The organism is Acinetobacter sp. YH12132, assembly GCF_013418645.1.
Classification (GTDB): Bacteria; Pseudomonadota; Gammaproteobacteria; order Pseudomonadales; family Moraxellaceae; genus Acinetobacter; species Acinetobacter indicus.
Genome location: NZ_VPBR01000003.1, coordinates 1 through 115,343, shown reverse-complemented (window position 1 = coordinate 115,343; position 115,343 = coordinate 1). Strand labels below are relative to the sequence as shown.

The following is a 115,343-nucleotide window of genomic DNA, read 5'->3' as shown; positions in this document are numbered from 1 at the left end:
AGCGTGATTTGGCCCTGACACTCCAAGATGAAGAGGGTAGTTTCCAGATTGAGTGCCTGATTTTTGAAGTGCAGGATCAGCAGATTCGCGCTTTATTAAAACATGGCAGCTTTGATATTGCCGAGCGTTTGCTGCGTTATATCCAGCGTCAAAAAGGTTGTCTGGCAGCAATTGCCTAAATTGAGGTGTCTAAAAATAAAACAGCGCAAAGGCGCTGTTTTTTTATGGGCTGATGAGGCTCAGAACTCTCTTTTAGGCACTGGGCTGTTTATGGCAGGCGTGCAGCACCCAGACAATATCACCCAAATGTTCTTCAGGGGCGGGCAGGTCCGGAGTGTGGAAATAGTGCTGCGGCTGCAGAATATCGACCCGCTCAAAACCGCTGGCTTTAACAAAGTCACGGACTTCACCCGGACTTTGAAAATGAAAACTAAAGGCGCTGCGAGACATGACTTTCAGTAATTTACTGCTGGTCCACATAAAGCTGGCCAGTTTGTTTTTCACCGGTTCAGGATAAATATCACTCAAGTAATACAGTTCCTGAAAATGTTGTCCATATTGATAAATCCCATGCAGCAGTTTGCTGAGCATCGGCTTGTCGAAATAATTGATTAAGCCTTCACTAATAATTACCAGCGGTTGCTGCGGGTCAAAATGCTGAAAAATCTGGGCAAATTCTTCACTGAAAATATCGGCACTCAAGACTTCCGGTGCCTGCTGGTCCAGTTGTTGCAAGGCGGCGGTTTTCACCTTGGCCATATCCGGTAAATCCAGCTCGCGGTAATTCAGTTCCGGATATTTCTGGCGGAAATTCCAGCTCCGTGGGGACAGGCCGCAGGCAATTTCCAGCACCTGGGTACGAGGATTGCGGGCAATCAGCTCGGTCAGTTGCTGGTCAATAATGGTGTGGCGTTCTTTCAGGGTGGTGCGCATACTGCCACCGACATATTTTTCGGCCCAGCTTTCCAGCGGATGGACCAATTTGGCCAGAAACTTGCCTTTTGAAGTAGCAAATACCGGATGCGAGATGCCCATTTGAAACCAGATATAGCCGGTATAGTGGGCAGTAAAGGATATATGGCGATGTTCGGAAAGCGGTTGGCTCATGCAAGGTCCTCTATTCTTTTTATTTATTCGGGGTGGATTTATGTATTTGCATCATAAAGAAAAAGGAACAGCTTGTCCTGTTCCTTTGTCGGTATTACTGGCCGCTGTCTTTAAAGCGGACAATACGGTCGCGTACTGCTTGCCATTCCGGGCCGAGCTCGAGTACATCACCGATCTGAATTTCTGGAATCTGGCCACGCATACGGGCTAAACGGGCCTGATTTGGTAACGGTAAATCCTGAATGCCGTCCAGTGCCAGACAGGCGGCGGCACGGTCATTACAGACCAGTCCCATATCACAACCGGCGTTTAAGGCCGCTTGAATGCGGGCATCGGCACCACCTGCCACACAGGCGGCCTGCATGCTTAAATCATCCGAGAACAGCACGCCATCAAAATTCAGCTGTTGACGTAGCACGGTCTGAATCCAGTACGGAGAGAAACCGGCCGGGTTCGGATCGACCTGATCATAAATTACATGCGCAGGCATTAGGGCATCCAGTTGGGCTTGCAGCTGGATAAAGCTTTGCATGTCTTTTTGCTGAATCTCTGCATAAGAACGTGAATCAATCGCAGCGGCCACATGCGAATCGGCCTTGACCGAGCCATGACCGGGGAAATGCTTGCCGGTGGTGGCCATACCAGCGCGCTGCATGCCACTTAAGAAGGCGCGTGCCAGTACGATAATATCGTCCATATTGCGGGCAAAACTGCGGTCGCCAATGACATCGCTGATGTCATTTAAATCCAGCACCGGGGCAAAACTGAAATCAATACCGACCGCTAATACTTCGGTGGCCATCAGCCAGCCGCACTGTTCAGCCAGCTCGACCGCCAGTTCCGGCTGCTGCTGATACAGCTCGCCAAAACGGCCCATGGCCGGCAGTAGGGTGAAACCCTGTTTTAAACGCTGCACCCGGCCGCCTTCCTGATCGACTGCAATTAAAATATCCGGACGTACCTGACGCATATGATCGGTCAGGGCGCGTACCTGCCGCGGTGATTCGATATTTCGACCAAATAAAATGACGCCACCGACTTGCGGAGCTTGTAAGAGTTGAATATCTTCTTGAGTAAGTGCTGTGCCAGCGATGTCGAGCATCAATGCGCCAATCATATCGGTTCCGGATTCAAATTTTTATCGAAAAACAATACCTGAATTCTGCAATGATTTGCTACATTTTGTCAGCACAGAATATGATAAAACTACACGACATAAACAGATTAAGTTGTTTAAGATTTTGAATCTGCTTGATTCGTCGCTAAGCAACCTTGTACTACTGGTCGAAAACCAAGGAAATACACATTATTTATGAAACTTCAAACGATAGCTTGTGCAGTTGCCGTGGCAACTGGGGGATTCTTCTTTAGTCACGCAATCAACGAAGCCATTGCTGCCAATAATACTGCTGCTGTTTCCAATACCATTGTTCCAACCCGGGAACAGGCCTTGGTGTCACGCCAGTTAGCGACCTTGGTTGACCGTCAGCATTACCTGAACCAGCGTTTAGACAGCAACACCTCCAATCGCATTTTTGATTTTTACATCGATAGTCTGGACCCGGAGCACACCTTGTTCCTGGCCGATGAAGTCGAACAGTACAAGAAAAAATATGGCGCCAATTTTGGAGCCGCCTTAAAAGCTGGCGATTTATCGGGCCCGTATCAGATTCATGCGCATTATCGTGAACGCATGCAGGCCTTCTATCAGTTTATGCTGGCCGAGCTGAAAAAACCGCAGAATTTAAAACAGCCGAATGTCACCATTGAGCTGGATCGTGAAAAAGCGCCGTTCTTTAAGACCCAGGCCGAGCAGCGTGCCCACTGGCAAAAAATGCTGGTGTCCCAGCTGATTAACCTGACCATCAGCAAAGAAGAAGAGCAGGCCAAACAAAAAGCCCTCAAGGAAAATCCAGAACTGGCCAATGGGCAAGATTTATCCGGCCCGGAAGATATGACGCCGGTGGAAACCCTGACCAAGCGTTATACTCGTCAGCTGGAACGCATGAGCCGTCTGAAAAGCGACGATGTGCTGGACAAAACCTTAAATGCGATGATGCTGACCTATGATCCGCACAGCAACTATTTCCCGCCTGTTGATGCAATGGAGCTGAACCGTCAGACCACCTTGCAGCTGGAAGGGATTGGGGTGTCGATTCGTCCGGATCGCAGCAATGAAGATTACACCAAGATTGAAACCATTGTTGAAGGCGGACCGGCGAGTAAATCTGGTCAGGTCAAATCTGGCGACCGGATTATTGGTGTCGGTCAGGATGGCGAGAAAATTGTGGATGTGATTGGCTGGCCAAGCAATGAAGTGGTCGGTCTGATTCGCGGTAAACGTGGCACCAAAGTGACCTTGCGTTTACTCGGTCCGGGTGCCTCGATGAGTCAGGCACGTACCGTGACGTTGGTACGTGACATTATTCAGGAAGAAGATGCCGGGGTGCGTAACCGAACCGTGCAAATTCAACGTGATGGCAAAACCTATACCTATGGCGTGATTGAAATTCCATCATTTTATCTGAACTATCGGGCGCGCCGTGCCGGAGTGGAATACCGTTCGGTATCGGAAGACACCAACAATGCCTTGAAAACGCTGGCTGCCAAAAATGTCGACGGGATTATTGTCGATTTACGCAATAACCCGGGCGGCTCACTTGAAGAGGTGGCACGTATGCTGGGTCAGGTGATTAAATCGGGTCCGGTAGTACAAATCCGTGATGGCAATGGCAACGTGAGCGTGTTTGAAGACAATGATGGCGGTGAACAGACCTATGCTGGCCCGCTAGCAGTCCTGATTAACCTGGCCTCGGCTTCTGCCAGCGAGATTTATTCAGCCGCGATTCAGGATTATGAGCGCGGTATTGTGATTGGTAGCACCACCACCGGTAAAGGGACAGCACAGGTACAATTGGACACTCTGGCCTATGGTCAGGCGACCCTCACCCAGCGTAAGTTCTACCGGATTACCGGCGGCAGTACCCAGAACAAAGGGGTGATTCCGGACATTAAACTGGTAGATATCTACAATGAAGAATTTGGTGAGCGTAAAGCCAAGAATGCGCTGAAGTGGGACACCATTGCCACCGCACCATTTAAACGTGAGGGTGTGGTGCAGTCTTATGTGCCGCAACTGGCCAAATCTTCGCAGACCCGGGTCAGTATTGATCCACAGTTCAAGTATCTGACTGAGCGTAAAAATATTGCCAAACAGGCAGAAGAGCGCAAAACGGCGGTGCTGGATTTAGATCAGCGCCGTGCCGAGCTGATTGAGCTGGAGCGTAAAACCTTAGCCGCTGAAAACGTACGTCGTCAGGCGACTGGTTTGGCACCGTATCCAAACTGGGAAAGCTATCAGGCCTCACTGGAAGCGCAAGCCGAGTCACGGGCCAAAATGAAAGCCAACCAGCGTCCACCACTGCCGGAAGAAGAAGTCTTTGTGAGCGAAGCGGCCAATGTGTTACTGGATTATAGTCAGTTACAATCAGGCACAGCCAAATAAGACCTTGGATGTGAGAAAAAGGCCGGTAGATGTACTGGCCTTTTTTGATGCGCTTGAGTTGAATGGCTCAAAAGGCAGATGAGCCGGCAAATCAACATAAAAAATGACGGTTTTCAGGGCGGAAAAACCGCATTTAGGCTTGACCTCAATGCGATAGTATAAGATTCTAGTTTGAGTTTTAATTCCTTGTTTTATTGTTATCTTTTAAAGCGGCAAATTCATGAGTATTTAGCGTTGAGTATAGTAACAACAAAAAAATAACCTATACGGAAGCTTTTTATGGTTCATATTCATTATGACTTTAGCCTGGTGGTAGGTTCAATTGCGGTTGCAATTCTGGCCAGTTATCTGGCTATTTCAACCCAGCAGTTCCTGCTCGGGGGAATCCGCCAGAAATCTGAAAAAGCCATGCTCTTGCTCAGTGGCCTATGCCTTGGCGTTGCTATTTGGGGTATGCATTTTGTCGGGATGCTGGCTTGCCAGTTGCCGGCCAATTACGCATTTAATCTGCCGCTAACCATTTTTTCTGGCGTTATTGCCTTTATTGCTTCCACCTTTGCCATCTGGCTGACCACCAAACCCACCCTGCCTTTTGCCCGTCTGATGATTGGGGCGGTGTTAATGGGACTCGGCATTTCCGGCATGCACTATACCGGTATGCTGGGCATGGTCGTAGAGAATCATCGGACCTATTATGATCCGCTACTGGTGGTGTTTTCGGTGCTCATTGCCATTAGTGGTTCCGGCCTGACCTTCTGGCTGGCGTTTCATTTTAAAAATACCTTGCTTTACCATCGTCACTATAAGGTGATGATTGCCATTATGATGTCGCTGGCCATTGTCGGGATGCATTATACCGGCATGGCCTCGGTGTCTTACTATCCGATTGATACAGAACGTCTGGATGCGATCTATAAAACTGGTAATGGCATCTTGCTGTTTACCGTGATTTTTGTGACCAGTCTGGTGATGGTTGCCGCCTTTAGTGTGGCCGTGCTGGAGCAGCGTCTGGAAGAACGTAACTGCCAGCTGTCGCTGGTTAACCGTGAGCTGGCCAATCAGGCGGTGCAGGACAATCTCACCAAATTACCGAACCGTTTATATCTGGCTGAATATGCGCATTTGCTGTTTAGTGCCCAGCGCATCAATCAGCAGAATGTCGCGTTTTTATATATTGATCTGGACCGTTTTAAGGCGGTGAATGATGTATTTGGCCATCATGTTGGTGATCAGTTGCTGATTCAGCTGACCACGCGACTGCATCAGCAGCTGAAATCGCAGGAAAAATTATTAAGAATCGGCGGTGATGAATTCTTGCTGGTGCTGGAGCAGGCCACGGTTGAGGATGCGATTCAGGCGGCAGAAAATGTGCTGCACAGTGTACAGGACAGTTTCCTGATTGCCGGCAAGAGTATTAATATTTCGGCCAGTATTGGTATTGCTATGTACCCGGAGCACGGCAACAACCTGCAAGATGTACTGATGAATGCCGATGCCGCCATGCTGACTTCAAAATATCAGGGCCGTAACACCTATTCGGTGTTTAATTACAGCATTGACCAGCAGGAAACCAAAAGCCAGACCAAGCTGTTAAATGATTTATATAAAGCTGTCGATGAACAGCAGTTTATTCTGTTTTACCAGCCCAAATTTACCACCAGCACCCAGCAGATTTGTGGCGTTGAAGCATTAATTCGCTGGATGCATCCGGTGCATGGTCTGCTGACCCCGAATATGTTTATTAAAGGTGCGGAGAAGTCCGGCCTGATTATCCAGATGGGCTATTGGGCCCTCGAGCAGGCCTGCAAACAGATTCAGCAATGGGAACAGCAGGGACTGAACCTGTTTCCATTGGCAGTCAATCTGTCGGCGGTGCAGTTCGAGCATAAACATTTGTTTAGTACCTTGGAAACCTTATTCTGCCGTTATGCGATTGACCCGAGTCATCTCATGATTGAAATTACCGAAACCACTGCCATGCATCATGTGGAATCGAGTATTCGCAGTTTTAGGCGCTTAAGAGAAATGGGCGTGAAACTGGCGATTGATGATTTTGGCACGGGCCATTCCAGTTTCCTGTATTTAAAAGACCTGCCGGTGGATGAGCTAAAAATTGACCGCGCATTTATTAAAGACCTGTATCGCGATTCCAAAGAAGAAATGATTCTGGAAAGTATTATCCAGCTGGCGACCAAACTGGGATTGACGGTTACCGCAGAAGGGGTGGAAACGCCATTACAGGCCGAAATTCTGGCGCGTTTGGGTTGTCAGCAATTACAAGGTTATTTGCTGTCGATGCCGGTTGAGGTCGAGCGTTTGGAAGACTTGCCGCAAGTATAAAATGAAATTATCGGGTCTGATTGAGGTACTGTTTTTAGATAGCCAGATGTTTAAAAAATCACGGTCGATGTTGCAAGAAAAAATGGTTTAAAAATGGATGTCAAGTGACATCCATTTACCTCACATATTAAAAACGATAACGAAGCGCGAGCTGTGCATTCAGTGGGTCGCCCATCATATTGGAATCGTTCCCCTCACCATGTCCTGAGACAAAATAATCACGGTCAAACAGGTTGTTCAGATTTAGTGTTACATCATACTGCGCGGTCTGATAACCCAGCGCGGCATTGAAAACCGCATAGCCCGGCAAGACATTTTTATTGTCCGGCGCACTGAAGCGGGAGGATTCGGCCCGGCCACCCACGGCAGCAAACCAGTGTTCATCCAGTTGATACTTTAACCAGAGATTGGCGCTGTTTTTGGGTGTTAATGCGGCCTGTTTGCCGGCCAGACCGATGGTCGATTTTTCAATTTTTCCATCCATATAGGCATAACCCGCCAACAGGGATAATTGATCGCTGAGCTGACCGGTCAAGGACACTTCAACGCCTTGCGTGCTTTGTTCCCCAGCCAGCATCGCCAGCGGCGGATTACTGTCCGGAATTTTATTTTGGATATTGCTCTGCGTCATTTCAAATACGGCCAGGGTCATATTCAGCCGATCATTGATGTCCCATTTGGTCCCGACTTCCAGGTTTCTGGTTTTGGTTGGTTTCAGGTCAGCACTGTTGCTATAAAACAAGAATGAATCTGCAAGTGGCTGGAAGGACTGATTATAGGCGGTATATAAGGATAAATTTTTGGTCGGTTGATAGACCACGCCCAGGCGAGGGGAGAGGGTCTGGTCATTGCGCTGGATGCTGCTGTTATTTTTCTGATCATGCCTGTATTGGGAAAGATGATCATAACGTACCCCGGCTCAAAACCTTGAGCTGTTCATTCAGGCTGATCAGGTCTTGTACATAGACGGCATAATTTTCAAATTCGCTGGCGGTATTGACTCTTGGAGTGGCGGAGGTATCGACCGGTGCCCAGTGCGGCAAGACCGGGTCATACAAATCGGTCGTGGCTTTTGACCCTAACCAGAATATTTCATCTTTGTGCTGCTGGCTGTATTCCGTGCCGATTAAGGTGTCGTGTTTGATTTGACCAGTATGAAAGACGCCAGATAATTCATTCTGCAAGAAGATGCCATCTTCATCGCGCATGCGTTTAATCTGGCTGAGCGTGACCTGATCTGCTGCTGGACTGGCGTTGCTGTATTCCCGGTCCAAGGCATAATTATAATGCCGGGCGACACCGCGATATTTCAGCTGATCATTGAACTGATGTTCTAGCGTAACCGTCTGGCTGGACACTTCAGTATCGACATTGCCTACATCTTTTGCGTTGGATGCGCCATAGAATGTTTTTGGATTGGTACGTACCGGTCAGCGGGTCCATGGGAAAGCCTTGGTCGGCCAAACGGTCATCGTGCAGATAATCGGCTTGCAAGAGCAGAGTGGTTCGATCTGAAATATCCCATTGTACAGACGGTGCTACAGTTTCCCGATTGACGAAACTCTGATTGCGGTAGCCATCTGAGTGTTCAAGTGCACCGGTCAGGTGGACTTTGATTTGGTCATTGAGGACCTCGACCAAATCAAGTTCGGCACGTTTTTGCCCCAGGCTGCTGCCGATCAGGCTGATTTCATGCAGTGCTTCATCCAGGGGCTTTTTATTGATCCGGTTGATCAGCAGGCCGCCTGCTGAACCTCGGCCATATAACACCGACCCGGGCCCTTTTAGCACTTCCACCCGTTCTACATTCGACAGATCACGATAATACAGCGCGTCATCGCGTACCCCATCGACATACTGATCGGAAATGGCTGAAAAGCCGCGAATCATGACCTGATCACGCTGGCCATCTCCGACGCTAAAACTTAAGCCTGTTACATTCTGCAATGCGCCTTGAAGGGAGGTCACATTCTGTTCTTTTAAGACTTGTTGCGGAACCACATTCACAATCTGAGGAATATCTTTCAGTGGTGCCATACCTTTGCTGGCGGTGGAGGCTTGCTCTACTTGCGTTTTCAGGCTAAGGCTTGCCTGTGCCGAAGAGTTGAGTGTGGGTAAAGTCACAGTACTGGCTGTTTCGTTGGCATAGGCTTGCGCTGTCATCAAGCTGAGTGAAGACAGCAAAAAAAAGAGAAGATTTCATAACATGCTCTGGATGGACCCCGAAAAAAGTGCATGCAGTGTGGGGAATAAACAGTCTGCTGTAAATGATATTGAATATCACTCTCTATTGGTAATAATTATTATTTAATTGGCTTTAATGAGATATTTAAATCAAAAATATCCGCAGAGAGAATGTTGATTTTTCCTGATTTTTCCAAATGATAAAGAAATATGGGGAGTTCTGTTCTGCGGTGAAAAGACTAAGTCTTTTAAAGTGAAACAGATGCGGGGATTGTTCGTTTTTATCGCAAAGTCGCGATCTCAAGATACTTTTATTTTCCATTTAAAATTTAAACCGATTCCGGCCCAAGTGCTCTAATGATTGTTGGCTGAAATCTGCTACAATTGCGCCAATTTTAAGTTATCCCTTCACGGCTTGGATTCACATGAAAATGTGTGTCGCAAACTGTGTATATATTGAAGATTTCCCTTATGTTTAAAGATCAACTCACGAAAGAAGTCGCGGCGCGCAGGACCTTTGCGATTATTTCCCACCCCGATGCCGGTAAAACCACCATGACAGAAAAACTGCTGTTATGGGGGCAGGCGATTCAGGTGGCGGGAATGGTGAAAAGCCGTAAATCGGATCGGGCGGCGACCTCGGACTGGATGGAAATGGAAAAAGAGCGTGGGATTTCGATTACCACCTCGGTCATGCAGTTCCCGTATAAAGACAAGATGATCAACCTGCTCGATACCCCGGGGCACGAAGACTTCTCGGAAGATACCTACCGGACCTTAACCGCGGTAGACTCGGCACTTATGGTAATTGACGGGGCCAAAGGTGTCGAAGACCGGACCATCAAACTGATGGAGGTGTGTCGTATGCGTGACACGCCAATTATCTCTTTCGTCAACAAAATGGACCGTGAAATCCGTGAGCCTTTAGAACTGCTGGATGAAATTGAAAACGTCCTGAAAATTAAATGTGTACCGATTACCTGGCCGCTGGGCACCGGGCGTGATTTTGCTGGCGTGTTTAACCTGCTGGAAGAAAAATTTTACGTGTATAAAGCCGGTTTTGGTTCAACCATTCCTGAAATTGAAGTGCGTGATGGCTATGACCATGCTGACCTGCGTGAAAAAGTCGGTGAACTGGCCTGGGCGGCATTTGAAGAATCTTTAGAGCTGGTGCAAATGGCCAATGAACCGTTAGATCGTGCAGAATTCCTGGCAGGTCGTCAAACCCCGGTACTGTTTGGAACTGCACTGGGTAACTTTGGTGTTGACCATGTCCTGAATGCTTTTAGCGACTATGCGCCACCACCAAAAGCACATCCGACTCAGGACCGTGTGGTCGAAGCGACTGAAGAAGGTTTCACGGGCTTTGTCTTTAAAATCCAAGCCAATATGGACCCGAAACACCGTGACCGGATTGCCTTTATGCGGATCTGCTCAGGCAAATATGAAAAAGGCCTGAAGATGAAGCATGTGCGTATTGGTAAAGACGTGCGTATTTCAGATGCTTTAACCTTCCTGGCCGGTGACCGTCAGCATCTGGAAGAAGCATGGCCGGGCGATATTATTGGTCTGCACAACCACGGTACCATCCAGATTGGTGATACCTTCACCTCAGGTGAAAACCTGCAGTTTACCGGTATTCCGCACTTCGCACCGGAAATGTTCCGCCGTGTACGTTTAAAAGATCCGCTAAAATCGAAGCAGCTGCAAAAAGGCTTAAAAGAGCTGTCGGAAGAAGGTGCGACCCAAGTATTTATGCCGCAAAACAGCAATGACCTGATCGTGGGTGCGGTCGGTGTGCTGCAGTTTGAAGTGGTGGCCTATCGTCTGAAAGAAGAATACAAGGTCGATTGTATTTACGAGCCGGTCAGCATCAACACGGTACGTTGGGTCTCTTGTGAAGATGAGAAGAAATTCAACGAGTTCAAGAAAAAAGCCCATGACCAGTTATCGGTTGATGGTGGCGGTCATCTGACCTATCTGGCGCCAAGCCGCGTCAACTTGCAGTTGATGCAGGAGCGTTATCCGGACATCGTGTTCCGTAACACCCGCGAACACTAAAGGGTTATCGCCGTTAAAACAGCTTCTTCGTGAAGCTGTTTTTCTAGGATGAGGAAAATTTCAGGAAGAGAGATCAACAATGCAAACAAAAATCAGTTTTATCGCTTGTGCCGTGCTGGCACTGTCTTTGGGGGGCTGCGACTCATCTTCCCAGAAAAACGAATCGGCTGAAGATGCACGTCCTGAAAAAAATATCTTCCAGCAGGAAAAGGCTGAGGTGCTGCCATTCCTGCAGATTAAGCAGCAGCCGGCAGAGATTGCTTTGCCATTTTGTGAAAAGAAAAACTGTATTGATCTGGATATTCAAACCATTCAGACACAGGATCCATGGCTGAACCAGTGGATTGCCAAAAGTCAGGCCAAGGTGATTCAGGACCAGATCGGGCGGAAACAGGACATGAGTCTGCAGCAAGCGGTGAATGCCTATGTAAAAAAATCTGATGCCTGGCAGGCCGAGTTTGCCAAAAATCCGGCCTATGAACTGGCGCTGTATACCCGGCTGGCTTATCAGCGCAACCAGTATGTATTATTGCAGATTGGGGTGGATAGCCATCAGGAAACAGTAAAAGTTAAAGAGCGTTATTATTTTTTCGTGGCTGATCGTCAACAGCAGCAGGCTTTAACCGCACTGGATATTATTCAGCCCGAGCAACAAACTGCGATGCATGCAATCGTGCAGCAGGTCTATCAGCAATGGCTGAAAGAACAGAGTACAGAGGTGCAAAATACTGCACCAAAAACCTTATATTGGGGACAGGCCGACTGGTTCTTTGATCATGAAGGCATGGGGCTGCATTATCGCACTCATGAAATTGTGAAAGATGGAACACAGCTTGATATTTACTTAACGAAAGCACAAACTCAACAAGTTGTAAAAGCTGAAATTTATTCGCGCATGTTTTAATAATTAGAACATCCGCTTTGAATCTGGGATGCACAAAAGGCAATAAAGGGTATTCAATGTTAAAGCAAAAAACAGCATGGGTGATGAGTGTCTTGGCCGTGTCCATGGCATTGACCGCATGTCAGCCCAAAAATAACGAACCGAAACAGGAACAACAGGCGCAGGCTGCAGAAGTTGAACAGCAGGCGCTGAAACTGATTGGCGAGCCGGAAAAGCTGCAGCTGAACTTGCCGGAATGTGAAGGCAAGAACTGCCCGGAGCTTTCTGTTGAGCGTTTGCAGAGTAACCAGCCTTTTGTCGATGAGCAGATTGACCAGTACATTCTCAAAGAACTGAACCAGACCCTAGAAATTGCCCCGGCAGATAAACCTCTGAATATTGAATCGCCGGCCTCTGCGGCAGAGCCCGCTTCCTCGGCACATGCACTAACGCAAATTCCAACGCCAAAACAGAAACTGGAACAGCAGGTGCAGCCCTTTATTGCGGCCTTCTTAAGTCTGGATCAGGAAATCAAGGCGCTGAGTGCCAATCATCAGATTAGCCTGATGATTAAACCAAAAATTTTAAACTCGGAAGGGCCGCTGGCCACCGTGGTGGTAAATAGCAGCAGCTATCTGGGCGGTGCACATGGCGCTACTGCACAAACCTATTTTAATTTTGACCTGGAGCAGAAAAAGCAGGTCAAACTGGCTGACATCTTGCAGCCGCAGCAACGAGCTGCATTGGAAGCTGCCGCCTATGACGCCTTTAAACAATGGGTGGTAGACAGCAAACTGGCCAATAATGTTGCCGAGTACGAGCAGGCCTGGAAATTCAAGCTGTCGGATAATTTCTATCTGGGGCAGCAAGGCCTGATTCTGCAATATGCCGAATATGAAATTGGACCGTATGTGGTCGGTTTGCCACGGCTGATGATTCCTTATGCAGAGCTGCAGCAGGTGCTGAAAAAACCATATTTGCCGGCACCTGAAGCGCCAGCCAGCGAAGCCACTACAGCAGCTGCGTCCAGCGCTGACGCGAAAACCATCTAATGGCATTGGCACTGTTTGATACCCATACCCACTTTGATGTGGCGGATTTTGATGCCGATCGGGAGCAACTGGCCTATCAGGCGAAGCAGGCGGGTGTCGAACAGCTGATTTTAATTGGCTTTGTGCAGTCGCGTTTTCAGCAGTTACTGAATACCCATCAATGGCTGAACCGTTTAAGCCAGGTGCCGCGAAGCCATCTGGCACCGGGATTACATCCGTTTTATATCGAGCAGCATCAGCCGCAACATCTGCTGGATGTAGAACAGTTATTGCGTAAACAGGACTGTGTTGCGGTTGGTGAAATTGGCCTGGATACCTTTTTAAAGCAGCATAAACAGCCCGAGCTGTATCAGAAACAGCAAAAGTATTTTACCGCCCAGCTGGAGCTGGCACACCAGTTTCAGCGTCCGGTATTGCTACATATTCGTAAATCCCATGCCGATGTGCTGGCGCTGCTAAAACAGCAGAATTTTAGCTATGGCGGAATTGCCCATGCCTTTAGTGGCGGTGTTGAAGAAGCCAAAGCCTTTATCAAACTGGGTTTTAAAATTGGCGTGACCGGACAAATTACCAATCCGAATGCCAAGAAACTGCATCGGGTGGTGCAGGAATTAGGCCCAGAACATCTGGTGCTTGAAACCGATTGTCCGGATATGACACCGCTGTGCTGCCAGTCCTCGACCGAGCAGCGCACCCGCAATACGCCGGCCAATTTGCCTTATGTACTTGAAGGGCTGGCGCAAAGCCTGCAGATGGAGCAGACAGCACTGGCTGAGATGATCTGGCAGAATGCGTTACAGGCTTTACATCTGGCCTAAAATTTAAATCTCTCGCTGATGTTGCGCCGTGCAAAAATCCTCCAATCTCACACGCCATGTGAAAAAACCGTTAAAATAAGCCCTCCTGTATAAGATTTGATTGTGCAATGACTGAACTGCTCCAAGATGATGAATATGACCGCCGTTTTGCCGGTGTTGCCAAAATTTATGGTGAGGACAGCTTTCAGTATTATGCCAACAGTCATGTCATGGTGATTGGTATCGGCGGGGTCGGTTCCTGGGCGGTTGAAGCCTTGGCACGAACTGGTATTGGTGAGCTGACCCTGGTGGATATGGATGTGGTGGCCGCTTCCAACATCAACCGGCAATTACCGGCCATGAGCAGCACTTTGGGCCATGAAAAAATTGAAATTATGGCCGAGCGTTGCCGTGCTATTAATCCACGCATCAAGATCAACCTGATTGATGATTACCTGACCCCGGACAATGTCAAAGACCTGCTGGCGCATACGCCCGATGTGGTGCTGGACTGTATTGATGATGTCAAAGCCAAGCTGGCGCTGATGCTGTATTGCCGCTTTAATAAAGTGCCGCTGATTGTGTCCGGCGGTGCCGGCGGTAAACTCGATCCGCTGAAAATTCGTGTGGCCGATTTATCTAAAACCGAACAGGACCCGATGCTGGCCAAACTGCGTGCCCAGTTGCGTAGCAAAGGCATCTGTAAAAAGCCGAAAGAGAAGTTCGGGATTACCTGCATCTATTCAATTGATAATCCGTTTTCCAGTGCTGATGTCTGTGCCAGTGCCGGGCTGCGCTGTGGTGGCTATGGTTCGGCGGTAGTGGTTACTTCCAGTTTTGCGATGGTGGCCGTGGCCGAAGTTCTGAAAAAACTCGATCAGCTAAAAGCCAAACAGGCATAATCCGGTTACGATCTGATTCTAAAAAAAGCCCTCAATTGAGGGCTTTTTGTTGATCTTTTAAGGCTGAACAGCGTGTTCCTGCAGATAGTTTTCAGTACGCTGCATCGCGGCCTGAATATTCTGAATGGCCACTTCCACATCTTTTAAGGTTTTGGCATTGCCGCCACTTAAGGCCTGACGCCATTTGCGTGCGCCTGGCAAGTTCTGGAACAGGCCCAGAATATGACGGGTGATAATCGACAGCGGTGCACCTTCAGTCACGCGCTGTGCGATATATGGCATCATCTGCTGCATAATCTCGAAACGGTCCGGGAGGGGCAGATTCCAGAAATGTCCCAGTTCGGCCAGTAAATACGGATTGTGATAGGCTTCGCGGCCAATCATCACCCCATCGACATGCTGTAAATGTGCCTGTGTTTCTGCCAGGGTTTTAATGCCGCCATTAATTTCAATGATCAGCTCCGGGCGATCCTGCTTTAAACGATAGACATCTTCATAGCGTAAAGGCGGCACTTCACGGTTTTCTTTCGGCGATAAGCCTTGTAGCAGCGCAATGCGGGCATGCACGATAAAATTATTGCAGCCGGTTTTGGCAACGGTATCGACGAAATGCAGCATTTCTTCATACGAATGCATGTCATCAATCCCGATCCGGTGTTTAACCGTCACTGGAATATCCACCGCATGGCGCATTTCTGCAATACATTCTGCCACCAGATCAGGCTCGGCCATCAGGCAGGCACCAATTTTATTGTTCTGCACGCGGTCACTTGGGCAGCCGACATTCAGGTTAACTTCATCATAGCCCCAGTCTTGCGCCATTTTGCTACAAGTGGCCAGATCTTGAGGATTGGAACCGCCCAATTGCAGCACAATTGGATGTTCTTCCTGATTAAAGTCCAGATGGCGTTTGGCATCACCATGAATAATGGCACCAGTGGTGACCATTTCTGTGTATAAAATCACGTTTGGGTTAAACAGGCGCGCAAAGAAACGATAATCCCGGGTGGTCCAGTCCATCATGGGGGCCACGGAAATTCTTGGCAGTTGGATATTTTCAAGCGTATTTACATTTGACATTCAACAGCAAACCTTGCAACGACGGGAAACAAAACTGAGGCGCTATTCGCACAGATCGGGCAGCACAAGGCAGAGGGTTTTACTCACATCCACTGGGCGTGCAGGGGCGAGATAGTAGCACAAAATCCGGCTGACGAAAAAAGATTGTTGTTGGCTGTCCGAAGGTGGGAGGGTGAATATCCATATTTTAGCTTGCTGCTATTTTAACTGTTATATTGTTAAAATATAAATTATAATTATTGATATTAAGTTTAAGTTATTTTATAAATTAAATGAATACTCCCGAAAATGATCTTTAAATTCAATTAGAATATATAATTAAAATACATATATAATCTTCCCAGCTAGAATAAAAATAATAAAAATAATAAAATTAATTCACTGGAAAAATTGACAATCAATTCAAAAATTATAGTTATTCTTTGATTTGTTTAAAAAAATATGTAATTCCAATGTAACAAGAAGCATTTTTCTTGCAAAATACCTATTAAATACTACATAAAATTACGCAAAATCCTTCAATATTACTATATTCAGAATAATAAATGGATGATCATATGCCCCAGTATATTAAACTTGCTGAAATAATCTATAGAAATGTCGAGCAAAATAAGGACTTTAGAGGAGATATTATCAATGATTTAAATATGTTAATGATTGAGCTGCGTGCTGAAATCAAAAAAACACGTCTTAAATTATTGGTCAATTGCATCGACTTTAATGAGCTGATGGTCAACCCTTTATATGCCAACGAGCTGAAACTGGACTTGAGCATTGTGCCGAAAAGCAGCAATAAAGAAGAGTTTATACTCTGGTTGGCGACATTTATTCAGAAAATTACCGTTGATGAAGATCAGCCGAAGACCCCAAAGGGAAAGAAGATCAAAGTGCCCTTAATGAGCTTAGAACCGCTGGATATTGCAGCCCCTCCACAGATCTCGAGTGACAAGGAGCTGGAGCGGTATCAAACGGCGCAGATTGCAGATTAAGGTGAGAGGAAAGCACTATGTACATCAAGTTTTAATCTGAATCTCATCCATCTATTCAAACAAAAGGGAAGCCATTGGCTTCCCTTTTGTTGATTCAGCTTGTATGAGTGCAGGACAATTAAGCCGGAATAGATTCTGCAATGGCTTCACGTGCCCAGACCCGGTTGTGACGAATCGCTTCTTTAAAGCCTTCCGCCACATTCTGGAAACTGGCATCGCTAAATACGCCTTCATCTGGCGGTAGACGCAGATGTTCCAGCAGCTCGGCTTTATCCCCTAACAACACCACCGGTTTTAAATGTTTATAGGCTTCAATCACATAATGGCAGGCCACACCATCGCGCTTAAAGGCATCCAGATTGTTGCCATCCAGCACAATCACTGCATCATACAGCACTGAGGGTTCGGCCTGCTGCATCCCATCAGATGGAATCATGTCATCTTCAATGGTGGTGGTTGGGGCAGGGGTGGGCGTCAGAAAATCCAGCATCACATTTTCTTTTAAGGCCCATTGATGAATCGGCTCAATATTGTCGGTGGCGGCATGGGGATGTACCAGTACCGCGATTTTACGGCCTTCAATATTCGGCGGTAAAAATGCCGTCATGGATAACTTGGCTGAGGTTTTTTCCTCGGGTAGATCAGGCGGCAGCTGGCTTTCATCTAGTGCAATGCCGAGTTTATCGGCGACCATTTTGGCCAGATTGGCATCAATATTGGCCAGCATATTGTGCACCACACGCTCACGGATAGGTTTGCGCTGCACTTTACTCAGCTCAAAGACATAGGCATCGACCACGTGTTTCTGTTCAGGCAGGCTCAGGCTTTTGAAATACAGACGCACCTGCGAAAAGTGATCGCTAAAGGATGGACTGCGCTGACGGATTTTATGCCCGTCAATGCGTTCCTGATAGCTTTCAAAACCGCCACCTTTGGCTGCGGGTGGGGTTTCTCGTGGCCAGTCATTGTCAATCGAGTTGGGCTGATACGCCGCCTGACCGCGATGAACCCGGCTCTGATGGATGCCATCGCGCTGGTTATTGTGAAACGGACACACCGCCTGGTTAATCGGCAGCTGATGGAAGTTCGGACCCCCTAAACGGCTGAGCTGGGTATCGGTATAGGAGAAAATCCGCGCCTGCAGCAGTGGGTCATTGGTGAAGTCGATTCCCGGCACAATATGCGCCGGACAGAAGGCGACCTGTTCGGTTTCATCAAAGAAATTGTCAATATTGCGGTTGAGCACCATCCGGCCAATCGGAATGACCGGCACCAGTTCTTCCGGAATCAGCTTGGTCGGATCAAGCAGGTCGAAGTCAAAGCTCATTTCATCTTCCTGCTCCACAATCTGCACACCCAGTTCCCATTCCGGATAGAAACCGTTCTCGATGGCCTGATACAAATCGCGGCGATGATAATCCGGGTCTTTCCCGGCAATTTTCTGTGCTTCATCCCAGACCAAGGCGGCCATACCCTGTTTCGGGGTCCAGTGGAATTTCACAAACACCGATTTGTTTTCGGCATTAATAAAGCGGTAGGTATGTACGCCAAAGCCCTGCATACTACGGAAGTTTTTTGGAATACCACGGTCGGAAATGGCCCAGATCACCGCATGTGAGCTTTCTGGCACCAGCGAAACAAAGTCCCAGAAGGTGTCATGTGCACTGGCACCGGTTGGAATTTCGGTATCCGGTTCCGGTTTTAAGGCATGCACAAAATCCGGGAATTTCATGCCATCCTGAATAAAGAACACCGGGGCATTGTTGCAGACCATGTCATAAATGCCTTCCTGGGTATAGAACTTGATGGCAAAGCCGCGAATATCGCGTACCGTATCTGCCGAGCCGCGCGGCCCTTGTACGGTCGAGAAGCGTACAAAGACTGGCGTTTTATGTTCTGGGGTAGTTAGAAAATGGGCTTTGGTATATTTTTCATTGCCCGGATAGGCTTCAAAATAACCATGCGCACCGGTGCCACGCGCATGCACAATACGCTCCGGAATCCGTTCATGGTCAAAGTGGGTCATTTTTTCATGAAAAATAAAATCTTCGAGCAGGGTGGCCCCGCGAATGCCAGCTCTGAGGCTGTTCTGGTTATCGGCAATTTTAACGCCCTGATTGGTGGTGAGCGCCTGTTGTGTCGCATCACTGCGATACGGGTCTAATTGAACGGATTTATCATTACTGTTCTGTCGGTTTGCCGCATCTGCGCCGGCCATTTCACTCGGTTGTTGATCTTTTTTCATTGTTGCTGTTCTCCGTAATTAACTTTTATGATGCATTGGGTCGAGCGCCTGCGACAGCGCCGGGAAAAGGGCCTGGCTGTATTGCTGGGTACACCAGCGTCCGGCATCGCTGGCAGATTTATGCGGGGCCAAATAAGGCAATAGCTGCCGGATTTTGTCGTCAAAAGATGAGGCCTGGGCGTATTTGAGCTGAATTTCTTCCAGCTCCAGCTCGGCCATATAATTAAAGTGGTCGCTGGTTTTAAAATGGTCCGACGTGCTTTGCAGCGCAGATGGGGCAGGATGCTGTACTGCGGCATCTCCCAGAATCCAGTCATAAATAAACTGCTGTTCGGTACGGTTAAACAGCCCGAACATCTGGCTTTCCTGCTGATGAATCAGACGCCAGAATTTACTCTGCTCCGGGTCCTGACCTAAACGGATCCAGTCGGTTTCCAGCAGCTGCTGGATAAAACCATCCACGCCTTCGACGGTTTCCAGCCATTGGTTGATGCTGCGGTTGGTAAAAATACATTTATTGTCATGAATGAATTTGCCCATCAGGGCTTTATGCTGGAAAATTTTCTGGATAATGTCGTGCAGATGCAGCCGCTGCAGGATTTTTTCTTCGTTCATGCCTTGCTGGCTTAAGGCATAGCCCAGCTGAATCAGGCGCAGATATTGAGCCTGCTGTTTTTCGTCCGGGGCCAGACTGGCAATGGCATGTAGCACAGGCGTATGCCGTGATGTTGAACGCTGCTGTGGCTGAAAACAGCGGGTGTGAATACCGAGTTCTTTCAGTTCATGCGCAATGATCAGCTGATGCAGCGAGCACAGGTGTTTGCCAATATGAAACCCTAAGGTCAAAGGCATGAAATCGGTAGGGCAGTACGCCAGTGCCAGCTGAATTGCAGCCTGATGAAAATAGCCATCTTCCAGACCGAGTACAAAGTTATCTAGCTGCAGGGTTTCAAGCAGTGCATTGAACTGATACAGCTGATGCTGCTGCGTGTGACCATAGGCCAGAGCTTGCAGATACAGCTGAATCAGCTCGGTATAGCGCCGGTCATCCCAGTGCTGGCTAAAACTGTAGAGCCAGGCTGCCTGCGCACGCTGGGTCGGGGCAATCTTGATCAGAAACTCATAAGCATCGGACAGGCAGTGAAAATATTCGCGTGGCTGTCCCCAGGCACGGTGCTTTAAATAATATTCAAATTCGAGCTGGGCTTGCTGTTCATGCTGGATCATCCAGTGCTCCAGCTGATCCAGCTGGCTAGGGAAATCGGGTAGGGCCAACGGCAGGGTTTCAATTTCATTTTTTAAACTGAACAGGGCTTTTTGTTGTTTGGCGGTGGGAGCAATATCGGCATCTAAATAAAAGGACACCAGATCAAAATAGGTTTCAGGCACATCATTGAGTATGTCTAATAATCTTTGTTTGACGACCGTTGGCATTATTCTGCTCCATGATTTAACCCTAGAAAACAGTAATCTAGTTGGCTGTAAACTTAAGCCTGAGTTGTGTGGCTTCATGTAAAGTATGTATATGGGCAATTAACCTATAGGTATAAAAATCAGAGGGTTATATTTTTAGTTTTAAAAAATAAATGAAATGTTACTTTTCAGAAAAAAGCACTGAAAAAGAGCTATGTTTAAATCGGAAGGAATAATTATATTCAGGATGGGTATAAATGAATAAATGCTGCCAGTTACTTGCCAAAAAGAAATTAAAAGTCACCTTTATTGAAAGTGCTTCGGCAGGGTATCTGGCCTATCGTTTTTCATTAAATAAAAATTCAGGCGATATTTTAAATGGCAGCCTGGTCTGTTATGACGCCAATTTAAAAGTCAGTATTTTAAAAATTTCAAAGAAATTCCTGGAGAAATACTCTCCTGAATCTGCCGAAGTGACAGAACAGCTGGTTTTAAAAGCCAAACAGATCATTGATTCTGATATTTTTGTTGGCTGTACCGGTTTATTAAAACGTGGTGGCTCTGAAACTAAGGAAAAACCGGTCGGAACATTTTTTTACTGTATTTCGTATCAGAATAAACTGCATCATTATCGCTGTGTATTTAATGGCACCAAAAAGAAAAAACTGGAACAGCTGTCGCGGGCAATTAGTCAGAGTATTATTGAAGTAGTCAAGCAAAAATAATAGGAATATATAAATCAAATAGACAACCCAAAATAGAAAATCTGCAGAGATAAAACCCTTAGATATAAAAAAGTTATAGGTCATAATGACCTATAACTCTGAACCGTATCAGAACCAGACTGAGGGCAATCTAGTTTCTATCCCAGGCATCTTTAATCGCGTGCTTGGCCTGTTCCCATTTTAAGCGAGAATCTGCTTTAAACTCTTCCCAGCGCTGTTTCAGGTCGCCTTCAGAACTTTCAAAGTCGCGATCTGTGCCATATTCACTGCGGGCACGTGTACCGAGGTCATAAGCAGAAGATAAGTCCCGATCATAATCAATATCTGGGATATCTCTTTTAAAATCATTGTAGTAAGGACGGTCTGCATGGTTGTCACGCCAGTACCCATGTGGATCATTTGCATTGTTGACCATGATCATCTCCTTCGATTATTTATAATAAAAATAAGTGAAAAACAAAAAATGGTTTTACATATCTTCATCATCTAAGAGATTGTTTTGCTGCTGCGCATTCTGGTTATGGCGTTGTTGACCATATTGCTGCGGTTGTTGCTGTTGCTGTTGCTGGTTTTGTTGTTGCTGCTGGTTGCCCTGATGTTGAGGCTGTTGCTGCTGTTGATCTTGCTGGCGTTGCTGATTGCCTTGTTGCTGGTTATTTTGCTGTTGTTGAGGTTGCTGTTGCTGCAGACGGTCTTGTTGCTGCTGATTGCCTTGCTGTTGAGGCTGCTGTTGCTGTTGGTTTAAACCATTGTTTTGATTTTGCATTTGAACACCTCTTTTATAGATATCGACGCTATCGCTAGCGCGCTGAAATCATCTGAGAAAAACAGATAGCTTCTTTTTAACATGAAACATCTCATGAAAAACCCTGGCTCTGTTACATCTTATTTAGTTGTAAGCGGTGATTTTAAGCCGGCATTTTTAATTGGCTGTCCTACATAGGATTTTTAAGAATGTAATCTTTTGTGTAATTACATTTTTCGTGATTTTATATATAACTTTACATTTCTTTATTTTAAGTAGCTGCTAGATAAAATGTGTTTTAAATATATTTTAAGCTTTCAGATTTTTTATTTATTTTATTTAAATAAAAGGAAAATACTCGGATTTATTTATGCTGGAAAATAGACGGGTAATAAATAAATTGAAGGATCAAAAGGTTGAGACAAAATAAAAAAACCATTACATTGATGCAGTAAGACAAGAAAAAGGATAACAAAGATGCTGGTGGTTGAGGAAATTTACCGCAGTAAAAAGAATGAAAATTCGGTGCATTTTAATCTGAAAATACAGCGCAGCCTGAGCTGGTTTAAAAAAGCCCTGAGTCTGGATCAGGAGCTGGATTTCAAGTTTATGAGTTTATGGATTGCCTTTCAGGCCATTTACCGTGAAGATGCGGCCAGTCCATCCGCTGCGCAGTTACAGCAGTTTTTTCAGCTTCTGCACCAGCAGGATGAAACCCGAAAAATTGATTATGTGTTATGGGAAAAATACCAGCAGCAGATTCAGGCCCTGTTGGCGCACCCGTATACCCATCCGGAATTTTGGGCCTATCAGCATTTACAGCTCACGCGCGATGAATGGCAGCAGCGCGCTGCCCAAGAGCAGATTGATCTGCAACAGACCTTGCAAAATAAACAGTCGGTGGCCTTGCTAATGGCGGTGTTTAAACGTTTTGACAGTCTGCGTCACCAGTTTACCAGCGGCGGTGCCAACTATAACAGCCTGTTAAACCGTGACATTCTGGCTGGGGCAACCAGTATTTTTGCTGCCTTAATTCCATCCTTTATTCAGATTCTGCTGGAATATCCGGCCAGTATTGATTCGGCCCAGCCACATTATCCGATGGTGCAGGTGTCTTAAACCTGCCTGCACGATTTATACAGTTTTAAGCCAGTTGCTGGCGGCGCAGATGTTGCTGATCTAACCAGGCAAAACAGGCCGAGCAGAGCACCAGGGTTAAACCAACCAGACAGCTCATGCTCCAGCCGCCATGATGCCAGGCGTAAATGCCCAGTGCAGAACCGCAGGCGCCGCCAATAAAATAGCTGGTCATATAGACTGCGTTCAGGCGTGATTTGGCATCGGGGCGTAAATGGAAAATCACGTTCTGGTTACTGGTATGCACACTGGCCAGTCCCAGGTTAATTAGGCCAAAACCAATAATATAGCTCCATAAATACTGCGCGCCGAAATACAGGAAACTCCAGCTGACCGCCAATAAAGAGAGTCCGGCCCAGGTGATCAGTTTGCCATGACCCCGGTCGGCAATTTTGCCAATTTTTTTGGTAGAGAGTGCGCCGAATACCCCAATTAAAGTGACTAAACCGACTGCGACATCTGGCAGGCCAAAAGAGGAGCCAAGTAACACCGCAATGGTGGAAAACAGCACGCTCATGGCGGCAAAGGCACTGGCACCAATCAGGGCGCGATAGACCAGCCGTTTTTCCTGGCGGATCAGTTGCAGCATCGAATGCAGGATTTTGCCATAGGCCATGCGCACCGTCGGAATATGTGGCAAGCGTTTTTTCAGAATAATCGCCAGTCCCATCATCAACACGCCACTGATGATATAAATCAGCTGCCAGCCATATAAATTGGACAACAGTCCGGCCAGACTGGTCGACAGTAAAATCCCGACCAGTAAACCACTCATCAGTAGTCCGACCACTTCGCCCATTTTATCCGGCTTGACCGACATGGTGGCAAACGGAATCAGAATCTGCGCGGCCACGGAAAATAGTCCGGTCATGATGGTGCCAATCCAGAGCATTGGCAGATTCACTGAAAAAGCACATAGAAACAGGCCAAACGCGGCCAGAAACATCAGCAGTGGAATGAATTTGGTTTTATTGACGGTATCGCCAACCGGCACAATAAATAACAGCCCCAGCGCATAGGACACCTGGGCAAACGTCACCGTGAGCGCGACTTGGGATTCCGGCACCTGAAAATAAGTATGAATCGAGTTAATCAGCGGCTGGCAATAATAGTTGGCCCCTGCACATAGACCACAAGCCAGCGCCATAAGCCAGAGCAGGGTTTTATCCTGACTAATATCGGGAGAGGTATTCATACAAGGTCCAGTTCAGGTTAATTCATTCAATCGCATCTTCGGCAATACTGAGCATGACGGCCAAAGACCACCATTTGCAACATCCTTTTTGCATGTGCAAGACACATGCACAGCAGTCCGGAACAGGCTGAGCTGACTGATCATGGATCAGGCCATCAGCTTTTTCTTGGACAGGCTAATCATCATCACCCCAATGATATTGAGGGCGTAACCCAGCCATTGCCAGGCATTTAAATATTCATCTAAAAACAGGGTGGCCAGCACAATGGTCAGAATCGGGCCGATAGAGGCGATCATGGCCGAATGAGCGGCTCCCAGGCGTTCGATACTTTGCATTAATAAAATGGTTGGCAACACCGTGACCAGAATACCCAGTCCAATGCCATAGGCATAGACGCTGCCCGGTAATTGACTCAGCCGTTGTAGTGGCTCCGGTACGGCCAGCAGATAATGCAGTAAGGTGCCGAAACAGGCCACACTTAGCGCCAGGCCGGTAAAATTCCAGCTGCCAAATTTCTGGATCAGCCGTGGCGTCACCAGTAAATAGGCGGCAAAAGCCACCGCACTGGCAAATACCAGACTGGCACCGAGCCAGAAGGAATGGCCATCTGGCATGTTTTGCTGTTCTTGTAACATCACCAGTACCGTTCCACCATAACTGAGCAGCAAGGCCAGTATCGTTTTCAGGCTTAAGCGCTGCTTGTAGATCAGGCTGCTGGCTAGAACGGTTAAGGTGGGATACAGAAACAGGATAATCCGTTCCAGTGAGGCGCTAATAAACATGAGCCCCAGAAAGTCGAGCCAGCTGGCAAAATAATAGCCGAGCAGCCCGGCAGCCACGAGCAGTATCCATTCGCGCAGCTGAATCTGGGTATTGCGATGCCGGTTAAACCAGCAGATCAGCAGGAAAAACGGCAGTGCGCTGGCCATCCGCAGGGTCATTAAGGTGGTGGCATCCACCAGAGGTGAAAGTGCGTAGGCTTGCTTGATAAAAATAGCTTTGGTGCTAAATAAAAAGGCCGCGCATAGTGCAAACAATGAACCTAACTGCGTTCTGGTCAAGGAAATGGACATATTCAGAGCAATTTAATCAATAGAGTAGGTGTCACCAGATTTTCATGCGTTGAGTATAAGCTGTCTGCTCGAAGAAATGAATGTGTAAAGATAGGCTTTATTCTCATTTTATGAAAATTTTAAGATGGTTTATTTCAGGCAAAGATCTATTGATGTCTTGCGGGCAATTGTTGCACAAAAATAGTGCAAAATACGCAAATTTAAGCAGTTGCGCTGCTTTATTCATCATCAGGCAAAATGATCAATAAAAAAACTTTTAATTTTTTATCGCGCTTTCACAGCCAGATGTATGGGTTAAGTCCAGATCAGCGGGCAGGAAATCATTTAGCCAATCGGTGCATTTGCCGTAGGATTTACTTTTCTGCCCGAACATTGGGCAGTTTTGACCAATTTCTCCCGGATTCTTCTGTGATTAAGATGTCATTTTAGTCAATCATGAACTGGATGTTCATTTTTTGCGGCGAAAAAGCCGTTCATTATTGGTATTTATCAGCCTGTTGTAAGTCGGCACTACACGATAAGATTTGTCAAAACAATCAATTTTAAGGAAAGAAAAAACAAAACAGGACGCAATTCGCTGTAAAAAGTCAGGAGCTGTGCTGAAAATTTATACACCTTATTTCCAGAGCGGCGCCATGAAGAATAGAAAGCTAAACTGATCAATTATATCTGCCACCCTTCTTTTTATGAATCATCAGTTCAAAATATGGGTATTTATTAAATAAATATTGGGTGGTAATTTAAAAAAGTTCAATTAGAATCCAAAAATTCAACAAGGACATAACCTGAGGGGAAGCATCGTTTTGGCGATGTTTACTTAAGAAAAATTAGCTTGAGGAACGCTCATGCAGATCGGAATCCCAACCGAAACTGTCGTCGGTGAAAATCGTGTCGCTGCAACGCCAGAGACAGTAAAGAAGTTGATCAACGCGGGTCATAGCGTGGTTATTGAACGTGGTGCAGGCTTAAAAGCTGCCTATATCGATAGCGCCTATGAGCACGTGGGTGCCAAAATTACAGATGATGCCTATACCGGCAGTCAAATGATTTTGAAAGTTCGCGCGCCGAAAGGTGAAGAAATTCAAAAACTTGCTCCTAACTCTACCGTAGTGGCAATGTTTGACCCATACCGCAATACTGAACTTGACCAATTTGCTGCACAGCAGGTGTCTGCATTTGCTCTGGAATTATTGCCACGGACCCTGTCCCGTGCGCAAAACATGGATGTGCTGTCCTCACAAGCCAACCTGGCCGGTTATAAATCGGTATTGCTGGCTGCAGCTGAATACCAGCGTATGTTCCCGATGCTGATGACCGCAGCAGGGACAGTCAAACCTGCCCGTGTCGTGATCATGGGGGTGGGTGTTGCCGGTTTGCAAGCGATTGCGACCGCAAAACGTCTGGGTGCGGTGGTAGAAGCCACTGACCTGCGTCCAACTGCCAAAGATCAGGTTGAATCTCTGGGCGGAAAATGGCTAGACGTGCCGATGTCTGAAGAAGAACAGCAAAAAGCTGCTGATGCTGCTAAAAACGGCTATGGCTGGATGCCGGGCGAACAGTACATCAAAGATCAGGCCATCATTGTCGATAAAGCTGTTTCCAATGCTGACATCGTGATTACCACAGCGCTGTTACCAGGTCGTGATGCACCGCGTTTAATCAAGGCGGAAACTGTGGCCAAGATGAAACCGGGTTCAGTCATTCTGGATATGGCGGTAGAAACGGGCGGTAACGTTGAAGGCTCTCAATGCGGTGAAACCGTGGTGACTGACAACGGCGTGAAAATTCTCGGTATTCCGAATATTCCATCAACGGTCTCTACTGAAGCATCGGCGCTGTATGCACGTAATGTGCTGAATTTTGTGGAAACCCTTTTTGATAGTGAAAAGAATTTTGCCATCAGTCAGGACGATGAAATTCAAAAAGCCCTACTGGTTACGCACGGCGGCCAAGTGCTGTTGAAACGAGGTTAAGGAGAACAGTCATGGTTGAAACAATTACAATTTTTGTCCTGGCCATTTTCGTAGGTTACTACGTGGTTTGGGGGGTTACACCTGCATTGCATACGCCACTGATGGCGGTAACCAATGCGCTGTCTTCGATCATTATCGTGGGGGCGATGATTCAAACGGTCGGCTTGCCTGTGTTAGGTGTGGATGCCAATGTGCAGTTCCAGAGCATTAACGTGGTGAGCGTACTTGGTGCGATTGCAGTATTCCTGGCCAGTATTAATATTTTTGGTGGCTTCGCAGTGACTGCGCGTATGCTCGAAATGTTTAAACCAAAACAAAAGAAAAAAGAGGGCTAATTGATGGAATTTATTCGAGACTATGCGGATTGGTTCTACCTGATTGGGGCTGTCCTCTTTATTTTAACTTTACGAGGCCTGTCTGGGCCAAAAACGGCGATTGCTGGTAACCGTTACGGCATGATCGCCATGGCGATTGCCGTATTGACCACCTTCTTTGTGGCGGATCATCCGGTTATCTGGATGATTGTGGGGGCGATGATTCTGGGTGCCATTGTCGGGATTGCCCGTGCGCGTACCGTACCGATGACGCAAATGCCAGAAACTGTAGCACTGATGCACTCACTGGTCGGTCTGGCGGCGGTGTTAATTGCAATTGCAGCGATTATTCATAACAACAAGCTGGTTGAACTGGGACCAGAGCTGTTGGCAGCCAATGGCATCAGCTTCCATGAAATGAGCAAAGTGCATTTGTTTGAATTGTTCGTGGGCTGTTTTGTTGGTGCGATTACCTTTACTGCATCGGTATTTGCTTACGGTAAACTGGCAGCGAAAAAATGGGCCAAGACCATTTCGGGTGGCTGGGTTAAACCGGTTCAGGCACTGATTTTCATTGCCATGCTGGGCTTTGGGATTCACTTCTTCTTAAGCGGTAGCATGACCTCGTTCTGGGCCATGACCGCACTGGCTTTAGCCTTTGGCTGGGTCTGGATTGCCCCAGTCGGTGGTGGCGACATGCCGGTGGTGGTATCACTGCTCAACTCCTTCTCGGGCTGGGCGGCAGCAGGGATTGGTTTTACCTTGGAAAACAACATGCTGATTGTGGCGGGTTCACTGGTTGGTTCATCAGGTGCAATTCTGTCGTACATCATGTGTAAAGCCATGAACCGTTCAATCATCAACGTTTTGTTTGGTGGTGCGATGGGTGGGGCGGCAGCGCCTACCGCAGGTGCGGGTGAGCAGGTACAGCGTAACTACCGTTCAGGTTCTGCAGATGATGCTGGCTTCTTAATGTCCAATGCGGACAGCGTGGTGATTGTGCCGGGTTATGGTATGGCACAAGGCCGTGCGCAAAATGCGGTGAAAGAACTGGCCAACTTGCTGAAAGAGCAGGGTGTAACGGTGCGTTTTGCGATTCACCCGGTGGCGGGTCGTATGCCAGGTCACATGAACGTCTTGCTTGCTGAAGCCGACGTGCCGTATGAAGACATTCTGGAAATGGACGAGATTAACTCGGACTTCCCGGCAACGGATGTGGTATTGGTGATAGGTGCCAACGACGTAGTCAACCCGGCAGCCAAAGACGATCCAAACTCGCCAATTTACGGTATGCCAATTCTGGAAGCACATAAAGCACGTACCATTATGGTGATCAAGCGCTCAATGGCGACTGGTTATGCAGGTCTGGACAATGACCTGTTCTATAATGACAAGACTATGATGGTCTTCGGTGATGCCAAGAAAGTGGTTGAAGACATGACCAAAGCGATTAACGGTACGGGTCACTAAGACGTCCGATACCCGCGTTCAAAATCCCCCTCGATTGAGGGGGATTTTTTATATCTGTGACTAAATAGAGTCTTTTTCGTTACATACGATGAAAGCGTTGAGATGGGGGGGAGAGGCACGACCAAGTGGTTTAAGTTCAGCTATTGGGAAGTGGAAAGATCAGTGGGTGTATTTTTCTGCTGTGATCAGTCCTGATTTTAGCTCAATAAAAAAGCGACCTTCAGGTCGCTTTTTGGGAAATCTTAGTTTACAGATTCAGGTGCTGTACGCCATAAGCTTTCTAGGTCGTAGAACTTACGGGCAGTTGGAAGCATGACATGTACCACCACGATACCCAGATCAATCAAGATCCATTCAGCATCGCGTTCACCTTCCATACCAATCGGGCGGAAGCCTGCTTTACGTGCTTCTTCAGCAACGTTATCAGCAAGAGATTTAACATGACGGGTTGAGGTGCCGCTAGCAATCACAATAGCATCTGCAACATTGCTGATGCTGCTAACATCAAGCTCAACAATTTCTTTGGCTTTTACATCTTCAAGGGCATCGCGCACAACTTGCAGGCAAGCGTGTACGTCATTGTTTGGGGAAGTCATTGCGAGATCGTGAGAATTAGAAGCGCCGGGCGATGGTTCTAAATTCATAAAGGGTATAATTTCCTGACAATTATTCATTGTCTAATATAGCGGCTTTGAGCCTAAATTTCAAATCTATGACAGTGCCGAATTATTGATATTCGGCAAAGTATTTGTTTTTCCACGCAAAGGAATTTGCTGAATCTTTGCTCGGTCGATATTCCGCCGCCACATAGCCTGCATAGTCACTGTGTTTGAGCCAGTCAAACACTTCCGCAAAGGCAATATCGCCGGTATCCGGTTCATGACGACCCGGGCAGTCGGCAAACTGGATATGGCCAATCTGTTGGATATTCTCGATCAGTCCTTCCAGTACGTTTTCACCCATCATGGCCATGTGATAGCAGTCATACTGCATTTTTAGCGCCGGATGTTGCACCGCTTCAAGCATCTCTTGGGCCTGGGCAATGTTCTGTACTAAAAAGCGCGGCATGTCGGTGCCATTAATCATTTCCATTACCGGCTGGATCTGCTGGCTGCTAAGCATATGGCTGGCCATTTTCAGGTTCTCGGCCAATGTTCTGAGGCAAGGCAGCAGATCGGCATCCTGGGGCTGTTTACCAGCCAGAATATTGACACTTGGCACTTTGAGTGCAACCGCGTATTCAATGGCCTGTTCAACGGCATGACGAAACTCGATTTCCTTGCCCGGCACACCGGCCAGCCCGTTGCCGCCTTGCATTAAATCTCCGGCCGGAACATTAATCAGGCACAGCGTCAGTTCATGCAAGGTCAGCTGGCTTTGAATCTGCGCAATGCTCAGTTCATACGGAAACTGGATTTCAACATGCTGGAAGCCGTGTTGTCTGGCCAGTGCAAAGCGCTCAAGTAGCGGCACTTCAGTAAAAATCATAGAAAGATTTACGGCAAGTTTCGTCATAAACAATGTCCTGCATTCCCTGTGCAAAGGGTGAAATTAAGTGGTCTGTTCCACCTGTTGAATGACCGTGGATAAATCTGCTTCCGCAAAGCCTTTGGCCTGATGCGCTTGCAGTTGTTGCAAAGCCTGCTGTGCCACCGGAATATTCAGCTGATAATGCGCAGCCAGGGTCAGGGCATTGTTCAGGTCTTTGGACAGGGTCTGGACTTTCCACTGCACCGGTTCAAAGCTATGACTGGCCATGCGCGGGGTTAGAATCTGAAACGGTTTGGAGTCAGCAAATCCACCGGCCAGTGCGGGTGCCAGTAAAGTGGTGTCTACCCCAGCTTGAGCTGCAAGCGCGACAGCTTCGGCAATCAGGGTACTGTTGGCCGCGACAATCAGCTGATTACAGATTTTGGTGGCCTGTCCGGTGCCACTGGCGCCCATACGGGTCACGCGCTGTGAGAGCACATTATAAATCAGGGTCAGTTTTTCAATGGTGGCGGCATCACCGCCGGCAAAGATCACCAGGGTGCCTTGTTCTGCGCCCGCTGTGCCGCCCGACACTGGTGAATCAATCCACTTCACCTGCTGACGGGCTGCCTGTTCAGCCAGTGTCAGGGTTTTATCCACAGACAGGCTGGAGAAATCCACAATCACCTGCTTGGCCTGTAAATGCGGCTGAATCTGCTCAAAAACGGCTTGGACTGCATTGTCATCGGCCAGGCAGCTTAAGATCACCGGATATTGACCAATCTTTTCTAGGGCTAGCGCTTCGGCGCCCATGTCCAGCAGTTCCTCACAGGCGGCGGCAGTGCGGTTCCAGACGGCGACCCGAAAACCGGCATGAATCAGACGTGCTGCCATGCGTGTACCCATTAAGCCCATGCCCAGAAAGGCGATGGGCGTATTGCGATCAAAACTCATGCTTCTCTTCCCGATCTTGATGCTCTGTGCTTAGTTAAATTGACGCGGTAAAAAACTGGTGTCAGGTTGCTTGTCTTTTTTACGCGCCAGTTGACTGTTTTTGCCAAGCAGTAATTTCAGCTGCCAGATTTTTTCCAGACGTAAGGATTTTTGTGGATTATGTTCCATGGCATCTAGCACCTGTTTGGCCGCAGCCAGCGCATCCGGAGAACGCTGCGCCAGTTCCTGCGCCAGAATCTGGGCATGATCCAGTGGGGTGTCACTTAAGTGGGTGACTAAGCCAATTTCTTTGGCATATTGCGCTTCAAAAATACGGGCGGTGAGGGTCAGTTCTTTGGCCAGGTCCAGGCCAATCAGGCCTTTTAAAGAGCGGCTCAGACCCATATCCGGTACCAGCCCCCAGCGGCTTTCCATAATTGACATCTGGGTTTTAGGATGGGCAATACGAATATCTGCTGCCAGTGCCAGTTGCATCCCGGCTCCAAAACAGTAACCTTCAATCGCAGCAATCACAGGGACGGGCAATTCCTGCCAGATCAGAAAGGCTTTTTGAAACAGGCTCTGGCCGGGTTTGAGTAATTCCCAGGCGGCAAAGGCACGATTTTGCGGATTGTTTAAATCGGCCAGATCAATACCGGCACTAAACACTTCGGCTTCACCAGTCAGAATGACGCAGCGCAAGCTACGGTCTTTTTTTAGCTGCCTGGCAGTTTTGACCAGCTGTTTTAATAATGCAAAGCTCATGGCATTGCGTTTTTCCGGGCGATTCAGTCGCACAATGGCAATGCCGTTATTTTTTTCTACCTGTACTATGGTCATGGTCTAAACTCTTATTTTTCCTCTGTTGAGCATAGCATGCAGATACGCATGATACATGACAGGGCAGTCACATCCATCTTTCAACACCCTGACTTTAGTCGAGTCAGACTACTGCGTGTGCTTGTTTAGAATCTGCTCGGCGGCATGTTCAACCTGAGCAATCACGGCTTGTAATTCATCAAAGCGTCTTAGCACTTCCTGAATAAAGGCATCATCGGCTTTACGGCGTTCTTTACGTAAGGTCGAAACAAACTGCTCAAAAGAACCGGTGGCTTCCTGCAGGCTTGGGGTGCCGACATAACGGGTGGCGCCATACAGGCGATGCAGCACATGCTCCAGTTGCGGGAAATCTTCCAGTTCAATCAGCTGCTGCATTTCATGCAGTTCGGTGGCAAAGCTGTCGAGCAGCATACGCAGCAGATCCAGTGCCAGATCTTCCTTGTTGGCGGCCAGCATCAGGCTTTGCTGCCAGTCAAGAACCAGCGGATCAAGCGCTTCAATCACCACGGCTTTTTCCACTGCCGGCACCTTGTTAAAGTTTTCAGTGGTCCAGTGGGTCAGAATCTGGATGATCTGTTCAATCTGGATTGGCTTGGTGACGTAATCATCCATGCCGACCTTCAGCAGATTCTGTTTTTCATCGGCCAGCGCATGTGCAGTCAGGGCGATAATTGGCAGGCGTTTATGCTTGTCGAGGGTGGACTCCAGCGAGCGGATGGCGCGGGTGGTATCAATCCCGGACATCACCGGCATCTGAATATCCATAAACACCAGATCAAACGGTTTGGCATCCTGTTCAATCCGCTCTTGCAGGATATTCAGGGCTTCCTGACCGCTCAGCGCTTTGGTGGTGGTGACATTCAGTTCACCTAACAAGGCTTCTAAAACAATCAGGTTTGGCAAGTGGTCATCTACCGCCAGCACATGCAGCCCCTGTCCATCAAAGACTTCGGTGCCTGTATCTTCAAACGGATTTTCATTGTTCAGTAACTGAATCAGCGCGCCACGGCTTAAAGGCTGATACAGCGGGCGGGTGCGATATTCATTCAGCATGCTTAGATCAAGCGCCATCTGGTAGCCGTAAATGGCCAGATTGCCCTGATAGCGGCTGCGAATTTCTTTCAGTAAGGCTTCGGTGTCACCGCTATGATCGACAATTAACCAGGTGTCTTCTTCCGGTGTAGACAGGTGATTGAGTCGGCTGAATAAGTCCAGAATCGAAGTGGTTTCGGTATGCTGGACCTGATAATTTTCCAGATAGTGACGCAGCACATTGGCGGTTGCCGGATGCGCCAGATAGGACACCACATGCTTGTTGGCAAAGCGTGGATGCACAATAATTTCATCTTCATCAATGCTGAACACGGCGGTAAACCAGAAGGTTGAGCCTTTTTCAGTCGGTGCGCGTTCCTGGTTGTCTTCAAAGCCAATCTGGCCCTGCATCAGGTGCACCAGCTGCTTGGAAATTGCCAGACCCAGACCGGTCCCGCCAAACTGACGGGTCACAGAGGCATCGCCTTGCGAGAAGGATTCAAACAGTTTTTTCCGGTCGGTGCCGCTTAAACCAATACCGCTGTCCTGCACGCTAAAATGAATCATGCTCTGACCGATGTCTTCATGCTCAATGCGTGCGCGTACAATAATTTCACCATCCGGGGTGAATTTAATGGCATTGGAAATCAGGTTGGTTAGCACCTGTTTAAAGCGCAGGGCATCGCCAATCACATGCTTTGGCACGTTGTCGGCATAATAAAAGGCCATCGCAATCTGCTTCTGCGCGGCCAGCGGCGACAGCATGTCCATTACATCATAAATGGCTTCTTCCAGATCAAAAGGTGCGGTTTCCAGTTCCAGTTTGCCGGCATCAATTTTCGAGAAATCCAGTACATCGTTAATCAGCGCCAGCAGATGCGCCGAGGATTTGCGAATGGTTTGCAGATACAGGTTCTGCTCATTGCTGAGATTACCCTGGCGCAGTAATAAATGGATAAAGCCATCAATACTGTTCAGCGGAGTACGTAATTCATGGCTGATATTGGCCAGGAAGACCGATTTGGACTGGTTGGCTGAAATCGCCTGGTCACGTGCCTGACGGTAAGTAATGTTCTGGACTTCCAAGGTATCTAGGGTGCGGCGCAAGTCATCTTCGGTCTGTTCGGTATGTTCTTTTAGTTCCAGAAAGCTGAAATGCAGACGCTTGACCACATTGGCAATATCACGCTGCAATAAACGCAGCTCGCCGGTACTGTTAATTACCATGTGCTGATCTAGCGTGTCGGCATTCAGGCGTTGCAGTTGCATACGGATTTCGTACATTGGCGCAATCCAGCGGCGCGAATAGAAATTTAGACACAGCAACAGAAGCATCAGGGTCAGCAGGCCGGTGGTAATCAGCACGGTCATGACCCGATAACGGGCAATTTCCAGGGGTTGATTGTCTAGTTCGATTAGCAGCCAGGCATACTGGCTCTGGCTTTCATCAATACGTAAACCATAGACATGGCTGTCTTTATGCTGAATGGGGCCAAAGAAGGCGGCATCGCGCGGAAAACTGGGCCAGCCGGCCTGATCTTGATAGCCCATACTCAGGCGGCTACGGCCTTGGGAATCAATAATGGCAGTCCGAAGTAAATGCTTTTCATTGAGCAGGTTTTGCATATAGCTGCGCGCCTGCTCATATTGCCAGGGAAAGGTGTTGAGCTGCTGCAAGGCCACTTCAGACAGCATTTCATAGCGGGTTAAAATCGCAATCGCCATCTGCTTTTGCTGGGCGCGCGCTGCATTCGAGGTTTCGGTCAGAACCAGCCCTGCACCGACTGCCGCCAGCACCATAATGGGCACAAATATCAGGGCAATCAGTTGCCCATAAGCATGATTTAAATGTAGGCGCTTAAATAACTTTTTATTGATATTTGACATGGTTAAAGCAGTTTATTCGTTCTGCCGAGCAGTTTAGCACGCTTTATTTTAAAACTGACTGTGCTTTAAGCACTTTCACGAAAAAGCTGGTGAAAAGAGTGCAGGCGGGTGGTTTTTTTCATACAATATGCGCACCTAGAGAAAGGTGCAAATAATGAGTAATACCACCCCTGATTTCCAAGCCGATGAATTTCTATTAGATCATTATGTGGGCAAAACGCCATTGGTACGCTTGCAGCGTCTTGCAAGTCATACCCAAGCCACGGTGTTGGCCAAATTGGAAGGCAACAATCCGGCAGGTTCAGTCAAAGACCGCCCAGCGTATAACATGATTATGCAGGCGGAAAAGCGCGGTCAGATCAAACCGGGTGATACCTTGATTGAAGCCACCAGCGGAAATACGGGGATTGCACTGGCCATGGTGGCTGCCATGCGTGGTTATCAGATGAAGCTGATCATGCCGAACAACATGAGTCAGGAACGTAAAGATGCCATGCGTGCCTATGGTGCCGAACTGATTGAAGTGACCAAAGAACAGGGCATGGAAGGAGCGCGTGATCTGGCCCTGCAAATGCAGGCCGAAGGTAAAGGTCTGGTACTGAACCAGTTTGGCAACCCGGACAATGTCGAAGCGCATTACTTGACCACCGGGCCGGAAATCTGGCAGCAAACTGGCGGTAAAATTACCCACTTTGTCAGCTCGATGGGGACCACTGGCACCATTATGGGGGTATCCAAATACCTGAAAGAAATGAATCCGGATATTCAGATTGTTGGGTTACAGCCTTCAGATGGTTCCAGCATTGCCGGTATTCGCCGCTGGCCAGAAGAATATTTACCGACCATTTTTGACCGCAGTCGTGTCGACCGGATTATTGATATTCCGCAAATTGAAGCCGAGCGGACCATGCGTAAACTGGCGCAAAAAGAAGGTATCAGTGCCGGAACGTCATCGGGTGGTGCGGTCTGGGCTTCACTGAAACTGGCAGAAGAAAACCCGGATGCGGTGATTGTCTGCATTATCTGCGACCGGGGTGACCGTTATTTATCGACCGGTTTATTTTCCGTTCAAGATCCTGAATAAACCGCCGTCAAGCTGTAGAGAAAATTATGCGTCTACCTGTGTTGGTATTTGATATTGAAACATGGACCGACCTGAAGTCGGGGGCGCATCTGTATGGTCTGGATTTGCCTGAGGCAGATCTGGAGCAGGCGCTGATGAAGCTGCGCCGTCAGGAATCGGGCATGGATTTTCAGCGTTTGCCGCTGCATGAAATTGTCTGTATTTCCGGCCTGTGGATTGATGAAACCGGCTTAATGACCCTGTTTTCTTTTAGCCGGGAACAGTATACCGAAGCCGAAATCCTGAAAAAATTTCTGTCGATTTTTGACAAGCGTCATCCGACTCTGGTGAGCTGGAACGGTTCGCAGTTTGATTTGCCGGTGATTTTATATCGTGCCATGTATCATGGCCTGTCTGCGCCAAGTCTGTTTGATCAGGGCGAAATTGACACGCAAAAGCGCTATAATAACTACCAGAACCGCTATCATCAGCGGCATATTGACTTGATGGATGTGATGGCCATGTTTAATGGCCGGAATTTCCAGAAACTGGATGATATGGCGCATCTGCTGGGTTTTCCGGGTAAACGCGGTGAAGCCGGTTATCATGTGCCGGAATATATCCGCGCCGGTGAATGGCTCAAACTCACCAGCTATTGTGAAGGTGATGTGCTGAATACCTGGCTGATCTATCTGCGCTGGCTCTTGCTGAAAGGGCAGTTGCAGCTGGATGATCATCGCCTGTGGGTTCAGACCACCATCCGGTATTTATCCAGCCTGCCACAGCATGGCGAGTTCCTTGCAGCCTGGCGTCAGAATGCACAAGCCACAGACTTTACTGTTGCAGATTTCCCATCTTCCACACTTTAGGTGCTCATGAAACATCGTCCATCCGCTCGTCCAGCTCAACCCCTGATCCATACCTTTCAGGTTGAGTCGCTGTCCCATGAAGGGCGCGGGATTGCACACTATGGTTCACAGCCTGAGCATCCGCAGGATAAACACGGCAAGAAGGTGTTTATTCAAGGCGCCTTGCCGGGTGAAACAGTCAAAGCACGGATTCATCATGTCACCAAACGGTTAGAAGAAGCCGACTGTATCGAACTGTTATCTGCACCTGCCGAGATGCGGGTCGAGCCGCCGTGTCCGTATTTTGGTGTCTGTGGCGGCTGCAATATGCAGCATATCCAGCTGGATGAGCAGATTCGTTTAAAACAGGATGTACTCAAGTCGCACCTGCAGCATTTTGCCGGCATTCAACCGGATGAATGGCTGACACCGTTACGTTCAACCCGGGAGGATTATCGCCGCCGTACCCGGATCGGGGTGCGTTATTTCCCGAATAAAGACAAATTGGTGGTCGGTTTCCGGGAACGCCAGAGCAACCGGCTGACCTCAATTGACCGCTGTCTGATTCTGGACCGTGAACTCGGTTCAATCACCCGCTTGAAACAACTACTCCAAAGTCTAAAAGGCAAAGCCGACATTGGTCATGTAGAATTGGCAATGGGTGACACGGAAATTGCCCTGTTGGTCCGGCATACGGAAAAATTATCTGAGTCAGATGTCAACCAACTGCTCAAATTTGCGTTACAGAAACAATGGCAACTGTATCTGCAGCCTGCGGGACCAGACAGTGTGCAACGTGTAGATCAACCCGATCAGGCCATGCGTCTGCATTATGCACTGCCGGAATTTGAGCTGAAATTTGCTTTTCATCCGCTGGATTTTACCCAGGTAAATTCCACCGTGAATCCGCAAATGGTCAAGCTGGCATGTGATTTGCTTCAGTTGCAGGCAGGTGAGCGTGTGCTGGATCTGTTTTGTGGATTAGGCAATTTCTCTTTACCTTTGGCGCGCTGTGTCGGCGAAAGTGGTACGGTGGTTGGCGTGGAAGGTTCAGATGAAATGGTGCATCGTGGTGCGGAAAATGCCCAGCTGAACGGGTTAACTCAGGTGAAATTCTTTTCACAAGATTTAACAAAAGATTTTTCGCATCATTCTTGGGCAAATCAAGGATTTGATGCATTATTGATTGACCCTCCGCGCTCCGGTGCCGAGGAAGTCATGCATTATGTGCCCAAATTTGGTGCGGCAAGAATCGTTTATGTGTCATGTAATCCGGCTACACTTGCAAGGGATGCGGGGATGCTGGTGCAACAGGGCTATCGTTTAAGCAAAGCCGGGGTGATGGATATGTTTAGCCATACCGGTCATGTAGAATCGATTGCCTTATTTGAGCAAGAAAAATCAATAAACGATTTATAGAAAATGAAGTATATAGAGGTAGGAGTAGGGTATGGTCACAGTACGTGAACAACTTCCTGGACGATTAAACGAATTGTCTGAGGAAACGACTGTAGAACATGCCGAGCAAGCACGACAGGATCTGGCAGAATGGCTGGACCGGGTTCGTGACATCTTAGATGGGGCAGCATTAGCAAAACTCGAAGAAGTTGCCACCTATACGTTACAAAAAGAGCTGGAAACGACAGTCAAGCACCGGTCCAATACCTTGTATACCGGAATTGAAATGGCCGATATTCTGGCGCATTTGCATGTCGATGAAGATACCTTGTCGGCTGCCATGCTGTACCGCAGTGTGCGTGAAGGGGTGATGACCCTGGAAGAAGTGCGTGAGCATTTCGGTGACAGCGTACATACCCTGGTCAAAGGTACCCTGTCGATGGGTAAGCTGTCCGAGCTGATTGAAAAGAATAAACGGCTGGAAGATCACTTCAATAACAACCAGCGCGAGCATCTGACCGGCATTTATAAAATGCTGATTTCAGTCACTGAAGATGTGCGTGTGGTGCTGATCAAGCTGGCTGAACGTACCTATGCCTTACGTGAACTGACCACTGCGTCCAAAGAACGTCAGGAACGGGTGGCGCGTGAAATTCTGACCATTTACTCGCCGCTGGCGCACCGTCTGGGTATTGCCCAGTTAAAATGGGAGCTGGAAGATCTGGCTTTCCGTTATCTGGCGCCGGACCGGTATAAAGAAATTGCGTCTTTACTGAATGAAAAACGGCTGGAACGTGAGCAATATATCCAGTTTGTAATTGATAAGCTCAAGAGCGAGCTGGCGGCGCATGGCATTGAGTCGGAAATTACCGGCCGGGTTAAACACATTTATTCGATTTATCGAAAAATGAAGAGCAAAGACCTGAGCTTCGACCAGCTCTATGACATTCGTGCAGTGCGGGTACTGGTCAAAACCATTCCGGAATGTTATCACTCGCTCGGTATCGTACATCAGCTGTGGCGGCATATTCCGCATCAGTTTGATGACTACATTACCAATCCGAAAGCCAATGGTTATCGCTCGCTGCATACTGCAGTGATTGCTGAAAACAAGTCGCTGGAAGTGCAAATCCGTACCATGGAAATGCATGAAGAAGCAGAACTTGGCGTGTGTTCGCACTTTAACTATAAAGAAGGCAGCAAAACCACCGATCATTCCTTCAATCATCGTTTGCATTCTTTGCGTGCGGTGCTGGAACATTATCAGGAACGTAATGATGCCAGTGCGCATAAGGCCGATGATGAAACTGAAAACTTCGAGCAGCTGCAAGAGTTTGAAGATTTTGAAAAGATTTATGTGTTTAGCCGCGATGGGGATATTAAAGAATTACCGCGTGGCTCGACCGTGCTGGACTTTGCCTACCATGTACATACCGAAGTCGGTAACAAGTGTTATGCCGCGCGGGTCAATCAGCGTTATGTGCCGCTGACCTATACCTTAAAAACCGGTGAACAGGTCGAAATTCTGACCAAGAAAGACCGTGAACCAAACCGTGACTGGCTGGTGAACTCACTTGGTTATATCAAGACTGCGCGGGCGCGTGACAAGTTACGCCACTGGTTCAGACAGCAGGACCGCAGCAAGAATCTGGAAATTGGCCGTGATATTCTGAATAAGGAATTGTCGCGTCTGGCGATTCACCCGAAAAGTATCGACTTGAATGATTACTGCAATCACTTTAATGTCAAACTCGGTGAAGACATTCTGATTGGTCTGGTCAATGGTGAAATCAGCCTGCATGCGCTGATTAACCAGGTTAACCGGCATATGCATCTGGATCAGGATGAACCGGAACTGGTATTAAAACCGACCCTGAATCCGCGTGCCAGCCATACCTTGTCGGCGCATGGCATTCTGATTGATGGTTTGGATAACGTCGAGTTGCATATTGCCCAGTGCTGTCAGCCGGTACATGGTGAATCCATTGCCGGCTATATCACCCTGAATCGCGGCGTGAGTATCCATAAGGTGGCCTGTCCGGATTATGTACGCATGATCAGCCAGGAGCCAGAACGTGCGGTGGAAGCCGACTGGGAAATGCAGCCAACCCGTGGTCAAAGCGTGCAGATTGTGGTGGAAGCCTATGATCGCCGTGGTCTGTTGAAAGACCTGACCCAGGTGATTTTCTCTGATCAGATTAATATTCGTCAGGTGAATACCATTTCCGAAAATGATGGTATTGCCAATATGAAGCTGTTAATTGAAGTCAAAGGTCTGGCGCAATTGTCACGTCTGCTGGCACGTTTGGAGCAGCAGCCGGGGATTATCAGCGCACGTCGTCTGGTGCAGGGCAATTAAACTTTCTTTCTTATCTTTGAAAAAACCAGTGATCTTGATCGCTGGTTTTTGTTTAGGCAGGGAATGCGTCCACACATGAGCGCACAGATCATTCTAGAATTGGCCCATCTGGCACAGATTGCACCGCAGCAGCCGGCGCTGGAGCGTAAAGCGCACATCCAGCAGCAAAAGCAGGCCATTTATGCTTTTCGTAACCAGCGCCTATCGGCCTATTTAAACGCGCCAATCTGCTCGGATGATTTTGCCCGTACTGCGTATGGCAAGCCGTTTTTACCTGCGTATCCGCAGTTGGCCTTGAATCATAGCCACAGCCGTCAGCATTATGCGCTGGCCTATAGCGAGCAGCTGCAAGATGTTGGGGTGGATGTTGAGGATCTGGATCGCAAGGTGCGCTTTGAAAGTCTGGCCAGGCACATGTTTCATCCGGCTGAATGGGAATTGTGGCAGGCTTATGGCCAGGAGACAGATTACTGGTTTAAGGTCTGGACCACCAAGGAAGCCGTCCTGAAAGCGTCAGGGCTGGGTATTCGCATGAGTCTGAACCAGCTGAATAGCGGGGTTCATCCGCATCAGCAGGGTGGGTTTTGTCATCATGAGAGCTTGGGCACGTTTGCCTATCAGCATCTGAAGATTGGTGGTTGTATGCTGACCGTGGCCTGGCGTTCTGAACGTTCCTGTAAGGGATTTCAGTTTCCTAAGCTGCAACTGATTCGCCATTAAAAAAGCCCATCCGGAGATGGGCTTTTATGGGTACAGAAAGGAAAAGAATTAAGGAATTTCTTCCTCTTCAAATTCCGGCTTCACCTGCACAATAAAGTCTTGACGGTTCAGACCACGCCACAGTGCAAAGGCGGTACCAATATAAATCGAAGAATAGGTTCCGACAAAGACACCGACAAACATGGCAATCGAGAACCATTTCAGGCCATCACCACCCATCAGCATCATCGCCACCACCACCAGTAACAGCGTCATCGAGGTGTGGATGGTACGACGTAAGGTTTCGGTTAAGGCAATATTGACCACTTCCAGCGGCGAAGCGCCACGAATTTTACGGAAGTTTTCACGAATACGGTCCGAGACTACAATGTTATCGTTGAGCGAGAAGCCGATAATTGCCAGCAGGGCTGCCAAAACGGTCAGGTCAAATGGCCATTGCATCATCGCAAAAATACCCACCGTCACGATAATATCGTGGAACAGGGACAGTACCGCACCTATCGCCAGTTTGAACTCGAAGCGGATGGTGACATAAATCAGCATCAGGATCAGCGCCAGTGCCACGGCACCTGCAGAACGCACATATAGCTCGTTACCGACCTGACCGCCGACCACATCGACCTTGGTCACATCGGCGCTGTTGCCCGGCAATTGTGCCGCTGCGGTAATGGTCTGGGTCAGGTCTTCGACTTCAATCTCGTCCTGCACCGGCATACGCACCATCAGGTCACGTTCAGAACCCAGGGTCTGTACCACCGGATCACGGAAACCGGCCTGCGTCAGGGCAGAAGAGACATCGCTGGCTTTCACCGGATTGCTGTAGTTCAGCTCTGCGGCAATACCGCCGGTAAAGTCCAGACCCAGATTTAAGCCTTTGGTGGCAATAAAGAAGATGCTGGCCACGGTTAAAATGATCGAAAGCAATGCCGCCGGCAACGCAATCTTCATAAACGGAATGACGCGCTCATCATCCGGACGGCCGTATTTTTTCGGATTCAGTTGAGTATTCTCAGTCATCATCGATCTCCTTAAATGCTCAACTTTTTCAGGTTACGGCGTTTGCCATAAATGATCTGTACAATCGCACGGGTTACGGTAATGGCCGTAAACATCGAGCAGACAATACCAATCATTAGGGTCACGGCGAAGCCTTTAATCGGACCGGTACCAATCGCGAACAGAATGAACGCCACCAGGAAGGTGGTTAAGTTCGAGTCGAAAATGGTGTTATAGGCCCGGTCATAACCGGCTACGATGGCCTGTTTGGGTGAGGCCCCCCATTTGATCTCTTCCCGTATCCGCTCACAGATCAGGACGTTGGCATCGACCGCCATACCAATGGTAATCACGATACCGGCAATACCTGGCAAGGTTAAAGAAGCACCAATCCATGACATCACTGTCAGGATCATCGCCAGGTTAAATACCAGCGCGAAGTTGGCAATCACACCAAACAGACGGAAGAACACCACCATCCAGATCGCAACCAGAATAAAACCGATCTGGGTCGAGGTTACGCCCTTGTCGATATTTTCCTGACCCAGACTAGGACCAATCACACGTTCTTCAACGAAGTACATTGGCGCAGCCAGGGCACCGGCACGTAACATCAGTGCCAGTTCAGCCGCTTCTTGCGGTGAATCCAGACCGGTAATCCGGAACTGTGAACCTAATACCGCCTGAATGGTTGCGGCGTTAATCACGACTGATTCGGTGTATGGGGTACGCACTTCAGTCTGGACGCCGGTTTCCGGATCAGTTACATAGCTGATGCGCTGCTTGTTTTCAATGAACAGTACCGCCATACGTTTGCCGACCGCATTACGGGTCGCGTCTGCCATCAGCTTGCCGCCTGCAGAGTCGAGGGTAATGTTTACCTCGGCGCCGCCAGTATCCTGACTAAAGCCACTCGATGCATTCTGTACGCGCTCACCGGTTAAAATACGGCTACGGTTCAGCAGCAACTGACGGCCACTGTCGAGCGATTCAAAGGCAAAGGCTTCAGTGCCCGGTGGTAAGGTCTGGCTGCTGAGCTGACCGGTATACGGGTCAATATGCTGATCATTCAGATCAGAGACCAGACGGAATTCCAGGTTCGCAGTACGACCCAGAACACGCTTGGCTTCAGCGGTATCCTGTACACCCGGCAATTCCACCACAATACGGTTGCTGCCTTGGGTTTGGACCAGTGCTTCGGCCACACCTAACTCGTTAATACGGTTACGCAGCGTGGTCAAGTTCTGGTTCACGGCATAGGATTCAATTTCCTGCTTGCGCGTGTCGGTATAGGTCAGGCGCAACATGGCACCATCTGTGGTGGCCAGTGCCTGCTGGTTAAACTCGTTGCCGTTACGGCGCAAGAAGTCCATTACGGCTGAGCGGTCATCATTGTTGGCGAACTGCACGGTAATGGTGTTGTTATTCAAAGACAGGCTGTTGAATTTCAGCTTGTTGTCGCGCAGTTGGCGACGCAGGTCAGTCGCAGAGGTTTCCATGCGCTGGCTGATGGCCTTGTCCATATCCACTTCCAGCAGGAAGTGAACACCACCACGCAAGTCCAGACCCAGTTTCATTGGCTTGGCGCCAATTTTCTGTAGCCATTCAGGAGTGGTTGGCGCCAGGTTGAGGGCCACGACATAATCATCACCCAAGCCCTGACGTAATGCATCTTTGGCTTTAAGCTGTGCTTCGCTTGAGTCCAGACGCAACAGGGCTGCGTTATTGGTAAAGCTGTTGTCATGGCTGGCAATATTTTCTGATTTTAGAATTTGCTCTGCTTTTTGTACGATGCTTTGGTCAATTTGGGTACCGGCTTTGGCCCCAGAAATCTGAACCGCAGGTTCATCTGGATACAAACTTGGCAGGGCATATAATGTACTCACCACCAGAACCACAAGGATGAGTAGATATTTCCATGCTGGGTAACGCATTTAATTTTCTTCTTAAAATGAAAAAGTCGTGCGGGCGCACGACTAATTTTTGATTAAAGGTTGTTTAATGTGCCTTCAGGCAGAACTGAAATCACACTGGCACGCTGAATTTTTACTTCTACGCCGCGGTTCAGTTCAACCACTGCAAAATCACCTTCAAGTTTGGTGATTTTACCCATCAGGCCACCAGCAAACACCACTTCGCTGCCTACGCCCAGGCTGTCGATCAGGGCGCGGTGTTCTTTGGCACGTTTTGATTGCGGGCGCCAAATCAGGAAGTAGAAAATTGCAATAAATACTGCAATCATCAAAAGGTTAGCAACCATGCTTGGTTGTTGTGCAGCTTCACCTGCTGCGTGAGCAGTAGAAATAAAAAGGCTCATTTCATTTTCCTAAACTAAAAACTGGAATCAATAACATTGATAATAAATTGACTTGTTCTGCAATTTACCCTGTCTTTTTCTTCAGCGCAAATACTGAAAAGATTAATCTTGCGGACAAGGCGGCACATCCAGACCGCGACGGGCGTAAAAGTCCTGTACAAAGTCATCAAAAGTGCCATTGTCCAAGGCATTACGGATATCTTGGGTAAAGCGTTGGTAATAGCGCAGGTTATGGATGGTACCGAGCATTGAACCGAGCATCTCGCCGCATTTTTCCAGATGGAACAGGTAGGCGCGGGTAAAGTTCTTGCAGGTATAACAGTCACAGTGCGGATCGAGCGGGCTCTGGTCATGACGGTATTTGCTGTTACGAATCCGTACCAGACCATCGGTCACGAAATAATGACCATTACGGGCATTCCGGGTTGGCATTACGCAGTCAAACATATCCACCCCGCGGCGAATACCTTCCACGATATCTTCCGGTTTGCCGACACCCATCAGGTAACGCGGTTTATCTTCCGGCATTTTGTTCGGCAGATAATCCAGCACCTTGATCATTTCTTCTTTCGGTTCACCCACCGACAGACCGCCAATGGCATAGCCATCAAAACCGACTTCTAGCAGACCATTTAAAGATTCATCACGTAAATCTTCATACATCCCGCCCTGAATAATCCCGAACAGGGCATTTTTATTTTCAAGGACATTGTGATGATGTTCTTTACAGCGTTTGGCCCAGCGTAATGACAGCTGTAAAGATTTCTGTGCTTCTTCATGGGTCGCTGGATACGGCGTACATTCATCAAAAATCATGACGATGTCCGAGTTCAGAACCTTCTGGATTTCCATGGAAATTTCTGGAGAAAGGAATACTTTGGAGCCGTCAATCGGTGAACGGAAAGTCACGCCTTCTTCTTTAATCTTGCGCATGGCGCCCAGACTAAAGACCTGGAAACCGCCAGAATCGGTCAGAATCGGCTTGTCCCATTTCATGAATTCGTGCAGGCCACCATGTTCTTTAATGACATCCAGACCCGGACGCAAATACAGATGGAAGGTGTTGCCTAAAATAATTTGTGCTTGAATGTCTTCAATATCACGCGGGAGCATGCCCTTAACGGTGCCATAGGTTCCGACAGGCATAAACACAGGGGTTTCCACCACACCATGTTCAAGAGTTAAACGACCACGACGGGCGCGACCCGATTGGCCTAATTTTTCAAACTTCATACAGGTTCCAAATCAAGGCGAAAAAACAGTTCGCTGATTGTTTGCGCTAAAAGTTCATCATTTTCCTAGATTCTGCCGTGAATTGCTAGTTTTGATGCGTTTTCTTGGGTAAATATTGTGGAGGAAAATCATGGTAATTACATGGCATAAAACTGCTGAATCCGTTGCTGGATTTCATCTTTCGGGAGGGCAAACAGGCCCTGTTCATTACTGTCCATGGCGGCAATCGAGTGAATCAGACGCTGGATATACAGATTGCTGTCAATAAAGCCCGGTTCTAGCGTCAGCAAATAGGCGGCGTGGGCTATTTCCAGATAATCATAGGGTTCAATTTCCAGCAGCTGCGCCAGATCAATCAGCAGGTCTTTATCAATCTGTTGCAGTTTTATCGCCGGTGGATGGGATGAAGCATCCAGCAGAGCAGGGCGCTGTTGATGGGCCAGAAACTCTTCTAGTAAGGGGCCAGGCGCATTCAGTTGCCGCGCAGAGTCCGCTGCCATTTGTGGCTGTTTGGCCACCTGCATGAAAAACACCATTGAACTCAGGTCCAATCCATAGGCATTCGACAAGGCCTGCCGGGCTTGCTGAAATACATTCAGCAAAACCTGTAGGCGGTTCTGTTGCGTGGAATCATACTGCTGAGCCAGTGGATGCCCAAAAATATGACATTGCTGAAAGTAGTCTGTGAACAGGCGTTTAAACTGATTCAAATGCTGCTGATGTGGCTGGCTGCGATAGCGCCATTTCTGGACTGACCATTTGTCATGGTCTGACAGGTACTGAGCCGGATCTTCCTGCTCGCTAAACAGGCTGCGCCGGGTGGAAATGGCCAGATATTCAAAACCCAGATATTCATTCAGTACCAGGGCGCAGGCATAAATCTGGTCCTGTTCATACTGCTCATAAAGTTGAAAAAACTCGTGAATGAGTGCCGCTTGAAAGCTCTGCAGATGTTCTAACATGGTCGGGACTAACTTTTTTATTTTTAATCATGCTGTGGTAATGCCTGAGCTATTGTTGATATTTTGCTCAGTGTTCTGATTGTGACAAAGCGCAGCCAAATGTCAACCGGATGTCATCTGCGCGGGGAAAATCTCGCTGTAATCACGACAGGCGGTTTGACATTGAATCAAGAGGTCATCTTGGTTTTAAAAATTCGGGCGATACTCAAAGCCTTGCTGCATGCTTGGATCACGGAACGGGCGAATGGCTTTTTTGCCCAAAGTTAAGGTGTTAATGATGTTGTTTGGGAAAATCTGAATCTGGTTATTAAACAGCTCGACATTGCGGTTAAAAATGGTAATCGCAGCACCGACATTTTCATTCTGTTCTTCAATTTCGTGCATCATTTTTAAATAGATGTCATTGGCTTTCAGCTCAGGATAGTTCTCGACCACCACGTTTAGGTTGTGCAGCAGCTCTTTACTCAAGCGCTCAATATGTTGCAGCTGGGCGCTGTCGGTACTGTCCAGTTTCAGGTTTAATACGTTTTGGCGCAGTTCGGTTACTTTGGCCAGCGTGCCCTGTTCAAAACTGGAATATTGTTCTACCACAGGAATCAGCTGTTCCAGAATCTTGACTTTCTGGCGTTCGTAACTGGTGACATCGGCCCAGGCACGAATACTGGCATTGTGATAACGCACAATACTGTTGCGAATCAGAATCCCGATAATCAGCACGGCCAGAATGATAGCCAGAAAAATCATCAATCCCATAGAAATCTCCCCACGTCCAAATTTATAAAAGCTGCAGCAAATGGCGTTGTAATTGTTCTAGATACGGTAATTTAAATGTACGCAGATGTCCACGTAAAGCCGAAATATCCTGAATGGTTTTATAGTTGCTGCTGGCCTGAAACAGGTTCTGGCTACCTACATAGCACAGGATTTTCTGTTCAGGATGAAACAGCAGATCGCCGGGCTGCGCGTTCAGGAAATTGGCCAGTTTCAGCACCACCGCCGGAGTCAGCTGCCGGGCCATCTGGTGGGTATCGGTGCCATAGATGTTTAACTGCCGGTTAATCTGAATATCACTGGTATGCCACGGCTGGGTATAGGGGTAGGCAAAGCTTTTGCGCTGCGAGCTGAGCGCCAGTCCCTGTAACTCGACCCCAAAGACAATGGCACCCCACAGGAATTTTTCAATTTCTTTGAGCCGCATTTTGTTGCCATTCTGGTCTTGGACCTGAATTTCAGAGACATAGCGATATTCAAACAGCATCACCTGATGGGTCTGGCCCTGTTCATCCTGCCAGTGGGTCAGAGCATAGCGGCGAATGTCATTGCTGAGATTGCCTTGCTGGAACAGCGGAAACAGCTGTTTGATTTGCGCAATAAAACGGACCGGCTGGAAGATGATCTGTTCATGCCGGGGAATGCTGTTAAAGGCCAACTGATACTTGAGCGCCAGTGCCTGTTGCTCCAGTTCCTGAATGGCATTGGTGATTGGGCGGCTGGATTCATAACAGAGAAACGCACCAAAGATCAAAAGGCCTCCCAGCAGCAGACACAGCTGCAAGGCCCAGTGCGCAGGGGCCAGCCAGAACAGCAGGATCAGTATCAGGCCGATGATGCCAAGCAAAATTGGCAGCTTGTTTTCAAAACGCAGGCTGATCGGGGCATTCCAGGGATGCAGCCGGTCAAGCAGTTCCTGCTGGGATTTGGCTTGTGCACCAATTTCCCAGAGCCGGGCGAGATTATTCCACACCAGCTGATTCTTCTTGCGGCGAATATGAATGCTGTGCTGAATATTCTCGATTGGCATGGGACAGTGCTCTAGCTGTGGGCCTGATCAATCAGCATGGCATCGCCATAACTGAAAAAGCGGTAACGCTGAGCCACCGCATGTTGATAGGCACGCATGATATTTTCACGACTCGACAGGGCTGACACCAGCATCAGCAGGGTTGATTCAGGCAGGTGGAAGTTGGTGATTAGACGGTCTACCACTTTAAATTTATAGCCCGGATAAATGAAAATCTGGGTATCACCGGTCCAGGCGGCCAGTGTGCCACCGTGTGCCTGTGCTGCACTTTCGACCGCACGGGTGGCTGTGGTACCAACTGAAATGACTTTATTGCCACGTGCTTTGGCCTGCTGGATCATCTCCACAGCGGCGGCTGGTACATCACACCATTCGCTGTGCATGATATGGTTTTCAATATCAGTGGTGCGTACCGGCAGGAAGGTTCCGGCACCGACGTGCAAGGTTACAAAGGTTTTTTGAATACCTTTGGCTTCAAGCTTGGCCAGCAGTTCGGCATCAAAATGCAGGCTGGCAGTCGGGGCAGCGACACTGGCCAGTTTGGTCGGATCATTAAATACGGTTTGATAGCGCTCGGTATCAATCGCTTCTGCTTCACGGTTAAAGTAGGGTGGAATAGGTAGGGCACCGTAGCGATCCAGTACTTCTAGAATAGGCTGGGAAAACTCGACAATAAACAGGTTCTCATGCCGGCCTTGTACCGTGACTTTTACTTCATCTGGACCAATGAAGAGTTCAGCACCGGCTTTTGGTGAATTGCTGGCTTTAATATGACAATGCGCAATAAACTGATCTTGCATGCGTTCAACCAGCACTTCCACAGCGCCGCCGGTAGCACGTTTACCTTTCAGGCGGGCTTTCATGACTTTGGTGTCATTTAAGACCAGCACATCGCCAGCTTCAAGTAAATCGACAAGATCGGTAAATTGATGGTCTTGATACTGACCTTCGGCATTGACATGCAGCAGACGCGAGGCGCTGCGCTGTTCCAGCGGGTAACGGGCAATCAGTTCATCAGGGAGATCGAAATTAAAATCAGAAAGTTGCATGGTTAAATAAATGCGCAAAACAATAACAGGATTGGGCGTAGTATATGCGTTTTTCGGTTTTATCGCTGAAATTGCCTAATTATAAGACAAAAAAAATCGGGTTGATTTATTTTTAAACAAATATGGGGGACGAGCGTTGACAAGCGGGTGAAACAGTTTATTATACGCATCAACACCTTCCCGAGGTGGTGAAATTGGTAGACGCGGCGGACTCAAAATCCGCTGTCAGAGATGACGTGTCGGTTCGAGTCCGACCCTCGGGACCACAGATTCTAAAGAACCCCAAGCATATTCAGACTTGGGGTTTTTTATTGCCTAATAAAAAAATTATTATAGAGTTTTATCGATTATTATATCAAATAACAATAGAGCTCTTGCGAAAGTATAGTTTTATCTAATCTTTGAATTGGCTAATACCTTATAAAATATAGCTTTTGACTGCTTTAAATTTGACTAACGCAAGAAGTCTAATGATTTCGAAATTTATTATTAAGTGATACTAAATATTTAGGAGGGGAGATGAATAAAGAACAATTGATTGGTGAGTTAAATACTCTTAGGGCTCGGCTTGATGAAGAAGTATATAGCGCGTATGCAGAAAAAGGTCGGGAGTATGGCGGGGAGAGATTTAATGCGTGGGAAAGAGCGATGCAAAAATTTTTAGAAGGGCATTTTCCTGCTTATACTGCCAAACTACGTTCAAAACTTCATCCTATGGTTATGGTGGGTTATCATAACCCAATGAAGCAATTTATGGAGGATGAATATAAGCCGGCAATTTCTTTTATAGATTCTTTGATTATGGATATTAATAATGATGAAATCATATTACTTGAATCTAATAAAATAAAACCTAATAAACCGAATAAAAAACCTAATGAACTATTGAAAAAAGCATTTATTGTTCATGGGCACGATAATGCAAGAAAACTTGAGACAGCGCGTTTTTTGGAAAAAATAGGATTTGAAGCGATTATACTGCATGAACAAGCTAATGGTGGAAAAACTATTATTGAAAAATTGGAAAAGTTTACTGACGTCGGCTTTGGAATCGTTTTGTATACTCCAGATGATGTTGGTGAAGCAGTCACTAACCAAGCTAGTTTAAAATCTCGCGCACGTCAAAATGTGGTATTTGAACATGGTCTTTTAATTGGGAAGTTAGGGCGAGGAAAAGTTATTCCATTAGTTGTAGATCATAATATTGAACTGCCGGGGGATATCAGCGGAATGGTGTATATGTCCGATAATGGTTGGGAGCTTCAGTTGGCAAGAGAGATTAAATCGCTTGGTTATGATATAGATTTTAATAAATTACTTTAATCAAATAAAAAACCGGCGCCTTAGCACCGGTTTTTTATGAGCTGACTAACAAAGGTCAGTCAAATTCAATTTAAGCTTGTAATGAAGCCAGCGTTGCATTCAAGGTTTCGCTTGGACGCATCACGGCATTTACTTTCGCTTGATCTACCGCGTAGTAACCGCCGATATCTACTGATTTGCCTTGGACTTCTGCAAGTTCAGCCACGATTTTCTCTTCATTTGCAGCTAAAGCTTGTGCAAGTGGAGCAAATTTCGCTTTCAGTTCAGCATCTTCGTCTTGTGCAGCAAGTTCTTCTGCCCAGAATTTTGCCAGGTAGAAGTGGCTGCCACGGTTGTCCAGCTCGCCAGTACGACGTGATGGAGACTTGTCGTTGTCCAGCAGCTTGCCTGTTGCAGCATCTAAAGTCTTCGCCAGAAGTTTCGCTTTCGCGTTGTCTTCTTTAATGCCAAGCTCTTCTAGAGATACCGCCAGTGCCAGGAACTCACCTAAAGAATCCCAACGTAAGTGGTTTTCTTCAACCAGCTGTTGTACGTGTTTCGGCGCAGAACCACCGGCACCTGTTTCGTACATACCGCCACCAGCCATTAACGGCACGATTGACAGCATCTTCGCAGATGTACCCAGTTCCATAATCGGGAACAGGTCAGTCAGGTAGTCACGTAAGATGTTACCGGTTACAGAAATGGTATCCAGGCCACGAGCAACGCGCTCAAGCGTATAACGCATTGCACGGACTTGTGACATGATCTGGATGTCTAAACCGTCTGTATCGTGATCTTTCAGGTATTTCTGTACTTTCTTGATCAGTTCGTTTTCGTGTGGACGGTACGGGTCTAACCAGAAGATGGCTGGCATACCAGAGTTACGTGCACGTGTAACAGCCAGTTTCACCCAGTCGCGGATTGGGGCATCTTTAACCTGACACATACGCCAGATGTCGCCTTCTTCCACGTTTTGAGACATCAACACTTCACCTGTTTCCAGATCCGTGATGTTGGCAACACCCGCTTCAGGAATTTCGAAAGTCTTGTCGTGTGAACCGTATTCTTCCGCTTTTTGCGCCATCAGACCAACGTTAGGCACAGTACCCATGGTACGTGGGTCGAAGTTACCATTCCATTTACAGAAGTTGATCATTTCCTGGTAAATACGTGCGAAAGTCGATTCTGGCATTACTGCTTTACAGTCGTAAGGCTTGCCGTCAGCACCCCACATTTTACCGCCAGAACGAATCATTGCTGGCATAGATGCGTCAACAATTACGTCATTCGGAGAGTGGAAGTTGGTGATACCTTTTGCAGAATCTACCATCGCCAGTGCAGGACGGTGTTCTTGACACGCGTGCAGGTCTTCGATGATTTCTTCACGTAAAGAAGTAGGCAAAGTTTCGATCTTCTCGTAAAGACCGGCCATACCGTTATTGACATTAATGCCTAACTCGTCGAACAGTTTGCCATGTTTTTCGAAAGCATCTTTGTAGTAAATTTTCACACAGTGACCGAATACGATCGGGTGTGAAACTTTCATCATGGTTGCTTTTACGTGTAAAGAGAACAGGATGCCAGCTTCTTTACAGTCATCCAATTCTTTTTCATAGAAGTCGCAAAGCGCTTTTTTGCTCATGAACATCGAGTCGATGATTTCACCGTCTTGCAGCGCAACTTTTGGCTTCAGAACAATGGTTTCACCTGACTTGGTGATCAGTTCCATTTTCACGTTACGCGCGCGGTCTAAAGTCATGGACTTTTCGCCATGGTAGAAGTCGCCTTCGTCCATGTGAGAAACGTGAGTTTGTGACCACTGTTTCCACTCGCTCATTGAGTGCGGGTTTTTCTTCGCGTAGTTCTTTACTGCAGTTGGTGCGCGACGGTCAGAGTTACCTTCACGTAATACCGGGTTTACTGCAGAGCCCAGGCATTTGCCATAACGGGTCTTGATTGCCTTTTCTTCCTCAGTGGTCGGGTTTTCAGGGTAATCAGGAACCGCATAGCCTTTAGACTGAAGTTCTTTGATACATGCAGTCAACTGAGCAACAGAAGCACTGATGTTTGGAAGTTTGATGATGTTCGTATCTGGATCTTGTGTAAGACGACCTAGCTCTGCGAGGTTGTCAGTGACCTTTTGCTCGTCGGTGAGGTAGTCAGAAAATTCTGCGAGCACGCGTGCGGCCACGGAGATGTCACTTTTAACGATCTCTACGCCGGCCGGCTTAGTAAAGGTCTCAATAATCGGCAGCAGCGAATAAGTCGCCAGTAATGGCGCCTCGTCAGTCAGTGTGTAAATGATGGTTGACTTTCCACCAGCCATATATAGCCCCTTGCGTTGATTGAGTTTTGAGGGGGTGAAAGTGATGAATCAGCCCCTGCGAACCGGTTTGCTTAAGTAAAACCTTGAGAGTATCGACCCTCAAGCCTTTTCAGTCAACGTAATATCCGTGATAACGACATTTCGCTGAAAAATGATGCATTTTAATTCGTGATATTTGTGCCTGATTTGAATCCACACTTGCCTGTTTGGGGAAGAAAAACACTCAAAGAGCCGCCTTTTTTCCTTCAAACTCGATCATTCCATCCAGCACATCTGCGTATTAGATTTGAATGATTAACCTGATTTTTTCAATACCAATAAGACAGATTGATCATGTGATGACGATTCACTGATCAGGCGGATATATTATCGTCCAAAAACATGAACAGAAGATGTAAAACTAAAGTAACGGGGTAAACCCATTATCCGGTGAAAATTAACCAGGAAATTCCCTTAAAAATCCGATGAATTTACAGAAATCATACCTATCATAACACTGAAAATAGTGTATAAAAATGTGCCAATTTATTTTTAACCAAAATCAGTTAAAGTAGCTTGCTGTTTAAAAAGAGATAAACAAAAAGTAGTGAATTTATTTAATAAATGTAATGAAAATATACCTTTTTTTAAAATTTTTTCAGGTTACAAATTAATGAAGGAGTTTGGTTTATTCTTTTGGGTTTGGTGTTATATTCTCTGTTAAAGTTTGTTAACCGGGCTGAGCAATCGGCTTTAAAAATGGCCTAAATATTCTATAAGAATGAATCTCGGATGAGGCAGATATGAAGTTGCAGTTGCTTGAAATAGGTTCAGAAACTGAACAGCTGAGTGCATGCAGGTTGTCTCTGTTATTGGGGGTATTTACTGCCACCAATCAGATTGAGCGTTTTTTATCATCTGCCCGTAAAATTTTAGGGGTAGAGCGTTCCGCACTGGTCTTCGAGGGCGAACCCTATTTATGGTATGCCCATCAGGACTGTTTTAAAGCCTTTATTGCACCCGATCATATCCAGATTGTCGAACTGTTTGATGGTCAGGACTGCATTCATACCGAGCATCCTCACTATATACAACTGGTTGAGCGTATTAGCTCTTTAGGTGTAGAAGCAAAACGCTTTATGGCCTTTGATCTGAAAATGTCCGATGGTCGCTCTATTGGACAGATCCTGTTTTTCGACCAGAACGAGCAGCCTTTTTCGCTGCAGGCGATTGAAATTCTCAGTGATCTGGCCACCAATTTGGTGAATTATCTGGAGTTAAAAGCCGACCATGCCGAGCTAAAAGAAATGTATGAGCAGCAGGCCGCACTGAATTTCAGTAAAACCAAATTTTTCCAGATTATTGCGCATGACTTAAGAGCGCCGTTTCATGGCTTGCTCGGTTTTTCCGAAGTTCTGGCACAAGAACGCGAAACGCTAGATGATTCCAGTGTGCAGAATATTGCCGACTATTTATATGATACTGCGCAATCGACCTATAACCTGCTGGAAAGCCTGTTGAACTGGGCCATGGCAGAAGGCGGCCGCTTTATCTATCATCCAATTAACTTTAAGCTGCAACAGTCGTCGAAAATTGTCTGCGATGTGCTGAACAGTCTGGCGGTGAAAAAGAATATTCAGCTGATTAACCAGATTGATGATGATATTAAAGTCTATGCCGACATTAATATGATTACTTCGGTTATCCAGAACCTGGTGTCGAATGCGCTGAAATTCACCCCGACAGATGGTACCGGCAAGGTAACTTTACGCGCCGAACAGGCAGACGATGGCGTGCACATCTATATTCAGGATACTGGTCTGGGCATGAGCCAGTCGCAAATGGAACAGCTGTTCCAGGCAGCGGTTACAGCCAGTAGCAAAGGTACAGCCGGTGAAAAAGGTACTGGTCTGGGCTTAGTATTGTGTAAACGTTTTGTCGACCTGAACAAAGGCGAAATTGTGGTGGAATCCAATGAAGGCGAAGGAACCACCTTTATTGTGACCTTGCCGCAGGCCACCAGCGCGCATCAGGCTTTAATGCCGGAAGATATACAGTTCGAAAAAGTAAAAATGTAGAAAACGCAATTTTCTTTTCCTCTATAGCCAGACTCCTGATATAACTAGAAAAAACAGTCAGCTTTGGGTGTGTGAATGAATACGGAACAATTGCGCAAAACCTTAGGTGCCAGCCAATATGCAGAACAGGTATTGGCCAAGCACCAACCCCTCTTAGAACAAGATTATGCAGTTGACCGGTTTTTAACCCCTTTAAGCACCCAGCAGATTAAGCACACCGTGCAAACGACCTTGCAGGATATTCAGGATGAAACCGAGTGGATGCGTAGTCTGCGGATTTTACGTGCCCGGCTGATGTTTCGCTGGATCTGGCAAGATGCCAACCAGTTAACCGATGTGGTCACCCTGACCCGTGAACTGTCCGATTTCGCCGATGTCTGTGTAACAGCAGCCAAAGAATTTGCCCGGGCTCCCTTGGTGGCCAAGCATGGCGAGCCGGTAGGCTATAACGGCAAGGTGCAGGACCTGATCGTAATTGCCATGGGTAAACATGGCGCGCAGGAACTGAATTTATCCAGCGATATTGACCTGATTTTTGCCTTCGATGAGCAGGGCGAAACCAACGGTCGTAAATGTATTGATGTGCAGCAGTTCTGTATTTTATGGGGACAGAAACTGATTTATCTGCTCGACCATATCACCGCCGATGGCTTTGTGTTCCGGGTTGATATGCGTTTGCGTCCCTGGGGCGATGGTTCGGCCCTAGCGATTAGCCATGTGGCGCTGGAAAAATATTTAAGCCAGCACGGCCGTGAATGGGAACGCTATGCCTGGATCAAGGCACGCATTGTCACCGGAGGCAAAGAAGGGGATGAACTGCTGGAGATGACCCGGCCGTTCGTGTTCCGCAAATATGTCGATTACACTGCCTTTGAAGCCATGCGTGAAATGAAGGCCATGATTGAGCGCGAAGTACAGCGCCGTCATCTGGAAGATGATATTAAACTCGGTGCTGGTGGGATTCGTGAAGTCGAATTTATTGTGCAGGTGTTCCAGCTGATTTATGGCGGGTCCAAGCTGGAGCTACAAGACCGGCAATGTCTGGTCAGCCTGAATCATCTGGATGAAGCTGAATTGCTGGACAGCAAAGCTGTGGCCGAACTGGAAGATGCCTATTTATTTCTGCGCCGGGTTGAACATGCGATTCAGGCGCTGAATGACCAGCAAACCCAGTCCTTACCGACCGAGCCAGAATTGCGTCAGCGTTTGATCAGCACTTTAGGCTTTGCGAGCTGGCCAGATTTTATGGCTTTTCTGGATGAAAAACGCGCCAAGGTCATCTACCAGTTTGAGCATTTAATTAAAGAAAAAGAACCTGATCCGCTGGTCGAAAGTTTTAGCCAGCTGGAACAGCGCCTGAATGAAGTGCTGGATGATCAGGCCAAAAATCTGGTGCATGAATTCTGGTATGGACATGCGCTGAAAAAATTACCGGCCAAAGCGGTACAGCGTCTGAAAACCTTCTGGCCGCATCTGGTCGAAGCAGTGTTGCAGTCAGATATGCCGCAAGTTGCGCTGGTACGGTTGATGCCGTTGGTGGAATCGGTAATGCGCCGTACCGTGTATCTGGTGATGCTGATTGAAAGCAAAGGCGCATTGCAACGTCTGGTAAAAATGGCCACCGTCAGTCCATGGATTTGTGAAGAGCTGACCCATTATCCGGTGCTGCTGGATGAATTTCTGTCGATGGATTTTGAATTGCCGAAACGTCAGGATCTGGAAGATTCCTTGCGTCAGCAATTGCTGCGGATTGAGGTCGATCAGGTCGAAGACCAGATGCGGGTACTGCGCCTGTTTAAAAAATCCAATGTACTGGCAGTGGCAGCCAGTGATGTGCTGGCCGAAAGTCCGCTGATGAAAGTTTCCGATGCGCTCACCGATATTGCTGAAGTATCGGTCAATGCAGCCTTGCATCTGGCTTATCAGATTACCGCGAAAAAACATGGTTTCCCGCTGGATGCTGAAGGTCAGCGCTGTACGCTAGATCATATGGCTTTTACCGTGATTGGTTATGGCAAGGTAGGCGGGATTGAACTCGGTTATGGCTCAGATCTGGATCTGGTCTTTATTCATTATATGGATGAACAGGCCGATACCGACGGGCTTAAACCCATCAGCGGTTTTGAGTTTGCGATGCGGGTGGGGCAAAAGTTTGTGTCATTGATGACCACCCAAACTTTAGATGGCCGCGTTTATGAAGTCGATACCCGGTTACGTCCGTCTGGGGAAGCGGGATTACTGGTCACCAGCCTGAAAGCATTTGAGCATTATCAGCTAAAAAGTGCCTGGCTGTGGGAGCATCAGGCATTGGTGCGCGCGCGCAGTATTGCCGGTGAACGCTGCCTTCGGGACAAGTTTGAGCAGCTACGCTGCCGGATTTTGACCCAGCCGCGTGAACAGGCGCATGTGCGTGCCGAAGTGCTGAAAATGCGCCAGAAGATGAAAGACCATCTCGGTTCATCAAATGAGCAAAAAAAAGATGGAATTTTTCATTTAAAACAGGATGCAGGTGGTATCGTTGATATCGAATTTATGGCACAGTATGCGGTGTTAGCGTGGAGTGGGACGAATAAAGATCTCGCCCATTACTCCGACAATGTACGAATCCTTGAGGATGCCGCAAAGACAGGTTGCTTATCCAGCAACGATGCGACTGCTCTGATTCAAGCTTATCTCCGTGAACGCGCAGAGAGCCACCGCTTAGCCCTTGCAAATCAATCCATGCAAGTGTCTGCAAGCGACTGGCACGATACCCGAATGACCGTTTGCAAGTTATGGCAAAGACTGATTGATCCAGCTGCAGCATTTGCGCTGGAGAGTGAATAATTGTGAAAAATTGGAGTTTATGGCATGAATTTGGCTGATCGTGATGGTTTTATTTGGCAAGATGGACAACTGGTTGACTGGCGTGAGGCCAAAACTCACGTGTTGACCCATACCCTGCATTACAGCATGGGTGTGTTTGAAGGTGTCCGTGCCTATGAAACCCCGAATGGAACGGCTATTTTCCGTCTAAAAGAGCACACAAAGCGTTTGTTAAATTCTGCAAAAATTTATCAAATGAAAGTGCCGTTTGATCAGGCAACTTTAGAGCAAGCACAAATTGATGTGGTGCGTGAAAATAAACTGGCATCTTGCTATTTACGTCCAATCATCTTTATTGGTTCTGAAAAACTCGGTATTGCGGCAACAGACAACACTATTCATGCCGTGGTTGCAGCGTGGAGCTGGGGTGCTTACTTGGGTGAAGAGGCAATGGCGAAGGGTATTCGCGTAAAAACCTCATCATTTACCCACCATCATCCAAACGTGACCATGTGTAAAGCCAAAGCGTCTGGTAACTATACGCTGTCGATTCTGGCCCATCAGGAGGTGGCGCATTCAGGTTATGACGAAGCGATGCTGCTGGATCCACAAGGTTATGTGTGTCAAGGTTCAGGCGAAAACGTATTCCTGGTTAAAGATGGCGTGATTCATACCCCGGATATCGCTGGTGGTGCGCTGGATGGGATTACCCGTCAATCGATTATTACCATTGCTAAAGACTTGGGTTATGACGTGGTTGAGCGCCGTATTACACGTGACGAATTCTATATTGCCGATGAAGCCTTCTTTACGGGTACGGCTGCAGAGGTCACCCCGATTCGTGAATACGATGACCGTCAGATTGGTGAAGGTGTTCGTGGTCCAATCACCACGCAAATCCAGAAAGCCTACTTTGACGCAGTGCAGGGCAAAGACCCGAAATATGCACACTGGTTAACTTACGTAAAATAAGTTAAACAGATAAAAAAGGGCTCAGATGAGTCCTTTTTTATGGGCTGGGAAATACTCTTAATCATCCATACCAAAAATATCGCGGCTATAGACTTTTTCCAGCACATCTGCCAGCTCATCGGACTGGCGATTGGCAACAATCACATCGCTATATTGTTTAAATTCATCCAGATCCTGCATAACTTTGGAGTGAAAGAATTCATTTTCCTGCAAGGTCGGCTCGTAAATCACCACTTCCACGCCGCGGCCTTTAATGCGTTTCATCACGCCCTGAATGGCCGATGCCCTAAAGTTGTCTGAACCACTTTTCATGACCAGACGGTAAATACCGACCACTTTCGGGTTGCGTTGCAGGATGGACTGGGCAATAAAATCTTTACGGGTGGCATTGGCATCGACAATGGCCTGAATTAAATTGCTCGGTACATTGTGATAGTTGGCCAGCAGCTGCTTGGTGTCCTTGGGTAAGCAGTAGCCGCCGTAACCAAAGGACGGATTGTTATAATATTTGCCAATCCGCTGATCCAGACAGACGCCGTCAATAATCTGTCGGGTATCCAGCTGAAATAGCTGCGCATAGGTGTCCAGCTCATTGAAATAGGCCACGCGCATAGCCAGATAGGTGTTGGCAAATAGTTTGATGGCTTCGGCTTCGGTGGAACCGGTAAAGAGCACCGGGCAGTCTTTTTTGATGGCACCTTCGAGTAGCATATCGGCAAACAGTCGGGCACGCTCCGACTGCTCTCCGACAATAATCCGTGAGGGATACAGGTTGTCGTGCAGGGCTTTGCCTTCGCGTAAAAACTCCGGTGAAAAAATAATATTCCCACTACGATATTTCTGTTTGATTTTTTCAGTAAATCCGACCGGAACGGTTGATTTGATGATCATGGTGGTGCAGGGATTAATCGACAGTACATCCTTTATCACACTTTCAACACTGTCAGTATTAAAATAATTGGTCTGCGGGTCGTAATCGGTAGGCGTGGCGATAATCACATAATCGGCATCCTGATAGGCATCGGCCTGATGCAGGGTGGCTTTAAAATTCAGGTCTTTATTTTTCAGGAATTCGCTAATTTCAGGGTCTTGCAGGGGAGAAATGCCATAATTCAGCAGTTCGACTTTTTCAGGAATAATATCGAGCGCCATCACTTCATGCTGCTGCGCAAAAATCATGGCATTGGAAAGGCCAACATAGCCGGTACCGACAATACTAATTTTCATAATCTATTGTTGTTCTGCGATGAGTTCTAATCTGCATCTTGAATGTGCAAGTTCGATGACGCTTTTCTGACAGTTATTTTGCAGTGGCTTTTCTTTGCAGCCATTCTGCTAATTTGTAACTCTGTGATATGATGGCGCCATTGCTCAGGTGGATCATGCGGCATGGCTTTACATGAAACAGAGATGAACTCTCAATCTTCTTTAATGCAGGAACAGAATGTTGTTCTGTGCATGAAATGGGGAACCAAATACGGTTCGGAATACGTTAACCGTTTGTACAATATGGTCAAACGCCATACCACAGTCGACTTTAAAATGGTCTGCCTGACTGACCGTACTGAAGGCATTAATCCGGAAGTGGAATGTTTCCCGATCCCGCCGCTGGCTTTGCCAGAAGGGGCGCCTGAGCGTGGCTGGAACAAGCTGTCGACGTTTGAGCCAGATTTATATGGCTTGACAGGCAATGCGCTATTTCTGGATTTAGATGTGGTCATTGTTGACAATATCGATGCATTTTTTACCCATCCGGGTGATTTTCTGATTATTCATGACTGGAAACGTCCATGGCGAATTACCGGCAACAGTTCGGTTTATCGTTTTAAACTGGGGGCTTTCCCGGGATTATTGCCGTATTTTCGTGAGCATTTTGATGAGATCCGTCAGAAATTCCGTAATGAACAGGCGTATTTGTCCTGGTATGTCGATCAGGAGAAAAAATTAAGCTACTGGCCAGAGAGCTGGTGTAAAAGCTATAAATATCATTGTCTGCAAAAGATTCCGATGGCCTATTTTAAGCCGCCAGTGAAACCGGAAGGTGCCAAAATTATTATTTTCCATGGGGAAATTAATCCACCTGATGCGATCAATGGTGGTGGTGGTAAATGGTATCGTTATGTGCTGCCTTCGCAGTGGATTAAAGAGGCTTGGCAGTAGTCAATTTCGGGTTGTAGATAAATGCCTGTAAGAAAGAAAAGTAAATTTGAACAATGGTTTTCATTCAGTCGCCATCAGCGCCGTTTTGGTGCAGATAAGGTATATGCACAATTCAATGATGTAGATCTGGATAAACTAAAGACGACAAGAATTGAAGGCACTGAGTTAACGTATACACATGGCTCAGCAAAAGATTTAAATGAGCATATCGAGCAATTGAAACAGGAATTTGTCGGACAGCCTCAACTGAATCACTATCATGCCAGTTTGATTGTGCTGATTCGCCGTGAAGTCGATAGCCAAAATAATTATGCAAAATTTAAGGCTTTATGGCTGGCTGAACGAGATTTCCTATTGCGCTCCTTGAATATTCGCTGGTTGATTTCTGCCTGCGATACTTTTATTGATTTTGATGAAGATGCCTGTTTAAAGGCAACGTTAATGAATGCTGTGGTTTTAATTAACACACTCAAGTTGCAAGAAACAGAGCGCTTTTTGTGTGATCAATCCATAACGGAGAATCCAAAACATCAGCAGCATTTGCAGCATCAGCGTTATGCCTTGTTTGATGGGACCTCCGCATTTGCAGTAGGTACCGATGATACCTTGCGAAATATGCGTTGGCGTTTGGAAAAGGTCTGTGAAATTCATCCACTTGGGCAAATTGTGATTGAGATTTTTGACCGTTTACAACGTGATGAAAATAACAATGTGTATTCACGTTTTAAGCAACGACATACGCGTGAAAAAACACGCTGGTGGTAACAGATGCAAGTACTGATTATCAATTTGGTGCGTTCAACTGAACGCTTGGCCTTTCAGCAGAAACAATTTGCTCGGCTCGGACTTTCTTTTCAGCGTTTAGATGCAGTATCGGTTGATGAGATTAGTGAAGAGGTCTATCAACGATTAGGTTTTGGTTGGCAACGACCACTCCGTAAAGTTGAAGTGGCCTGTTTTTTGAGTCATCAGAAAGCATGGGAAATCGTAGTTCAAACCAATGCGCCAGCGCTGATTTTAGAAGATGATGCAGTCTTAGCTAGTCATGTACCTCAGCTACTTGAAGACATTGAACATCATAATTTTAAAGATATTGATCTGATTAATTTTGAAGTCAGAAGCCGGAAGAAAATTATTTCTAAAACGCCAGTCTATTCTTTTGCAAATAGTCAGACCAACCTGTTCGAGTTGTATCAGGATCGGACAGGTGCAGCAGGCTATATTTTGTATCCCTCCGGTGCTCAAAAATTATTAGATAAGCTTGAAACATCTGCACCCGCCATCGCAGATGGATTTATTTTTAGTCATTATGGTTTAAATAGTTTACAAGCTGAGCCAGCTGCAGTGATTCAAGAAGATCAGCTAGCGGCTTATGGTTTAGTGCCTGAGGAACAGTTTGAGTCGGTGATTGGGCGTTCTGAACATCATAAACCTGTGTATGCATCTGCTGCGGAAAAAAGAAAATTTAAGACTAGACGTCTTGCAGGGCAGTGGGCGATGGCTTGTCGTTATGTGCAAGTGATGTTTAAAGCGCAAAAGCGTTTTATTGCTTTAGATAAAAACAAATTCAAACAGGTTTAATTGCCAATGAAAAAGAAAGTAATTCTTGCAATTTTTACTCTGCAAGGGAATGGAGCTGAGCGCTTTGCATTAACCCTTGCCAAAGGCATTAATGATGCGGGGTATGAAGCTCATATTATTTATTTTAAAGATATTATTGATTTGCCGATTCCTGAAGGTGTAAAAACACACTTTTTTAATTACCAAAAATTCCGTGCTATTCCTAAATTTATGCGGGCAAATATTGCAGCTAAAGCATTTGATAAATTTATTCTAAACGAGATTGGTACTCCTGATCTGGTTCTCTCAAATTTATTCCCTGTAGATTTTGTTTTGTGCAAAAGTAAGCTGCCAAATGTACATCTAGTTATTCATAATACAACTAGTCAGGAATATGCTGGTCGTTTAGATAATAAAATGATGAAACAGCTCAAAAAGGTTTATTTAGCCAAGCCTTGTGTTGGGGTGAGTCAAGGTGTGACGGATGATTTTAAAGCGCTGTTTCAGACAGAAAACATTACCACCATTTATAATCCAATTGATGTAGCCCAGGTGCTTGCAACAGCAGATGAATATCATCCTGAGCTGCAAGGTGATTATATTGTGAACGTGGGCAAGTTTAAGCCACAAAAGCGTCAGGATATTTTGATTCGTGCTTATGCACAGGCAAATGTAAAAGAAAAATTAGTGCTTGTGGGGACAGGGGAGCTTTTGCCGAACTGTCAGCAATTAGTCAAAGAACTGCACATTGAAGATCGTGTGATATTTACCGGCTTTAAAAAGAACCCTTATCCTTATATGAAGCATGCCAAATTGATGGTGCTTTCATCCGATTTTGAAGGATTGGGGCTTGTTATTTTGGAAGCGTTGGCTTTGGGGACACCTGTGATCAGCACAGATTGTCCATCAGGGCCGAGTGAAATTTTAGCTGCAGAGGATTTAGTTGCAGTCGGTGATGTTGCTGCCTTAGCAGATAAAATGGTGACCACTTTACAACAAACAGAACAACGTCAAATCCAGCTTGATCAACGTTTTTTACCCGATACTGCCGTGCGTCAATATTTAGATTTGATTGTTTAAGCTCAATTATCGCTGATACGGTCGTCCTAAGCGTTTTTTAATGGAGCGTACCAGACGACTCATGAATTTGGATAGGTAAAAACCATACAGGCCGAAAGCTAAACAGTGATATAACATCCGGTTGTGTTCATTTTGAATCAAATCACTAGCTTGGGGTAATTGTTGGATAGCACCTGCAAATTTGCTCCAATTGTGTTTTGCGCACTGTTTATTTTTAAATTTAGTGCTTTGATATATATAAATATAAAAGAAATGCATTAATGGAATGATGAAAATTACCTGTGCTTTGGTCTTTTCAATCAAGGTTGGGATGAGTTGCTCAAGGCATTGCAGTGATCGATCAATATTGGACGCATTTTTGCAATTGGTGGCACTGCTGGCACGTATACGGTAGCCATATAAAGCGGCTTGGATTGTATAGAAAGAGCGGGCTTGCATGATGACATCTGGAATCGTGGCTGCATCTTCATAATGACTGAGTTTAGGAAATTCGATGCCTTGAAAAAGTGAGGCTTTATAGAGGTGAATGCCTGAAAACCAACGGTTTACATTAAAAATATCAATCAGTGTCTGCTGATGCTGCTGCGTTTGATCAAGGACCTGCTGAGGAATAAATGGATGTGAGATTGGCGTGAGATCTTCAGAGAGACTTTGATAGCCAAAACTGATGACATCGGCATCACTTGCAATCGCTCGCTGAATTTCTTGTGCATAAGCCGGCAACAGCACATCATCTGAATCCAAAAACGTGAGATACTTGCCTTGCGCATGTCTAATACCTAAATTTCTAGCAGCAGCCACCCCAGCATTTTGCTGCTGGAGAATTTTAATATTTTTGATGTGTGTTTGTGGCTGTTGCTTCAGGTATGTGCTGAGGACATCGATCGAATGATCCGTTGAACCATCATCAACACAAATCACTTCAATGTCATCGGTTAATTGAGCAATGACACTTTGAATACAATCAAGGATATACTGCTCAACATTATAAATAGGAATGATGATGGTTAAGTTAAACATGTGAACAGTGATCATCCTGAATCAGACTTAAGAATTTCCCGACCATATTTTCATTACTAAGCAATGTTTTATCAAAATTTAAAGCGGGGTATTGGGCGAGATTCTGATCTATTTTTTCAGCTAATGCATCTATATTTTGTGGCTGAACGAGATTATCTTTTAAATTTGCAATACTTAATTGATGATCAATTGCATCACTGACGTAATAAGCCACTACGGGTACATCCAAATACAGTGCTTCTGAAATAACAAGACCGTAGCCTTCACTTTGTGAACTGGAAATCAGCAAGCGGCTTTGTTGGATATATGCATATGGGTGATTGACCCAACCCAAAAACTCAACACGATCTTCAATCTCTAGTTGTTTGCATAACGCCTGTAAATCTGTTTTTAACTCTCCATCGCCAATAATCAGCATATTTTTTGCTGTCTTAGATTGGGCAAATGCCCGGATGGCATGATCTGGCTGTTTTTCATGACTTAAACGTCCGACAAATACACAGTCCCAATGTTTTTGAGGGGCGGCTAATTTATGTTGATCAATCTGTGTGATATCAATGCCATTATAAATCGTTGTCAATTGTGCATTAGGTAACAGTCGTTGATAGTCTTTTTCCAAGTCTTGATTGACGGTGATGATCTTTTTGCCATCAAATAGCCGAATAAAATATTTTTTCTCCAAATAGTAGCGTCGATATTCTTTATACCATCGAAACAAATTTGCGGTGGGTTGTCTGTAAGGTTTAAAAATTTCACCATGTATCCATAGCCAAACATTGCCGTGAATGACATGGGAAAGACAAAATGCAAATGCATGAGAAAGAAGAATAAGATCAGGTTTTTGCGCAGCAATGATTATTTTTATTTTTTCGACATCAGCATCCGGTAAGGTGCGCTTTCTTAATAATTTGCCTGTATAAAGGGATGCGTCAAAGTCTGGGCAAATCAGGGTCAAGGCATCAGGAATATCCATCTTTATATCGTTTGGATTTAATGGAACAATTGTGACTTGATGACCTTGTTTGGTTAAATGAATAGCTGTATCAAGAAGAATCTTTTCTGCACCACCACCTTTTAAGTGGTCAACGATACACAGAATTCGATAGGGGCGAGATGCATTTTTCATCATAATCGACCAAAGCAGAAGATGGGTGTTTTATGTTATTTGTAAAGATTAGAGGGTGTGCCTTCTAAATTGCGAAAGCGCTTATAACTCCATAAATACTGCTCAGGAGCGACATGAATCATGCGTTCCATTTCTTTATTCAGCGTATCGACTGAAAGCTGTAAGTCTTTGGCATTAATTTCTGCCGATAAAGTCTGCACATGCAGCTCAAAGCCACTTAAATCTTCACGGCGTAAACAGCTTAAACCAATCACTGAACACTGGGTCTTGGCTGCCAGTTTAGAGAGCAAGGTAGAGGAAAGTGCATTCTGACCAAAGAAAGGTGAATAAATGCCACCCGACTCTTTAGGCACATGATCTGGTAAAATCGCGGCAAATCCACCTTGTTTCAAATGTTTAAATAAGGCACGTACCCCCGTTTCATCGGTGGGTACCAGTGTGGCATTAAGGCGCTGCCGTGCTTCCAGCATAAACCGGTTTACATCCGGATTTTTGCTCGGTTTATACATAATGACCGGTGCAGTATGTAAATTCACCCAGGCATTCATCAATTCCCAGGTGCCAAAATGCGGCACCACTGCCAAGGTCCCATTCGGGTTTTGCAGGGCGTCTAAAAAAATATCTTCTCCATGCACGACCTTGATCTGTTCAAGGGCAAACTCCGGCGCAGAACCCCAAATCTTGACCGATTCTGCATAGGTCATACATTGGCTTTTCAGGCTGCGCCGCGTGAGTTGCTCCCGTTCTGATTCAGATAACTCTGGATAAGCAGACTTTAAATTAATTTCGGTCACACGTCGGGCAGAAGAATTGCTCACATACAGCAACCAGCCCACAGATCGGGCAGTGACCTGAATCAAACGCAGGGGGAGTTTGGAGAAATTTTTAAGAAGGGAATACATGAATCAAGCAAGGGTCCGCGCAATTATGGTCGATCTGCATTGCCTTTTAAGACCATATAAATCAGTCCGACAAAAATCAGCAAGGCGCCGATAATACTACTCAGGCTGAAATACACAATACGGTCATTGGTATCAAGCGCAAACAGGTTATTCGCCAAGATATAACGCATGAACAGCCATTGTACAATCGAAAAGACAATGAGCATGATGCCACGGTTACGTACTGCAGGACGCATTGCCATTGCTGAATCACCTAAGAATGAAAACTGCAGTTATTATGCCATTGCTCGGCAGTGATCTCAATGTAATAAAAAAGCCCCGCAAGTGCAGGGCTTCTTTAGAATGACAAGCTATTATTCTTGAGATTCCGCTTTTGGTTTTTCACGTAAGCGAATACCCAAATCACGCAGTTGAGTAGCTTCAACTGGTGCTGGTGCTTGAGTCAATGGACATTCAGCAGTCTTGGTTTTCGGGAATGCAATCACATCACGAATAGACGCACCGCCGGTCATCAGCATCACTAAACGGTCCAGACCGAATGCTAGACCACCGTGTGGAGGCGCACCGTAACGTAAAGCATTTAGTAAGAAGCTGAATTTCTCTTCAGCTTCTTCTTCACCAATACCTAAAGCTTCAAAGATGGCTTTTTGCATTTCCAGGTTGTGAATACGCAGTGAACCACCACCGATTTCAGTGCCGTTCAATACCATATCGTAAGCGACAGACAGCGCAGCACCCGGGTTGTTCTTCACGTCTTCAACGCTTGATTTTGGCAGCGTGAATGGGTGATGCACAGAAGTCCATTTGCCATCATCAGTTTCTTCGAACATTGGGAAGTCAACTACCCAAAGCGGAGCCCATTCGCACGTCGAAAGATTCATGTCGTGACCAATCTTGACACGAAGCGCGCCCATCGCATCGTTTACAACTTTGGCTTTATCTGCACCGAAGAAGACGATGTCACCATTTTCAGCACCAACGCGTTTTAAGAGATCCAGCACGATTGGCTCGATGAATTTCACGATTGGCGATTGCAGGCCTTCGATACCTTTTTCAAGTTCGTTCACCTTGATATACGCCAGACCTTTAGCACCGTAGATGCCCACGAATTTGGTGTATTCATCAATTGCACTACGTGGCAGTGAGCCAGCACCCGGAACGCGAAGTGCCACAATACGTCCTTTTGGATCTTTGGCAGGGCCAGCGAATACCTTGAACTCAACGTCTTGCATTAAATCTGCAACATCAATCAGTTTCAACGGAATACGCAGGTCCGGTTTGTCCGATGCATAGTCACGCATCGCATCGGCATAGGTCATACGCGGGAATTTTTCGAATTCAACGTTCAGAAGTTCTTTGAACATCTTCACGGTCAAACGTTCCATCAGATCCATGATGTCATCATCGCTCATGAACGATGTTTCAACGTCGATCTGGGTAAATTCTGGCTGACGGTCCGCACGTAAGTCTTCGTCACGGAAACATTTGGCGATTTGGTAATAACGGTCAATACCACCTACCATCAATAACTGTTTGAACAGCTGTGGTGATTGTGGCAGTGCGTAGAAGCTACCGTTAGACACACGACTTGGAACCAGGTAGTCACGTGCACCTTCAGGCGTTGCGCGAGTCAAAATTGGGGTTTCAACGTCTAGGAAACCGTTGTCTTCGAAGTAGTTACGAATCAGGTTGGTCAGTTTAGAACGGAAACGTAAGCGCTCTAACATTTCTGGACGACGGATGTCCAGGAAGCGGTATTTCAGACGGATTTCTTCAGAAATATTGGTGTTTTCATCATTCAGTGGGAATGGCGGCGTTTCAGATTGAGCCAGCACTTCAATTTCTTTGCCCAATACTTCAATCTGGCCACTGACCATATTGGCATTTTCAGTACCCGCATAACGGCGGCGTACACGGCCTGTAATTTTTAATACGAATTCAGAACGAGCTTTATCTGCTGTGGCAAACGCTTCTGGGGTATCCGGGTCGATAACCACTTGTACCAGACCATCACGGTCACGCATATCCAGGAAGATCACCCCACCGTGGTCACGGCGACGATGTACCCAACCACACAAGGTTACGGTTTGGTCGATTTGAGCTTCGGTTAAAGAACCGCAGTAATGAGTTCGCATCATAGCGTAAAAAATCCAACTATATGGGTTAATGACAGCGCATACGTAAACAGCGTACCGCTTGAAGTGAATGTTGGATTATGCCTCTTTGCAGGTTTTGTCACAAGAACTAGCGTGAAAAACCCGGCAATTTCCTGTTATTTCGAGTTAACCGAACTCATGATTGCGGTCCAGAATCTGGAATAAAATACAGCCCGTGGTTAAAATGATTAAGGCACCCTGACTAAACTCATTAAAAGCCCGGCCCAGAAAATAATAACGATGGCTATACCAGAGTTCATCACTGAAATAGCGGGCATAATCCCAGACCGAATAAGCACCTAGCAAAATGGCCAGGCCAATCAGGATCGCTGCCGCTTGTTTGACCCGTCGGCTCACTGGCCAATGCTGACGATAGCGCTGATAATAACGCCAGCACATCCACAGCAAAAACGGCAGGGCCAGAAGCGAACTGCCAATCTGCAAAATAAAATGTAGTGGATAGGTCTGGGAAAACCAGGACACCGGCTGGCTTAAAAGGTCATGAAAGGCAAAAGTGCGAAAGTCGACGTGAGTTAAACCATCCCAAATTAAATGGGTGGCATTGCCCAGCAATAGCCCGAGGACTACCGCAAGCAAAAAACCAAGGGCCGACTTGAACGAGTCCAGATTGAGCTCATGTTGTATGCCTAGCGCCCGATACAGCACCGGACGATAAATCAGATACCACGCCGCACAAAAAGCCAGACCCAGCCATAAATTTGGATGAACAATTGAACTCCATAAATGATTCAAGCCGCCCTGATCGGTGGTAAATAAACGGCTTAAATCGGGCAGCATACAGCCAATAGCGAGGGCCGCAATGGGAAGACGATGACCTGTCAGCTGGGCAATGGGGGGTGCTAAAACTGCATGAGATAAGGTAAAGGGCATACAGGCGTAGACAATAAAAACGGAAAAATCCGCGAGGCCCTATAGCTTAACCAAGCAAAGATGAATTTTATGTTTTTTATTGCAAAACAGTTGGAATGTTATATTATAACATTATTCAAATTTGTTACTCTGAGCCTGAGTCATGTCCTTCCATAAGAATTTAATAACACTGTCTATTTTTGCTGTTGTGGCCCCTGTGGTTTTTGCAGATGAGGCGAATCTATCCAATGCACAGCAACTTGAAACCATCCAGCTAAAAGCCCATCCTTTGGTTCAGACTGCAGCAGACTTTGCGGTAGCAGATCAGGTGGTGGAACAGAAAGTATTGGCGGAACGCCCAACAACCATTGGTGATGCACTGGCTGATGAACTGGGTGTATATTCAAATCAGTACGGCACAGGTTCAAGCCGTCCCGTGATTCGTGGTCAAGATGGCCCGCGTGTCAGAGTCTTACAACACGCATCTGAAACTGCCGATGTATCGACTTTATCTCCAGACCATACGGTTACGGTAGATCCAATTCTGGCAAAACAGGTTGAAGTGATTCGCGGTCCATCGACTTTACTCTATGGTGCTGGTACCGTCGGTGGTTTGGTCAATGTAACCGATCAGAAAATTCCAACCCAAATCCCAGCAGATGGCTTAGAGGGCACCGTCGGCGTGCGCTATAACTCGGGTAGCGATGAGAAGCTGGCCAGTGCGGGGGTAACAGCAGCAATTGGTGACAACTTTGCCTTACGTGTAGAAGGCTCCAAACGTAAAGCAAATAACTATATTGCCCCAGATTACTGGGTAGAACATCATAATGATGAAGCTGGCCATGAAGATCATGATCATGGACATGATGCTGAAGAAGAACATGAAACACATTTTGATAAAGCCCGTCGTGTAGACAATACCTTTGCAGAAGGGCAAACTGTGAATATTGGCGGCTCATGGATTCATGACCGTGGTTTTGTCGGGGTGTCTTATAGCAACCGTCAGGACAAATACGGTTTACCAGGGCATAGTCATGAATATCATGACTGCCATCCTCATGGTAATGAAATTCATTGCGGCGGACATGGCGTTTCAGCTCCAGATGAGGATGGGGGCGAACATGCTCATGGTGGTCCATGGGTCGATCTGGAATCACACCGTTATGATGTCCGTACAGAACTGGATCAGCCATTTGCCGGTTTTGACAAGTTACGTGCCCATGCCAGCTATACCGATTATGAACATGACGAGCTGGAAGAAAGTGAAGTTATCAGTAATTTTAAAAGCAAAGGCTATGATGCCCGTTTAGAGTTGGTTCATAAACCAGTCGCGGGTTGGGAAGGGGTCTTTGGTACCCAATATAGCCAACAGAAAATTAATCTTGCGGGTGGTGCGGAAGAACATGATGGGCATTCTCATAGTGGCGTGCTGATGGCAGACACCAAGACCGAAAAATATAGCCTGTTCGGTTTAGAACATAAGCAGTTTGGTGATGTGCATGTGGAATTGGGTGCACGTGTAGAACATCAAAAAATTGATGTAGATTCAACTCAAAAAGACTATTCGGATACCGGTGTGTCAGGTTCAGCAGCAGCCAATTGGGAATTTGCTCCAAACTATAAGCTTTCTGCGGTTGGCTCGCATCAGCAACGTTTACCACTGGCACAAGAGTTGTATGCGGACGGTATTCACTTTGCCACCAATACCTATGAGCGTGGAAATGAGGATCTGGATGTTGAGAAGTCAAATAACCTTGAGTTAGGTCTGCATTATGAAGGTGAAAAACTCGACTATCATGTGCATGTTTATCACAACTGGTTTGATAACTATATTTATGGCTCAACAACCGACAGCGAAGGAACATTCCGTCTAGTTGATTATAAACAAGACAAAGCCCGTTTCTACGGTACAGAAGCGCAGTTAGGCTATGCCATTAACGATGCTTATAAAGTCAGCCTGTTTGGTGACTATGTGCGTGGCAAAATTGATGGTGAAAACGCACCGCGTGTACCAGCAGGCCGTTTAGGTACCAAAGTAGAAGCCGATTTTGCTGACGGCTGGTCAGGTCTGGCAGAGTACTATCATGTCTTTAAACAGGACCAGATTGCCAGCTATGAACAGGAAACCCAAGGCTATAACATGGTCAATGTCGGTCTGGCGTATGCAGGTGCCATGGCGAATAACCAGGACTACCGCGTGTTCTTTAAAGCCAATAACCTGCTGGATGATCAGGTTTATTCACATACCTCATTCCTGTCCAATATTCCGCAAGTGGGCCGTAATTTTACCGTTGGTTTAGAATATAACTTCTAAGCAGAACTTAAATTTATTGCCAAAATCAAGAGGATGTCACGGAAATCCTCTTGAAAAAAGCCTGAAGAAAACCTAGCCTGAGCTGATTGGGTTAGGTTTTTTCTTATGCGTATCTTTCAACGAATTCACAATAAACTGAACTGGTCACCACGGCGTTATCTGGGCGTGATGATGGGCCTGCTGGCGTTAAGCTATTTATCCTCGGCACTGTATCATACCTATAAGCCCTTACCGGATGGTTTGAATTATGCGGGACCACTACGTCATGCCGAAGTCAAATTTCTGGCCGATCAGACCTATCTGGATGCACAGGGCCAGCAGCATTATGATCATCAGATTTTTAATGAAATGCTGCGCCTGATTGATGAAGCACAAAGCTTAATTGTGCTGGATATGTTTCTATTTAATCCGCAAACCGGAGCATCACAGGCCCAGCATCAACCGCTCAGTCAGCAATTGACCGATGCACTGATTCAAAAACGCCGTACCCAGCCGGATATTGAAATCAAGCTGATTACCGATCCGATTAACTCGGTTTATGGCGGGCTTGCGCCAGAGCATTATCGGCAACTGCGCCAGGCCGGAATTGATGTGATTGAAACCAATTTAACCCCGCTACGCGCTTCCAATCCGATGTGGTCCGGGTTCTGGTACATCTGCTGTCAGGGCATCCGCAATAATCCGGATGCCGGCTGGCTGGCCAATCCGTTTGGTGAGGGCAAAATCACCCTGCGTAGTTATTCCGAGCTGCTGAATTTTAAGGCTAATCACCGTAAAACCATTGTGGTTGATACCTCGGACGGCTGGGAAGCTCTGGTGACCTCAATGAATCCGCATGATGCCAGTTCCCATCACTCCAATGTGGCGCTGGTGGTCAAAGGCAACACCGCGGTAGATATTCTGAAAACCGAGCAGTCGGTGGCGCTCATGTCCGGCAGCAATATTCCCGGGGTGATTGTCGGTGAGTTTCAGGCCGCTGCTACTGAACCTCAGGTGCAGGTACTAACTGAAAAAGCCATTTATGATGCGACCTTAAACCTGATCAATAGCGCTAAAGCCAATGAACAGATTGATCTGGTGATGTTCTATCTGTCCGAGCGCCAGATTATCAAAAGCCTGCTTGCAGCCCATGAGCGTGGGGTGAAATTGCGGGTGCTGCTGGATGCCAATAAAGATGCGTTTGGTCTGGAAAAAAATGGTGTACCGAACCGGCCAGTGGCAGCAGAATTACATCAGGCTGGTATTCCACTGCGCTGGTGTAATACCCAAGGCGAGCAATGTCATAGCAAAATGCTGATCAAGCGCAATGCCCAGCAACAGGAGATGATTTTAGGTTCGGCCAATTTCACCGCGCGGAATTTAAAAAATTATAATCTGGAAACCAATTTACGCGTGTTAGGCCCGGCTCAAGCACCGGTATTTCAAGATGCCCAGCAGTATTTTGATACCGCCTGGTCAAACTTAAATGGCCGTCAGATGAGCGTGGATTATGCCCAGTATGCCGATGAATCGACGCTGAAATATGGGCTGTATCGTTTAATGGAATGGAGTGGCTGGTCGACGTTCTAATCTCCCTTATTCCACGCTTCTGTTTGGGAGCCGTGGCTTCTGCTTATAAGAGAGCTGGAAGAATGAGTTTTCTTCCACCTTGTAGAGAGGGTTAAGGAGGATGTAGTGGTCAACAAATATTGGACACAGTTTTAAGTTTTTGTTCAGCCTCATAAGGGCTGATCCCTTGATTAAAATGATGTGGTCGGATGCGGTTGTAGTACTGCATTAAATAAAAACCAATGTCTGCTTTAGTGATAGTAACTTGAACGCAGAATACCAAAGGCACGACAGACCAACTCAACAGGACGTAACTTTCTTAACTGGTCTATCAGTGCATATGTTTGAACTCGTCTGACATTAAGAGAGCTGTAGCCTTTTTTAGAATCATCTTCTCCTGTTCGAGCTGATAAATACGGGCTTCAAGTTCTTGTATCTTGCGCTGTTCAGGAGTTAAAGCATTTACTACTGGAGTTTGTCCGCTACGTTCGAGTTGAAGCTGGTCAACCCAGCGTCTCATAGCAGTTTGACCAACATCTAAAGCGCGGCAAGCCTGTAAGATAGAATAGCCCTGATCGAGTACAAGGCTAGCAGCTTCAACTTTAAACTCTGGAGTAAATGTACGTCTTGGTTTCATAAGCACCTCATTGGTGAATCTATTATCACCTAATTTGGTGTCCAACTTTATTAAACCACTACAGGAGCAATTTCCTTTTTCTTACAAGGGGAGTTAGGAACAATAGCTTTTTCTCCTCCTCGTAAGAGAAGGTTAGGGAGACACGCTTTCCTTAACCTTCTAGGAGAGAGTCAGGGAGAGGTCAAGATTAAGGTTTAACGCTTAGTTTGGCCCCGGATTCGGTGGTACCAGTTCATCCAGATCTTTATCAGACAGCTCATCCAGCTCGCTCAGGTCGGTTTTAATTTTCCACTGGCTTTCATCCTCAACTGGATTCGGCAAACGCGCTTCCAGCCAGTCGCAGACCACATCGGGCGGGAAATCGGCATGGTTACACTGGATTACCCAAGACAGGAAATCTTTGGCTTCACCATTCATATAAGGTGGTGGCGATACCGGTAAAAACTGCGTTGGCAAACGTTCATTCTTGGAAATATAGTTCAGCACATGACCCAGTTCCTGTACGGTTTGCCAGGCCAGTGGGTGTGCTACATTAATCTGAAATTTAAACCACCATGCCTGAGCACCATCTGTGCCATAGGCATCGATCAAGTTTTTTTGAACACTGGGTACTTTGCAGAAATATTCATAAAGACGATCAAAACTTAAATCAGACACAAGCATGAACCTAGTATGAAAAAAAGCGAGTGTAGCATAAAAGTAGGCCATTATTTTCACTGAGAAATACGGCCGATCTACCGCCATTCATCTAAAAAACTTGTATAAAGCATGCATGTTCATTTTTTATCCTTAATCCTGTTTTATAGTAAAATCAATAGGCTGATGTTTGGGAGTCGGGTAGTGAAAAGAATACAAGCAGGTTTATGGTTAGGCATTGGATTGTCTGCCATCTCGACATTATCGCTGGCCGATACCAATCGCTGGGCCAGTTATCAGGGTGTGGAGCGTAAATCGCATGTGCAGCATTATCCACAGCATCGCCCGTCTTATCCGCAGCACAGGCCGCCACAATATTATCCACCACGTCCGCATTGGGACCATCAACCGGTACGTCCGGGCATTAGTATTCAATATCAGGCGCCCACCACCATTTACCAGAATTCGCAAAGTTATAGTTGGGTCAATGGTGATCCGAATGTAGCCCGGATTGAAAGCAGCACGCAGACCATCATTACTGACTGGCGCCGTTTAGGTTTGCCGGCTCCGCCAAATGGCAGCTACTGGATTTATGAAAATGGTCGTTATATTTTGGTGCCAAACCGTTAGATCATCCGGAGCGCTCCAGCGCTAAGGAAAACTATTTGAACCAAACTGATGATCTGGTGAATCTTCACTCAAAAATCAGCGCGCCGTAGTGGTATCCAGGCGCGCTTTTTGTTCTTCAGATTTGAATGATGGATGTGATTTTGGTGTTTAGGCCAGTTCATCATCTTCCGGGCGTGGGGTCTTGCCTTGTGGCAACGGTTTTTCACTGTGTTTATCCCGAATTACCGATGGATAATTCCAGGAGGCAAAACGTACCACCAGAATCGCAAAGGCTAGAATCAGAATCGAACCGGTAATAATTACTAGGTCAATATCCGCTTTATGGTCGTGCTGGATATCGGAAATCAGCAGCCGGGTCAGGGCGGTAATGGCAATATAAATCAGGAAGCGTACTGGCATGTGGTTGGTTTTAAAGTAAATACCAACCATGGCGCCGAGTTCCAGATAAATGAACAGCAGTAAAATATCATCAATCGTGGCATATTGTTTGACGGTCAGAATATCGACCACGGTATGGCCGGCCGACCAGATCACCATACAGCCAATTACGAACAGGGCAATATAGTGAAAACTTTCAACGGCCAGATTACCCAACCGGTCGAGGAGGGTTTCTATTTTTTCTACTTTGGGATGCTGTGCTGTCATATGCTCCTCCTGATTCTGCTGAATGAATAAGAAAAACTCATGCAAAAACTGTGCACAACTACAGGAAAAGTGGTGTAAAAACAGCAGGAAAACATGGATGCTATAAAAAAACGCCTGACAGTGCAGGCGTTTTTGAGAGATAAAAAGCTTAAGCCTGATGAGTGAAATAATCTTCCGAGAATTTCATGATCACATCAGAACCGGCTTTGATACGGGTAATTCGCATTTCCAGTTCTGGCAGAATGCGTTGTACAAAGTACAGACCCAGCGCCAGTTTGTTCTGATAGAACTCACCCTGTTTGGCCTGCGCTGCTTGGGCAATACGGGCAAACATATAGGCAAAGCTGAGCAGACCAACCGCGTGTAAATAATCGACCGCTGCTGCATTCGGGAATTCTGCATTTTCAGACGCCGCATTCAGAATGTATTGCGTTACCGATTCGACTTCTGTAGCTGCATCTAAGGTCGCATCTTTAATGAAGTTCAGATCGGCATCTAACTGGTTGGCAAAGTCACGGATTTCAGCAATATATTCTGTAATATAGGCGCCCTGACATTTAATGGTTTTACGGCCAATTAAATCTTGTGACTGGACGCCATTGGTACCTTCATAAATTTGCGCAATACGTAAATCACGTACACATTGCTCCATGCCCCATTCACGGATATAGCCATGACCACCGAAGCACATTTGCGCATCCAGTGTTGCCTGGAAAGCGGTATCGGTTAAATAGGCTTTGGCAATAGGCGTTAGCAGCGCCACACGGTCATTGGCTTTTTTCACCGCGTCTGCATCAGTCGAGAATTTGGTGATGTCCAGCTGTTGGCCGACATAGACTGCAAAGGCACGTGATGCTTCGTTGTTGGCACGCACATTCAAGAGCATACGACGTACATCGCCATGTACTAAAATGCTGTCAGCCGGTTTGTTTGGTGATTGTACACCTGAAGCGCTGCGGCCCTGTAAACGGTCAGTCGCATATTGTGCTGCATTCTGGTAAGCAAATTCAGAGGCGCCTAAACCCTGAATACCCATTGACAGACGTTCATAGTTCATCATCACGAACATGGCTGCCAGGCCTTCGTTTTCTTTACCGACCAGATAGCCTTTGGCACCATCAAAGTTCATGACACACGTGGCAGAGGCTTTAATCCCCATTTTGTGTTCGATAGAGCCTGGGCCAACCGGGTTACGTTCACCGAGTGAACCATCGGCATTGACCAGGAATTTCGGTACGATAAACAGCGAAATACCGCGTGAACCGGCAGGTGCATCTGGGGTTTTGGCCAGTACCAGGTGAATGATGTTTTCAGCCAGGTCATGATCACCACCGGTAATAAAGATTTTGGTCCCGGTAATGTTATAGCTGCCATCTTCGTTGCGTTCCGCTTTGGTTTTAATAATCCCCAAATCGGTACCGGCATGTGGTTCAGTCAGACACATGGTGCCAGACCATTCACCTGAATAAATTTTTGGTAAATAGGTTTCTTTCTGTTCCTGAGAAGCATAGCTGCTCAGTGCCATGCCCGCACCGACTGACAGCAGTGGATACAGCATGAATGACGGGTTGGTGGCAAAAATCATTTCATCTGACAGAACGGTCAGCATTTTTGGCATGCCTTGACCGCCCCATTCTTCATCGGCACCCAGGCCAATCCAGCCGCCTTCAGCATATTGCTTGAATGCTTCTTTAAAACCGGCCGGGGTAGTTACGCTGCCATTGTTATATTGGGCACCTTCTTCATCACCAGTACGGTTTAAGGGCAGGGTAACGTTCTGGGTAAATTTGGCCATTTCTTCAAGAATGGCTTCTGCGGTTGCAGCATCGAGGTGGGCGAGATTTTCGTTATTTTGCCAGAATTGTTCTGCTTGGAAGACATCATTCAGGATGAATTTCATATCGGCAAGCGGTGCGTTATAAATTGGCATAGTTCATTTCACCTGTTTCTTGTTTATTCATAGTGATCAGGTCAGTCTAAACGATGAGATTTCAATTGATTAGACGACGAAAGGTTAATATAGCGTGATAAATAGAGAAAAAGGACCGCCAACAGCTGGCCGTCCTTTTTACATCCATTACAAGTTACTACACATCACGTGCATTAGAAGGCGAAGTGTTCAGCATCAAGCGCCATCAATGGATCCAGGCCAGTCGCAATCACGTCAACATGTGAGCGTACACGTGGCAGGATCTTCTTGAAGTAGAAGCGTGCAGTGGTCACTTTGGCATTATAGAAGTCGACATCGGTAGTACCTGCAGCCAAGGCTTCTTGTGCAACCAGTGCCATACGTGCCCAGAGGTAAGCCAGCGTCACATAGCCAGAGAAGTAGAGGTAATCGACTGCTGCAGCACCGACTTCTTCAGGGTTTTGCATCGCACGCATACCAATTTGCATGGTCAGGTCGCCCCATTCTTTGTTCAGCGCGGCCAGCGGTTCAACAAACTCTTTCATGCCGGCATTGTCTTTGTTGGCTTCTGCGAATTTGTGAATGATCTTGGTGAAGTCTTTCAGCATCGCGCCTTGCGTACCCAGAACCTTACGGCCAAGCAGGTCAAGTGCCTGAATTTCAGTAGTACCTTCGTACAGGCAAGAAATACGCGTATCACGTACAATCTGCTCCATACCGTGCTCGGAAATAAAGCCGTGACCACCAAACACCTGTACACCGTGTTTTGCAGCTTCTGAACCGGTTTCGGTCAGGAAGGCTTTGGCAATTGGTGTCAATAAAGACAGGATGTTGTCGGCAAATTTACGGTCTTCTTCCTCAGCAGCCTGCTCAACCACATCTGCATATTGAGCCAATAAGTAAACCAGCGCACGGCCACCTTCAGCAAATGCTTTTTGGGTCAACAGCATATTACGTACTGCTGGATGCACAATAATCGGATCGGCTTCTTTTTCTGGCGCTTTCGGACCAGACAGTGAACGCATGGCCAGACGGTCTTTTGCATACGCCAAAGCGCCCTGGAATGAAGATTCAGATGCAGACAGACCTTGTACTGCAGTACCGATACGCGCCGTGTTCATGAAAGTGAACATACAGTTCAGACCACGGTTTTCAGGTCCAATCAAGTAACCTTTGGCGTTGTCAAAGTTAATCACGCAAGTCGCGTTACCGTGAATCCCCATTTTGTGTTCGATCGAGCCACAACGCACAGCATTACGCTCACCGATTGAACCATCAGCATTCAGGTTGAATTTCGGTACGATGAACAGTGAAATACCTTTGGTGCCTTTCGGTGCACCTGGTAAACGTGCCAGAACGATATGGATGATGTTCTCGGCCATGTCGTGCTCACCAGCAGAGATAAAGATTTTCTCGCCAGAGATCGCATAGCTGCCATCCGCATTTGGTTCCGCTTTGGTACGGATAATGCCGAGGTCAGAACCGGCATGAGATTCGGTCAGACACATGGTTCCGGTCCAGACACCTGATACCAGATTTGGCAGATAGGTATCTTTTTGTTCTTGCGAACCGTGGTGCTCAAGGGTACGTACTGCACCATGAGACAGACCCGGATACATACCCCAAGCCCAGTTTGCGGTACCGACCATTTCAGAAATGGTAATGCCCAGAGAGTTTGGTAAACCCTGACCGCCGTACTGTTCTTCGGCAGATAAAGACGGGAAACCCAGTTCGATATATTTTTGATACGCTTCTTTAAAGCCAGTCGGCGTGGTGACTACACCATCGTTCCAGGTACAGCCTTCGCGGTCGCCCACCTGGTTTAAAGGAGATAATTCATTTTCACAGAAGTCAGCAGCAGCTTCTAAATATTGGTCAACCAACTCACGGCTTACGTTTCCAGAGAATGCAGGGAGTTTTGCATAATGTTCTTCAGTATTTAATAGTTCATGCAAAACAAATTGCATATCACGTAGTGGCGCTTTGTATTGTGGCATATCGGGTTCCTCAATACTGGTTTAACCAGCGGTTATAATCCTAAATCAGTGAGTTCACGCGCCTTCACAGGCGCATCTTGAATGTTTTAATCGTGCAACATCTTCTAATTGGGTACAAGCATTTCAATGGCTTTTCTTGGTGACTGTAAAGTCAAAGATTTTTAACTTGAAATAGCTAAGTGTATTGAGTGTAAACAGATTTATCGGTATAGGAAGTGGACAAATAGTCAAAAACGTAAACAGATATGTCCAATAAAAAAGGCGCACCATGCGCCTTTTTTATTTGCTGACTTCGCTTAAGCCACTTTGGCCGGAATGGTCACAGCGGTATTCGGTTTAAAACGCAGGCTGCATTGACCATTGACCGATTTATCCCCCAGTTTAATCTGGACAGTCTGACCGGCTGTTTTGCCGTTACAGGCATTGGCCATAGCCTGTTGACGGGCCTGACGCTGTGCCAGGCGCTGATCATACTGTTTCACCAGTTCGGCACGTTTGGCATCGGTTAAGGCACCCGTCTGAGCAGCATGCTGTTTAAACTGGCGTACATCGCCACGCATTGGACGATGTTCACGGCTGTGTTTAAGCTGCTGGCGTTCCGGCGTAAATATTAGGGTACAGGTCCCATTCACGGTTTTTTCACCGGCTTTGACCTGAACCACCTGTCCGGCAGCTTTGCCTTCACAGGCCGTTTTGATCTGCTGCATCATCTGGCGGCGTTCAGTACGCAGCTGCTGCCATTGTTCACGCTGTTCCGGGCTTAGGCGTGCATGTTTGCCGTGCATGGAATGAGCCATAGGGCCTTCACGTTCCGGCGTTGCTGTACTATTGGTTGACTGACAGGCTGTCAGTGTTCCGACACTGAGTAAACCCACTGAAACAAGCGCAATTTTTGTCATCGTTTTCATGATTATTGTCTCCACACAGAACCGCGATACAGTTATCTTTAACTGCGACAAGAATAAATAATAAAGATGAAGAAACAATGGAGAGTTTTTTCAAACACTGTTCGCTACAATAGTGAAATAAAAGAAAAATTGAGATGAGTGTTTTGAAAATACGCCGGATTCCAATCGCCCTGCGCCTGTTTTTGACTGTGCTATTGACCGCGCTGGTCATTTCCACGGTCAGCCTGTGGGTGCTGCACTGGAATATGCAACGCAATTTCACCAAATACGTGGCCGATGTCGAAATGCAGAAGCTGGATCATGTGATTCATAATCTGGCCGGTGTGTATGGCGTCTATCATGATTGGGGCAATGCCATTCAGGCACAAATCCTGCAAATTGAAGGGCAGGCCGGCCCGGAAGATTATGACCGCCTGTCGCGCTGGTGGTTGCGCCGTCAGTACGATATTGCCTTGCAGCAGCGTTATTTTGAAGAACATACCTTAATGAATGTGGCACCAACGCTGGCTGAACCAGATCCGCAGAAACGCCAGGCCTCGCAGGAGGAACTAAAATGGCTGGAAATGAATCTGCCTTCCGAGTACCGTCCCTTTGAAGGCCTGAAATTTCCTTTAAGCGCGCAGCAGAATACCACCCGGGTTAATCAGGGCAGTGCCCAGAACCCGCGTCCGAATCAGCCACAATCGGATGGCAAAAAACAGTTTATTTCCATGCCGGACCGTTTGGGTCTTAGCTCGCGTCTGGCTTTATATGATGCCAAACGCCAGTTTGTGGTCGGTGAGCCGGCAGAAGGACAAATGTCGTATCGCCCGATTTTAATGAACAATCAGGTGGTCGGCTATCTGGGTTTAAAACCGGTGCTGGATCAGGATGATGCGCTCAGCATTAATTTCTTTAGCGAACAAAAGCGTTATCTGCTGCTGATTTATGGTCTGTCCTTTATTGCCAGTTTACTGGTGGCCTGGTTATTGGCGACCTATTTTAAAAAGCCGATTCAGCGTCTGCTCAATGGGACCCGTGAACTGACCAAAGGCAATTATCAGTATCAGGTGAAAGTAAACCGTAATGATGAACTCGGTGATTTATCTACAGAGCTGAATCAGCTGGCAGTCATTTTAGATCAACATGAAACCTCACGCCGGCAGTGGGTGGCTGATACCTCACACGAATTAAAAACCCCGCTGGCAGTGTTACAGGCCCAAATTGAGGCTATGCAGGATGGTATCCGTAAAGCCACACCGGAACACTTAGATGCAATGATGCGTCAGGTCAGCAGCCTGAAAAAACTGACTCAGGACCTGGCTGATTTAGCCCAGGCCGAAGCCATGCAGCTGAAATTCTATCTGGCCTCAATCAACCCTTGGCAGGTGATTGAACAGGAAGTCGAGAATTTCCGGCCGAAGTTTGAACAGGCCGAGTTAAGCGTGCGTCTAGAAGGTGAAGCTGTGCCTTTACAATTAGATATAGACCGCTTTAAACAAATTATGGTGAACTTGATTGCGAACAGTATTCGTTATACTGAGGCCGGTGGGCAGGTTCATATTCATAGTGAGCAGACGGCAACAGAATGGAGTGTCTATGTCGATGACAGTCCATTTGGCCTGACCGATGAACAGCTAGCCCGTTTAGGCGAGCGTTTTTACCGGGTGGATGATTCGCGTACGCGGAGCACTGGCGGTACCGGTTTAGGTCTGGCGCTGTCTGCTAAAATTGCGCAGGCCATGGGGGGCCAGCTGAGTTTTGCGCATTCGCCATTGGGTGGCTTGCGCTGCAAACTGACTTTCCCGATTCCGACCAAACAATAAAAGGAAAAGATATTCATGAAACATGTCATGCTGGTTGAAGATGAAGTTGAACTCGCTCAATTGGTCCGCGACTATCTTGAAGCTGCTGGGTTTGAGGTCAGTATGTTTCATGATGGACAAGAAGCCTATAACAGCTTTTTGCAGCGTAAACCGAGCCTGATGATTCTGGATCTGATGGTGCCACGTATGGATGGGCTGACCATTTGCCGTAAAGTACGTGAGCAGTCTGATTTACCCATTATTATGGTTACGGCGCGTACCGAAGAAATTGACCGGGTATTAGGCCTGAATATGGGTGCAGATGACTATATTTGTAAGCCATTTAGTCCGAAAGAACTGGTGGCACGTGTGCAGGCAGTGCTGCGTCGCTTAGACCGCAAGGCTGAACCGGAAACCAATGATTTATTCCGGATGGATAAAGCCCAGCAACGGATCTGGTATCAGCAAAAAGCACTGAACCTGACCCCGACCGAATTTCGTTTACTGGAACTGTTTTTAGAGCATGTTGGGCAGGTTTATTCCCGTGCCCAGTTGCTGGATCATATTAACCCGGACAGTTTTGATGTTGCAGATCGGGTGATTGACAGTCATATCAAAAACCTGCGCCGCAAGATTTCCGAAGCGGCAGAAACCGGTAATCGTCATGAGTGGATTCAGGCAGTCTATGGGGTTGGCTACCGTTTTGAATATCCGGAAGATTAATTTCATGCGGAGTAAAAAAGCGAATAGATATGTGTCTATTCGCTTTTTTTATGAAAGTAGGTTGTACGTTTAGTACCAGAACCATGATCAATCAGCAGACTGATCAAGCATAAGACCAAAATAAAAGGGGGTATTTCTAATATTATAATTTTTAAATGAATTTAATTTTTAACAAGAATATTTTGTAAATTTTAATAAGCCTGAAAATTGAAGTAAATAAAATTCCAGTATAATCCGCAGCCCGCTTTTGGGAATTTTTCTATGCACGTCAATACTGAGCTTGTCGCACGCTTAATTCAGCGCAATATCACCCCCGCGATACACTATTTTGAACAAACCCAGGATAGTTCCCGCCTGGAACATCAGATCAACTTCTGTGTACAGCAGATTATTGTCTGTTTAAATTCCGATACAGTGGCCACCATCAAAGCACTATTGCAGTATTTAATTGCAAAAAGCCAGCACAGCAGTGAACATTCAGGGTGGCGCAAAGCCTTTGAGTTGTTCAATGATAAATATAAAGTTTAATCGCTGATTTTACATACGAGAGACAGGATTAAACTGTGGGCACGATTTATCTCTGTGTTTTTGCCCGAGCTAAACACGCGAGCCTACAGTTTTGAGTAACGCTATACGTTGTCGATCCAGTTTCTTGAGTTTGGACACCACCAACGCATAAGAATTCAGCACTAAATCTTCGATTAAAGCTTCATCCAGCTCTTCATCTTCATACACTGAAATCCAGTGCTGTTTATTCATATGCCAGCCGCTACGAATATACGGATAAATATCACGCAGCATGGCACCATGATCTGGCGCTACTTTTAAATTAATGGCCGCTTGTCCGTGCAGATGAAACTGTAACATAAAGACTTTATCCTGCACTTTAAACACATCACAACCCTCACCAAAAGGCTGGGTCACTGTGACTTCAGGCAGGGTAGTAGCGACTTTTGCCGCAAGTGGATGCAAAGCCATACGCAATTTAGGTTGAAGGGCACTTTGTGGATAATGCTGAAATTATCCACAATTTACCAGGCTAATGTGGATACTTTAAGACGAGCAGCTGACCATCACTTCAGGCACATCGCTTGGCAGCGGCGCTAAATCTTCCGGTTTTTCCAGCGCAGTCTGTCGGGTATAGGGTTGACTGAGCAGGCGAAATAAACGCTCGACTTCAGAAAAATCATCCCGCTCGGCCAGTTCAATTGCTTTTTGCGCCATATGGTTGCGCAGGATGTAATGTGGATTGACGGCGGTCATGGCGGCATCCAGTTCATCGGTATCCTGATGTTCACGAATACGCTCATATTGCGTCAGGAAGGCTTCAAACTGACGGCGGTCCAGGCAGTCATCTTTAATCGTTTCATAGTCTTTATGTTGCAGGCGAATAAAGCTCTGGGTGTAATCCAGCTGCTCGCTTTGCAAGATTCTTAAAAAAGCCATCGCACAGTCAAAGCTGTCTTTATGGAAGCTGGGTAAGCCCATTTTCTGGTTTAAACCATGCTTGTAGTGTTCCAGGAAGGTCGGTTCAAAATGGGCCAGACATTGAGCCAGATCCGTTTTCCATTGCTCTTGGTCATCGTCTGCCGGACAAAGTGGAATCAGGTTGTTCAGCCAGGTCCACAAGTTCCAGTGCCCAATACTCGGCTGCTGCTGATAGGTATAACGTCCCTGATAATCGGAATGGTTGTTGATCCAGTTCGGACGGAAGCGCTCCATAAAACCGTAAGGGCCAAAATCCAGGGTAGAACCGGTGATATTTAAATTATCGGTATTCATCACCCCATGGGCAAAGCCGACCAGCTGCCATTGGGCAATCATCACTGCGGTACGCTGCACCACCTGTGTGGCAAAAGCTAAAACAGGCTGCTCGGCCTTCAGACATTCCGGATAATGCCATTCGATACATTTCTGGGTAAATTCAGGCAGTAAATCTGGCTGATATTGATTGATCCATTCAAAATGCCCCAGCCGAATATGACAGTCCGAGGTACGTAACATCATTGCACCCGGTTCCAGTTTTTCACGCTGTACCCCTTGGGTGGATGAAGTAAATCCCACGGCATTACTGGAAGGTACGCCCAAGGCATTTAAGGCATGACCGGCCAGATATTCACGAATCACCGAGCGTAACACCGCGCGACCATCGCCCATCCGTGAATAAGGGGTAGCACCGGCACCTTTTAAATGCAGATCAATGGTCTGCTGATGCTGGTCAACAATCTGGGCAATCAGTAAACCACGTCCATCACCGAGCTGACCGGCCCATTGCCCGAATTGATGCCCGGCATAAACCATAGCCAATGCCGGAAATTCAGCAAATGTTTTCTGGCCGCTACAGATTTCGACCCACTGTGCTTTGTCTTCATTTGACCATTGCAGTTCATCGGCCAGTGCTGCATTGAAATGCCCGGCTTTGGCGCCTTTTAAAGGCAGCGGTTGTTGCTGGTGATACAGACGGGAAGGCAGGGTAGGATAGCGCGAGTTAAATTGCATTGCAGAACAGCCATTCAGAACAGGCCTTCACTATAACAAACTTGGCTGGAGAAAAGTGTCGTGTTTCCGAATAGAAAAAGCCTCCATCAGGAGGCTTTTTGCAGGGCTTTGGTATTATTGTGAAACCGGATTCTTTTTCAGGTTGCGCATCAGAATGTTCAGGGTTTCCCGATGATGGGTTAGACGCTGTTCCACAAGCTGGAATTCAACTTTCAGCTTGTCATCCATTTGATGGATTTTTTCTGCCACTGCCGATTTCTTGGCCTGAATTTCCTGCTCTTTTAATTTGGCCCAGTCATTCAAGGTGTGGGTAAAGGCTTCATATTCTTGTGCCAGACGCTGTTTGACGCTGCTGATGTCGTCATTGACATTGTGGCCATATACCGCCAGGTCCTGCTCGGCATATTTGAACTTCATCGCCAGTTCCGCTTTTTTAATATTAAAGCTTGGAATACGGCGCAGGTTCTTTGCCAGACCCAGTTTCGAACAGCTCCAGATTAACCATTTGGTCGGGTCATATTGCCACCATTTCACGCCATTACGGTAATCGTACTGGAAGATATGGTGATAGTTATGATAACCCTCGCCCCAGGTGGCAATAGCCAGCCAGAAGTTGTCACGCGCCGTATTTTCGTCGGTATATGGACGTTTGCCCCACATATGACACAGCGAGTTAATAAAGAAGGTCACATGGTGGCTCAGAATCAGACGCATCAAACCGCCTAAAAGTAAAACACCCCAGATGTCGCCCACAGCCCAGCCAATTGGCAGCAAGATGCCAACATGTACCAGAATCACTAAAGGCACATAGTATTTATGCTGGAACATCACCAGTTTGTCATTCAGCAAATCTGGCGCATTTTTATAGTTCGGTTCTGCTGCCGGATAGTCGCGCAGCATCCAGCCTAAATGGGCGTACCAGAAACCGTTATTGATCGAATACGGATCTTTATCGACATCATCGACATGACGGTGATGGGTACGGTGACCTGAGGCCCAGAACAGGATACTGTTCTGTACGGCAAAGGTGCCCATAATCATTAAAATGATTTTCAAAGGTAAAGTGGCTTCATAGGCACGGTGCGCCCATAAACGGTGATAACCTGCTGTAATACCCAAGCTGCTAACGCCAAGTAAAACAAACATGCTGATCCAAGCTGCAAGGCTAAAATCATGGTGGTAAGCATATAACGGGATGGCAATGATTGCGACAATTGGCAAGAACACCAGAGCAAAAACGGCAACCCAGTTAATTGGGGCTTTGGGTAGGGGAGCATTCATCTCCAACAGTACTCCTGAAAGCTGGGGAGGTGTAAAGAAGTGCTTAATCCATTACTTTTTGTATGGAATAAGATTTGAGCATATTAGCATGCGCGTTTCGGCGTCACTAGCATTATTGTACAGATGTATTGTACTAAACAGTAACAGAATAAGATTGAAGCTTCATTGATTTTATCGAAGGCTGCGGCATGATAAAGATAAATCCTTGATCAATGCGAAATCAATCACATGAGATACCGTAAAATTAGTTTAATTTTGCCGTATTTGATCGCGGTGGTTTTCATTACGGCCTGTCAAAGCACACCGCCGTCTTCTACAGCCTCCAAAGTCCAGTCACAGCCACGTGCGGTAAAAGCACCGGCAGCGGTTAAACGCAGTAGCGATGGTCTGCAGGATATTCGCTGGGAAATTCAAACCATTCAGGGGAAAAAGGCACGTTATTTTCATGCCAGCCCGTATTTAATGCTCAATTCCCGTTTTCAGAATCTGCAGGGCAATACCGGCTGTAATTCTCTTTTCGGCCGCTATCAGCTGCAGTTCAGTCAGGGCCGTTTAAGCCTGAACAGCCGTGCCACGCATAATAGTTGTGATCATGCGCTGGCGCAGGAAGCCGACTTGATGGATGTCTTGCAACGGGTCAAACGCTTCCAGTTACAGGGTAAAACCTTATATTTGCTGGATGAGCGCGGGCTAATGCTGATTCAGGCCAATCAACGCTAAATAGAAGTTCAATCAATATAAAATCAGCCTGTAACATGCAGGTTGATTGAGCATCTGTTTCTATTAAATATGCTGCATCATTAGTTTTGGAAAATCGGTAATTAATCCGTTAATGCCTAAATCTTTCAGCTGTTTGGCACGTTCTACTTCATTCACCGTCCAGACACTGACCCCCAGTTGTGCTTGCTGGGTGGCCTGAATCATACGCGGGGTCGCCAGTTCATTCATCCAGCCAATCTGGCAGCAGCCAAAGTGCAATGCCTGTTCAATCGCCTGTTCCTGAATATCTTCTTCAATCAGTAAACCGCGCTTAAAGGTCGATTGCTGCGCCTGTAAGGCCTGATGAATTTTCAGGTCAAAACTGGTAATCACAGCAGAATGTTCAAAGCCTTTGAGCTGCTGGTGCAAGGCCAGGGTCAGCTGTTCAGCCTGTGCCTGGGTTTCTACCGCTTTAATTTCAACTTCAATATGTTCAAAGTTCTGGATTAGGGCCAGGGTCTGGTTTAAATACGGGGTGATTTCAAAATTCGACCAGTTTTTCCAGCCATAGGCCTGATTATAATGATGTAAATCTTGCGTGCTGCATTCATACAGCGGACGGTCCTGACCGGTGGTCCGGATCAAATGATCATCATGCATAATGACCAGTTGATGGTCTTTGAGCTGACGTACGTCAAATTCGACAGCGCGTACGCCTAAATCCTGAATATACTGAAAACCGCCCAGGGTATTTTCCGGGGCTTCGCCGCGGGCACCACGATGTCCAATTATACGCATAACAGGCTCAGCGTTTGGAGAGGAAGTTTCATTGTGAGCCTTTAAGATGACCAGGATGTGACAGCGCTATTGTGCGCTGATCTTAAATTTATACAAGTCAGATCAGCGCATATTTTCATCAATTTTTTCTATGAAAATTACGGCTTTATTCAATCGTTTCGTTAATGTTTTTTTGCCACAGCACTTCAGCGCCACCTTCACTGCGTTGCAGGGTGCGTGAAGCCACAAATAACCAGTCAGATAAACGGTTTAAGAGCTGCAAAGACGTGGCCTGAATATTCTGGTCACGGCTATGCACTGACATCACGCTACGCTCAGCACGGCGGCAGACAGCACGGGCCTGATGGGCATAGCTACACGCCAAGGTGCCGGCAGGCAGAATAAAGTCCTTAAGCATGGGCAGGGTTTCATTCATCCGATCGATGTCGTTTTCCAGAAACTCGATTGATACCGGTTGTACCAGAGTAAAGCCCGGAATGCAGACTTCACCGCCTAAATCAAATAGCCAGTGCTGAATCAGGCTTAAAGATTTATCCCAGCTGGCTTTGTCCTGAATGGTGCTGGCGGCAATCTGTGCGCGCAGTACGCCAATGGTGGCATTCAGTTCATCGACATCGCCGAGTGCAGCAATGCGTAAATCATCTTTGGCAACACGTGAACCATCACCCAGACCGGTGGTGCCTGAGTCGCCAGTACGGGTATAGATTTTACTTAAACGGTGGCCCATAGCTGTTCCTTGAATTTTTAATCATGTGAATATAAAAAGGATCATGCCACAGTCACGACATGATCCTCAAAATTTATATGTCCTTTGGGGCGTTTAGTATTTAACCGTTACGCCGACAGAGGCGAGGCGGCCGCCGTTGATGTAGTAACTACCACTACCATAGGCTGTACGATATTTACTATCACTAACATTTTGAATATTGGTAAATAATTTGATGGCTGGATGAAGTTGGTAATAGCCACTCATATCTACATTGAAATGGCCTGGAATTCTGACATCATCATAAGCACTGTTATCTGAAGATGAGTTCGCTGTTAAAGTGGTAGATAAGCCAAACTGTTCTTCAGCCCATCCTAGGGTAAGGGTTGCTTTCTGGCGTGGTCTACGGCTTAAGTCTTCACCGGTAGTATCATCTTTGGCCCGTACATAATGGTAGCCTGTTTTAATAAAAGCATGTGGGGCTTGCCAATTCAGATACAGTTCACTACCTTCAAAAATTGCACGATCCAGGTTTCTAAAACTGTAGCCTGTCGCTTCTGTGGCATCAATTAGATGATCTACCTGATTTCGATACAGGGTAATGCCTGTTGTCAAGCCATGATTGAGCTGTTGATCTAGGCCAATTTCGAAAGAAAGACTTTCTTCAGGTTTTAAATTCGGATTGCCGGATGAGCTATAAAGTTCGTTTAGGTTTGGTGATCGGAAAGCCGTTCCAACATTGGTATAAAGGCTGGTTTGAGGCAGAAGTTGGTATCGGGCTGCAGCCTGGCCGATAGTATGTGTACCATATTTTTCATGATCTTCAACACGGATACCTACTTGGGTATTCAGTGTATTGGTCTGATATTGATGCTGGAAATAATAGCCCAGTGAATCTAGATCAGTTTCATATTTTTGACCATAAGACAGCACATTACCCTGAATATTTTGATGTTGTGTACCAATTAGAATTTGCTGGGCAGAGTTAAGCTGTAATTTTGCATATAATTCTGCTTCTCGAGTTTGACTGGAAGCAAAGTCAAACTGTCCCATAAAATTAGGATCATTTTGATATAAGTCATCTTGGAACTGGGAAAGGCGAGCATTCAGTTCAAGTTGTGGCTTTAATTTTACATGACCTTTTAGATTAATAATTTCTGTTTCAAAGTCCTGATTATTTAGAGCACCAAAATTATCATATTTAATATTTCCCTCATTTTGCTGATAATCCAGAGAAACAGCATAGTTTTGTTGATCTACACCAAGTTTGGCGCTATAGCCTTTCTGATCAAAAGCAGCAGTTTCATGACTGGTTTCTTTAATTTTTGTCCCATCTGTTTCTAAACGCTGGCCACGAATTTGAGCATAAAATCCCTGTTCTGCCAGATCAGCACCGATAACAGTTTTATAGGTAGAATTTTCACCCACTTCAGTTGTTAGCAAGGCTTGGTTTTTTTCAGGTGTTTTTGAAACCATTTGAATGACACCACCAATTGCATCTGTGCCGTATAGAACAGATGCAGGGCCTTTTAGAACTTCAATTTGTTGAATATCGGTGGTATCTAAGAAAGATAAAGAGGCCATACCTGAAGAGGCTGTATTTAGACGGATGCCGTCACGAAGTACGAGTGTATGGTTAGAGTTGGTTCCGCGGGTAAAAATTGAAGACACTTGCCCAAAACCGCCCGATTGCACCATATTGATGGATGCATCGGACATTAAAAGATGGGGGAGTTCCGCAATTGGAGATTGCTCTAATATGTGTGGCTCAATAATTGAAATCCGCGCAGGCACATTGCCAATCTTCTCTTCAGAACGAGTAGCTGTAACCACCAAGGTATCCAGGGCCGCATTGACGGCAGGTTGCTCTTGAGACTCCGTAGCAAAGACAGAAGTTGAAAACCCCATCGCAAGAGCGATTGCACCTACCAAGGCAGTAGGTTGAAATTGAATAGACATGATATGTGCTCCATACATTCACCCCACGTGAATGATTGAGTTAAAGGGCACAACAAGCAGGTATCCGGACTTCAATGTGGCGCCAAGCATCTTGATGATGACCTGGACCTATATATCCACCTTCCCATATCTGAATACAGTGGTGTAAATCGCATGATTTAAACTGATATATGTTTCATTGTTACCGTTGCGGGGGCAGTGTTGGATTTTCACCAATTTCCCTAAAGCCAAGGCTTAAACTTGCTGTGAAACGGGCGCAGTATAAGTGCCGTATGCATTTTAAACAACTTGTGCAAGAATTATCAGGCTGAACTTTACTCAAGTGAAAAAATTTGCATTACAATGAGCCGGCCCCATATTTATAGATAGGCTATAAAGCGGGCATTACGAGAGCCAAACAAGTTATGCGAACCCGTGCCAAAATTTGCGGCATCACCCGGGTTGAAGATGTACATGCCGTCGTCAACAGTGGTGCAGATGCAATTGGTTTTGTATTTTATCCTCCAAGTCCGCGCAGTGTGAGCGCAGAACAGGCCAGCGTTCTGCTACAGGCCATTGCGCCTTATGTACAGGTGGTGGGTTTATTTGTAAATAGCTCAGCCGGTGAGATTCAGGCCATTCTCAATACAGTCGCGCTGGACATCCTGCAATTTCATGGTGATGAAAGCCCGGAACAGTGCCAGTCAATTGCACAGCAGGTTGGACGTCGCTGGTACAAGGCGATTCAGGTTAAACCGGGGCTAGATGTGGTGGCTGAAATTCAAAAATATCAGCAGGCCGGTGCCAGCGCTGTACTTTTAGATGCCTGGCATCCTGAATTAAAGGGCGGAACCGGGCACAGCTTTGACTGGAGCAGCTTTCCCCAACTGGATATTCCACTGATTTTGGCCGGTGGATTAAACCCTGACAATATTGAAGACGCCATTCACACCACAGCCGCGTTTGCTGTAGATGTGAGCGGAGGCGTAGAATCCGCAAAAGGTATTAAAGACCAACAACTCATAGAACGCTTTATGCAAGGAGTCCATCGTGGATCAGCAAACTGTTAATACAGAAAAACAGGCAATTGACTATACCCAGTTCCCTGATGCAAAAGGGCACTTCGGTATCCATGGCGGACGTTTTGTGTCAGAAACCCTGATGGCGGCTTTAGAAGACTTGGAAAAGCTCTATTTCCGCATGAAGAATGATGAACAGTTTCTGGCAGAATTCGACCGTGATCTCGCTTATTACGTCGGTCGTCCAAGTCCACTGTATTATGCTGAGCGATGGTCGAAAGAGTTGGGTGGTGCACAGATTTACTTAAAACGCGAAGACCTGAACCATACCGGCTCGCATAAAGTGAACAACACCATTGGTCAGGCGTTATTGGCCAAACTTTCAGGTAAAAAACGTATTATTGCCGAAACTGGTGCCGGTCAGCATGGTGTGGCGACAGCAACCATCGCGGCGCGTTTAGGTCTTGAATGTGTAGTGTTCATGGGTGCGGAAGATGTGAAGCGCCAGGCCATGAACGTGTATCGTATGCGTTTGCTGGGTGCCAAAGTCGTCGCGGTAGAAAGTGGCTCTAAAACTTTAAAAGATGCCATGAATGAAGCGATGCGTGACTGGGTCACCAATGTCGATTCAACCTATTATGTGATCGGAACTGTGGCGGGTCCACATCCCTATCCGCAACTGGTGCGTGATTTCCAGTCCATTATTGGCCGTGAAGCACGCCGTCAGATTCAGGAACAAGCCGGCCGTCTGCCGGATGCACTTGTGGCCTGTGTGGGAGGTGGTTCTAATGCTATGGGCCTGTTCTATCCATTCCTGAATGATCAGGAGGTGAAAATGTACGGTGTTGAAGCGGCGGGCTTAGGCATTGAAACGGGGAAACACTCTGCGCCATTGAATGCCGGTCATGTCGGTGTCCTTCACGGCAACCGTACTTACCTGATGTCAGATGAACAAGGTCAGATTATTGAAACCCATTCGATTTCTGCTGGTCTGGATTATCCGGGTGTGGGTCCTGAGCACAGCTTCCTGAAAGATATGCATCGTGTGGATTATGTGCCAATTAATGACCAGGAAGCTTTACAAGGTTTCCGTGACCTGACCAAGATTGAAGGCATCATTCCGGCATTAGAAAGTTCACATGCGATGGCGTATGTAACCAAGCTGGCGCCAACCATGTCGAAAGATCAAATTATTATTGCAACGGTTTCAGGCCGTGGTGATAAAGACTTGATGACGGTAGCGCGTATTGATGGCGTGGAAATGGTGGATATGTAAAAAATCTCCCTAACCCTCTTTAAGAAAGAGGGAATAGCCCTCCTTAGTAAAAGAGGGTTGGGAGGATTTAAATCGCATTCAAGCAATTGGGTGCGATTTTTTTATTGTTGTAATGAAAGTTCCCCACTTTTTTAAAGGAGGGACGAGGGGAGGATTATTATTCAGATCCGATTTTTGACACAAATTCAGGCAATTATAATTCATCCAGATTTTCCCTTACTTTGGAAAAGCCCAAAGTAAGCAAAGACTTTTGTTGAGCAGACATCCCTGTCGCCAACGCGTATCATATTGCTGATTTATCTTCTACCTGGTCAAAACCATCTTCTGGAGTCTCCCATGCCAAGTCTGTTTATCGTTATGTTGGGCGGTCGTCATGCCCGCGCCAATACCGAAGTGCATGATGTGGTCCTTGCCGTGGCTGATACGCTGGAAGAGACTTTCCCTCAGCTAAGACAGGCCTGGTTTGGTGAGCAGCAAGGCCTACATATTGATGCCTGGGCGCAAATCAATGGGGTGGAATTTGAAGGCCAACAATATCAGCTGAAATTTAGTAATGCGGCCCCGAATCAGGCACATGAAAAACTCTGGCTAATCAATTTAGGCGGCTACGATGCGCGTGAATTTGGCGAATTGCATCGCTATGTTCTGGTGGTTGCACAAAATGCCATGGTGGCCAAACAGCGTGGCAAGGCATATTTTGCTGCACACTGGCAAAAGCAGCATACTGACCGGGTGCTGGATGTCGATGACTGCATCGCCATTGATCAGGTGCATGGCCGTTATGTACAACTGGTGGCCGGGGAGTTTGCTGGAAACCGCTGGGAAAATACCTATTTGCCTATTTCAGAATCCTGACTGTAGCAGACTTAAGCAATTGGTTTGGCTTGGATATTGTGAAAGAAAGCAATCTATGTTTTTGTTATTGTTTAGATAAAATAATCTTATTTTTATTTTTCTGGCCAGATTTTATAGGCATAATAAGGCGGTAGCTACAGTGTCTCAAACCACATGGAATGTCGTACATGGATTTAATACAACAGAATGGACAGCCACGTTACGGACGTTTTAAGCAATTACCGACCAGTATCCAATACCATCATTATCAATATAAAAGCCCCTATGGTGATGTGCTGTCTGGTTGGCGTAAACGATTAAAATATAAGAAATTTAAATTTTGTTGTATTCAGCATGAGCACTATACCATTGGCCTGGCCATTGTTGATATTGCTTGGGCCGGGCATGGTTTTGTTTATATCTACAATCATTTGACCGGTGAAGTGCTGGAATGGGATGCGATCAGTTTTCTGGCCCGGCATACGGTGCTGGACGAGCAGCCGCTGTTTAACCATAGTCATTTTCATAAAGCCGGTTATCAGCTGGATATTCAGCATGCCAATGGAGTGCGTTATATCCGGGTGACTAAATACGGCGAACTGCGTCTGAGTGCGCGAATTTTCTGTGCCGGCACTGATCCATTAAGCATGTGCAGTCCGAATGGGATTAATGGCTGGACCTATACCCAAAAGCTGACCACGCTCGGCTGTGAAGGTTTTTTTATCAACAAGCAGGGACAAACCATCCAGTTTCATGACAAAACTTTTGTTTCTCTGGATGATACTTGTGGTTTTTTACGACCGGAAACGGCCTGGTTCTGGCTGTCTTGTAATTTCTGGGATGCCCAGAACAAGCGGGTCGGCATTAATCTGGCTTCTGGCGTCAATGAAAGTTTTGGCAATGAAAACTGTCTGTGGGTCAATGGCCGCCTGTATCCGCTGGCAGATGTGTTATTTGAGCAGCAGTCAGATAACCAGTGGAATATTGTCTCGCTGGATCAAAGCCTGAATTTAACCGTGACCACCGGCTGGCGCCGTTATGAAAATCTGAACCTGCGCCTGGTGGGCAGCCAGTTTAGCCAGTGGCAGGCCAAAGTCAGCGGCACCATTGTGCAGGATGATCAGGAAATTGTGTTCCTGAATGAATATGCCTTGCTGGAACAGCATTATGCCAAATGGTAGATCTTCGTCGCTGCTCCTTCTCACCAAAAAGCTACAACTCATCCATCGAATAAAAAAGCTGAACCTGACATTCAGCTTTTTTAATCCATCATAACTTTTCTTTAATCTTTAGCCGCCTGCCAGAAGGCTTCACCGGCCTGAATCGGATCATTGGTCTGTTCCAGGGTGTTAATCCAGACTTCATACTGGGCAATAATCGGATGCTGGCTGGGATGAAAATCTTTTTTAAACCAGTCTTTATATAGCCGGCCCATCCGGGTTAAGGTGCCTTTTTTGCCAAAGAACCACGGCAAACCTTTGGCATTCAGTTGCAGACGCTGCCACAGACTAAAGCCATCCTGTTTTAACATGATATTGGCCCGATAAATGGTAAAACCAAACATCAGGAACGTGGTCCAGACCAGGGCAAAATGCCGCATCGCTTCAGAAACTTGGGCCACATCGCGCATTACATCAAAGGCCACATCCCGATGTTCCATTTCTTCAATCGCATGCCAGGCAAACAAGGCGCGTACATACGGATGTGCTTCAGCTAACGTCGAGCGATGGGCATAAAAAGTTTCGGCCATGAGGGCGGTCAGGTGCTCGGCTGCTGCCGTGGTGGCAATATTGTATTCCGGTGAGCGTTTTTCCAGTTCAAATTTAAAAATCCGGTTGAGCTGGCGGATAAACTGATCCACCGGCATACCCTGATTTTTCATTAGCTGGTTCATTTTGTCATGCGCGATGCCATGCTGGGCTTCCTGGCGGATAAAGTCGGCCACGCGTTGCTGCAGTTCTGGCTGCTGAATCTGCTCGCGGTACAAGCGTACCGACTGAATAAAATAGCGTTCCCCATCGGGAAAGGTCAGGCTTAAGGCATCAAACATGCGGGTCAGAAAAGGATCTCCACCAAACCAGAAGCGTGGAATCTGTTCCAGCTTAAAGTCGAGATTGCTGCGCACCACTGGTTGCGCCTGATATTGGACTATGGCATTCATCTTGTTTTACTTCATCTAGTCGTTCATATCTGCAGTATGTCGGGCTTTAGCGGCTTTGTTTTGACAAGTCTTGCCAGTTTTTATACATTTTACGCCATAGTGAAAATAAGAAATGTCAGGATGACAACTTACCCGAGTGATATTCAGATTCCAAACGGCTATGTACACTTGTGGCAGTCCTACCTGCAGGCACAAGGTGTGCAGCCGCAACAGCTCGAGCTGTCAGACAGCTTGCAGCAATATGTGCAGCATGTACTGAGTTTGCCGATTGATGGCCAATCTTCCTGTCAGGCTTTTATTACGCTGCTGGAACAGACCCGGCAGCAGCTGAACACAGCCTATCTGGTGTTTGAACTGGCGCGTTTTATCCGTCCGGAACATTTTGGTGTGCTCGGCTATATGGCCTCGCGCAGTAATAGCGTGGCCGAGGCCTTGCAGTATATTGCCCAGTTTAGCCGGCTGGTGATTGATGCTAACGAAGCGGTTCCCATGCAGATTCAGCAGCAGGATGATCTGCTGATTGTCTCCTGGCCGAATCCGCAGGATCAGAGCACGCTGATTCACGAAATCACCTTTGCCTGTATGCTGCAGCTGGCCCGGCAGATGTTTGCGGCCGAACACTTTCCCTTGCGCCGGGTTCATTTTGCCCATGCTCCGCAAACGGCGCTGTATCAATATCAAAAGTTTTATGGCTGCGAAGTGTTGTTTGATCAGCCGGATTATCAGCTGGTGCTGAGCATCGACAGCCTGCAGCTGCAACCACAGCAGCCTGATCCAACTTTAATCGGGATTTTAAAAAAACAGGCTGAAGAAGCGATGGCGGCCAAACCTTTGCTGGAAGGGCTGGACCAGAAGCTGCGTCATTTGATTGCCGATTATTTAAGGCTGCAGCAACAAGCACCCAAGCTGGATGAGCTGGCTGTCGAGCTGTGTATGTCCAGTCGCACTTTGCAGCGTCAACTGAGTGAACTGGGGACCTCATTTAAACAGCTGCTGGACATGGAAAGGATCAAACGCTGTGAGTTGCTATTACCGCAAAAGCTGAGTCTGACCGAGATTGCCAGCCAGCTCGGTTATTCCGATCAGTCGGCTTTGGCGCGTGCCTATAAAGCGCATTGCGGCCAGACCTTAACCGAGCGGCGCCGGGTACTGCGTCAGCAACAGACCACCAATAAAAAGCGGCTGAATAGCCGCTTGGAAAATTAAAAAGTACAGTCTTAAGCCGTGCGCAGTTTAGGGAAACGCAAGGCAATAGCGGCAATCGCAAAAATCGCCAGCACCCAGCAATAATAGACACTGCCAATCAGCTCTACCGGTGACATTTTGGCAATCGAGCAGGCCAGCAATAACTGGGCGCCATAAGGAATCAGGCCCTGTACCACGCAGGAGAAAATATCCAGCAGGGCGGCAGCGCGTTTCGGATCGACGCCATATTCCTGCGCCACTTCCCGCGCCATATCTCCAGACAGGATAATCGCCACGGTATTGTTGGCCACAAACAGGTTGGAAAACACCACCAGAAAGCTAATCCCCAACTCACCAGCACGTTGCGCGCCAACCTTAAACAGGCGAGTCAGCTTGTAGATGCGTTGAATCAGCCATTCCAGGCCGCCTTCTTTTTGCATAATGGCCGATAAGCCACCCAGGAACATCGACAGCAACGCCACTTCAAACATGCCGACAAAACCGTCATAAATAGCACCATTCAGCTTGAGCAGATCAAACTCAGGCAGCATCAACAGTCCCATCAGCGCGGAAAGTAAAATCCCGATGGTTAACACTGCCAGCACATGCAGGCGAGAAAAGGCCAGCACAAACACCGCCACATAGGGCAAGATGAGCCAGGCGTTATACTCCTGATAGGCAATGGCCTGGGTATTCTGGTTAATCAGCATATAAATCAGTACTGTGATCAGTGCAGCCGGTACGGCAATCCAGACATTGACCTTGAATTTGTCACGCAGCTGTACTTTCTGGCTGCTGGTGGCGGCAATGGTGGTGTCGGAAATCATCGACAGGTTATCACCAAACATGGCACCGCCAACCACCGCACCAATGGTATAGACCGTGGCAATTTGCGTGGCTTCGGAAAAACCAAAGGCAATGGGCGCACAGGCTGCAATGGTGCCCATTGAAGTGCCCATGGCGGTGGCGACAAAGGCTGAAATCAGAAACAGCATCGGCAGTACAAATTCCGGCGGAATAATCGACAGGCCCAGCTGTACCGTGGCATTGACACTGCCAATGGCGCCACTGGTGCTGGCAAAGGCACCGGCCAGCATAAACACCATAAACATCAGAATCAGGTTCGGATGGCTGGCGCCCTGCAAAAATTCTTCAATGGCCCGGTTCAGCTGACCACGATAGAGCAATAATGCCAGGATAATGGCTGGAATGGCCGCCACCGGCGCCTTGACCTGATAGAAGGCAAACTCGGTCCCAATCAGGGAATGGTAAATGCCACTGCCTAAAAAAATGGCTAAAAATACAATAAGTGGCAACAGCGCAAGCCCGCGAGCGTGCACTTTTGCCTGGGAGTCGGAAATCATAGAAATAAGAAAAAGTCTGAAAACGGCGCTAGTATAAAGCAGCTTTTGCTATTTCTGAAAACTTTAAATGTAAATGCTAACTGTCCTATTTTTATCATCTTTTTTGCTCAGTCATTGGGTTTTTCTAACTGCTTGAGATTGCTGGGAATAGCGAAATTAGGCATCTTTGATCATTGAGAAAAAAACCGAAATATCGGTAAATGTAGCTTTCGGGTTGTTCTGGAATTCGCGCTTTGCTGATGAAATCGGGCATCGACCAGCTGTGCTCTGTTCAATGAGCAAAAAATAGCGTTACAATGCGATGTCCTGTATTTCGACAATAGCAACTTATCAGTTTTGAATTATTCAAGGAAAGCACAGCCCTATGTCACGTTTAGCCACCCGATTTGCACAGTTGAAATCTCAACAACGTAAGGCCCTCGTATCTTATGTCATGGCAGGTGACCCACAGCCACAGGTAACGGTACCGCTGTTACATCAAATGGTTGAGGCGGGTGTAGATGTGATTGAGCTTGGACTGCCATTCTCTGACCCGATGGCCGATGGTCCAGTCATTGCCTTGGCTGCAGAACGTGCATTAGCAGGGGGAACCAATACCCTCGATGCACTGAATATGGTCAAGGAATTCCGCCAAAAAGACACGGAAACACCAGTGGTGCTCATGGGTTATTTAAACCCGGTTGAGGTCATTGGCTACCAGAAGTTTGTCGCCTATGCGCATGAATGTGGGGTAGATGGTGTCTTGCTGGTGGATCTGCCGCCAGAAGAAGCTGCCGATTTAGACCAGATCTTACAGCAGTATGATATGGACCAGATTTTCCTGCTGGCACCAACCTCTACCGATGAGCGTATCCAGCATGTAGTGAAACAGGCCAGCGGCTTTATTTACTACGTGTCGCTTAAAGGCGTGACCGGTGCAGCCACTTTAGATGTTTCTGAAGCGGCGCAGCGGATTGAGAAAATCAAGGCAGTCACCGATGTACCGGTTGGTGTCGGTTTCGGTATCAGTGATGCGGCGTCTGCCAAAGTCATGGGTGCCGTGGCAGATGCAGTCATTGTCGGTAGTGCTTTCGTAAAACAGTTTGCCAACCTCGAACCAGAACAAGCCGTGGTTGAAACGGTTAATAAAGTCAAGGAGCTTCGAGCCGCGCTCGATGAGTTAGTATGAGTCAAGAAGTCAAGCCAGGGAAAATCTTAAGCCCAACTACGCCGTGGACAGAACGCGGCGTACCGGGAATTCATGTACCGGATGAGCAGCAAGCCTTAAAGGCGACATTCACCGAACCAACCATCGAATGTCCGGAATGTCATGCACTGGTGACTCGTACAGCCATGTCTTTCAATGCCTATGTCTGCCCGCAATGTGACGAGCATTTACGCATGAAAGCGCGTGACCGTTTAACCTGGTTCCTCGATCAGGTCGATGCCGAACTGGGTCAGGAATTTTCTGCCAAAGATCCACTGAAATTTGTGGACAGCAAGCCGTATCCGGACCGTATGGCCGAAGCACAAAAGAAAACCGGTGAAACTGAAGCTTTACTGGTCATGCAAGGTTTATTAAAAGGCGTGCCGGTAACCACCTGTGCCTTTGAATTTGACTTTATGGGCGGCTCTATGGGCACGGTGGTCGGTGACCGTTTTGTGCTTGCAGCGGAACGTGCCATTCAGCAACGTCAGCCGTTAATCTGCTTTGCCGCCTCAGGCGGTGCGCGTATGCAGGAAGGCATGCTGTCTTTAATGCAGATGGCGCGTACTTCAGCAGCCATCCAGCGTTTAAAAGAAGCGGGCTTACCATATATCGTGGTCTTAACCCATCCGGTATATGGTGGCGTAACGGCATCGTTGGCAATGTTGGGTGATGTTCATCTGGCAGAACCAAAAGCCATGATTGGCTTTGCCGGTAAGCGTGTAATTGAGCAAACCGTACGTGAAAAACTGGATGAACCGTTCCAGCGCGCGGAATACCTGCTTGATCATGGTGTGGTCGATCAGATTGTTCATCGTCATGCATTACGTGATACTGTATATCGCATTGTCACGAAACTGATGAATTTGTCTTGAATACAGCACCACTTGCAACCGACTCTTTAGAAACATGGCTCAATTATTGGAGCCATGTTCACGTTACAGGGATTGATTTAGGTCTGGAACGGGTGATTCCTGTGGCTGAAAAGCTGGGCGTCACTCACCCGGACGCAAAAGTGTTTACTGTCGCGGGCACCAATGGCAAAGGTTCCACCACCACCACCTTGGCCGCGATTTTAAATGCTCAGGGTTATCAGGTGGGGCTGTATCAGTCGCCGCATATTTACCGTTTTAATGAACGGGTCAAACTGGGCGGCGTCGAGGTCGATGACCAGCAACTGATTGAGGCCTTTGTACAGGTCGATCAGGCGCGTCGTGACTGTAATTTAAGTTTATCGTTTTTTGAAGCCACCACGCTGGCGGCTTTTGTCATTTTTAAGCAGCAGGCTTGTGATGTCTGGGTGCTGGAAGTTGGCCTGGGCGGCCGTCTGGATGTGGTCAATGTGGTACATCCCGATGTGGCCGTGATTACCAATATCGGGCTGGATCATACCGACTGGCTGGGCGATACCATTGAAAAAATTGCCTTTGAAAAAGCCGGCATCATCCGCCCGAATATTCCGGTGATCTTTGGCGGCGTGCAGGAATTACCGCAAGCCATTCAGGACAAGGCAGCACAGTGTCAGGCCCCGCTATATGTCGCCAATCGTGATTATTTTTACCGCACTGCTGCAGATGGCCAGTCCTGGTCATTTGCCAGCAGTGGCAGCACCTTGAAATTACCGCTTGGCACGCTGGCGCTGGAAAATATATCGACCGCAGTTGCCGCCGTGTTACTTAGCGGTCTGAACATCCAGCAGCAGGCGATTGCCGAAGGCATCCAACAGGCCCAGCTCCCGGGCCGTTTTGAAATTCGCCAGATTGCCGGCAAGACCGTAATCTTTGACGCCGGGCACAATCCGCACGGTGTAGAGTTTTTGTTAAAGCAATTGCGAAATTATTTAAATTACAATAAACAGTACACCGAAGTGATCAGTGTGTTTTCCATGCTGGCCGATAAAGATGTGAATTCTGTCGTTGCCTTATTGAAAGAACATGTTTTAATGTGGAAAATTGCACAATTAAATGTTCCTCGTGCGGCAGACATCACACAACTGGATGCGGCTCTCGAGGGCGAAACAGTACAGCACTTTGATAGTGTTCAATTAGCTTTTAAATCAGCGCTGGATGAAACGAACAATAATCAGCTGATTTTGGTATGTGGATCATTTCATACCTTAGAAGCGGTATGGGAGTATTTGGAAGAATGTCAATGAATAACAAACAGCGCTGGATGGGCGGCGTTGTTTTATTGGGTGGTGGTGTGTTATTGGCAGCATTACTCCTGAAAGGCCAAGAAGAAATACATCAAAATAATGTCAAAACGCCAGAACGGGTCGAACAGTTACAGCAAAATACTGTGCCTGAAGCCGAAATGATTCAGCTACAACCTTTAACGGTAGATGTAGAAACTGAAAAACGTCTGCTGGAAGAGCAGCGCCGTGCCCGTGAAAAAGCCGTGGCTGAACAGGAAGCGCGTGCCGCTGAATTCCTGGCCATGCAGCAGCAGGCAGAAGCAGAAGCCGCCCGTAAGGCTGCAGAAGAATATGCGGCCTTAAATGCGCTACGTAATGGCCAGCAGCAAAGTTCCGACAATATTCCGCCAGAGCTGGTTGAAGATGAGCAGGCCAAACAAAAACGTCTGGCTGAAGAAAAACTGGCTGCCCAGAAAAAGCTGGAACAGCAAAAAGCAGCTGAAGCCAAAAAAGCTGCCGAGCAGAAAGCGGCCCAGGAACGTACTGCTGCCGAGAAAAAAGCAGCAGAACAAAAAGCTGCGGAAGAAAAACGCTTAGCCGAAGAAAAGCGTCAGGCAGAAGCCAAACGCAAGGCCGAGCAGGAACGTAAGGCTGCTGAACAGAAAGCTGCAGAAGAGAAGCGCAAAGCTGAGGAAAAACGTCAGGCAGAAGCCAAACGTAAAGCCGAAGAAGAAGCCAAAAAGAAAGCTGAAGCCGAGAAAGCACGTAAACTGCTGGAAGGCGAAGATGATGGCAAGCAGTGGATGGTGCAGGTGGCACTGGCTGCCAATGAGGCCAATGCCGATGCACTGGCCGCGCGCTTAAAAGCCAAAGGCTATAAAGTTATCAAGAGTCCAACCTCTAAAGGGATCCGGATTATGGTGGGGCCATCCAAAGACCGTGAAAGTGCCGATGCAGCACGCAAGAAAATTGCGGCAGATGCCAGCCTGAACATGAAATCGGCCTGGGTGATTGACTGGGTGCCGTTAGACAAGCGGAACTAGTTGTAAGTATCCTTCGGCATTTTGCCCTTAGTTTTCATCTGATGGATTCGACAGCTGCTGTCGAATCCATTTTATATTTTCAGGACGAAATAAGGCGTCAATATTGACCCAGATCGGATGAAAGCCAAAGCCGCCATATTTCATTTCTGCCAGCGCCTGTTCCACCGGCCAGTGTTCAAATATAATCCGGTACATGGCCACACTGGCCCCGGTCCGGTCTGCACCATGATAACAATGAATCAGCACTTTTTGCTGTTGGGCTTGGGCGCTTTGAATCTGCTGCATCACCTGCAATAAATCTTCCCGATCAATGGCCCAGGTATGAATCGGTAGATGCACCGATTGCAATCCATGCTGCTGCAGCGGTTTAGCCTCTGTCGCTTTGGGGCGTAGATTAATCACTACATCAATCTCATGCTGTTGTAACAATGTTGCCAGCTGCTGATCGGGCTGTTCGCTACGAAACAGCATCGGGCTGACCTGATAAAAATTGTGCTGCGCATCCAGCGGTTGAGCCCAGGTACTCGGGCGTTGCTGTTCAGGCAAGGCCGGTGTGGTCATGCAGCCCGTGCAACAAATACAGGTCAGGACCAGGGCAAGCAGATTTTTGGGCATAGTGTTTTAATTGGTTGTGCTGGGTCATTCCAGTGTAGCACGGCTGAGGTGCTGACCTTGTACCATGAAAAAATGCCCGTCCGAAGACAGGCATACAGGAAGATGAACGGATATTGATTATTTAGTCACGATTCGGCTGCGGGGTTAAACGCAGGTACGGTTTTACTGCAGTATAGCCTTTCGGGAAACGCTGTTTTAATTCGGCTTCATCTTGCAGTGAAGGCACAATCACCACATCTTCACCCTCTTGCCAGTTGGCCGGGGTGGCCACTTTATAGTTGTCGGTCAGTTGCAGGGAATCGACCACGCGTAAAATTTCATGGAAATTACGTCCGGTAGAGGCCGGATAGGTAATAATCAGACGCACTTTTTTATTCGGGTCGATAATCACCAGGGAGCGTACCGTCAGGGTTTCGCTGGCATTGGGATGGATAAAATCATATAGCGTCGATACTTTACGGTCCTGATCGGCAATAATCGGAAAATTCACGCTGGTGTTCTGGGTTTCGTTAATGTCATTAATCCAGCCTTTGTGTGATTCGACATCATCGACCGACAGGGCAATGGCCTTGACGCCACGTTTTTCAAATTCCTGTTTGAGTTTTGCGGTATAGCCCAGTTCGGTGGTGCAGACCGGGGTGTAGTCGGCAGGATGTGAAAACAGGATGCCCCAGCTGTCGCCCAGAAATTCATAAAAGTTCAGGGTGCCTTCGCTTGATTCCTGAGTAAAGTCGGGTGCGGTATCGCCTAATCGTAAACTCATTTTAACTGCCTCATATCGTTGTTGTATTGGGGGATGGAATTGACTATGGCGCAATTCTTTTAGCATTGAAAATACTTTTTTTGTAATTCTTTATGAATATATGGAATAAGTAGTTGCAGAAATGCTGAAAAAACATGCAGTCATATTGTCATGCTTTGACTATATCATCCGATTAAAATTTGCTACATTATTTTGCCTTAGCTTCGCTGTACGGATAGAAATCATCAGAATTTTTTGATGGGTTGTGTGCAAAACCCTTGTACTTCAAATTTCTAGCACCATAATAACGACTGAGAACAAATTATTCTTTTGACAAGCAAGATTTAGAGAGTCTATTCATGTTGGCAAGTCTGATCGGAGGAATCTTCGGTACCAAAAATGAGCGCGAACTCAAACGCATGCGTAAAATCGTAGACAAGATTAATGCGCTCGAGCCGACGATATCAGCCTTAAGCGATGCAGACTTATCTGCAAAAACCGAAGAATTCAAACAACGATATAACAAGGGCGAAAGTCTAGATAAGTTATTGCCAGAAGCGTTTGCAGTCTGCCGTGAAGCCGGGAAACGGGTCATGGGCATGCGCCATTATGATGTACAGCTGATTGGTGGTATTACCCTGCACGAAGGTAAAATTGCAGAAATGCGTACCGGTGAAGGTAAAACCTTAATGGGGACTTTGGCCTGTTACCTGAATGCCTTAAGTGGTGAAGGCGTACACGTGATTACCGTGAACGACTACCTGGCACAGCGTGATGCCGAGCTCAACCGTCCACTCTTTGAATTTCTGGGTTTAAGCATCGGCATTATTTATTCGATGCAGGACCCGACCGAAAAAGCGCAAGCTTACCGTGCCGATATTACTTACGGGACCAACAACGAATTTGGTTTCGACTATTTGCGTGACAACATGGTGTTCTCGCTGGCAGAGAAAAAGCAGCGTGGCCTGACCTATGCCATTATCGATGAAGTCGACTCGATCCTGATTGATGAAGCACGTACCCCGCTGATTATCTCGGGTCAGAGCGAAGACTCATCACAGCTGTATGCGGCGATTAATACCATTCCGCCTAAACTGCATCCGCAAAAAGAAGAGAAAGTGCCAGATGGCGGTCACTTCTGGATTGATGAAAAACAGCGTTCGGTTGAAATGACCGAAGTCGGTTATGAAACCGTAGAAAATGAGCTGATTCAGATGGGGCTGCTGGCAGAAGGGGAAAGCCTGTATTCTGCTTCCAACCTGAATCTGGTACATCACGTGTCTGCGGCCATTCGTGCCCATTTCCTGTATCAGCGCAATGTGCATTACATCATCCATGATGGTGAAGTGATTATTGTCGATGAAAACACCGGCCGTACCATGCCGGGTCGTCGCTGGTCTGAAGGTCTGCATCAGGCAGTTGAAGCCAAAGAAGGTCTGGAAATCCAGCCTGAAAACCAGACTCTGGCCACCACCACCTTCCAGAACTACTTCCGTCTGTACAAAAAACTGTCCGGTATGACCGGTACTGCCGATACTGAAGCGGCAGAAATGAAAGAAATTTATGGTCTGGATGTGGTAATTATTCCAACCCACCGTCCAATGATCCGTCAGGACCATAACGATTTAATCTATTTAAATCGTGAAGGCAAATACAATGCGATTATTCAGGAAATCCTGCGCGTGCAGGAATCCGGTGTCGCGCCGATCCTGATTGGTACTGCCACCATTGAAGCCTCAGAAATCCTCTCGGACAAACTGAAAGAGGCCGGTATTCATCACGAAGTTCTGAACGCCAAACAGCACGAACGTGAAGCCGATATTATTGCCCAAGCCGGTGCACCACGTGCGGTGACCATTGCCACCAACATGGCGGGTCGTGGTACCGATATTCTGCTCGGTGGTAACTGGAAAGCTCTGCTGGCCAAAATTGAAAACCCGACACCTGAAGATGAACAACGTCTGAAAGAAGAATGGGACCAGAACCACGAAGCGGTACTGGCCTCAGGCGGTTTGCATATTATTGGTTCTGAACGCCATGAATCACGCCGTATTGATAACCAGCTGCGTGGTCGTGCCGGTCGTCAGGGTGACCCGGGTGTGTCGCGTTTCTATCTGTCACTTGAAGATGACCTGATGCGTATTTTCGCCGGTGATCGTGTGGTGGCCATGATGCGTGCCATGGGCCTGAAAGAAGATGAAGCCATTGAACACAAAATGGTGTCGCGTTCGATTGAAAATGCCCAGCGCAAAGTTGAAGCACGTAACTTCGATATCCGTAAGAACCTGTTGAAATACGATGACGTCAACAATGAACAGCGTAAGATTATTTACTCACAGCGTGATGAAATTCTTGCCGCAAACTCATTGCAAGATTACATCGAAGAAATGCACCGTGAAGTGATTCAGGGCGTGATTGCCAACTATGTACCACCAGAGTCGATTCATGATCAGTGGGATATTGACGGTCTGGAGCAGGCGTTACGTGAAGATCTGGCTTTAGATCTGCCAATTAACCAATGGTTAGAAGAAGATCGCCGTCTGGATGAAGAAGGTCTGGTCGAACGTATTTCTGATGAGCTGGTGGCTCGTTATAACAGCCGCCGTCAGCAAATGGGTGATGAATCTGCAGCCATGCTGGAGCGTCACTTTATGCTCAACTCGCTGGATCGTCACTGGAAAGACCATCTGGCAGCAATGGATTACTTGCGTCAAGGCATTCATTTACGTGGTTATGCGCAAAAGAATCCGGAGCAGGAATACAAGAAAGAAGCCTTTAACCTGTTTGTGAACATGCTCGCTGTGATCAAGTCTGATGTCGTGACTGACTTGTCTCGCGTACACGTACCAACAGCTGAAGAACTGGCTGAACTTGAAGCACAGAAACAGGCACAAGCCGAGGCGATGCAGCTGAATCTGTCTCATGCCGATGTGGACAGTCTGACCGGTGAAACTTTCGAAGCCGATGCGCAGCAGACAACCCCAACCGAAACGGTGTTTACGCCACCGGCAAGCCGTAATTCACCATGTCCATGTGGTTCAGGTCTGAAATACAAACAGTGCCACGGCAAAATCTAAGCCATTCAAAACATCTCGCAAAAAGCAGAATTTCGATTCTGCTTTTTTTTATTCCGCTAAGTGTTTGAATAGTTTTGCAAGATGTGAATACAGATTGCAGTGCAGGAAATTAAATGGTATTTAGTTGCACATTGCACACCGAAAAGTGGAAAACACAATGAAAAAAGTATTACAACCTTTACTGATTGTTGCTTTAGCAACGCCTGCTTTGGCTTTTGCCAATACCCAAACCACCACGCCGGAAAAAGTTCAGGCCGCAGTCGGTGTAAGCACTACCCAAGCAGTGGTCAATAATGACCAGGTGACGGTTGCAAGCCCACGTACCGGTATCCGTTATACCTTTGCCAACCCGAATAAACGTCCGATTGTGCTCCAGACTGCAGCCATTGCTCCGGCCAATGCTGCCAATGCCGACCGCATTGTTGCTTCTAACCCGGCCCTGTCTGCAGAAAGCCAGCAAAAAGCCAAACAGGCTTTATTAAACGAAGCTGTGCAACTGGCCAAAAACTAAGGGTCAAGCACACAACACTAACCAGCCTGCGGGCTGGTTTTTTATTGCACGGCAGTTGAGTCTGGCCACAATTTTGTGGATGATGGGTTCTGCTCGATTTTTTCCTGATTTTGTTCTAAGCTGTGCACACTGAATTATTAACTGGTTGGACGTTTAAAAATGGCAGTAGGTGACGTTTCTATGCCACAGATGCATGTGGTCAAAGGGGTGAGAATTGGGACAGCAGAAACCTATGTTCGTTATAAGAACCGACGTGACCTTGTTATTTTTGAACTGGCCGAAGGCGCCAATGTCGCCGGTGTGTTTACCCAAAACGCCTTTTGTGCAGCACCTGTGCATATCTGTAAAGCACATCTGCAGGCGGGTAATCCACGCTATTTAGTGATTAACACCGGCAATGCTAATGCCGGAACCGGTAAAACCGGTATGCAAAATGCAGCAGCAACCTGTGCCAAGCTGGCTGAACTGGCGGGTGTACAGACCGCCGAAGTATTGCCGTTTTCTACTGGTGTGATTGGCGAGCAGTTACCAATTGAGCGTTTAACTGCGGGTTTACAACCGGCCTTAGACAGCTTGCGTGCCGATGCCTGGGACGACGCTGCCCGCGGTATTATGACCACAGATACCACACCGAAAGGTGCATCTGAGCAGTTTGAACTGGATGGCATCACTTATACCATGACCGGTATTTCTAAAGGTGCCGGCATGATTCGCCCGAATATGGCGACCATGCTTGGTTATGTGGCCACTGATGCTCCAATCAGCCGTGAACTGGTACAGCAACTGTTGAGTAGTACGGTTAATGTCTCGTTTAACCGCATCACTGTAGATGGCGATACCTCAACCAATGACTCCTGTATCTTCATTGCAACTGGCCAAGCCGGTGGTACAGAAATCAGCTCGACGGAAGATCCGCGTTATGCCGTAGTATTAGAGGTTTTAACCCGGGTGATGACACGTCTGGCGCAGCTGATTGTGCGTGATGGTGAAGGCGCGACCAAATTTATTACAGTTGCAGTCGAAGGTGGACAAAATACCCAGGAATGTTGCGATATTGCTTACAGTATTGCTCATTCACCGCTAGTAAAAACCGCTATTTTTGCCTCAGATCCAAACTGGGGCCGTATTCTGGCGGCCATTGGTTATGCGGGCGTGCCAAATTTAGACGTTGAAAAAATTCAGGTTTGGTTAGATGATGTACAAATCTGTAAAGATGGCGGCGCCGCAGCGGACTATACCGAAGAAGCCGGCGCACGTGTCATGGCGCAGCAGGAAATGACCATTCGTGTAGATTTAGGTCGTGGCCAGGCTCAAGATACCGTCTATACCTGCGATTTATCTTATGATTATGTCAAGATTAATGCAGACTACCGTTCTTAAGTCCCTGATGTATTTCTGAAAAAGCCTCCGTTGTGAGGCTTTTTTACAACGCTGTATTTTTAATGATTGGTCAAGCGCTGACACTGACCAATTGCTGATGTAACTGCTTGTGCAAACAAGCATTTCGATAGAGAAGACGCTGTTATGAATGATGCGACCATTTTAATTGCCAATGAAGCAAAGTCGATTGTGCAGGCGCATTTAGACCGTTTGGGTGAACCGAAAGAAAATCATTTAACTGAAGAAGCCAAGCAGGCCAAATTTGCCTTAATTCAGGCCGAACTTAAAAAACGTGATGCAGTACTGGTGGCACACTATTATTGCGATCCTGAAGTGCAAGAGCTGGCAGAGCTGACGGGTGGTTGTGTATCGGATTCACTGGAAATGGCACGTTTTGGTCGTGATCATGCAGCGTCAACCCTGGTGGTGGCCGGGGTGAAATTTATGGGCGAAACCGCCAAAATCCTGTCACCTGAGAAAACAGTGCTGATGCCGACGCTGGAAGCCACCTGTTCACTTGACCTGGGCTGCCCGGTAGATGAATTTACCCAATTCTGCGATGCCCATCCTGATCATACCGTAGTGGTGTATGCCAACACCTCGGCTGCTGTGAAAGCCCGTGCCGACTGGGTGGTAACCTCAAGCTGTGCGGTTGAAATTGTCGAGCATCTCGATAGCCTGGGTGAAAAAATTATCTGGGCACCGGATCAGCATTTGGGTCGTTATATCCAGAAAAAAACGGGCGCAGACATGCTACTCTGGGATGGTGCCTGTATCGTGCATGAAGAATTCCGTGCCCGCGGGATTGCACAAATGAAAGCGCTTTATCCGGATGCAGCGGTGCTGGTGCATCCAGAATCACCAGAATCGGTGGTGGATATTGCTGATGCAGTCGGCAGTACCTCGCAATTGATCAAGGCTGCCCAGACTTTGCCACATGAGCGTTTAATTGTGGCGACCGACCGCGGGATTTTCTACAAAATGCAGCAGGCGGTACCGAACAAGATTCTGGTGGAAGCACCGACCGCCGGTGAAGGCGCGACCTGTCGTTCATGCGCGCATTGCCCGTGGATGGCTATGAACGAACTAGATGGGATTTTGCAGGTTTTACAGCAGGGTGATCAGGAAATTTTTGTTGATCCTACGCTGGCAGAACGCGCCAAATTACCGCTCGATCGCATGTTAAACTTCAGTGCGCAGCTAAAACGCTAAAAATTGATTGAAAAATGTCTAAAATGCTTGATAAATAAGCGGTTGAAGAGATTTTTCATATTTTTTTAAAGATAGGTGTTGACGTCCACGGGCGTCGCGCCTAGAATGCACACCGTACCGCACGATGTGCGATACACGAAAAGCTGAGATGAAACGGAGCATAGCACAGCCTGGTAGTGCACCTGGTTTGGGACCAGGGGGTCGTAGGTTCGAATCCTACTGCTCCGACCAATTTCTCAAGGCAACGATGTGTTTTTGGTATCATCGGTTAAGCGCTTGTAGCTCAGTTGGATAGAGCATCCGCCTTCTAAGCGGATGGTCACAGGTTCGAATCCTGTCAGGCGCGCCATTTTGGTGGCTTGGTATTGTAGAACTAATTGATGGTGGATGTAGCTCAGTTGGTAGAGCCCTGGATTGTGATTCCAGTTGTCGCGGGTTCGAATCCCGTCATTCACCCCAACTTTTAAAGTTGAACATCGGAGCATAGCACAGCCTGGTAGTGCACCTGGTTTGGGACCAGGGGGTCGTAGGTTCGAATCCTACTGCTCCGACCAATTTCCCTAAAGTTGAAAGATAAAAGATACCGCGTTAAGCGGTTTTTTTATGCCTGAAATTTGAGTCTGCGGATCAAATCTCCCCATAAAAAAAGCCTCTGCAAGAGGCTAGTTCTACAAAGTGGCAAAATACTTAAGGCACAATCACCACATTTACACGCTGGTTCATCGCCCGGTTTTCAGGAGAGGTATTGGGCACCAGTGGTTGTTCTGCACCGCGAGGAATTACCTGTAAATGGTTTGGTCGAAAGCCTTGTTGCATAAAAATCTGTGCGACATTTTCAGCGCGTTCTCCGGACAGCTTCAGGTTATAGGTCAGGTCGCCGACATTGTCGCTATGTCCAATAATTTTGACTTTATCTAGTTTATATTTCAGCAACTTGCTCGAGAGTTGCTGTAAGGCTTGCTGGTTATGCGCCTGGATCTCGGCCTGATCAAAACCGAACAGCAGTTTTTCTGGTAGGCCTAAGCTCCAGCCCTCGCTGGTCAGGCTAAAACCTTCCTGCTTGAGCATGCGAGCCTGTTTGTAATTGAGCTGCCCCAGACTCATGCAGGCACTGAGGGTAGTCAGTGCAAGCAGCAGACAAGCAGTTTTAAAAATATGTTTTAACATGAATAAACTAACCTTTGGCCATGCGCCCGTGCTCTGCAAAAATGTACCAGTGTTGTGCGAGCTGCTTGGCCTTATACATGGCCATATCTGCATTATTGATCAGCATTTCAGGAGATGATGCTGACTGAGCGAGTGCGATGCCAATACTAAAACTGAAATAAATAGGATGATGATTAAAAATTAAAGGCTGGCGACAGCAGTGGAGTAAATTTTCACTTATTCTAATTAAATCATGATGATCTTCAATATTTTTTACAATAATTGCGAACTCATCACCACCGAGGCGGGACACAAAATCATGCTGGTTTAACGCTTGGCGCAAGCGTTTGGCCATTTCCAGCAGCACGGCATCACCGGCGGCATGGCCGTGGCGATCATTAATTTCTTTAAAGTTATCGTTATCAATAAACAGCAGGGCAATGCTGTCCTGCGTACCTTGGGCAAAACTCTGTGCCAGCATTTGATGGAAATATTCACGGTTAGGAAGTTGGGTCAATCCATCATGACGGGCCTGATGTGACAATTGATGATTTTCATGTTGTAGCGCCCGGGTTGAGGCTTCAATTTTGTCCAGCAGTTCATTTACCACGCGATTAATTTCCTGAAATTCGGAAATTTCAGACGAGGGGAGGCGTAGCTGATAATTTTTATTGGTGCTGATGGTCTGTGTGGTCTGTACCAGTGGATTGACCGCTTTCATCAAATGTCGGTAAACCGCATTTGCCGACCAGAACAGTAAGGCCAGCAGCAAAATAAAGCTAATGGTCAGCGCCAGTAGAATGGTATAGAAAAAACTGACATGGGTAGAGGCATTGCCATAGACCACCAGTTGTCCAAAATTTTGCTGCTGATGCTGAATCTCGACTGTCACTGGCTCACGAAAATACAGCCAGTCCAGTAAATACTGAATAAACGGTAACGCATTTTGATGATGATGAATGGTCGACAGGACTTCACCATTGGTAGCGATGACTTGAATCGAATGAATCGGATATTGCTCGGCATATTCAGTCAGAATCTTCTGAATTGTATAGGTGTCATGAAAGACCACAGCGGGCTGAATCCGCTCTGCCAGAGAACCGGATAAAATACTCAAACTCTGTTTGGCATAACTTCCAGGGTGTAATTAGACACCACACAAAAAATACCTAGTCATAAACCAAAGGTCAGAATAAAAATCACCAGCTGGTACGAACGGAAAATACGTCGTAGCGATACTGCTTTGGGCTTATTCATGCTTTAGGCCCCCGTTTTTACCCAGTAATAATACCCGGGGGTCAATATGTACCTGTGACTGCGTCAGACTTTGCATATTCACCCTAAATGAATACTGCTGATTTTTCTTCTGGTAAAGACAAAAGACACTGCCCAGTTCACAGGCTGAATTGGTAGTGCTAATGCTTAAGGCGGGATAACGCACTGCATTGTTCAGAATATTCTGTTCTTCTCTTCACGCGGGCTTAGGTTAGAAAAGACAATGGCCTGACAACTGGTCTGTTTTAAATCGTCTAATTGTAGTGGGCTGATTTTATAAACATGCTGTGCGCTACGCTGGCTTTTAAATTGTTGTGCTAGCGCCGGATTATTCACAATACAAATATTCGGCGTATTTTGCTCCCATTTGGCATAACTTAAAATGGCATACACCATTTGGGGTGTACCAGCGGTTGGGCTATTGGCATGGGCAGGGTGCAAACATAAACACAGCAAAAAACACAGTGTTTTGTGTAAGGGGAGAGAAGGCATTTTTATAAAAAGTTAAAAATAAAATTATGGCCGCAGTCTAACTAAAATAAAAATGAAAGAAAAGGATAAAAAATAAACTGAAAAACCCGAAATTGATCATAAAAAATACAGTTAAGATATATTTCCCAAAATAATTAAAAATAGGGGTTGCGTCAGGTTTTATTTGCTCTATAATGCACATCCATCGGCGGTGATGTTGATAAAAACTTGTTGATAAACAAGGATTTAGCTAAAATGGTTGAGTTCTGGTTTAGGTGGTAAGTTTAGAAATAAAATCAACATTGCATGTTGACTTTCTAAAAATAGAAAGTAGTATAGCCGACCTAGCTTGATGCTGACGAAGCATCGAGAAGATCATTAAGAGATTATGAAGAACAACTTGTGTGGATTTTTACTGGTTGATTAATCGAATATATTTTCATTAATTGATTGGTTTAAATTACTCGAAGTTTATTTGAGCGAATTTAAGTCAGAAAATTGATGAGCCAAGTTTAAGAACTTTACTTATAAAGTTCGAAATGATTTTAACTGAAGAGTTTGATCATGGCTCAGATTGAACGCTGGCGGCAGGCTTAACACATGCAAGTCGAGCGGGGAAGGT

At 46.9% G+C, this 115,343-nt stretch carries 96 protein-coding genes, 5 tRNA genes, 1 rRNA gene, 2 pseudogenes and 1 riboswitch (1 of these 105 running past the window's edge); of the genes and pseudogenes, 53 read left to right on the top strand and 51 right to left on the bottom strand.

Going from position 1 to position 115,343, the window contains the following annotated elements; genetic code table 11:
- Window positions 1-179, top strand: partial view of an alpha/beta fold hydrolase gene (locus FTU67_RS04440; protein WP_160240959.1) — the end only. Its footprint begins 1,144 nt before the window's first position; the window shows 179 of its 1,323 coding nt (coding positions 1,145-1,323); its start codon lies beyond the left edge, outside the window; it ends in the stop codon at window positions 177-179.
- Window positions 180-252: 73 nt separating this feature from the next.
- On the opposite strand, the gene FTU67_RS04435 is transcribed toward FTU67_RS04440, so the two are convergent.
- Window positions 253-1,107 carry a class I SAM-dependent methyltransferase gene (locus FTU67_RS04435; RefSeq protein WP_005180144.1) on the bottom strand — a complete coding sequence of 285 codons (855 nt, stop codon included), beginning with the start codon at window positions 1,105-1,107 and terminating at the stop codon, window positions 253-255.
- Window positions 1,108-1,201: 94 nt separating this feature from the next.
- Window positions 1,202-2,224 carry a beta-N-acetylhexosaminidase gene (gene nagZ / locus FTU67_RS04430; RefSeq protein ID WP_016658574.1) on the bottom strand — a complete coding sequence of 341 codons (1,023 nt, stop codon included), beginning with the start codon at window positions 2,222-2,224 and terminating at the stop codon, window positions 1,202-1,204.
- A gap of 195 nt (window positions 2,225-2,419) precedes the next feature.
- Here nagZ and FTU67_RS04425 point away from each other — a divergent pair, with 195 nt between their 5' ends.
- Entirely contained in the window at window positions 2,420-4,612 is a 2,193-nt protein-coding gene (locus FTU67_RS04425; RefSeq protein WP_016658575.1) for a carboxy terminal-processing peptidase, read from the top strand.
- Between the two features lie 279 nt (window positions 4,613-4,891).
- Window positions 4,892-6,952, top strand: a complete 2,061-nt coding sequence (locus tag FTU67_RS04420; RefSeq protein WP_180061460.1) for a bifunctional diguanylate cyclase/phosphodiesterase — start codon at window positions 4,892-4,894, stop codon at window positions 6,950-6,952.
- A 127-nt stretch (window positions 6,953-7,079) separates the two neighbouring features.
- On the opposite strand, the pseudogene FTU67_RS04415 reads toward FTU67_RS04420, so the two are convergent.
- Window positions 7,080-9,155: pseudogene (locus tag FTU67_RS04415) on the bottom strand (TonB-dependent receptor).
- 452 nt (window positions 9,156-9,607) lie between these two features.
- On the opposite strand from FTU67_RS04415, the gene FTU67_RS04410 reads away from it, so the two are divergent.
- The 5 genes from FTU67_RS04410 (at window position 9,608) to FTU67_RS04390 (ending at window position 14,831) form a co-directional block, all read left to right on the top strand.
- Complete coding sequence (locus FTU67_RS04410) at window positions 9,608-11,197, top strand: peptide chain release factor 3 (protein ID WP_180061459.1); 1,590 nt, start codon at window positions 9,608-9,610, stop codon at window positions 11,195-11,197.
- Between the two features lie 79 nt (window positions 11,198-11,276).
- On the top strand, window positions 11,277-12,101 hold the full coding sequence (locus FTU67_RS04405; protein ID WP_180061458.1) for a hypothetical protein: 825 nt from the start codon (window positions 11,277-11,279) through the stop codon (window positions 12,099-12,101).
- 56 nt (window positions 12,102-12,157) lie between these two features.
- Window positions 12,158-13,132 (top strand): RsiV family protein, encoded by a 975-nt coding sequence (locus tag FTU67_RS04400; RefSeq protein WP_180061457.1) that lies wholly within the window; start codon window positions 12,158-12,160, stop codon window positions 13,130-13,132.
- Complete coding sequence (locus FTU67_RS04395) at window positions 13,132-13,950, top strand: TatD family hydrolase (protein ID WP_180061456.1); 819 nt, start codon at window positions 13,132-13,134, stop codon at window positions 13,948-13,950. Before FTU67_RS04400 ends, FTU67_RS04395 begins: the two co-directional genes overlap by 1 nt.
- A gap of 107 nt (window positions 13,951-14,057) precedes the next feature.
- Window positions 14,058-14,831, top strand: a complete 774-nt coding sequence (locus FTU67_RS04390) for a ThiF family adenylyltransferase (protein ID WP_005180122.1) — start codon at window positions 14,058-14,060, stop codon at window positions 14,829-14,831.
- A 57-nt stretch (window positions 14,832-14,888) separates the two neighbouring features.
- Here FTU67_RS04390 and dusA read toward each other — a convergent pair whose 3' ends face one another.
- Window positions 14,889-15,911 (bottom strand): tRNA dihydrouridine(20/20a) synthase DusA, encoded by a 1,023-nt coding sequence (gene dusA, locus FTU67_RS04385; protein WP_180061455.1) that lies wholly within the window; start codon window positions 15,909-15,911, stop codon window positions 14,889-14,891.
- A gap of 557 nt (window positions 15,912-16,468) precedes the next feature.
- Between dusA and FTU67_RS04380 the strand changes: the two genes are divergently transcribed.
- Complete coding sequence (locus FTU67_RS04380; protein WP_168417105.1) at window positions 16,469-16,900, top strand: hypothetical protein; 432 nt, start codon at window positions 16,469-16,471, stop codon at window positions 16,898-16,900.
- Window positions 16,901-17,018: 118 nt separating this feature from the next.
- On the opposite strand, the gene katE is transcribed toward FTU67_RS04380, so the two are convergent.
- Both katE and FTU67_RS04370 read right to left on the bottom strand, forming a co-directional pair.
- On the bottom strand, window positions 17,019-19,145 hold the full coding sequence (gene katE, locus FTU67_RS04375; RefSeq protein WP_016658604.1) for a catalase HPII: 2,127 nt from the start codon (window positions 19,143-19,145) through the stop codon (window positions 17,019-17,021).
- An 18-nt stretch (window positions 19,146-19,163) separates the two neighbouring features.
- Complete coding sequence (locus FTU67_RS04370) at window positions 19,164-20,579, bottom strand: hypothetical protein (protein ID WP_180006605.1); 1,416 nt, start codon at window positions 20,577-20,579, stop codon at window positions 19,164-19,166.
- Window positions 20,580-20,815: 236 nt separating this feature from the next.
- On the opposite strand from FTU67_RS04370, the gene FTU67_RS04365 reads away from it, so the two are divergent.
- Window positions 20,816-21,283, top strand: coding sequence for a CinA family protein (locus FTU67_RS04365; protein WP_160242814.1), 468 nt, complete (start codon window positions 20,816-20,818; stop codon window positions 21,281-21,283).
- Between the two features lie 130 nt (window positions 21,284-21,413).
- Here FTU67_RS04365 and FTU67_RS04360 read toward each other — a convergent pair whose 3' ends face one another.
- On the bottom strand, window positions 21,414-21,698 hold the full coding sequence (locus FTU67_RS04360) for a hypothetical protein (protein WP_005180111.1): 285 nt from the start codon (window positions 21,696-21,698) through the stop codon (window positions 21,414-21,416).
- A gap of 54 nt (window positions 21,699-21,752) precedes the next feature.
- Window positions 21,753-22,049, bottom strand: coding sequence for a hypothetical protein (locus tag FTU67_RS04355; RefSeq protein WP_180061454.1), 297 nt, complete (start codon window positions 22,047-22,049; stop codon window positions 21,753-21,755).
- A gap of 456 nt (window positions 22,050-22,505) precedes the next feature.
- Between FTU67_RS04355 and FTU67_RS04350 the strand changes: the two genes are divergently transcribed.
- Window positions 22,506-23,147, top strand: coding sequence for a hypothetical protein (locus tag FTU67_RS04350; protein WP_180006607.1), 642 nt, complete (start codon window positions 22,506-22,508; stop codon window positions 23,145-23,147).
- 25 nt (window positions 23,148-23,172) lie between these two features.
- Here the strand turns inward: FTU67_RS04350 and FTU67_RS04345 are convergent, their stop codons facing one another.
- Together FTU67_RS04345 and FTU67_RS04340 are read right to left on the bottom strand one after the other, a co-directional pair.
- Window positions 23,173-24,360, bottom strand: coding sequence for an MFS transporter (locus FTU67_RS04345; RefSeq protein WP_075167480.1), 1,188 nt, complete (start codon window positions 24,358-24,360; stop codon window positions 23,173-23,175).
- Between the two features lie 147 nt (window positions 24,361-24,507).
- Window positions 24,508-25,434 carry a DMT family transporter gene (locus FTU67_RS04340; RefSeq protein WP_180061453.1) on the bottom strand — a complete coding sequence of 309 codons (927 nt, stop codon included), beginning with the start codon at window positions 25,432-25,434 and terminating at the stop codon, window positions 24,508-24,510.
- An 845-nt stretch (window positions 25,435-26,279) separates the two neighbouring features.
- Between FTU67_RS04340 and FTU67_RS04335 the strand changes: the two genes are divergently transcribed.
- From FTU67_RS04335 to FTU67_RS04325, 3 genes are read left to right on the top strand one after another with little or no spacing between them, the layout of a single operon-like run.
- Entirely contained in the window at window positions 26,280-27,407 is a 1,128-nt protein-coding gene (locus FTU67_RS04335; RefSeq protein ID WP_005180102.1) for a Re/Si-specific NAD(P)(+) transhydrogenase subunit alpha, read from the top strand.
- 11 nt (window positions 27,408-27,418) lie between these two features.
- Window positions 27,419-27,742: a proton-translocating transhydrogenase family protein gene (locus tag FTU67_RS04330; RefSeq protein WP_005180100.1), complete on the top strand. Its 324-nt coding sequence runs from the start codon at window positions 27,419-27,421 to the stop codon at window positions 27,740-27,742.
- 3 nt (window positions 27,743-27,745) lie between these two features.
- Complete coding sequence (locus FTU67_RS04325) at window positions 27,746-29,191, top strand: NAD(P)(+) transhydrogenase (Re/Si-specific) subunit beta (RefSeq protein ID WP_045796602.1); 1,446 nt, start codon at window positions 27,746-27,748, stop codon at window positions 29,189-29,191.
- A gap of 242 nt (window positions 29,192-29,433) precedes the next feature.
- On the opposite strand, the gene rsfS is transcribed toward FTU67_RS04325, so the two are convergent.
- The 5 genes from rsfS to FTU67_RS04300 form a co-directional block, all read right to left on the bottom strand.
- A complete protein-coding gene (rsfS, locus tag FTU67_RS04320; RefSeq protein WP_005180097.1) occupies window positions 29,434-29,835 on the bottom strand; it encodes a ribosome silencing factor in 402 nt (133 codons plus the stop codon).
- Between the two features lie 82 nt (window positions 29,836-29,917).
- A complete protein-coding gene (locus FTU67_RS04315) occupies window positions 29,918-30,706 on the bottom strand; it encodes a hydroxypyruvate isomerase family protein (RefSeq protein ID WP_075167476.1) in 789 nt (262 codons plus the stop codon).
- A 36-nt stretch (window positions 30,707-30,742) separates the two neighbouring features.
- A complete protein-coding gene (locus FTU67_RS04310; protein WP_005180090.1) occupies window positions 30,743-31,615 on the bottom strand; it encodes an NAD(P)-dependent oxidoreductase in 873 nt (290 codons plus the stop codon).
- Window positions 31,616-31,645: 30 nt separating this feature from the next.
- Window positions 31,646-32,434, bottom strand: coding sequence for a crotonase/enoyl-CoA hydratase family protein (locus FTU67_RS04305; protein WP_016658615.1), 789 nt, complete (start codon window positions 32,432-32,434; stop codon window positions 31,646-31,648).
- Between the two features lie 108 nt (window positions 32,435-32,542).
- Window positions 32,543-35,353: an ATP-binding protein gene (locus FTU67_RS04300; RefSeq protein WP_005180081.1), complete on the bottom strand. Its 2,811-nt coding sequence runs from the start codon at window positions 35,351-35,353 to the stop codon at window positions 32,543-32,545.
- A gap of 154 nt (window positions 35,354-35,507) precedes the next feature.
- Between FTU67_RS04300 and cysM the strand changes: the two genes are divergently transcribed.
- The 5 genes from cysM to FTU67_RS04275 all read left to right on the top strand — a co-directional run bounded on the left by cysM (window position 35,508) and on the right by FTU67_RS04275 (window position 41,741).
- On the top strand, window positions 35,508-36,437 hold the full coding sequence (cysM, locus tag FTU67_RS04295; protein WP_005180080.1) for a cysteine synthase CysM: 930 nt from the start codon (window positions 35,508-35,510) through the stop codon (window positions 36,435-36,437).
- Window positions 36,438-36,463: 26 nt separating this feature from the next.
- The gene (locus tag FTU67_RS04290; RefSeq protein WP_180061452.1) at window positions 36,464-37,285 is read left to right on the top strand and encodes a 3'-5' exonuclease; all 822 of its coding nucleotides are present in this window, start codon (window positions 36,464-36,466) and stop codon (window positions 37,283-37,285) included.
- A 6-nt stretch (window positions 37,286-37,291) separates the two neighbouring features.
- Entirely contained in the window at window positions 37,292-38,683 is a 1,392-nt protein-coding gene (rlmD, locus tag FTU67_RS04285; protein ID WP_180061451.1) for a 23S rRNA (uracil(1939)-C(5))-methyltransferase RlmD, read from the top strand.
- Between the two features lie 31 nt (window positions 38,684-38,714).
- Window positions 38,715-41,021 (top strand): bifunctional (p)ppGpp synthetase/guanosine-3',5'-bis(diphosphate) 3'-pyrophosphohydrolase, encoded by a 2,307-nt coding sequence (locus tag FTU67_RS04280; RefSeq protein WP_168416767.1) that lies wholly within the window; start codon window positions 38,715-38,717, stop codon window positions 41,019-41,021.
- Between the two features lie 75 nt (window positions 41,022-41,096).
- Complete coding sequence (locus FTU67_RS04275; protein ID WP_177156031.1) at window positions 41,097-41,741, top strand: 4'-phosphopantetheinyl transferase superfamily protein; 645 nt, start codon at window positions 41,097-41,099, stop codon at window positions 41,739-41,741.
- 48 nt (window positions 41,742-41,789) lie between these two features.
- On the opposite strand, the gene secF is transcribed toward FTU67_RS04275, so the two are convergent.
- From secF to queA, 8 genes are all read right to left on the bottom strand, one after another.
- Complete coding sequence (secF, locus tag FTU67_RS04270) at window positions 41,790-42,761, bottom strand: protein translocase subunit SecF (RefSeq protein WP_180061450.1); 972 nt, start codon at window positions 42,759-42,761, stop codon at window positions 41,790-41,792.
- An 8-nt stretch (window positions 42,762-42,769) separates the two neighbouring features.
- The gene (secD, locus tag FTU67_RS04265; RefSeq protein WP_016658621.1) at window positions 42,770-44,671 is read right to left on the bottom strand and encodes a protein translocase subunit SecD; all 1,902 of its coding nucleotides are present in this window, start codon (window positions 44,669-44,671) and stop codon (window positions 42,770-42,772) included.
- Window positions 44,672-44,724: 53 nt separating this feature from the next.
- Window positions 44,725-45,054 (bottom strand): preprotein translocase subunit YajC, encoded by a 330-nt coding sequence (yajC, locus tag FTU67_RS04260; protein WP_005180065.1) that lies wholly within the window; start codon window positions 45,052-45,054, stop codon window positions 44,725-44,727.
- Between the two features lie 102 nt (window positions 45,055-45,156).
- Window positions 45,157-46,287, bottom strand: a complete 1,131-nt coding sequence (tgt, locus tag FTU67_RS04255) for a tRNA guanosine(34) transglycosylase Tgt (protein ID WP_045796613.1) — start codon at window positions 46,285-46,287, stop codon at window positions 45,157-45,159.
- 137 nt (window positions 46,288-46,424) lie between these two features.
- Window positions 46,425-47,249, bottom strand: a complete 825-nt coding sequence (locus FTU67_RS04250; protein ID WP_180061449.1) for a DUF4303 domain-containing protein — start codon at window positions 47,247-47,249, stop codon at window positions 46,425-46,427.
- Between the two features lie 186 nt (window positions 47,250-47,435).
- Window positions 47,436-48,002 (bottom strand): LemA family protein, encoded by a 567-nt coding sequence (locus FTU67_RS04245; RefSeq protein WP_180061448.1) that lies wholly within the window; start codon window positions 48,000-48,002, stop codon window positions 47,436-47,438.
- A gap of 22 nt (window positions 48,003-48,024) precedes the next feature.
- Complete coding sequence (locus FTU67_RS04240; RefSeq protein ID WP_104487901.1) at window positions 48,025-49,050, bottom strand: hypothetical protein; 1,026 nt, start codon at window positions 49,048-49,050, stop codon at window positions 48,025-48,027.
- 11 nt (window positions 49,051-49,061) lie between these two features.
- On the bottom strand, window positions 49,062-50,099 hold the full coding sequence (gene queA, locus FTU67_RS04235) for a tRNA preQ1(34) S-adenosylmethionine ribosyltransferase-isomerase QueA (protein ID WP_168382661.1): 1,038 nt from the start codon (window positions 50,097-50,099) through the stop codon (window positions 49,062-49,064).
- 179 nt (window positions 50,100-50,278) lie between these two features.
- Here queA and FTU67_RS04230 point away from each other — a divergent pair.
- Together FTU67_RS04230 and FTU67_RS04225 are read left to right on the top strand one after the other, a co-directional pair.
- A tRNA-Leu gene (locus FTU67_RS04230) sits at window positions 50,279-50,365 on the top strand.
- 253 nt (window positions 50,366-50,618) lie between these two features.
- A complete protein-coding gene (locus FTU67_RS04225; RefSeq protein ID WP_180061447.1) occupies window positions 50,619-51,422 on the top strand; it encodes a TIR domain-containing protein in 804 nt (267 codons plus the stop codon).
- 70 nt (window positions 51,423-51,492) lie between these two features.
- Here FTU67_RS04225 and FTU67_RS04220 read toward each other — a convergent pair whose 3' ends face one another.
- Entirely contained in the window at window positions 51,493-53,730 is a 2,238-nt protein-coding gene (locus FTU67_RS04220; RefSeq protein ID WP_005180056.1) for an NADP-dependent isocitrate dehydrogenase, read from the bottom strand.
- 782 nt (window positions 53,731-54,512) lie between these two features.
- On the opposite strand from FTU67_RS04220, the gene FTU67_RS04215 reads away from it, so the two are divergent.
- From FTU67_RS04215 to FTU67_RS04205, 3 genes are all read left to right on the top strand, one after another.
- Window positions 54,513-55,787: a GAF domain-containing sensor histidine kinase gene (locus FTU67_RS04215; RefSeq protein ID WP_180061446.1), complete on the top strand. Its 1,275-nt coding sequence runs from the start codon at window positions 54,513-54,515 to the stop codon at window positions 55,785-55,787.
- Between the two features lie 75 nt (window positions 55,788-55,862).
- Window positions 55,863-58,613 carry a bifunctional [glutamate--ammonia ligase]-adenylyl-L-tyrosine phosphorylase/[glutamate--ammonia-ligase] adenylyltransferase gene (glnE, locus tag FTU67_RS04210; protein WP_180061445.1) on the top strand — a complete coding sequence of 917 codons (2,751 nt, stop codon included), beginning with the start codon at window positions 55,863-55,865 and terminating at the stop codon, window positions 58,611-58,613.
- Between the two features lie 24 nt (window positions 58,614-58,637).
- Window positions 58,638-59,564 (top strand): branched-chain amino acid transaminase, encoded by a 927-nt coding sequence (locus tag FTU67_RS04205; protein WP_005180046.1) that lies wholly within the window; start codon window positions 58,638-58,640, stop codon window positions 59,562-59,564.
- A 57-nt stretch (window positions 59,565-59,621) separates the two neighbouring features.
- Here FTU67_RS04205 and FTU67_RS04200 read toward each other — a convergent pair whose 3' ends face one another.
- Window positions 59,622-60,791, bottom strand: a complete 1,170-nt coding sequence (locus FTU67_RS04200; RefSeq protein ID WP_180061444.1) for a nucleotide sugar dehydrogenase — start codon at window positions 60,789-60,791, stop codon at window positions 59,622-59,624.
- 162 nt (window positions 60,792-60,953) lie between these two features.
- Between FTU67_RS04200 and FTU67_RS04195 the strand changes: the two genes are divergently transcribed.
- From FTU67_RS04195 to FTU67_RS04180, 4 genes are read left to right on the top strand one after another with little or no spacing between them, the layout of a single operon-like run.
- Window positions 60,954-61,724 carry a glycosyltransferase gene (locus FTU67_RS04195; protein WP_228289052.1) on the top strand — a complete coding sequence of 257 codons (771 nt, stop codon included), beginning with the start codon at window positions 60,954-60,956 and terminating at the stop codon, window positions 61,722-61,724.
- Between the two features lie 21 nt (window positions 61,725-61,745).
- Window positions 61,746-62,489: a hypothetical protein gene (locus FTU67_RS04190; protein WP_104470822.1), complete on the top strand. Its 744-nt coding sequence runs from the start codon at window positions 61,746-61,748 to the stop codon at window positions 62,487-62,489.
- Window positions 62,490-62,492: 3 nt separating this feature from the next.
- Window positions 62,493-63,305, top strand: coding sequence for a glycosyltransferase family 25 protein (locus FTU67_RS04185; RefSeq protein ID WP_180055153.1), 813 nt, complete (start codon window positions 62,493-62,495; stop codon window positions 63,303-63,305).
- 6 nt (window positions 63,306-63,311) lie between these two features.
- Window positions 63,312-64,364, top strand: coding sequence for a glycosyltransferase (locus FTU67_RS04180; RefSeq protein ID WP_163145446.1), 1,053 nt, complete (start codon window positions 63,312-63,314; stop codon window positions 64,362-64,364).
- A gap of 6 nt (window positions 64,365-64,370) precedes the next feature.
- Here the strand turns inward: FTU67_RS04180 and FTU67_RS04175 are convergent, their stop codons facing one another.
- The 6 genes from FTU67_RS04175 to FTU67_RS04150 form a co-directional block, all read right to left on the bottom strand.
- Complete coding sequence (locus FTU67_RS04175) at window positions 64,371-65,384, bottom strand: glycosyltransferase family 2 protein (RefSeq protein ID WP_158650884.1); 1,014 nt, start codon at window positions 65,382-65,384, stop codon at window positions 64,371-64,373.
- A complete protein-coding gene (locus FTU67_RS04170) occupies window positions 65,377-66,510 on the bottom strand; it encodes a glycosyltransferase (RefSeq protein WP_168396407.1) in 1,134 nt (377 codons plus the stop codon). The genes FTU67_RS04175 and FTU67_RS04170 overlap by 8 nt, the downstream gene beginning before the upstream one ends.
- A gap of 35 nt (window positions 66,511-66,545) precedes the next feature.
- Window positions 66,546-67,412 (bottom strand): lysophospholipid acyltransferase family protein, encoded by an 867-nt coding sequence (locus FTU67_RS04165; RefSeq protein ID WP_104500530.1) that lies wholly within the window; start codon window positions 67,410-67,412, stop codon window positions 66,546-66,548.
- Window positions 67,413-67,435: 23 nt separating this feature from the next.
- Entirely contained in the window at window positions 67,436-67,654 is a 219-nt protein-coding gene (locus FTU67_RS04160; protein WP_005180031.1) for a hypothetical protein, read from the bottom strand.
- A gap of 111 nt (window positions 67,655-67,765) precedes the next feature.
- The gene (gene aspS / locus FTU67_RS04155; protein WP_160240999.1) at window positions 67,766-69,550 is read right to left on the bottom strand and encodes an aspartate--tRNA ligase; all 1,785 of its coding nucleotides are present in this window, start codon (window positions 69,548-69,550) and stop codon (window positions 67,766-67,768) included.
- Between the two features lie 144 nt (window positions 69,551-69,694).
- Window positions 69,695-70,459, bottom strand: a complete 765-nt coding sequence (locus FTU67_RS04150; RefSeq protein WP_168396185.1) for a DUF4184 family protein — start codon at window positions 70,457-70,459, stop codon at window positions 69,695-69,697.
- A gap of 142 nt (window positions 70,460-70,601) precedes the next feature.
- Here FTU67_RS04150 and znuD point away from each other — a divergent pair, with 142 nt between their 5' ends.
- Window positions 70,602-72,752, top strand: coding sequence for a zinc piracy TonB-dependent receptor ZnuD (znuD, locus tag FTU67_RS04145; protein ID WP_177156002.1), 2,151 nt, complete (start codon window positions 70,602-70,604; stop codon window positions 72,750-72,752).
- Between the two features lie 105 nt (window positions 72,753-72,857).
- A complete protein-coding gene (locus FTU67_RS04140; protein WP_168383308.1) occupies window positions 72,858-74,321 on the top strand; it encodes a phospholipase D family protein in 1,464 nt (487 codons plus the stop codon).
- Between the two features lie 236 nt (window positions 74,322-74,557).
- Here FTU67_RS04140 and FTU67_RS04135 read toward each other — a convergent pair.
- Window positions 74,558-74,937, bottom strand: a pseudogene (locus FTU67_RS04135) (transposase); the annotation flags it as partial.
- Window positions 74,938-75,138: 201 nt separating this feature from the next.
- A complete protein-coding gene (locus tag FTU67_RS04130) occupies window positions 75,139-75,594 on the bottom strand; it encodes a hypothetical protein (RefSeq protein ID WP_104470839.1) in 456 nt (151 codons plus the stop codon).
- 183 nt (window positions 75,595-75,777) lie between these two features.
- Here FTU67_RS04130 and FTU67_RS04125 point away from each other — a divergent pair, with 183 nt between their 5' ends.
- The gene (locus tag FTU67_RS04125) at window positions 75,778-76,203 is read left to right on the top strand and encodes an RcnB family protein (RefSeq protein WP_180061443.1); all 426 of its coding nucleotides are present in this window, start codon (window positions 75,778-75,780) and stop codon (window positions 76,201-76,203) included.
- Between the two features lie 147 nt (window positions 76,204-76,350).
- Here FTU67_RS04125 and FTU67_RS04120 read toward each other — a convergent pair whose 3' ends face one another.
- From FTU67_RS04120 to FTU67_RS04105, 4 genes are all read right to left on the bottom strand, one after another.
- A complete protein-coding gene (locus FTU67_RS04120; protein ID WP_180061442.1) occupies window positions 76,351-76,848 on the bottom strand; it encodes a phosphate-starvation-inducible protein PsiE in 498 nt (165 codons plus the stop codon).
- A gap of 148 nt (window positions 76,849-76,996) precedes the next feature.
- Window positions 76,997-78,778: an acyl-CoA dehydrogenase C-terminal domain-containing protein gene (locus tag FTU67_RS04115; protein ID WP_104484488.1), complete on the bottom strand. Its 1,782-nt coding sequence runs from the start codon at window positions 78,776-78,778 to the stop codon at window positions 76,997-76,999.
- A gap of 173 nt (window positions 78,779-78,951) precedes the next feature.
- The gene (locus tag FTU67_RS04110; protein ID WP_180061441.1) at window positions 78,952-80,754 is read right to left on the bottom strand and encodes an acyl-CoA dehydrogenase C-terminal domain-containing protein; all 1,803 of its coding nucleotides are present in this window, start codon (window positions 80,752-80,754) and stop codon (window positions 78,952-78,954) included.
- Window positions 80,755-81,050: 296 nt separating this feature from the next.
- Window positions 81,051-81,662, bottom strand: coding sequence for a hypothetical protein (locus FTU67_RS04105; RefSeq protein ID WP_180061440.1), 612 nt, complete (start codon window positions 81,660-81,662; stop codon window positions 81,051-81,053).
- A gap of 134 nt (window positions 81,663-81,796) precedes the next feature.
- Here FTU67_RS04105 and baeS point away from each other — a divergent pair, with 134 nt between their 5' ends.
- The 3 genes from baeS (at window position 81,797) to FTU67_RS04090 (ending at window position 84,697) form a co-directional block, all read left to right on the top strand.
- Entirely contained in the window at window positions 81,797-83,467 is a 1,671-nt protein-coding gene (gene baeS / locus FTU67_RS04100) for a sensor histidine kinase efflux regulator BaeS (RefSeq protein WP_005180006.1), read from the top strand.
- Window positions 83,468-83,482: 15 nt separating this feature from the next.
- On the top strand, window positions 83,483-84,169 hold the full coding sequence (locus FTU67_RS04095; protein WP_005180005.1) for a response regulator: 687 nt from the start codon (window positions 83,483-83,485) through the stop codon (window positions 84,167-84,169).
- Between the two features lie 261 nt (window positions 84,170-84,430).
- Window positions 84,431-84,697: a hypothetical protein gene (locus FTU67_RS04090; protein ID WP_104505830.1), complete on the top strand. Its 267-nt coding sequence runs from the start codon at window positions 84,431-84,433 to the stop codon at window positions 84,695-84,697.
- 69 nt (window positions 84,698-84,766) lie between these two features.
- Here the strand turns inward: FTU67_RS04090 and FTU67_RS04085 are convergent, their stop codons facing one another.
- The 3 genes from FTU67_RS04085 to FTU67_RS04075 form a co-directional block, all read right to left on the bottom strand.
- The gene (locus tag FTU67_RS04085) at window positions 84,767-85,147 is read right to left on the bottom strand and encodes an MmcQ/YjbR family DNA-binding protein (RefSeq protein WP_016658646.1); all 381 of its coding nucleotides are present in this window, start codon (window positions 85,145-85,147) and stop codon (window positions 84,767-84,769) included.
- 75 nt (window positions 85,148-85,222) lie between these two features.
- The gene (locus FTU67_RS04080) at window positions 85,223-86,668 is read right to left on the bottom strand and encodes a YdiU family protein (protein ID WP_016658647.1); all 1,446 of its coding nucleotides are present in this window, start codon (window positions 86,666-86,668) and stop codon (window positions 85,223-85,225) included.
- A 114-nt stretch (window positions 86,669-86,782) separates the two neighbouring features.
- Complete coding sequence (locus FTU67_RS04075) at window positions 86,783-87,949, bottom strand: acyl-CoA desaturase (protein WP_005179996.1); 1,167 nt, start codon at window positions 87,947-87,949, stop codon at window positions 86,783-86,785.
- A 228-nt stretch (window positions 87,950-88,177) separates the two neighbouring features.
- Here FTU67_RS04075 and FTU67_RS04070 point away from each other — a divergent pair, with 228 nt between their 5' ends.
- Complete coding sequence (locus FTU67_RS04070; RefSeq protein WP_180061439.1) at window positions 88,178-88,669, top strand: META domain-containing protein; 492 nt, start codon at window positions 88,178-88,180, stop codon at window positions 88,667-88,669.
- 63 nt (window positions 88,670-88,732) lie between these two features.
- Here the strand turns inward: FTU67_RS04070 and FTU67_RS04065 are convergent, their stop codons facing one another.
- The 3 genes from FTU67_RS04065 to FTU67_RS04055 form a co-directional block, all read right to left on the bottom strand.
- A complete protein-coding gene (locus FTU67_RS04065) occupies window positions 88,733-89,446 on the bottom strand; it encodes a glycerophosphodiester phosphodiesterase (protein WP_160241003.1) in 714 nt (237 codons plus the stop codon).
- Between the two features lie 145 nt (window positions 89,447-89,591).
- Window positions 89,592-90,173: a cob(I)yrinic acid a,c-diamide adenosyltransferase gene (locus tag FTU67_RS04060; protein WP_160241004.1), complete on the bottom strand. Its 582-nt coding sequence runs from the start codon at window positions 90,171-90,173 to the stop codon at window positions 89,592-89,594.
- Between the two features lie 93 nt (window positions 90,174-90,266).
- On the bottom strand, window positions 90,267-92,111 hold the full coding sequence (locus FTU67_RS04055; RefSeq protein ID WP_005179986.1) for a TonB-dependent siderophore receptor: 1,845 nt from the start codon (window positions 92,109-92,111) through the stop codon (window positions 90,267-90,269).
- Window positions 92,112-92,148: 37 nt separating this feature from the next.
- A riboswitch (cobalamin riboswitch) is annotated at window positions 92,149-92,370 on the bottom strand.
- Window positions 92,371-92,515: 145 nt separating this feature from the next.
- Between FTU67_RS04055 and FTU67_RS04050 the strand changes: the two genes are divergently transcribed.
- The 4 genes from FTU67_RS04050 to FTU67_RS04035 all read left to right on the top strand — a co-directional run bounded on the left by FTU67_RS04050 (window position 92,516) and on the right by FTU67_RS04035 (window position 96,400).
- Window positions 92,516-93,160: a phosphoribosylanthranilate isomerase gene (locus FTU67_RS04050; protein ID WP_104470884.1), complete on the top strand. Its 645-nt coding sequence runs from the start codon at window positions 92,516-92,518 to the stop codon at window positions 93,158-93,160.
- Window positions 93,141-94,385, top strand: a complete 1,245-nt coding sequence (gene trpB, locus FTU67_RS04045; protein WP_005179981.1) for a tryptophan synthase subunit beta — start codon at window positions 93,141-93,143, stop codon at window positions 94,383-94,385. Before FTU67_RS04050 ends, trpB begins: the two co-directional genes overlap by 20 nt.
- A 336-nt stretch (window positions 94,386-94,721) precedes the next feature.
- Window positions 94,722-95,240, top strand: a complete 519-nt coding sequence (locus FTU67_RS04040) for a DUF1543 domain-containing protein (protein WP_180061438.1) — start codon at window positions 94,722-94,724, stop codon at window positions 95,238-95,240.
- A 167-nt stretch (window positions 95,241-95,407) separates the two neighbouring features.
- Window positions 95,408-96,400 (top strand): DUF2804 domain-containing protein, encoded by a 993-nt coding sequence (locus tag FTU67_RS04035; RefSeq protein WP_005179978.1) that lies wholly within the window; start codon window positions 95,408-95,410, stop codon window positions 96,398-96,400.
- A 101-nt stretch (window positions 96,401-96,501) separates the two neighbouring features.
- Here the strand turns inward: FTU67_RS04035 and FTU67_RS04030 are convergent, their stop codons facing one another.
- Window positions 96,502-97,380 carry a metal-dependent hydrolase gene (locus FTU67_RS04030; RefSeq protein WP_016658655.1) on the bottom strand — a complete coding sequence of 293 codons (879 nt, stop codon included), beginning with the start codon at window positions 97,378-97,380 and terminating at the stop codon, window positions 96,502-96,504.
- Window positions 97,381-97,500: 120 nt separating this feature from the next.
- Here FTU67_RS04030 and FTU67_RS04025 point away from each other — a divergent pair, with 120 nt between their 5' ends.
- Window positions 97,501-98,586: an AraC family transcriptional regulator gene (locus FTU67_RS04025; RefSeq protein ID WP_160241008.1), complete on the top strand. Its 1,086-nt coding sequence runs from the start codon at window positions 97,501-97,503 to the stop codon at window positions 98,584-98,586.
- An 11-nt stretch (window positions 98,587-98,597) separates the two neighbouring features.
- Here FTU67_RS04025 and FTU67_RS04020 read toward each other — a convergent pair whose 3' ends face one another.
- Window positions 98,598-99,929, bottom strand: coding sequence for a Na+/H+ antiporter NhaC family protein (locus tag FTU67_RS04020; protein WP_160242839.1), 1,332 nt, complete (start codon window positions 99,927-99,929; stop codon window positions 98,598-98,600).
- Window positions 99,930-100,293: 364 nt separating this feature from the next.
- Here FTU67_RS04020 and trpA point away from each other — a divergent pair, with 364 nt between their 5' ends.
- The 4 genes from trpA to FTU67_RS04000 are packed head-to-tail and all read left to right on the top strand — an operon-like array spanning window position 100,294 to window position 104,292.
- Window positions 100,294-101,097, top strand: a complete 804-nt coding sequence (gene trpA, locus FTU67_RS04015; RefSeq protein ID WP_005179970.1) for a tryptophan synthase subunit alpha — start codon at window positions 100,294-100,296, stop codon at window positions 101,095-101,097.
- On the top strand, window positions 101,094-101,990 hold the full coding sequence (gene accD / locus FTU67_RS04010) for an acetyl-CoA carboxylase, carboxyltransferase subunit beta (RefSeq protein WP_005179967.1): 897 nt from the start codon (window positions 101,094-101,096) through the stop codon (window positions 101,988-101,990). The genes trpA and accD overlap by 4 nt, the downstream gene beginning before the upstream one ends.
- On the top strand, window positions 101,987-103,270 hold the full coding sequence (gene folC / locus FTU67_RS04005; protein WP_180061437.1) for a bifunctional tetrahydrofolate synthase/dihydrofolate synthase: 1,284 nt from the start codon (window positions 101,987-101,989) through the stop codon (window positions 103,268-103,270). Before accD ends, folC begins: the two co-directional genes overlap by 4 nt.
- Window positions 103,267-104,292 carry an SPOR domain-containing protein gene (locus FTU67_RS04000; protein WP_180061436.1) on the top strand — a complete coding sequence of 342 codons (1,026 nt, stop codon included), beginning with the start codon at window positions 103,267-103,269 and terminating at the stop codon, window positions 104,290-104,292. Before folC ends, FTU67_RS04000 begins: the two co-directional genes overlap by 4 nt.
- A gap of 27 nt (window positions 104,293-104,319) precedes the next feature.
- Here FTU67_RS04000 and FTU67_RS03995 read toward each other — a convergent pair whose 3' ends face one another.
- Window positions 104,320-104,907 carry a dual specificity protein phosphatase family protein gene (locus FTU67_RS03995; RefSeq protein WP_180061435.1) on the bottom strand — a complete coding sequence of 196 codons (588 nt, stop codon included), beginning with the start codon at window positions 104,905-104,907 and terminating at the stop codon, window positions 104,320-104,322.
- 121 nt (window positions 104,908-105,028) lie between these two features.
- Window positions 105,029-105,670, bottom strand: a complete 642-nt coding sequence (locus tag FTU67_RS03990; protein WP_005179960.1) for a peroxiredoxin — start codon at window positions 105,668-105,670, stop codon at window positions 105,029-105,031.
- 338 nt (window positions 105,671-106,008) lie between these two features.
- Here FTU67_RS03990 and secA point away from each other — a divergent pair, with 338 nt between their 5' ends.
- From secA to FTU67_RS03950, 8 genes are all read left to right on the top strand, one after another.
- Entirely contained in the window at window positions 106,009-108,726 is a 2,718-nt protein-coding gene (gene secA / locus FTU67_RS03985) for a preprotein translocase subunit SecA (RefSeq protein ID WP_005179958.1), read from the top strand.
- Between the two features lie 157 nt (window positions 108,727-108,883).
- Window positions 108,884-109,237 (top strand): hypothetical protein, encoded by a 354-nt coding sequence (locus FTU67_RS03980; RefSeq protein ID WP_016658663.1) that lies wholly within the window; start codon window positions 108,884-108,886, stop codon window positions 109,235-109,237.
- Between the two features lie 159 nt (window positions 109,238-109,396).
- Window positions 109,397-110,617, top strand: a complete 1,221-nt coding sequence (gene argJ, locus FTU67_RS03975) for a bifunctional glutamate N-acetyltransferase/amino-acid acetyltransferase ArgJ (RefSeq protein ID WP_180061434.1) — start codon at window positions 109,397-109,399, stop codon at window positions 110,615-110,617.
- A 144-nt stretch (window positions 110,618-110,761) separates the two neighbouring features.
- Window positions 110,762-111,829, top strand: coding sequence for a quinolinate synthase NadA (gene nadA, locus FTU67_RS03970; RefSeq protein ID WP_127800468.1), 1,068 nt, complete (start codon window positions 110,762-110,764; stop codon window positions 111,827-111,829).
- A 154-nt stretch (window positions 111,830-111,983) separates the two neighbouring features.
- Window positions 111,984-112,060 (top strand) — tRNA-Pro (locus FTU67_RS03965).
- Window positions 112,061-112,101: 41 nt separating this feature from the next.
- Window positions 112,102-112,178: transfer RNA gene (locus FTU67_RS03960), tRNA-Arg, on the top strand.
- 34 nt (window positions 112,179-112,212) lie between these two features.
- Window positions 112,213-112,288: transfer RNA gene (locus FTU67_RS03955), tRNA-His, on the top strand.
- 18 nt (window positions 112,289-112,306) lie between these two features.
- Window positions 112,307-112,383: transfer RNA gene (locus FTU67_RS03950), tRNA-Pro, on the top strand.
- Window positions 112,384-112,516: 133 nt separating this feature from the next.
- Here FTU67_RS03950 and FTU67_RS03945 read toward each other — a convergent pair.
- The 4 genes from FTU67_RS03945 to FTU67_RS14175 form a co-directional block, all read right to left on the bottom strand.
- Entirely contained in the window at window positions 112,517-112,996 is a 480-nt protein-coding gene (locus FTU67_RS03945) for an OmpA family protein (protein ID WP_171431712.1), read from the bottom strand.
- A gap of 7 nt (window positions 112,997-113,003) precedes the next feature.
- Window positions 113,004-114,092, bottom strand: a complete 1,089-nt coding sequence (locus tag FTU67_RS03940; protein WP_168381532.1) for a sensor domain-containing diguanylate cyclase — start codon at window positions 114,090-114,092, stop codon at window positions 113,004-113,006.
- Between the two features lie 132 nt (window positions 114,093-114,224).
- On the bottom strand, window positions 114,225-114,416 hold the full coding sequence (locus FTU67_RS14180) for a YfiR family protein (RefSeq protein WP_286388198.1): 192 nt from the start codon (window positions 114,414-114,416) through the stop codon (window positions 114,225-114,227).
- A gap of 8 nt (window positions 114,417-114,424) precedes the next feature.
- Window positions 114,425-114,691 carry a YfiR/HmsC family protein gene (locus FTU67_RS14175; RefSeq protein WP_257221839.1) on the bottom strand — a complete coding sequence of 89 codons (267 nt, stop codon included), beginning with the start codon at window positions 114,689-114,691 and terminating at the stop codon, window positions 114,425-114,427.
- 576 nt (window positions 114,692-115,267) lie between these two features.
- Here FTU67_RS14175 and FTU67_RS14145 point away from each other — a divergent pair.
- Window positions 115,268-115,343 (top strand): 16S ribosomal RNA (locus tag FTU67_RS14145); the annotation flags it as partial.

Excerpts from the sequence above, each read along its gene's own strand:
- FTU67_RS04025 (WP_160241008.1), top strand. The coding sequence starts at position 97,501 with ATGACAACTTACCCGAGTGATATTCAGATTCCAAACGGCTATGTACAC.
- secF (WP_180061450.1), bottom strand. The coding sequence starts at position 42,761 with ATGATGACTGAGAATACTCAACTGAATCCGAAAAAATACGGCCGTCCG.
- FTU67_RS04400 (WP_180061457.1), top strand. The coding sequence starts at position 12,158 with ATGTTAAAGCAAAAAACAGCATGGGTGATGAGTGTCTTGGCCGTGTCC.
- FTU67_RS04390 (WP_005180122.1), top strand. The coding sequence starts at position 14,058 with ATGACTGAACTGCTCCAAGATGATGAATATGACCGCCGTTTTGCCGGT.
- FTU67_RS04190 (WP_104470822.1), top strand. The coding sequence starts at position 61,746 with ATGCCTGTAAGAAAGAAAAGTAAATTTGAACAATGGTTTTCATTCAGT.
- FTU67_RS04200 (WP_180061444.1), bottom strand. The coding sequence starts at position 60,791 with ATGAAAATTAGTATTGTCGGTACCGGCTATGTTGGCCTTTCCAATGCC.
- argJ (WP_180061434.1), top strand. The coding sequence starts at position 109,397 with ATGGCAGTAGGTGACGTTTCTATGCCACAGATGCATGTGGTCAAAGGG.
- FTU67_RS04180 (WP_163145446.1), top strand. The coding sequence starts at position 63,312 with ATGAAAAAGAAAGTAATTCTTGCAATTTTTACTCTGCAAGGGAATGGA.
- FTU67_RS04300 (WP_005180081.1), bottom strand. The coding sequence starts at position 35,353 with ATGTCAAATATCAATAAAAAGTTATTTAAGCGCCTACATTTAAATCAT.
- FTU67_RS04365 (WP_160242814.1), top strand. The coding sequence starts at position 20,816 with ATGAATAAATGCTGCCAGTTACTTGCCAAAAAGAAATTAAAAGTCACC.
- FTU67_RS04345 (WP_075167480.1), bottom strand. The coding sequence starts at position 24,360 with ATGAATACCTCTCCCGATATTAGTCAGGATAAAACCCTGCTCTGGCTT.
- aspS (WP_160240999.1), bottom strand. The coding sequence starts at position 69,550 with ATGATGCGAACTCATTACTGCGGTTCTTTAACCGAAGCTCAAATCGAC.
- FTU67_RS04405 (WP_180061458.1), top strand. The coding sequence starts at position 11,277 with ATGCAAACAAAAATCAGTTTTATCGCTTGTGCCGTGCTGGCACTGTCT.
- FTU67_RS03990 (WP_005179960.1), bottom strand. The coding sequence starts at position 105,670 with ATGAGTTTACGATTAGGCGATACCGCACCCGACTTTACTCAGGAATCA.
- FTU67_RS04175 (WP_158650884.1), bottom strand. The coding sequence starts at position 65,384 with ATGTTTAACTTAACCATCATCATTCCTATTTATAATGTTGAGCAGTAT.
- FTU67_RS04065 (WP_160241003.1), bottom strand. The coding sequence starts at position 89,446 with ATGCGTATAATTGGACATCGTGGTGCCCGCGGCGAAGCCCCGGAAAAT.
- FTU67_RS04185 (WP_180055153.1), top strand. The coding sequence starts at position 62,493 with ATGCAAGTACTGATTATCAATTTGGTGCGTTCAACTGAACGCTTGGCC.
- FTU67_RS04050 (WP_104470884.1), top strand. The coding sequence starts at position 92,516 with ATGCGAACCCGTGCCAAAATTTGCGGCATCACCCGGGTTGAAGATGTA.
- FTU67_RS04090 (WP_104505830.1), top strand. The coding sequence starts at position 84,431 with ATGCACGTCAATACTGAGCTTGTCGCACGCTTAATTCAGCGCAATATC.
- nadA (WP_127800468.1), top strand. The coding sequence starts at position 110,762 with ATGAATGATGCGACCATTTTAATTGCCAATGAAGCAAAGTCGATTGTG.
- FTU67_RS04220 (WP_005180056.1), bottom strand. The coding sequence starts at position 53,730 with ATGGCTGGTGGAAAGTCAACCATCATTTACACACTGACTGACGAGGCG.
- secA (WP_005179958.1), top strand. The coding sequence starts at position 106,009 with ATGTTGGCAAGTCTGATCGGAGGAATCTTCGGTACCAAAAATGAGCGC.
- FTU67_RS04435 (WP_005180144.1), bottom strand. The coding sequence starts at position 1,107 with ATGAGCCAACCGCTTTCCGAACATCGCCATATATCCTTTACTGCCCAC.
- FTU67_RS04355 (WP_180061454.1), bottom strand. The coding sequence starts at position 22,049 with ATGCAAAATCAAAACAATGGTTTAAACCAACAGCAACAGCAGCCTCAA.
- FTU67_RS04165 (WP_104500530.1), bottom strand. The coding sequence starts at position 67,412 with ATGTATTCCCTTCTTAAAAATTTCTCCAAACTCCCCCTGCGTTTGATT.
- FTU67_RS04150 (WP_168396185.1), bottom strand. The coding sequence starts at position 70,459 with ATGCCCTTTACCTTATCTCATGCAGTTTTAGCACCCCCCATTGCCCAG.
- FTU67_RS04245 (WP_180061448.1), bottom strand. The coding sequence starts at position 48,002 with ATGGGATTGATGATTTTTCTGGCTATCATTCTGGCCGTGCTGATTATC.
- FTU67_RS04310 (WP_005180090.1), bottom strand. The coding sequence starts at position 31,615 with ATGAGTTTTGATCGCAATACGCCCATCGCCTTTCTGGGCATGGGCTTA.
- FTU67_RS04215 (WP_180061446.1), top strand. The coding sequence starts at position 54,513 with ATGAAGTTGCAGTTGCTTGAAATAGGTTCAGAAACTGAACAGCTGAGT.
- FTU67_RS04325 (WP_045796602.1), top strand. The coding sequence starts at position 27,746 with ATGGAATTTATTCGAGACTATGCGGATTGGTTCTACCTGATTGGGGCT.
- FTU67_RS04395 (WP_180061456.1), top strand. The coding sequence starts at position 13,132 with ATGGCATTGGCACTGTTTGATACCCATACCCACTTTGATGTGGCGGAT.
- FTU67_RS04420 (WP_180061460.1), top strand. The coding sequence starts at position 4,892 with ATGGTTCATATTCATTATGACTTTAGCCTGGTGGTAGGTTCAATTGCG.
- FTU67_RS04380 (WP_168417105.1), top strand. The coding sequence starts at position 16,469 with ATGCCCCAGTATATTAAACTTGCTGAAATAATCTATAGAAATGTCGAG.
- FTU67_RS03945 (WP_171431712.1), bottom strand. The coding sequence starts at position 112,996 with ATGTTAAAACATATTTTTAAAACTGCTTGTCTGCTGCTTGCACTGACT.
- FTU67_RS04225 (WP_180061447.1), top strand. The coding sequence starts at position 50,619 with ATGAATAAAGAACAATTGATTGGTGAGTTAAATACTCTTAGGGCTCGG.
- FTU67_RS04160 (WP_005180031.1), bottom strand. The coding sequence starts at position 67,654 with ATGGCAATGCGTCCTGCAGTACGTAACCGTGGCATCATGCTCATTGTC.
- FTU67_RS04060 (WP_160241004.1), bottom strand. The coding sequence starts at position 90,173 with ATGGGCCACCGTTTAAGTAAAATCTATACCCGTACTGGCGACTCAGGC.
- queA (WP_168382661.1), bottom strand. The coding sequence starts at position 50,099 with ATGCAACTTTCTGATTTTAATTTCGATCTCCCTGATGAACTGATTGCC.
- FTU67_RS04070 (WP_180061439.1), top strand. The coding sequence starts at position 88,178 with ATGAGATACCGTAAAATTAGTTTAATTTTGCCGTATTTGATCGCGGTG.
- FTU67_RS04075 (WP_005179996.1), bottom strand. The coding sequence starts at position 87,949 with ATGAATGCTCCCCTACCCAAAGCCCCAATTAACTGGGTTGCCGTTTTT.
- tgt (WP_045796613.1), bottom strand. The coding sequence starts at position 46,287 with ATGAAGTTTGAAAAATTAGGCCAATCGGGTCGCGCCCGTCGTGGTCGT.
- FTU67_RS04115 (WP_104484488.1), bottom strand. The coding sequence starts at position 78,778 with ATGCCAATTTATAACGCACCGCTTGCCGATATGAAATTCATCCTGAAT.
- cysM (WP_005180080.1), top strand. The coding sequence starts at position 35,508 with ATGAGTAATACCACCCCTGATTTCCAAGCCGATGAATTTCTATTAGAT.
- katE (WP_016658604.1), bottom strand. The coding sequence starts at position 19,145 with ATGAAAAAAGATCAACAACCGAGTGAAATGGCCGGCGCAGATGCGGCA.
- FTU67_RS04195 (WP_228289052.1), top strand. The coding sequence starts at position 60,954 with ATGGCTTTACATGAAACAGAGATGAACTCTCAATCTTCTTTAATGCAG.
- rsfS (WP_005180097.1), bottom strand. The coding sequence starts at position 29,835 with ATGAATTTAGAACCATCGCCCGGCGCTTCTAATTCTCACGATCTCGCA.
- FTU67_RS03980 (WP_016658663.1), top strand. The coding sequence starts at position 108,884 with ATGAAAAAAGTATTACAACCTTTACTGATTGTTGCTTTAGCAACGCCT.
- FTU67_RS04335 (WP_005180102.1), top strand. The coding sequence starts at position 26,280 with ATGCAGATCGGAATCCCAACCGAAACTGTCGTCGGTGAAAATCGTGTC.
- FTU67_RS04020 (WP_160242839.1), bottom strand. The coding sequence starts at position 99,929 with ATGATTTCCGACTCCCAGGCAAAAGTGCACGCTCGCGGGCTTGCGCTG.
- baeS (WP_005180006.1), top strand. The coding sequence starts at position 81,797 with ATGAGTGTTTTGAAAATACGCCGGATTCCAATCGCCCTGCGCCTGTTT.
- FTU67_RS04240 (WP_104487901.1), bottom strand. The coding sequence starts at position 49,050 with ATGCCAATCGAGAATATTCAGCACAGCATTCATATTCGCCGCAAGAAG.
- FTU67_RS04425 (WP_016658575.1), top strand. The coding sequence starts at position 2,420 with ATGAAACTTCAAACGATAGCTTGTGCAGTTGCCGTGGCAACTGGGGGA.
- FTU67_RS04040 (WP_180061438.1), top strand. The coding sequence starts at position 94,722 with ATGCCAAGTCTGTTTATCGTTATGTTGGGCGGTCGTCATGCCCGCGCC.
- FTU67_RS04305 (WP_016658615.1), bottom strand. The coding sequence starts at position 32,434 with ATGACCATAGTACAGGTAGAAAAAAATAACGGCATTGCCATTGTGCGA.
- znuD (WP_177156002.1), top strand. The coding sequence starts at position 70,602 with ATGTCCTTCCATAAGAATTTAATAACACTGTCTATTTTTGCTGTTGTG.
- yajC (WP_005180065.1), bottom strand. The coding sequence starts at position 45,054 with ATGAGCCTTTTTATTTCTACTGCTCACGCAGCAGGTGAAGCTGCACAA.
- FTU67_RS04280 (WP_168416767.1), top strand. The coding sequence starts at position 38,715 with ATGGTCACAGTACGTGAACAACTTCCTGGACGATTAAACGAATTGTCT.
- FTU67_RS04035 (WP_005179978.1), top strand. The coding sequence starts at position 95,408 with ATGGATTTAATACAACAGAATGGACAGCCACGTTACGGACGTTTTAAG.
- FTU67_RS04205 (WP_005180046.1), top strand. The coding sequence starts at position 58,638 with ATGAATTTGGCTGATCGTGATGGTTTTATTTGGCAAGATGGACAACTG.
- FTU67_RS03995 (WP_180061435.1), bottom strand. The coding sequence starts at position 104,907 with ATGCCCAAAAATCTGCTTGCCCTGGTCCTGACCTGTATTTGTTGCACG.
- FTU67_RS04250 (WP_180061449.1), bottom strand. The coding sequence starts at position 47,249 with ATGTTAGAACATCTGCAGAGCTTTCAAGCGGCACTCATTCACGAGTTT.
- FTU67_RS04085 (WP_016658646.1), bottom strand. The coding sequence starts at position 85,147 with ATGGCTTTGCATCCACTTGCGGCAAAAGTCGCTACTACCCTGCCTGAA.
- FTU67_RS04170 (WP_168396407.1), bottom strand. The coding sequence starts at position 66,510 with ATGAAAAATGCATCTCGCCCCTATCGAATTCTGTGTATCGTTGACCAC.
- FTU67_RS04290 (WP_180061452.1), top strand. The coding sequence starts at position 36,464 with ATGCGTCTACCTGTGTTGGTATTTGATATTGAAACATGGACCGACCTG.
- dusA (WP_180061455.1), bottom strand. The coding sequence starts at position 15,911 with ATGTCAAATGTAAATACGCTTGAAAATATCCAACTGCCAAGAATTTCC.
- accD (WP_005179967.1), top strand. The coding sequence starts at position 101,094 with ATGAGTCAAGAAGTCAAGCCAGGGAAAATCTTAAGCCCAACTACGCCG.
- FTU67_RS04080 (WP_016658647.1), bottom strand. The coding sequence starts at position 86,668 with ATGCAATTTAACTCGCGCTATCCTACCCTGCCTTCCCGTCTGTATCAC.
- FTU67_RS04095 (WP_005180005.1), top strand. The coding sequence starts at position 83,483 with ATGAAACATGTCATGCTGGTTGAAGATGAAGTTGAACTCGCTCAATTG.
- FTU67_RS04330 (WP_005180100.1), top strand. The coding sequence starts at position 27,419 with ATGGTTGAAACAATTACAATTTTTGTCCTGGCCATTTTCGTAGGTTAC.
- FTU67_RS04000 (WP_180061436.1), top strand. The coding sequence starts at position 103,267 with ATGAATAACAAACAGCGCTGGATGGGCGGCGTTGTTTTATTGGGTGGT.
- FTU67_RS04105 (WP_180061440.1), bottom strand. The coding sequence starts at position 81,662 with ATGAAAACGATGACAAAAATTGCGCTTGTTTCAGTGGGTTTACTCAGT.
- FTU67_RS04110 (WP_180061441.1), bottom strand. The coding sequence starts at position 80,754 with ATGCCACAATACAAAGCGCCACTACGTGATATGCAATTTGTTTTGCAT.
- FTU67_RS04055 (WP_005179986.1), bottom strand. The coding sequence starts at position 92,111 with ATGTCTATTCAATTTCAACCTACTGCCTTGGTAGGTGCAATCGCTCTT.
- rlmD (WP_180061451.1), top strand. The coding sequence starts at position 37,292 with ATGAAACATCGTCCATCCGCTCGTCCAGCTCAACCCCTGATCCATACC.
- FTU67_RS04410 (WP_180061459.1), top strand. The coding sequence starts at position 9,608 with ATGTTTAAAGATCAACTCACGAAAGAAGTCGCGGCGCGCAGGACCTTT.
- FTU67_RS04120 (WP_180061442.1), bottom strand. The coding sequence starts at position 76,848 with ATGACAGCACAGCATCCCAAAGTAGAAAAAATAGAAACCCTCCTCGAC.
- FTU67_RS04340 (WP_180061453.1), bottom strand. The coding sequence starts at position 25,434 with ATGTCCATTTCCTTGACCAGAACGCAGTTAGGTTCATTGTTTGCACTA.
- trpA (WP_005179970.1), top strand. The coding sequence starts at position 100,294 with ATGTCACGTTTAGCCACCCGATTTGCACAGTTGAAATCTCAACAACGT.
- FTU67_RS04360 (WP_005180111.1), bottom strand. The coding sequence starts at position 21,698 with ATGGTCAACAATGCAAATGATCCACATGGGTACTGGCGTGACAACCAT.
- FTU67_RS04030 (WP_016658655.1), bottom strand. The coding sequence starts at position 97,380 with ATGAATGCCATAGTCCAATATCAGGCGCAACCAGTGGTGCGCAGCAAT.
- nagZ (WP_016658574.1), bottom strand. The coding sequence starts at position 2,224 with ATGATTGGCGCATTGATGCTCGACATCGCTGGCACAGCACTTACTCAA.
- FTU67_RS04275 (WP_177156031.1), top strand. The coding sequence starts at position 41,097 with ATGAGCGCACAGATCATTCTAGAATTGGCCCATCTGGCACAGATTGCA.
- FTU67_RS04350 (WP_180006607.1), top strand. The coding sequence starts at position 22,506 with ATGCTGGTGGTTGAGGAAATTTACCGCAGTAAAAAGAATGAAAATTCG.
- secD (WP_016658621.1), bottom strand. The coding sequence starts at position 44,671 with ATGCGTTACCCAGCATGGAAATATCTACTCATCCTTGTGGTTCTGGTG.
- FTU67_RS04370 (WP_180006605.1), bottom strand. The coding sequence starts at position 20,579 with ATGCCAACGGTCGTCAAACAAAGATTATTAGACATACTCAATGATGTG.
- FTU67_RS04140 (WP_168383308.1), top strand. The coding sequence starts at position 72,858 with ATGCGTATCTTTCAACGAATTCACAATAAACTGAACTGGTCACCACGG.
- glnE (WP_180061445.1), top strand. The coding sequence starts at position 55,863 with ATGAATACGGAACAATTGCGCAAAACCTTAGGTGCCAGCCAATATGCA.
- FTU67_RS04315 (WP_075167476.1), bottom strand. The coding sequence starts at position 30,706 with ATGACGAAACTTGCCGTAAATCTTTCTATGATTTTTACTGAAGTGCCG.